General features: G+C 51.7%; 60 protein-coding genes (1 of these 60 running past the window's edge). 51 read left to right on the top strand and 9 right to left on the bottom strand.

The features are described from left to right. The 12 genes from CHB92_RS12100 to CHB92_RS12045 all read left to right on the top strand — a co-directional run. On the top strand, positions 1 to 1,427 hold the 3' portion of the coding sequence (locus tag CHB92_RS12100; protein WP_089319475.1) for a glycoside hydrolase family 32 protein. It extends 223 nt beyond the left edge of the window; 1,427 of the gene's 1,650 nt are visible here — the last part of the coding sequence; its start codon lies off the left edge, out of view; it ends in the stop codon at positions 1,425 to 1,427. A gap of 371 nt (positions 1,428 to 1,798) precedes the next feature. Continuing rightward, positions 1,799 to 3,472 carry a DUF6377 domain-containing protein gene (locus CHB92_RS12090; protein WP_089319473.1) on the top strand — a complete coding sequence of 558 codons (1,674 nt, stop codon included), beginning with the start codon at positions 1,799 to 1,801 and terminating at the stop codon, positions 3,470 to 3,472. Positions 3,473 to 4,026: 554 nt separating this feature from the next. After that, on the top strand, positions 4,027 to 7,185 hold the full coding sequence (locus CHB92_RS12085) for a SusC/RagA family TonB-linked outer membrane protein (RefSeq protein WP_179223027.1): 3,159 nt from the start codon (positions 4,027 to 4,029) through the stop codon (positions 7,183 to 7,185). 26 nt (positions 7,186 to 7,211) lie between these two features. Then, complete coding sequence (locus CHB92_RS12080) at positions 7,212 to 8,792, top strand: RagB/SusD family nutrient uptake outer membrane protein (RefSeq protein ID WP_089319471.1); 1,581 nt, start codon at positions 7,212 to 7,214, stop codon at positions 8,790 to 8,792. Between the two features lie 40 nt (positions 8,793 to 8,832). Beyond that, the gene (locus tag CHB92_RS12075) at positions 8,833 to 9,843 is read left to right on the top strand and encodes a SusE domain-containing protein (RefSeq protein ID WP_089319470.1); all 1,011 of its coding nucleotides are present in this window, start codon (positions 8,833 to 8,835) and stop codon (positions 9,841 to 9,843) included. A gap of 350 nt (positions 9,844 to 10,193) precedes the next feature. Beyond that, positions 10,194 to 11,573: an alpha-amylase gene (locus tag CHB92_RS12070; protein WP_089319469.1), complete on the top strand. Its 1,380-nt coding sequence runs from the start codon at positions 10,194 to 10,196 to the stop codon at positions 11,571 to 11,573. A 298-nt stretch (positions 11,574 to 11,871) separates the two neighbouring features. Next, positions 11,872 to 14,601 carry an alpha-L-rhamnosidase-related protein gene (locus tag CHB92_RS12065; protein ID WP_089319468.1) on the top strand — a complete coding sequence of 910 codons (2,730 nt, stop codon included), beginning with the start codon at positions 11,872 to 11,874 and terminating at the stop codon, positions 14,599 to 14,601. 157 nt (positions 14,602 to 14,758) lie between these two features. Beyond that, positions 14,759 to 16,948, top strand: coding sequence for a glycoside hydrolase family 97 protein (locus CHB92_RS12060; protein ID WP_089319467.1), 2,190 nt, complete (start codon positions 14,759 to 14,761; stop codon positions 16,946 to 16,948). Positions 16,949 to 17,438: 490 nt separating this feature from the next. Further along, positions 17,439 to 17,588, top strand: coding sequence for a hypothetical protein (locus CHB92_RS25820; RefSeq protein ID WP_179223025.1), 150 nt, complete (start codon positions 17,439 to 17,441; stop codon positions 17,586 to 17,588). Positions 17,589 to 17,938: 350 nt separating this feature from the next. Continuing rightward, the gene (locus CHB92_RS12055; RefSeq protein ID WP_089319466.1) at positions 17,939 to 20,341 is read left to right on the top strand and encodes a family 78 glycoside hydrolase catalytic domain; all 2,403 of its coding nucleotides are present in this window, start codon (positions 17,939 to 17,941) and stop codon (positions 20,339 to 20,341) included. A 55-nt stretch (positions 20,342 to 20,396) separates the two neighbouring features. After that, positions 20,397 to 21,812: a 3-keto-disaccharide hydrolase gene (locus tag CHB92_RS12050; protein WP_245842509.1), complete on the top strand. Its 1,416-nt coding sequence runs from the start codon at positions 20,397 to 20,399 to the stop codon at positions 21,810 to 21,812. A 91-nt stretch (positions 21,813 to 21,903) separates the two neighbouring features. Further along, positions 21,904 to 23,247: a Gfo/Idh/MocA family protein gene (locus CHB92_RS12045; protein ID WP_089319464.1), complete on the top strand. Its 1,344-nt coding sequence runs from the start codon at positions 21,904 to 21,906 to the stop codon at positions 23,245 to 23,247. 274 nt (positions 23,248 to 23,521) lie between these two features. Here the strand turns inward: CHB92_RS12045 and CHB92_RS12040 are convergent, their stop codons facing one another. Then, positions 23,522 to 26,950, bottom strand: a complete 3,429-nt coding sequence (locus CHB92_RS12040) for a HEAT repeat domain-containing protein (RefSeq protein WP_089319463.1) — start codon at positions 26,948 to 26,950, stop codon at positions 23,522 to 23,524. Between the two features lie 462 nt (positions 26,951 to 27,412). Here CHB92_RS12040 and CHB92_RS12035 point away from each other — a divergent pair, with 462 nt between their 5' ends. Beyond that, positions 27,413 to 28,792 carry an alpha-L-fucosidase gene (locus CHB92_RS12035; protein ID WP_089319462.1) on the top strand — a complete coding sequence of 460 codons (1,380 nt, stop codon included), beginning with the start codon at positions 27,413 to 27,415 and terminating at the stop codon, positions 28,790 to 28,792. A gap of 210 nt (positions 28,793 to 29,002) precedes the next feature. Further along, positions 29,003 to 30,403 (top strand): D-alanyl-D-alanine carboxypeptidase/D-alanyl-D-alanine endopeptidase, encoded by a 1,401-nt coding sequence (gene dacB, locus CHB92_RS12030; protein WP_089319461.1) that lies wholly within the window; start codon positions 29,003 to 29,005, stop codon positions 30,401 to 30,403. 560 nt (positions 30,404 to 30,963) lie between these two features. Here dacB and CHB92_RS12025 read toward each other — a convergent pair. Beyond that, entirely contained in the window at positions 30,964 to 32,127 is a 1,164-nt protein-coding gene (locus tag CHB92_RS12025; RefSeq protein ID WP_245842508.1) for a flavin-containing monooxygenase, read from the bottom strand. Between the two features lie 11 nt (positions 32,128 to 32,138). Then, complete coding sequence (locus tag CHB92_RS26135) at positions 32,139 to 32,453, bottom strand: NAD(P)-binding protein (protein WP_245842507.1); 315 nt, start codon at positions 32,451 to 32,453, stop codon at positions 32,139 to 32,141. Between the two features lie 372 nt (positions 32,454 to 32,825). Here CHB92_RS26135 and CHB92_RS12020 point away from each other — a divergent pair, with 372 nt between their 5' ends. The 14 genes from CHB92_RS12020 (at position 32,826) to CHB92_RS11955 (ending at position 62,094) form a co-directional block, all read left to right on the top strand. Further along, complete coding sequence (locus tag CHB92_RS12020; RefSeq protein ID WP_373422647.1) at positions 32,826 to 36,335, top strand: ThuA domain-containing protein; 3,510 nt, start codon at positions 32,826 to 32,828, stop codon at positions 36,333 to 36,335. Between the two features lie 366 nt (positions 36,336 to 36,701). Continuing rightward, on the top strand, positions 36,702 to 37,733 hold the full coding sequence (locus tag CHB92_RS12015) for a LacI family DNA-binding transcriptional regulator (RefSeq protein ID WP_089319460.1): 1,032 nt from the start codon (positions 36,702 to 36,704) through the stop codon (positions 37,731 to 37,733). Between the two features lie 516 nt (positions 37,734 to 38,249). Continuing rightward, the gene (locus CHB92_RS12010; RefSeq protein ID WP_089319459.1) at positions 38,250 to 40,544 is read left to right on the top strand and encodes a GH92 family glycosyl hydrolase; all 2,295 of its coding nucleotides are present in this window, start codon (positions 38,250 to 38,252) and stop codon (positions 40,542 to 40,544) included. Positions 40,545 to 40,582: 38 nt separating this feature from the next. After that, the gene (locus CHB92_RS12005; protein WP_089319458.1) at positions 40,583 to 41,491 is read left to right on the top strand and encodes an ROK family protein; all 909 of its coding nucleotides are present in this window, start codon (positions 40,583 to 40,585) and stop codon (positions 41,489 to 41,491) included. 233 nt (positions 41,492 to 41,724) lie between these two features. Beyond that, the gene (locus CHB92_RS12000; RefSeq protein ID WP_089319457.1) at positions 41,725 to 43,584 is read left to right on the top strand and encodes a family 16 glycoside hydrolase; all 1,860 of its coding nucleotides are present in this window, start codon (positions 41,725 to 41,727) and stop codon (positions 43,582 to 43,584) included. A gap of 20 nt (positions 43,585 to 43,604) precedes the next feature. After that, positions 43,605 to 45,593: a hypothetical protein gene (locus CHB92_RS11995; protein WP_089319558.1), complete on the top strand. Its 1,989-nt coding sequence runs from the start codon at positions 43,605 to 43,607 to the stop codon at positions 45,591 to 45,593. Positions 45,594 to 45,769: 176 nt separating this feature from the next. Further along, positions 45,770 to 46,504 (top strand): 3-keto-disaccharide hydrolase, encoded by a 735-nt coding sequence (locus CHB92_RS11990; protein WP_218824255.1) that lies wholly within the window; start codon positions 45,770 to 45,772, stop codon positions 46,502 to 46,504. A 209-nt stretch (positions 46,505 to 46,713) separates the two neighbouring features. Continuing rightward, complete coding sequence (locus CHB92_RS11985; RefSeq protein ID WP_089319456.1) at positions 46,714 to 49,185, top strand: glutaminase family protein; 2,472 nt, start codon at positions 46,714 to 46,716, stop codon at positions 49,183 to 49,185. A gap of 105 nt (positions 49,186 to 49,290) precedes the next feature. Further along, positions 49,291 to 50,310 (top strand): glycoside hydrolase family 43 protein, encoded by a 1,020-nt coding sequence (locus CHB92_RS11980; RefSeq protein ID WP_089319455.1) that lies wholly within the window; start codon positions 49,291 to 49,293, stop codon positions 50,308 to 50,310. 541 nt (positions 50,311 to 50,851) lie between these two features. After that, positions 50,852 to 53,935, top strand: coding sequence for a SusC/RagA family TonB-linked outer membrane protein (locus tag CHB92_RS11975; RefSeq protein WP_089319454.1), 3,084 nt, complete (start codon positions 50,852 to 50,854; stop codon positions 53,933 to 53,935). 38 nt (positions 53,936 to 53,973) lie between these two features. Beyond that, entirely contained in the window at positions 53,974 to 55,659 is a 1,686-nt protein-coding gene (locus CHB92_RS11970; protein WP_089319453.1) for a RagB/SusD family nutrient uptake outer membrane protein, read from the top strand. 240 nt (positions 55,660 to 55,899) lie between these two features. Continuing rightward, complete coding sequence (locus tag CHB92_RS11965; protein WP_245842506.1) at positions 55,900 to 59,274, top strand: VCBS repeat-containing protein; 3,375 nt, start codon at positions 55,900 to 55,902, stop codon at positions 59,272 to 59,274. A 34-nt stretch (positions 59,275 to 59,308) separates the two neighbouring features. Then, positions 59,309 to 60,397, top strand: coding sequence for a glycoside hydrolase family 43 protein (locus CHB92_RS11960; protein WP_089319452.1), 1,089 nt, complete (start codon positions 59,309 to 59,311; stop codon positions 60,395 to 60,397). A 74-nt stretch (positions 60,398 to 60,471) separates the two neighbouring features. Continuing rightward, positions 60,472 to 62,094, top strand: a complete 1,623-nt coding sequence (locus CHB92_RS11955; RefSeq protein WP_245842505.1) for a family 43 glycosylhydrolase — start codon at positions 60,472 to 60,474, stop codon at positions 62,092 to 62,094. Positions 62,095 to 62,308: 214 nt separating this feature from the next. On the opposite strand, the gene CHB92_RS11950 is transcribed toward CHB92_RS11955, so the two are convergent. The 4 genes from CHB92_RS11950 to CHB92_RS11935 are packed head-to-tail and all read right to left on the bottom strand — an operon-like array spanning position 62,309 to position 68,203. Next, positions 62,309 to 63,724, bottom strand: coding sequence for a glycoside hydrolase family 125 protein (locus tag CHB92_RS11950; protein WP_089319451.1), 1,416 nt, complete (start codon positions 63,722 to 63,724; stop codon positions 62,309 to 62,311). A 59-nt stretch (positions 63,725 to 63,783) separates the two neighbouring features. After that, on the bottom strand, positions 63,784 to 64,947 hold the full coding sequence (locus CHB92_RS11945) for a glycoside hydrolase family 76 protein (RefSeq protein WP_089319450.1): 1,164 nt from the start codon (positions 64,945 to 64,947) through the stop codon (positions 63,784 to 63,786). Between the two features lie 59 nt (positions 64,948 to 65,006). After that, entirely contained in the window at positions 65,007 to 65,843 is an 837-nt protein-coding gene (locus CHB92_RS11940; RefSeq protein WP_089319449.1) for an endonuclease/exonuclease/phosphatase family protein, read from the bottom strand. A 44-nt stretch (positions 65,844 to 65,887) separates the two neighbouring features. Further along, positions 65,888 to 68,203 (bottom strand): GH92 family glycosyl hydrolase, encoded by a 2,316-nt coding sequence (locus CHB92_RS11935; protein ID WP_089319554.1) that lies wholly within the window; start codon positions 68,201 to 68,203, stop codon positions 65,888 to 65,890. A gap of 538 nt (positions 68,204 to 68,741) precedes the next feature. Here CHB92_RS11935 and CHB92_RS11930 point away from each other — a divergent pair. Both CHB92_RS11930 and CHB92_RS11925 read left to right on the top strand, forming a co-directional pair. Beyond that, positions 68,742 to 69,719 (top strand): isoaspartyl peptidase/L-asparaginase family protein, encoded by a 978-nt coding sequence (locus CHB92_RS11930; protein ID WP_089319448.1) that lies wholly within the window; start codon positions 68,742 to 68,744, stop codon positions 69,717 to 69,719. Next, the gene (locus CHB92_RS11925; RefSeq protein ID WP_089319447.1) at positions 69,700 to 70,509 is read left to right on the top strand and encodes a copper homeostasis protein CutC; all 810 of its coding nucleotides are present in this window, start codon (positions 69,700 to 69,702) and stop codon (positions 70,507 to 70,509) included. The genes CHB92_RS11930 and CHB92_RS11925 overlap by 20 nt, the downstream gene beginning before the upstream one ends. A gap of 69 nt (positions 70,510 to 70,578) precedes the next feature. Here CHB92_RS11925 and CHB92_RS11920 read toward each other — a convergent pair whose 3' ends face one another. Then, the gene (locus tag CHB92_RS11920) at positions 70,579 to 71,643 is read right to left on the bottom strand and encodes a LacI family DNA-binding transcriptional regulator (RefSeq protein ID WP_089319446.1); all 1,065 of its coding nucleotides are present in this window, start codon (positions 71,641 to 71,643) and stop codon (positions 70,579 to 70,581) included. Positions 71,644 to 72,357: 714 nt separating this feature from the next. Between CHB92_RS11920 and CHB92_RS11915 the strand changes: the two genes are divergently transcribed. The 10 genes from CHB92_RS11915 to CHB92_RS11870 all read left to right on the top strand — a co-directional run bounded on the left by CHB92_RS11915 (position 72,358) and on the right by CHB92_RS11870 (position 90,867). After that, the gene (locus CHB92_RS11915; protein ID WP_089319445.1) at positions 72,358 to 75,696 is read left to right on the top strand and encodes a SusC/RagA family TonB-linked outer membrane protein; all 3,339 of its coding nucleotides are present in this window, start codon (positions 72,358 to 72,360) and stop codon (positions 75,694 to 75,696) included. Between the two features lie 38 nt (positions 75,697 to 75,734). Continuing rightward, entirely contained in the window at positions 75,735 to 77,303 is a 1,569-nt protein-coding gene (locus CHB92_RS11910; RefSeq protein WP_089319444.1) for a SusD/RagB family nutrient-binding outer membrane lipoprotein, read from the top strand. A 144-nt stretch (positions 77,304 to 77,447) separates the two neighbouring features. After that, positions 77,448 to 79,898, top strand: a complete 2,451-nt coding sequence (locus tag CHB92_RS11905) for a carboxylesterase family protein (RefSeq protein WP_089319443.1) — start codon at positions 77,448 to 77,450, stop codon at positions 79,896 to 79,898. Between the two features lie 75 nt (positions 79,899 to 79,973). Beyond that, positions 79,974 to 81,440: an alpha-L-fucosidase gene (locus CHB92_RS11900; protein WP_089319442.1), complete on the top strand. Its 1,467-nt coding sequence runs from the start codon at positions 79,974 to 79,976 to the stop codon at positions 81,438 to 81,440. Positions 81,441 to 81,489: 49 nt separating this feature from the next. Next, positions 81,490 to 82,977: an alpha-L-fucosidase gene (locus tag CHB92_RS11895; RefSeq protein ID WP_089319441.1), complete on the top strand. Its 1,488-nt coding sequence runs from the start codon at positions 81,490 to 81,492 to the stop codon at positions 82,975 to 82,977. A 19-nt stretch (positions 82,978 to 82,996) separates the two neighbouring features. Beyond that, a complete protein-coding gene (locus tag CHB92_RS11890) occupies positions 82,997 to 84,856 on the top strand; it encodes a glycoside hydrolase family 35 protein (RefSeq protein ID WP_089319440.1) in 1,860 nt (619 codons plus the stop codon). Positions 84,857 to 85,028: 172 nt separating this feature from the next. Further along, a complete protein-coding gene (locus CHB92_RS11885) occupies positions 85,029 to 87,428 on the top strand; it encodes a glycoside hydrolase family 3 N-terminal domain-containing protein (RefSeq protein WP_089319439.1) in 2,400 nt (799 codons plus the stop codon). 42 nt (positions 87,429 to 87,470) lie between these two features. Then, complete coding sequence (locus CHB92_RS11880; RefSeq protein WP_245842504.1) at positions 87,471 to 88,664, top strand: carbohydrate-binding family 9-like protein; 1,194 nt, start codon at positions 87,471 to 87,473, stop codon at positions 88,662 to 88,664. Then, complete coding sequence (locus tag CHB92_RS11875; protein ID WP_089319438.1) at positions 88,661 to 89,749, top strand: family 10 glycosylhydrolase; 1,089 nt, start codon at positions 88,661 to 88,663, stop codon at positions 89,747 to 89,749. Before CHB92_RS11880 ends, CHB92_RS11875 begins: the two co-directional genes overlap by 4 nt. A 74-nt stretch (positions 89,750 to 89,823) precedes the next feature. Beyond that, a complete protein-coding gene (locus tag CHB92_RS11870) occupies positions 89,824 to 90,867 on the top strand; it encodes a sialidase family protein (protein WP_089319437.1) in 1,044 nt (347 codons plus the stop codon). Positions 90,868 to 91,027: 160 nt separating this feature from the next. Here CHB92_RS11870 and CHB92_RS11865 read toward each other — a convergent pair whose 3' ends face one another. Then, a complete protein-coding gene (locus CHB92_RS11865; protein ID WP_089319436.1) occupies positions 91,028 to 93,328 on the bottom strand; it encodes a GH92 family glycosyl hydrolase in 2,301 nt (766 codons plus the stop codon). A 611-nt stretch (positions 93,329 to 93,939) separates the two neighbouring features. On the opposite strand from CHB92_RS11865, the gene CHB92_RS11860 reads away from it, so the two are divergent. The 11 genes from CHB92_RS11860 (at position 93,940) to CHB92_RS11815 (ending at position 115,195) form a co-directional block, all read left to right on the top strand. After that, positions 93,940 to 95,190, top strand: a complete 1,251-nt coding sequence (locus CHB92_RS11860; RefSeq protein WP_089319435.1) for an exo-beta-N-acetylmuramidase NamZ family protein — start codon at positions 93,940 to 93,942, stop codon at positions 95,188 to 95,190. 272 nt (positions 95,191 to 95,462) lie between these two features. Next, entirely contained in the window at positions 95,463 to 98,717 is a 3,255-nt protein-coding gene (locus CHB92_RS11855; RefSeq protein WP_089319434.1) for a SusC/RagA family TonB-linked outer membrane protein, read from the top strand. A gap of 19 nt (positions 98,718 to 98,736) precedes the next feature. Then, on the top strand, positions 98,737 to 100,443 hold the full coding sequence (locus tag CHB92_RS11850) for a RagB/SusD family nutrient uptake outer membrane protein (protein ID WP_089319433.1): 1,707 nt from the start codon (positions 98,737 to 98,739) through the stop codon (positions 100,441 to 100,443). A gap of 74 nt (positions 100,444 to 100,517) precedes the next feature. Continuing rightward, complete coding sequence (locus tag CHB92_RS11845) at positions 100,518 to 102,059, top strand: glycoside hydrolase family 10 protein (protein ID WP_089319432.1); 1,542 nt, start codon at positions 100,518 to 100,520, stop codon at positions 102,057 to 102,059. A 58-nt stretch (positions 102,060 to 102,117) separates the two neighbouring features. Further along, positions 102,118 to 103,983, top strand: coding sequence for a glycoside hydrolase family 9 protein (locus CHB92_RS11840; protein ID WP_245842503.1), 1,866 nt, complete (start codon positions 102,118 to 102,120; stop codon positions 103,981 to 103,983). A 59-nt stretch (positions 103,984 to 104,042) separates the two neighbouring features. After that, positions 104,043 to 104,684: a polysaccharide deacetylase family protein gene (locus CHB92_RS26130; RefSeq protein ID WP_245842502.1), complete on the top strand. Its 642-nt coding sequence runs from the start codon at positions 104,043 to 104,045 to the stop codon at positions 104,682 to 104,684. Positions 104,685 to 104,955: 271 nt separating this feature from the next. Further along, a complete protein-coding gene (locus CHB92_RS11835; RefSeq protein ID WP_089319431.1) occupies positions 104,956 to 106,827 on the top strand; it encodes an outer membrane protein assembly factor BamB family protein in 1,872 nt (623 codons plus the stop codon). Between the two features lie 61 nt (positions 106,828 to 106,888). Next, on the top strand, positions 106,889 to 109,858 hold the full coding sequence (locus CHB92_RS11830) for a glycoside hydrolase family 3 N-terminal domain-containing protein (protein WP_089319430.1): 2,970 nt from the start codon (positions 106,889 to 106,891) through the stop codon (positions 109,856 to 109,858). Positions 109,859 to 109,903: 45 nt separating this feature from the next. Continuing rightward, positions 109,904 to 110,743 carry an N-acetylmuramic acid 6-phosphate etherase gene (gene murQ / locus CHB92_RS11825; RefSeq protein WP_089319429.1) on the top strand — a complete coding sequence of 280 codons (840 nt, stop codon included), beginning with the start codon at positions 109,904 to 109,906 and terminating at the stop codon, positions 110,741 to 110,743. 103 nt (positions 110,744 to 110,846) lie between these two features. Then, positions 110,847 to 112,361, top strand: a complete 1,515-nt coding sequence (locus CHB92_RS11820; RefSeq protein WP_089319428.1) for a sodium:solute symporter — start codon at positions 110,847 to 110,849, stop codon at positions 112,359 to 112,361. Positions 112,362 to 112,384: 23 nt separating this feature from the next. Further along, a complete protein-coding gene (locus CHB92_RS11815) occupies positions 112,385 to 115,195 on the top strand; it encodes an FAD-binding and (Fe-S)-binding domain-containing protein (RefSeq protein WP_089319427.1) in 2,811 nt (936 codons plus the stop codon). The last annotated feature ends 148 nt before the right edge of the window (positions 115,196 to 115,343 follow it).

Raw genomic sequence — 115,343 nt, 5'->3', positions numbered from 1 at the left:
ATAACCCGGACAGCACCGTGTGGGGACCGATGCACTGGGGCCATGCGGTAAGTAAAGACATGGTGGACTGGGAGCACCTGCCAATTGCGCTTTACCCGGACAGCCTGGGTGCTATTTTCTCCGGTAGCGCGGTGGTGGACGTAAATAATACCTCTGGCCTGGGCACGAAAGAGAACCCGGCCATGGTCGCTGTTTTTACTTACCATAATGCGGAGGCAGAAAAGGCAGGCAGAAACGACTTCCAGACACAGGGCATCGCCTTTAGCCTGGACAATGGCCGTAGCTGGACAAAATACAAAGCCAACCCGGTACTGAAGAACCCGGGTATACGTGACTTCCGGGACCCGAAGGTAATATGGTATGAACCGGAGCAAGAGTGGATCATGGCGCTGGCCGTGAAAGATCATATCAGCTTCTACTCCTCTAAAAACCTGCTCGACTGGAAACTTGAAAGCGATTTCGGTGCCAATGTAGGTGCACACGGTGGCGTCTGGGAGTGCCCGGACCTGTTTAAGATGCCTGTGGAGGGGACAGACGAAGAGAAATGGGTCCTGATCGTGAACATCAACCCCGGTGCTCCCAATGGCGGCTCTGGCACACAGTACTTTGTAGGAGACTTTAATGGCAGCAGGTTCGTGCTGGACCCGCAGTTCCAGGCGGATCTGAATGCCAGGCCAGTTATTGCCAAAGTTGTAAATGGGCAGGAGGGCATCTGGCTCGACTATGGCCGCGATCAATATGCCGGTGTGAGTTGGTCCGGCATTCCGGAAGAAGATGGCCGCCGCCTGTTTATGGGTTGGATGAGCAACTGGGACTATGCCAACGTGGTGCCTACCGAAAAATGGCGTAGTGCTATGACGGTTGCCCGCAAGCTAGAGCTGGTGAACACACCGGCAGGCCTACGTGTGGCATCCAAGCCAGTGAAAGAGTTAGAGAACATCTACGGAGCCTCCGAATCGCTGGAAGAGCAAACGGTGTCTAATGTGCTCGCTATATCGGAGAAGCTTTCTTTTAACCCGGTAACCTATGACCTGCAACTGGACCTGAAACCTGTCGGACCACAAAGCTCTTTTGCCATAGAACTGTCGAATGAGAAAGATCAGAAAGTACTGGTAGGTTATGACGTTTCACGTGGCCAATATTACATAGACAGGACGAAGGCTGGCGACCACAGCTTCTCAGACAAATTCTCAGGTGTACAGTATGCTCCAAGACTATCAAATGATGCGTCTTTCGACCTGCGCCTGTTAGTGGACGTGGCTTCGGTGGAGTTCTTCGCGGATGGTGGAAAGACTGTGATGACAAGCGTCTTTTTCCCGGATGAACCATTTACCAGGGTAAGGTTGGTGCCTGGACAGGGGCGGTTAAAGCTGGATTCAGGTAAGATAACCAACCTAAAGTCTATTTATAGCTCGGCTAGCAAATAGCGATCAAAAGCCAACATAACATAAGGCTTTAGCCAGAGAAGCCATGACACCGGTGATACAACCCCTGCAGCACTGGCTGCAGGGGTTGCTGTTTTTAGCCGTCCCTGCTAAGCTTGCTAACAACGGACACAACAGCCGCTGTAGCCTTACTATCCGTACGGTAGACGCTATAAGCCTGAACAAAATCAGCGCAGCAACATACCAGGGAAGGGCGCAAAGCCGTTCTACAGTACGCGTATCTTACCCATATTAAGTGCCTAAGCAGCATGACTTAGGCTGTACTATTTCGAGCCAGTCTCTATATGAACTTTGAGAAGAGCTTAAGTAGCGGTAACTTGCGGTGTTTTTGGTGCCTTACTTGAATAACCAACATGATTTACAAGGGCGTTCTGTTTGTCTTCTTGTTCCTGTTCCTTTTCTGTGTTCCGGCAGCCTATTCTTTTTCTAAAACCGATAGCCTGCTCCACGAGCTCAGCCGGACGATTGAGAACAGAGAGGTATACGTAAAGGAAAAGCAGGATCGGATTGAGCGTCTGAAGAATATTGTGTCAAAGAATGAGCTCTCGCTGGTACAGCAGTTCGATATCTATAATAAAATTCACAGCGATTACAGGGCCTTTCAGTTCGATTCGGCCTTTACCTATGCGCAGAAGCTTCAACTAACGGCCAGGCAGCTGCAAGACCCCGTTAAAGAGGCCTATGCCAGGCTCAAGTTAAGCCTCACGCTGCTATCATCAGGAATGTTTAACGAGGCGCTGGACTCGCTGAACGCTGTACATCCTAACACCTTACCCGATAGTATAAAAGTAGACTACCATGCGTTAAAAGCGCGTGCCTACTACGACCTTTCCGCATATACGCAGAGTGCCTATTACTCTCCCCGCTATAAGGAAGCAGGAGGGCAGCATGTAGACTCAGCCCTGGCACTGTTAAGCCAGAATACCTTGCGGTTCTATGCGTTAAGAGGTCTGAAGCGTGAAACCACTTCGGAACCGGGAGAGGCAAGAGAGGACTTTCAGACGATTCTGGACAGGTTTCATCCTTCGCTCAATCAGTATGCCATGGCGGCCCATTCCCTTGGTGTTATCTATAGCAAGCAGGGAGATGTAGACAAGGCGATCGAGATGCTGGCAAGGGCAGCCATTGCCGACATAAAAGCATCCGTTACAGAAGGAGTAGCTCTGATGACACTGGCAGAGTACCTGTATCAGCATGGGGATGAAAGCAGGGCCTACACCTATATTAAACAGGCCCTGAAGGATGCTGATTTCTATGGTGCCAAGCAACGTAAAATTCAGGTGGCAGCCATTCTTCCGGTGATAGAAGGAGAGCGCCTGGCAACGGTGGAGAGTCAGCGAACCCGTTTACTAATCTTTGCCATTGCGGTGTCGGTCTTGTCGCTGCTCGTTGTGGTGTTTGCCTATATTATTTTCAAGCAGCTAAGACAGTTAAAGCAGGCTAAGAGAACCGTAACAGAGGCAAACGTCAGGTTACAGGAGGTGAACTATAAGCTGACGCGCATGAATGAAAAGCTTCAGGAGACAAATGATGAGCTCCTGGAGGCAAACAGGATCAAGGAAGAGTACATCGGCTACTCTTTTAACATGTACACAGAGTACCTCGATAAAATTGAGAAGCTGAAAAAGTCTGTTGACAGAAAGCTGATGAACAGGAAGTTTGACGAGATCAGCCATGTAATGGACTCCGTGAACATGAAGAAAGAGCGGGAGGCCCTGTATCAGAGTTTTGACAAGGTGTTCCTCAAGCTGTTTCCTGATTTTGTCAAAGTCTTCAACTCCTTCTTTAAAGAAGAAGACAAGTTTTTGCTGAAGGACAACCAATCGCTGAATATAGAACTGCGGATCTTTGCGTTGATCCGAATCGGGATCAACGACCATGAGCAGATTGCCAAGATACTGGAGTACTCTGTCAGGACCATTTACAATTATAAGACGAAGGTCAAAAACAGGTCCATCATCTCTAACGACGAGTTTGAGCAAAAAGTAATGGAGATACGGGCAATTGAGCCTGCTCCAGTACTGTAGTAGCCCTATTTGCCCTCTTTCTTACCTCTCCCTCTCCAGCACCCGTTTAGCACCCATTGTTGCTTTAGTAGACGACTCCTCTAAGAGCAGTACGGCTGCTGCTGTTGTACCTGCTGTCCTTACTTTGCTGTAGCCTGCTCTACTCAGTGGGCTGCTCCTATTACTACTGCTCCGTTCCTGTCTTGAATCCCCCTTCTTCTTTAGGCGCTTCCTGCCTTTTATAAAGTTATAACACAGGGTGGATATGGCTTCTGTGAGCCCCACTAACTGCTGATTTAATGGGTAAATAGGGTTACTTAGTAGTTACTTTTTCAGAGGTAGGTTGGTGTGTTAATTTGCATATTATCAGTGTGTTGCATGTTACGTGAGTGGTTACTTTTTACTTTTTAGGTCAATAAATTGATCTTGCTTCTGTAGGCATGCAGATTTGTAGCTATAGAGCAGTGAAACAGGAAAGCTTTTGCTGCTCCTATTGTTTAGGAAGCTTGTTAAAGCTTGTAAAGCCTGTTAAAAAGTAAAAGTTGTAGTTCCACTTAATTCAATGCATGCATAATATGAAGCGAAACGTACCCCAATGGTTCCAACGGGTAATGCCTGGCCTCTTTCCTCCTTCCAATCCAGGGAAGGCTGATGGCAGGTATAAGCCCTCGTCTCTTTCTTTTGTTTTCATTTTTCTCACTGCGCCAGTGTTAACCCAGGCAGGGCTTGCCATGGGCGGAACAACTGGAGATGCCAGTGCCGGTAGCCCAGTGGGCAAGACAGACTTTGTTCGGACATACAGTGAGGCCAGGCTGCGTCCTGTGCAGGCTGATGTTACAGTGTCTGGCCGTGTAACAGACGCATCTGGGCTTGCTTTGCCTGGTGTAACGGTGGTTGTACAGGGCTCAACACGCGGTACATCATCAGATGTTAACGGTAACTACAGTCTTACAGTGCCAACGGGTGCTACGCTTGTCTTTTCTTACATCGGCTACACCACACAAACAGTACCGGTAGGCAAGCAGGCAAAGATTAACGTTACCATGCGTGAGGATGCAAAAGCCCTGCAGGAACTCGTCGTGATTGGCTACGGCACACAGAAGCAGGAAGATGTTTCCGGCGCAGTAACGGCGGTGGGTGCAAAAGACTTCCAGAGCGGTAACGTTACGACCCCCGAGCAGTTGATAACCGGTAAAGTAGCCGGGGTGCAAATAACGTCGGGTGGCGGACAGCCCGGTTCCGGTAGCTCCATCCGCATCCGGGGAGGCGCTTCCCTCAACGCCAGCAACGATCCGTTGATCGTTGTGGACGGTGTGCCGCTTTCGGGTTATGGTATTTCGGGCGCGTCGAACCCGCTTAGCCTGATCAACCCGAATGACATTGCCACCATGACCATCCTGAAAGATGCCTCAGCCACGGCTATCTATGGTTCGCGGGCATCTAACGGTGTTGTGCTTATTACCACTAAAAAAGGAGCGAGCGGAAAGCCTGCTATCAACTTTAACTCCCAGTTTATTACGTCCAGCGTTAGTAAGAAGGTAGATGTCCTAAGCGCAGACGAATTCCGGGCTTATGTAAACGAGAAGGGCACTGATGCACAGAAAGCGCTTTTAGGGGCGGCAAACACTGATTGGCAGGACGAAATTTACCAAACGGCAACCGGCACCGACAACAATCTGAGTGTTTCGGGTAGCTTAAAAAACATGCCGTACCGTGTGTCTGCCGGCTACCTGAATCAGGAAGGTGTGCTGCGAACAGATAAGTTTGAACGTAAGTCCGCCGCTGTAAGCCTGACACCAGAGTTCCTGGATAACCACCTGAAGGTTGACGTAAATGTAAAGGGCTCCATCACCAACACCCGCTTTGCTAACCAGGGCGCGATTGGGGCCGCTGTTGCATTCGACCCAACGCAGCCGGTGATGGCCGAAGGGGGAAACCAATGGGGCAATTACTTTGAGTGGGCGACGACTGACAACGAAGGCAACGTGCTCTTAAACCCGAACGCCTCCCGCAACCCGGTGGCTTTGCTGGAGCTAAGAGACGACCGCAGCGAAGTGCAGCGTAGCTTTGGTAATGCTCAGATTGATTACAAGTTCCACTTTTTACCGGAACTGCACGCTAACCTGAACCTGGGCTATGACGTGGCCAAGGGCCAGGGCACCATCTTTGTGCCGGCTGAGGCAGCTCAGAGCTATAATGTGGATCCTAGCCTTTCAGGTGTGAACAACAGGTACCTGCAGCGGGTAAACAACAAAGTGGTGGAGTTCTACCTGAACTATACGAAGGACCTGGCAGCGATTAAAAGTAACATCAACGCCACCGCAGGTTATGGCTTCTACGATAACAGCACCAAAAACTATAACTATGCGAGCTTTAGTGCCATCGGGGATACCATTCCTGGTACGAAGCCAGTGTTCCCTTTTGATATTCCGCAGAACAGGCTAAAGTCGTACTACGGACGTCTGATCTACACCTTCAAGGATAAATATACCTTTACGGGCACACTACGGACGGATGGTTCTTCCCGCTTTTCGCCGGAAAACAGGTGGGGTGTGTTCCCATCTGCATCCGTTGCCTGGCGTGTGAGCGACGAGCCGTTCCTGAATTCCGTTCGTTCGCTTTCTGACCTGAAGCTTCGCTTGAGCTATGGTATCACAGGGCAACAGGAAGGCATCGCCAACTACTCTTACCTGTCGATCTATTACCTGAGCGTTCCTTCTGCACAGTACCAGTTAGGGAATGACTTTTACTACATGTATGCTCCTTCTGCTTATGATGCCAACATCCGGTGGGAGCAGACAGCTACTGCCAACGCCGGCTTAGACTACGGCTTCCTGAACAACCGTATCAGCGGCTCGATTGATGTTTACTACAAAAAAACAGAAGACCTGCTGAATGTAATCTCTGTGCCGGTAGGCTCTAACTTCAGCAACCAGATCCTGACCAACGTGGGCAACATCGAGAACAAGGGCTTGGAGTTCAGCATCAATGCGATTCCGGTGGACAAAGAGGATCTGACGTGGAACGTTGGGTTTAACCTTACGGCAAACAAAAACAAGATCACGAACCTGACGGCCTCTGAGGATGCTTCTTTTGCCGGCAACTTAACCGGAGGTATTGCTGGCGCAACGGGGCAAAGCATTCAGATCAACTCAGTTGGCTACCGCACTTATTCCTTCTATGTGTATAAGCAAGTGTATGACGAGAACGGAAACCCGATTGAAGGAGTTTATGCAGACCTGAATGAGGACGGCATCATCAACGACGAGGACCGGTACCGATATCAGTCAGCAGCTCCTTTGGTTACCTTGGGCTTTAACACGCAGGTGGAGTATAAGAAGTGGAATCTCAGCACTATTCTGCGTGCGTACCTGGGCAATTACATGTACAACAACATTGCCTCTAACTTAGGTGTAGAACGCAACATCCTGAACCCGTCTGGTTTCCTGGGCAACAGCAGCACCAGCTTCTACAACACGCATTTCTTCAACAACCAGTACCAGTCAGATTACTACATCGAGAACGCTTCTTTCCTGCGGATGGACAACGTGACACTGGGTTACAACGCCGGCAGAGTGTTCAATGCAGCGGACCTGCGCCTGAGCCTTACTTGCCAGAACGTGTTCACGGTGACAAACTACTCTGGGGTTGATCCGGAGATTGGCAGCGGTATTGACAACAACTTCTACCTGAGACCAAGAACCTTTGTGGTAGGCCTGAACTTTGGCTTTTAATCCATCACAATCCTTAAGAAACAGAAATGAAAAGATCATTTATAAAAATGTCCGGAGCGACGGCTATCTTTTTAAGCTGCCTTACCGCTTGTGATACGGACCTGGACCTAACTCCAACCAACGCCACCACTTCTACTGTCGTTTACAGCACACCGGCTGGCTATAAGCAAGTGCTGGCCAAAGTATACGGCGCCTTTGCCTTAACGGGCAGTGGCGGTTCCGGTAGCTCTGACCTGGCTGGTATAGATGCCGGTACGTCTGACTTCCTGCGCCTGTACTGGAACGCCCAGGAGCTAACCACCGATGAAGCCCACGTTACCTGGAACGACCCAGGCCTGCCGGACTTCCATAATTTGAGCTGGACCTCCAGCAACACCATGCTGACCGGCTTGTACAACCGTATTTTCTTCCAGATCACCCTGGCGAATGAGTTCATCCGGGAGTCTACAGACGGGAAAATAAGTGAGAGAGGCATTTCAGGAGTTGATGCGGAGAACATCAGAAAGTACCGGGCTGAGGCGCGTTTTCTGCGGGCTTACCAATACTGGGTGGCCATGGACCTGTTCGGTAACCCACCTTTCATTACGGAAAATGACCCAATCGGCAAATACATTCCGCCGCAGATTTCCCGTGCAGAACTTTTCGATTATATAGAGTCTGAGCTGCTGGACATCGAGTCGCAATTGGTAGCACCGCGCCAGAATGAGTATGGTCGGGCTGACCAGGCTGCCGTTTGGGCATTGCTGGCACGCTTGTACCTGAATGCTGAAGTTTACACGGGCGAGGCACGTTATACCGATGCCATTACCTACGCCAGCAAGGTAATCGAATCCGACTATACGTTGGAGGACAACTACCGCGAGCTGTTCCTGGCAGACAACCATGTGGATAACACCGAGACAATTCTGTCTATTAACTACGATGTGGTGAATACGCAGAACTACGGTGGTACGACCTACATCATTAATGCTGCAACAAGTGCAGCCATGAACCCGGCTGCCTTTGGTATACCAGGTGGTGGATGGGGCGGTATCCGCTCTACTAAAAACCTGCCGCTGCTGTTCCCTGACCAGAGTGGAGCCACGGATGAGCGTGCCATGTTTTATGGCGATAAATTGGAGATAGATGAGCCTTCTGCCTTCACGGATGGACTGAAAGTGACTAAGTTTAGAAACGTTACGTCTACCGGTGCTACACCTGCCCCGGGGGGTACGTTTACCTCAACCGACTTTCCGTTGTTCCGCCTGGCCGAAATGTACCTGGTGTATGCGGAGGCTGTGCTGCGTGGTGGTGCCGGTGGCGACATGAGCACGGCTGTCAGCTACGTCAATACCCTGCGCACCCGGGCCTTCGGCGACAACTCGGGTAACGTAAGCAACATAAGCCTTGATTTTGTGCTGGAAGAAAGAGGCCGGGAACTGTACTGGGAGGCTTCCCGTCGTACGGACCTCATTCGCTACGGTAAGTTTACAGATGCATCGTATCTGTGGCCTTGGAAAGGTGGTGTGAAAGCCGGCCGGGGGGTAAGTGAAACGTACAAGCTGTTCCCTATTCCGTCAACGGATATCATCGCCAACACCAACTTGGTGCAGAACCCTGGTTATTAATCTTTCTTAAAAAATTAAAGAGAAAATGAGAACGCATTTCATGAAACATATAGCCTTGTTCGGTTTACTGCTCTTTCTTTTTTCGTCTTGCGAAAAAGACGAAGTGAGAGTAGTGGCTAATGCCGAAGGAACAGGTGCTTCGCTGTCAGCTTCTGCTAACAGCGTGGTGCTGGAGAAAACTAAGGCCGCTGACAAGGCCATAGACTTTACCTGGACAAAAGCTGACTTCGGGTATAGCGCCGCCTTGACAAACACCTTGCAGTTAGACCTGGCCGGCAACAACTTTTCCAATCCAAAAGAGGTTGTCTTTGCCGGGGGGATCAATGCGAAAAGCTACACAGTCATAGAGCTGAACGCCCTGTTGTTGTCCATGGATTTGCCAACCGGAGCCAACTCTAACGTGCAGGCACGTTTAAAGTCAGTAGTAACAGGTACCGATGCCATGGCGCCGGTGTACTCCAACGTGATTGACTTAACGGTAAACCCTTACCCGCTGATTTCATTTGTATATGTGCCGGGAGCTTACCAAGGCTGGACCCCGGCATCGGCGGATAGCCTGGTTTCGCTTACCAGCAACAACATTTACACAGGGGTGATCAACTTCCCGGCTGGTTCTACAGAGTTTAAGATTACGCCAGCTAAAAACTGGGATGTAGCCTATGGTGATGCCGGAAACGGAACCGTTAGTACATCGGCCGGTAGTAATTTATCAGTGCCGGAGGCAGGCATGTACCGCCTAACCTTAAATTTAAACGACTATACCTTTGCTGCTGTAAAACACAGCTGGGGGATAATCGGTAGCGCTACTGCGGGTGGCTGGGATGCGGACACCGACATGATCTACAACAACGGTACCCAGACCTGGTCGCTTACAACAGACCTGGCTGCTGGTGAGATAAAATTCCGCCTGAACGATGATTGGGGCACCAATTATGGCGGTTCTAATGGGAACCTGGTGCAGGGCGGAGACAACATTGCCATTGCATCTGCGGGCCGTTATAAAATTACCTTTAACTTAAATAACAACACGTACACTGTTGTAAAGCTTTAAGCAAGTTTCCCGGGAACAAAGCTGCTCCCGGGAAATTTTTATATTAATCGGCTTTCAGGCTTTCCCTTGTTGCTCCTCTCGGAGAGGAGGCAAGCACCAGGAGGGGAAATAATAACACAGGTTACCCGTTATCAAGGCAGCATGTAAACTTGCTGCGAAGCTAAAGAGTGGCAGGATTAAGCACCTCTTGTTCGGCAAAAGCTAACAAACAGTAAATCCTGGATTCGTTTTCTCATCTGTTCTTGCAACACTTATCAGGTTCAGGTAGCCGGATATGGTTTATTCTGCTGCCTGGCTGTTTGCCAGCCTTACCCCTTTATAGCTTCTCTTTTTGGCTTTAGCCCAGTATAATGACCTTTTCTTTCAATATGAATTATTTATTTAAAACGAAGCATATCCCAGCTGCTTGTCTTCTGAGTATGGCATTCGTTCTGTTTGCTGCCTGTTCAGACAAAGACGAAGAAGTTGCCCCCACCTTACCTGCAACTGAAAGTGCAGTACCTTCTGAGGAGGTGATGATGCAGGCTTTTTATTGGGATGTGCCAGCCGGAGGAACCTGGTGGGACCATGTAAATACTAAGCTGGACTCCTGGGCAAGTGCTGGTATTACCACCGTCTGGCTTCCGCCTGTTACGAAAGGGCAGAGCGGCCAGTACTCCATGGGCTATGATCCCTTTGATTACTTTGATTTCGGGCAGTACAACCAGCACGGAACAACAGAAACCCGGTTTGGCTCAGAAGCAGAGCTGGTTTCTTTGCTGCAAAGCGCCAAGTCCAAAGACATAAAGCTCATTGCGGATATTGTCTTAAACCATAATTCGGGCGGAGACTCGGAGTTTAACCCTTACACCAACAAGAACACCTGGACGAAGTTTAGCCCGGCCTCAGGTAAGTTTAACAGAACCTATGAGGACTTTCATGCGAATAGGGTGCACGCCGCAGATGAAGGCTTCTTCGGTGGATTCTCCGATCTATGCCATGATGTACAGTACGTCCAGAATTGGCTCTGGAACAGGCCGGATGGAGTAGGCAAGTACTACAAAAACACGCTTGGGTTTCACGGCTGGCGGTTTGATTATGTAAAAGGCTTTCACCCAAGCGTCGTGAAAAAATGGAATGCTGCCGTTGGCGGGGTTTCCATTGGGGAGTACTGGGATGCTGACGTTGAGCTCGTGTATAACTGGTGCCTGGAAGCTAACAGTGGGGCCTTCGACTTCCCGCTGTACTATGCTTTAGACAAAGCTTTGGATGAAAACATGATGTACAGGTTAGAGAATAAAGGCCTTATCGCGAAGGACCCATCTTTGGCTTACACTTTTGTGGCGAACCATGATACAGATGAAATCTCAGCCAGGAATAAGTTACAGGCCTACGCCTACATTTTAACCGCCGAGGGTACGCCTTTTATCTTTTACAAGGACTATGAGACCCTCTTAGATAAAACAAAGCTGAACACCCTGATCTGGATCAAGAAAAACCTGGCGGCAGGCTCGAGCACTAAGCTATTTGCCAGTGCGACGGAGTACATTTTTAGTAGAAACGGTACACCAGGGCTGGTTACCTACATAAACAACGGTACCGCTGATAAAGAGCGGAAAGTACAAACGCGTTGGGCCAATACCGTACTGAAAGATTTTACAGGGATAAACCCGGACATAACAACAGATGCAAGTGGACTCGTGACGATTCCAAGCAAAGCAAACAGCTACGCGGTTTATTCTCCGAAATAGCAAAAGGTGAAAGCCATAGTAGCTTACTCTAAAGTTACTCTGTTGGAACATTTACTAAAAGCAATAGCTTATAAATAAGATACTTATATGGCGAAGGAACAGATTACCTTTACCTTCTGTATCAAATAATTGATGTTGTTTGCTGTATGCTGCAAGTTTGTACAAGCCTTGCTGTTAGTTACTAGATGAACAGCTTGTTTAGCTAAGATCAAAGAACATCAGCTACTATAACTGAATTATAACATGCCCTATACACCTGTAGCAGAACAGGGATAGGCACTACTTACCCTGCAATTACATGAAAAGCTTAACCCTTAAGTCAAGCGTTCTTTTTGCACTACTTAGCCTAGGCGCATGCCAGACACAGAAGCAAAACACCATCGATGTGGCTACTGCTGTAAGTGTAAGAAGCACTAGCCCTGTCTGGCAGTCGGATGCTTATACTTTGTACCGCGACAGCGTGGTGCAGGGGGAGTACGTGGCGCGTGCGCTGTCGCATACAGAGCTTACGTCCAATTACAAAAGCCCGGCCAACGCCTTTCTAAGTCCGCGTGTCACCTTTAAGTTCGCCATCAATGGGCGCGACAACGAGATGGTATCGGGGCAAGACCACCATTTCAGCTGTCTTGCCAGCGATGGCTCCTGTGTTACGCCAGTCATCACCTTTGGGCAGCAGTACAACGACAAGGCGGAAGTTCCGAATGATGTATACCTGGCTCCCAACACCGAGATGAAAGTGCGCCTGGATATGCGCCCGGTATTGCAGGCTTTTGAAAAGCAGGGCTACTACACCACGCCCACCGGAGACAGAATTTACAAAGAAGACTTTAAGGGCGTTTACATTGCCGGTGGCACAGCACCCCTGAGCTGGGATTTCGATAACCTGGGCAGGAACGACGGTGCCAAGTTGCAGGATGCTGATGGGGACGGGATCTACGAGATCGCACTTAACCTAAACAGTCCGGAAGATGATAAGGCAACTGCTACGCACTGGCAACTGAGCAGGGACATCTCTGCTTTCCCGCAGTACACTTCCGATTATCCGCTCATGGATGCGCTTTATAACATGGCGCTGGAGGAGATGGAGAAAGACATAGAGGCGGACAGTACTTTCAGGACCGGAAAGGAATGGGCAGGGGTCTGGACAAGGGACATTAGCTATAGCATTTTGCTGGGCATGGCGCAATTGCAGCCGAAGGTATCCATGTACAGCTTGATGCGCAAGGTGAAAGACGGGCGTATCATTCAGGATACCGGCACGGGGGGAGCCTACCCTGTGTCTACAGACCGCATGACCTGGGCGGTTGCTGCCTGGGAGGTGTACAAGGCCACGGGCGACAAGGAATGGCTGCGCAAAACCTACCAGATCATTAAGAACTCATTAGAGGCTGACTATAAGAACGCCTATGACCCGGAGACGGGGCTGGTACGGGGTGAATCCTCGTTCCTGGATTGGCGCGAGCAGACCTACCCACGCTGGATGCAGCCGGTGGATATTTACGAGTCGGAGAACCTGGGCACCAACGCTGTGCACTACCAGGCAAATCAGGTGGCCGCCCAAATGGCGGAGCTACTCGACGATAAAGAGGCTGCCGCCAGGTTCAGGGAGGTGGCCAGCCGTATCAAAAAGGGCATGAATGAACTGCTGTGGCAGGATGAGAAAGGCTACTATGGGCAGTACCTCTATGGTCGCAACTATAAAGTGCTGTCGCCACGGGCAGAGGCCTTGGGGGAGGCCCTGTCTGTGCTGTATGGCGTAGCCGATGAGGAGCGCCAGAAAACAGTGGTAGCCAGCACGCCTGTAACGGATTATGGTATCCCGAGCATCTTCCCACAGATTCCGGGTATTCCGCCTTACCACAACAACGGCATCTGGCCTTTTGTGCAGGCCTACTGGAGCCTGGCCTCGGCTAAGGCTGGTAACGAGAAGTCTCTTGCCGAAAGCATGAGTGCCATCTACCGCCCAGCAGCCCTTTTCCTGACAAACAAGGAAAACTTTGTAGCCAGCACTGGAGATTATGCCGGCACACAGATTAACTCCGACAGGCAGTTGTGGAGCGTGGCGGGCAACATCGCCATGATCTATAAGGTGCTGTTCGGCATGGACCTGCAGGCAGACAAACTGGTGCTGAAACCCTTCGTGCCGGAAGCCTTCAAAGGAAACCGTAAGCTAACGGGCTTCAGGTACAGAAACGCGTTACTCAACTTTGAGATGAGCGGCTATGGCAATGAGATCAAGACCATCACGATGGATGGCAAGCCGCTGGAGAAGGCCGAGATCCCGGCCAACCTCACAGGCGAGCATACCATTAAAATCGAGTTGGCCAACAACCAGGTAGGAGGGGATGTGAACCATGTCGCCATGTACACCTCACCGGAAACACCAAAAGTAACTTATGCATCAGGCAAGCTCAGCTGGCCAGCCGTAGAGGATGCCGTGGCTTACCTGGTTATTAAGAATGGGGAGGAACTGGAGAAAACTGAAAGCACAAGTCTGGATGTGGAAGTGAATGGTTACGCCGAGTACATGGTGCTGGCCGTGGACCAGAATGGTGTCACTTCATTTGGTAGCGAGCCTGTAGTAGTGGTGCCGGAGAAGTCTAAGCTGGTATACGAGGTGGAGAAGTTCGCCCCGAAAGCTACTTACGCTTACCGCGACTATTCCGGTACCGGCTTTGTAGAGCTGAGCAAGCAGCAAAACAGGCAGGTGCAGGTAAAGGTGAACGTGCCGGAGGACGGTGTCTACGCCATCGATTTCCGCTACGCCAATGGCAATGGCCCCATCAATACGGAGAATAAGGCTGCAATCCGCACCCTGAAGAAAGACGCTAATTTCGCGGGAACCATCGTGCTGCCACAGCGCGGTAAGGAGGAATGGAGCAACTGGGGCTTTACAAACGCAGTGGAAGTGCCCCTGCAAAAAGGCAGCCATACCATCTCCCTCACCTTTGAGCCTAACAACGAGAACATGCATGGGGAGATTAACCAGGCGATGGTTGATTACATGCGCATGGTGAAGATCAAGTAAGAATTTAAAGCTCTCTGGTATTAGTACCTCTTCCGGATAAGCCTGACTTTGGGGAGGAACTGTTAGACCAGGCAAACCGATTTACCTTCTAAGGCTGGTAATGGCCTTATTTTTGATTAGTAAGAGAAACGAGGACCAAATAAACCATAAACTAAATATGAATACACCACGAACGGCAAGCCTTGCCGTACCTAACTATGGATTCCTGCGCAGGTTGTTCTTACTCCTGCTTCTCTTTGTCTTTTCGTTGGGACTGAGAGCACAGGTGATCACATCACCCGATAAAAACCTGACCTTAACCTTTAAGCTGGACGATAACGGAGCACCGGTTTATCAGCTGAGTTATAAGAAGAAGCCTGTTATCAAAACAAGCCGATTAGGTCTGGAAACAAAGGATGCAGGTTCCTTTATGGAAGATTTCACTGTGGTAGATACCAAGCAGACTTCTGTAGACGACACGTGGAACCCGGTATGGGGCGAGCAGAAGACCATCCGCAATAACTACAACGAACTGCTGGTAACACTGGCACAAGAGGAGCCAAACGACCGCCTGATGCGTGTCCGCTTCCGTTTATTTAACGATGGTCTGGGTTTCCGCTATGAGTTTCCGAAGCAGGAGAACCTGAAGTACTTTATCGTGAAGGAGGAGAACACCGAGTTTAACCTGACCGGTAACCACAAGATTTTCTGGATACCAGGAGACTACGACACAAACGAGTATGCCTACACAACCTCTAAAATCTCAGAGATTCCGCAGCTGATAGAGAAAGCCACGCATGATGTGCATGCCCAGCAGCCTATCAAAACATCCTTGGCGGTACAAACGCCTTCTATGATGAAGTCTGATGACGGCCTGTACATTAACATTCATGAGGCGGCGCTGGTGAACTACCCGGCCATGCAGCTGAATGTGGATGAGAAGAACTTTAAGATGAGCGCACACCTGACGCCAGATGCGGTTGGAAACAAAGGCTATCTGCAGACTGACGCGCACACGCCATGGCGTACGGTTGTCGTGAGCGATAAGGCTACCGATATCCTGGCTTCTAAGCTTATCCTGAACCTGAACGAGCCAACGGCTTATGAAGATGTATCCTGGATCAAGCCGATCAAATACATTGGCGTGTGGTGGGAGTACTTCGTAGCGGGTAAGAGCACCTGGGCCTATGGCACGGAAACAAACGTGAAGCTAGGTGATGATTTCAACAAGCTGACCCCGAGCGGACGCCATGGTGCTACGACCGAGAACGTGAAAAAGTATATCGACTTTGCCGCCGAGAATGGTTTTGACGCTGTGTTGGTGGAAGGCTGGAACGTGGGCTGGGAAGACTGGTTCGGTAACTGGAAAGAAGAAGTATTCGACTTCGTTACACCTTACCCAGACTTTAATGTGAAGGAGCTGCAGCGTTATGCTGCTGAAAAAGGGGTGAAGGTGATGATGCACCACGAAACCTCTGGTTCTGCTACAAACTACGAGCGTCGTCTGGATGAAGCCTTCCAGTTCATGAAAGACAATGGCTACAATGCTGTGAAGACTGGTTATGTAGGTAAAATCATTCCAAGAGGCGAGCACCACGACGGGCAGTCTATGGTGAACCACTACATCCACGTTGCCAAAGAGGCCGCCGATTACCAGATCATGGTGAACAGCCACGAGGCCGTTCGTCCAACGGGTCTGCACCGTACATACCCTAACTGGCTGGCGCAGGAGTCTGCCCGCGGCACGGAGTTTGAATCGATGGGTGGCCTCGCCCCAGATCATACGACTATTCTGCCTTTTACCCGCATGATGGGTGGCCCTATGGATTATACGCCAGGTATCTTCCAGACAGACCTTTCCTATTACGGAACAGGCAGCAACCAGCGCGTGAATACGACCCTGGTAAAACAGCTAGCCTACTATGTAACGATGTATAGCCCGCTGCAAATGGCTGCGGACATGCCGGAGAACTACAAGCGCTTCCCGGATGCTTTCCAATTCATCAAAGATGTGGCTGTGGATTGGGATGAGACGCATATTCTGGAAGCTGAGCCAGGCGATTACGTAACGATTGCCCGTAAAGCGAAGAACAAAAACGAGTGGTATGTGGGAGGCGTTTCGGATGAAAACCCTCGTACGGCAACGATAAACTTCGATTACCTGCCAAAAGGCAAAAACTACATCGCTACGATTTATGCCGATGGAAAGGATGCCAGCTATGACAAGAACCCACAGAGCTACACAGTTCGCAAGGTTTTAGTGAACTCAAAGAGCCAGCTGAAGCAGCGACTTGCCTCTAGCGGTGGGGTTGCCATCAGCGTAAAAGAAGGTACCAAAGAGGAAATGAAGGGCTTAAAGAAGATCTAAGTTTTAAGCCAACCGATACAAAGGCCTGCAGATAAGATCTGCAGGCCTTTTCGTTTTTATGCTTTTTACGAGTTTTTCTCTATAAGACTAGCTTTGTAAGGGGAGGGCGGTAATACGAGAGCAGGATCACTAATAATGGTATTACGCTTGCTTCAAAAGTCTTTTACAACTTGTGCAGCATAGCTGTTTGCAGGCTTTTCGCCTCTCCGGCTGGGCTTTAATCTCTTCTTGATAAGAAAACAGAGGGCCCCTACCCCCACTCGCTGAACGCTCGAACAGTGGAGTGTCGAAATATGCACCTGGCAAGCTTGTCTGCCCTGCAGCATGTAGGATCCCAGGCGCTCGCAGGAGCTGCGCACACTGCGAGGTCTTCACTGTTAATAAAATGCTATAGCTTATCCTTTACTGAATCGAAGAGAAAAACTTCTCCAGTTTTTCTGCGAGGCGCCGGGGGTAGGGGCCCTTTGTTTGGCGGTTTCCGGTGCTCAGCATGCTGAGCATTGCGCAGCGACAGCGAGGAAAGGAAGACGGCACAGCGCTGAGCGGGAAAACGCGCCCTCGCTTCAGAAGGGCCCCTACCCCAGACGTGGAGCGCATAACAGAAACAATGAAAAGGGACATCAATAAGCCTATAGGATAAGCAGAAGCTACGCCAGCTTAGGTAAATCCACTCTTTCCACATTAGCGAATGTTTACAACAAGAGTCACCACAAACAATGCATAACTTCTAAAAGCTACTCTATTAAATGCTATAAAAAAGTGAGTTCTAAACCCCTTCTTCCAAAAGCAATTGAAGCAAAGACAGATAGCCCTTGCAGCAGTTTCTTATACAGCTACAGCTAGAAATTCATTTAAATAGTTCTAGTCCTGCATATTTTTTATAAATTAAGTACTCAATTACCTATTGTAAAGGAGAAATGCCTTTACTTGATAAGCTGTACTTGCAAGGCCGCTGTTGCCTGGTCCTGATGCCTTTACTTAAAGAATAAAATGAAAAAGCCGGCTTTTGTTCTTTCGCTGTTGGTAGCCTTACTGCCGCTCCTGGTCTTGGCCCAAATTCCGAATCCGGTTTTGCCAGCAGAGCTGACGACAAAGCCCTGGCCTGCCCAATGGATCGCAGTAGCTGGTGAACCGGCAAAAGCGTATGGGGTGTACCATTTCCGGAAGAGCATCGATTTGCCAGCCAAGCCAGCCTCTTTTCTGGTGCATGTTTCGGGTGATAACAGGTACAAGCTCTTTGTAAACGGGCAACAGGTCTGCTTTGGCCCTGCCCGTAGCGATGTTTTTCACTGGAATTTTGAGACCGTTGACCTGGGCCCTTTCCTGAAGCAAGGCAACAACACACTGGCAGCTGTGGTGTGGAATTACGGAGAGGCGATGCCGGTAGCACAGATGAGTTACCGGACAGGTTTTATTCTGCAGGGAAATGGGGCAGCAGAAAGGATTGCTGACACGAACAGTTCCTGGAAGGGCATGCGCAGCAAAGCGTATACCCCTATCCATACCAACCTACATACTTATTTTGTGGTTGGGCCGGGAGAGAATATTGATGCAGCAGACTATCCCTGGGGCTGGGAGGCAGAAGGATTTGATGACAGCCAATGGACCGCTGCAAGTACGATTTCACCTGGCTTGGTTGGCGGTTTGTTCGAACCCTGGTATGAGGGCTGGCACCTGCAGGCCCGGACTATCCCCGCCATGGAGCTTAGTCCGGAACGCCTAGCCAGCGTCAGGAAAGCAACTGGTGTGTCTGTTCCGAAAAGTTTTCCACAAAAAGCAGCTGCTTTTACCATTCCTGCTCATACCAAGGCAACGCTTATCCTTGACCAGGGAGTTGAAACAACGGCCTTCCCGGTGCTTAGCACCAGTGGAGGGCAGGGGGCTAGCATTTCGTTACGATACGCTGAGTCCCTCTTCAACGATGAAGGGAAGAGCCTAGGAGAAACCAAGCAGAAGGGCGACCGCAACGAGGTAGCGGGAAAAGTATTTATTGGGTATGAAGACAAATTCATTCTGGAAGGAGGCGAGGCCCGCACGTTTGAGCCGCTCTGGTGGCGCACCTACCGCTACCTGCAAGTGACAGTAGAAACGAAAGATCAGCCTCTAACGATAAATGACCTTTACGGGCTATACACCGGCTATCCGTTCAAAATGCAGGCAAGGTTTGAGGCCGGGCGGCCCGAGCTACAGAAGATACTGGAGGTAGGCTGGCGCACGGCGCGCTTATGTGCGCACGAAACGTATATGGACTGCCCCTACTATGAGCAGTTGCAGTATGTGGGTGATACCCGCATTCAGGCCCTGGTCTCCTTGTTTAACAGTGGCGACGATCGATTGGTACGAAACGCTATCAACCAGGTCCGGCAGTCACACGGGTTGAGCGGCATTACCCAGAGCCGTTATCCAAGCCATAATCCCCAGTATATCCCGCCCTTTTCGTTGTGGTGGATCGGAATGGTGAACGACTACTGGAAGTACCGGGGTGATGAGGCTTTTATACAAGAACAACTGCCGGTAACAAGGGCTGTTATCAGTTTTTTCGAATCGAAGCAGCAGGAAAACAGCGCGATGGGCATGGTGCCTTACTGGAACTTTACAGACTGGGCAGAAGCACCAGGTTGGAAAGCGGGCATGGCCCCAAAAGCGGAAGATGGCACCTCTGCGGCCCTTGATTTACAACTACTGCTGGCCTACAAAGAAGCCATGCCGCTGGAGCAGGTGGTTGGCCTGCCGGCATTTGCACAGCATTATGAACAGAAGATAGCAGCGCTAAAACAAACGATCAGAGAACTGTACTGGGACGAAGGGAAAGGCTTGTTTGCTGACACGCCCAACAAGAACAGCTTTTCGCAGCATATCAACACCTTCGCGGTGCTAGGTGGCGTGGTGGAGGGGGAAGAAGCCCGGCACGTGATGGAAAAAGTGCTGCGCGACACCAGCCTCACGCAAGGCTCTATTTATTTCAAGTATTACCTGCATCAGGCGGTTGCCAAAGCCGGTTTAGGTGATCAGTACCTGCAGTTGCTGGATGAGTGGCATACTCAGTTAGCAAAAGGACTAACGACATGGGCGGAGCAACCAGAACCTACCCGCTCCGACTGCCATGCCTGGGGCGCCAGCCCAAACATTGAGCTCTACCGCATCGTGCTGGGTATTGATAGCAATGCGCCCGGCTTTAGCAAGGTGCGCATCGCCCCGAACTTAGGCAACTTGAAAGAAGCTAGCGGTTCTATTCCGCATCCACAGGGGCAGATAAAGGTGAAGTACAGCCTCAACCGGAACAACCGGTTAAAGGCAGAGATTAGCTTGCCCGACCGTGTGACAGGCACCCTGGTATGGAAGGGCAAAGAAGTAGTGCTGACAGGAGGAGAAAAGAACAGTGTGGTGCTTTAATTTATCTAAACAGTCATAAACAATTATAAGCCATCTAACAACGGAAGTTATATCTATGAAATTGACTAATTCTAGGGGTAAACGGAGCAGGATGTCTCTTGCCCTGGTTTCTCTGCTTGTGGCAGGTACTGCAGTGTTTAGTAACAGCCCAGCCTCAGCCCAAACCTCTTCCAAAGGCTGGACGAAGCTTTTTGACGGGAAGACGCTGAACGGATGGAAACGGGTAGCCGGGGAGGCCTCTTATGAGGTGAAAGATGGGACCATTGTGGGCACTGCCGTGATGAATACTCCGAATACCTTCCTTATTACAGAAAAAGAGTACGGGGACTTTGTGCTGGAGCTGGATGTAATGCTGGAGAGCGATCAAAGCAATTCCGGTGTACAGACGAGGAGCCACTACGACCCCAGCGGAAACAACGGAAAGTGTAGGGTATATGGCAGGCAGGTAGAGTTCGACCCTTCTGCCCGTGCCTGGAGTGGCGGGATCTACGACGAAGCACGCCGGGGCTGGTTATACCCGCTCACCCTTAATCCCAAGGCTCAGCAGGCTTTCAAAGTAGGGGAGTACAACAGGGTGCGGATCGAGAGCATCGGAAATGAAACGAAGACCTGGATCAATGGCGTGCCGACTGCCTACGTGGTGGATACACTGGATGACAAAGGCTTTATAGGCCTGCAGGTACATTCGGTAAGCAGTGCAGAACAGGCCGGCAAAAAGGTATACTTTAAGGACATCCGGATCAAAACCAAGGACCTCAAGCCAACTCCTTTCCCGGCAGGGGTGTACGTGGTGAACAATGTGCCGAATACCTTGACGGACTACGAAACGCAGCATGGGTGGAAGCTTCTGTTCGACGGTAAAAGCACGAAGGGCTGGAAGGGTGCCTATAAAACTGCCTTTCCCGAAAAAGGCTGGCAGGTGCAGGATGGCATGCTGACGGTGCTTCCTGCAGGAGGGGGTGAATCAACGAATGGGGGTGATATTGTGACCACAGACAAATACAGCGCGTTTGACCTTTCTTTCGACTTTAAACTGACACCAGGTGCCAACAGCGGCGTGAAATACTTCGTGACACTGAGTGAACATAACCCGGGTTCGGCCATCGGGCTGGAGTACCAGGTGCTAGACGACAAACTGCATCCTGATGCCAAGATGGGCCGGGATGGGAACCGTACCCTTGCTTCGCTGTATGACCTGATCACGGCCGATAAGCAGGAACGCTTTCTCCGTCCGATAGGAGAGTGGAACAAAGGGCGGGTCGTGGTATACCCGGACAACAAAGTCGAGCATTATCTGAATGGAGTAAAGGTGCTGGAGTATACCAGAGGGGCAGAGGAGTATCGCGCCTTGGTAGCCAACAGCAAGTACAAAGACTGGGAAAACTTTGGTGAAGCGCCGGAAGGGCACATCCTGCTACAGGACCATGGCAATAAGGTGAGCTTCCGAAGTATCAAGCTAAAAGAGTTGTAATAAACGAAACACCCGGCTAGGCTTTGTGAATGGCTAAAGATGTCAAAGCGCTGGGCCTGAATCGGGTTTAATCATCAAACAAAACCAAGGTATGGTAAACAAGGCAAACAACTCCCGCAGAGACTTTTTGAAAAAGGCTGCGTTGGGCACCCTCGGCTTCTCTATCATGGGCTTCAGTGCGAAGAGCTATGGGAGAATATTAGGAGCGAATGACCGCGTGCAGGTCGGCATTGTCGGCTTCTCCAACAGGTTCCGCGACTCTTTGTTCCCTTCGTTCATGAACTATAACAAGGACCTTAACTTTGAGTTTATCGGGGTTTCCGATATTTGGAACCGCCGGCGCGAAGAGGCAGAGGCTTTTGTGAAGGAAAAGGCTGGGATCAAGCTAAAGAAGTACCGCAACAACGATGAGTTGTACCGGGATAAAGACATAGACGCTGTGATCATCAGCACGGCTGACTTCCAGCATGCCCTGATGGGAGTGGAGGCTGTCCGAAACGGGAAAGATGCCTATATTGAAAAGCCGCTGGCCGAGACCATGGAAGATGCCCGTGCGATTTTAAAAGCCGTGGAAGAGACCGGCAAGATTGTGCAGATTGGCTCCCAGCGCCGTAGCGCGCCTAATTATATTGCTGCCAACGACTACATCCGTTCAGGAAAGTTCGGAGACATTAAGATGGTGGAAATGACCTGGAACGTGAACCAGCCCGGGCGCTGGCGCTTACCGGAACTCGTAAAACAGATCCGGCAGGAAGACACCGATTGGGACCGTTTCCTGATGAACCGGCCGAAGGTAGCCTGGGACCCACGAAAGTACCTGGAGTACCGCTTGTTCTGGCCTTATTCCTCCGGTATTCCAGGGCAGTGGATGTCGCACCAGATCGATACGGTGCACTGGTTTACAGGTTTAGAGCATCCGCGTAGCGTAGTAGCTAACAGTGGCAACTATATGTGGCAGGATGGCCGGGAGAATGCTGATACCATGACGGCTGTGTTTGACTATGGTCCGGCAGGTGATCCGTCCAAAGGTTTTCAGGTGGTGTACTCGTCCCGCTTCAGTAACTCGGCAGGTGGAACAAAAGAGCTGTATTATTCCAACGGAGGCATGCTGAACCTGGACACAAACAAAATTACACCAGAAGGAGGCTTAACACAGGACATGGCCCAGGCCATGGGCATGCAAGCCAATCTGCTGGAGCCCTACACCCTCCCAAGCGACATCAAAGCCGCCACAGGTGCCAACACCGGAGGCGATCCTATGACTTCCCTGCACATGAAAAACTGGATGGAGTGTGTGCGCAACCGTCAAACCCCTAATGCTTCTGTACGGGCAGGTTACAACCATTCCGTTGCCAACATCATGACCCGCATTGCCATGCATACGGGTAAGCGCGTTACCTTTGATGATGCAAAGCAGGATGTGGTGATGAGTTAAGGCTAGGATTAGTTTTACTATAAAAAAGAAGAGCTACACACTTATGTATGTAGCTCTCCTTTTTTAGCCTGATACTGTCAGGAATAACTTGTAAAAAGAGTGAGTCCGATCTTTTTAGATTAAATGGAACAGCCTTTCGTTCCTGTCATCCTGCAAGGGGCTTGTGAGCTATTCGCAAGTAAGAAACAAGATCCTTGCAGGATGACAAAAGAGAGTAGCTGTCTCACTTAAACTTTAGGCTTCTCAGCCAACAGTGCGAGCAGCTACGAAGAGTTTAACCCTCCTCCTCTAAAGTAGACAGGAAGCTTACCAGATCCCGTATCTCTCTTTTGGTAAGGAGGTACTGCATGTTCGGCATGCTAGAAGCGGCATTCGTTCTTTTCACGATGTCGCTCTTCTTAATAAAGGTTTCGGGTTGACCGCCTACCTTCACGAACAGGCCGTTCTCTTTTTCTTCCTGTAAAACGCCGCTAATGGTCTGGCCGTTTTTAAGTTCAACAGTTACGATGCCGAAGCCTGGGGCCAGGCGTGCACTTGGGTTAACCAGGGCCTCCAGTAGTTGTGGGCGGGTAAGCTTTTTAGAGATACCATTCAGGCGAGGGCCGGCATTGCCTCCCATGTCATCATAAGAGTGGCAGCGGATGCACTGGGCGGTTTGGTGGCTGAAAAAGATTTTTCGGCCTTTCTCCACATCCCCGCCAAACAGGCTTCCTTCAAAAGAAGCGGCCAGGGCATCCGGCGACGCTTTTGAGCTGATCTCTTTGTGCCTGGCGATCAGTTTTGGAGACTTTGTGCTGGCAACTGCCTCTCCAAGCTCCAAATGAACTTCAGCAGGCAGCTTACCGCTTGCCAGTTTTGTGAGCAGCTGGTCAAAAACTGGCTGCGTGTGGATTACTGGTAAAGTGCCGAGTGTCAGAAGCGCAGCCTGCCCTTCTTCCGGGGTTCTTTTGTTGATCACGTCAGCGAGCAAGGAAGCCATCAGGTCTTTTGGCATGTCCATTTTCCCCATCATGTCCAGACCTACAACCCGAACGCTTTTTTCAGGATCGGATATGGCCTGCTCAATGGCCTTGCCGATCTGCGCATCTTCTATGGCTGCCAATGCCTTCAGCGTTTCTACCCGAACTTCTGCCTGCTTGTCGTTTTTCAGGCGGTCGAACAGCTGCGGAGAAGCCTGATCGATTTTTAGCTTTCCAATGGCCTGCACAGCACCCAGGCGAAGCGCTGTTTCAGGGTGTCCTGACAGCTTTATAAGAGCATCGGCTGCTTTGGATTTGGCCAGTGCAGGGTTTCTTTCTACTTCGCCTCTGTAGCGGCCATCTACCCGGTCCAATACAGACGGCTTCGCCCAGGTGCTGAGAACCGCCACCGCTTCGGCTCGCATGGCTACCGGGGCACTCTCTTTCTGCGAGTAGTCGATCAGGTTTTGCATCGCCTGTGTAGTACCTACCCGCAAGTTGGCGCTGATAGCCCGCCTTAGCAAGGGCTCATTTGTAAAGCGTGTGTCCTGTAGTAGGTTGCCCAAAGCAGGGAGTGCCCCCTCAATAGAGAGGTCATCATTGATAGCCCGGGCAGCTTCCGTGACAATGTACTCATCCTGGTCTTTGAGGAAGTTCGCAATGCCCGGATGCTGCATACGCCGAAGGGCAATCACAGCGGCAACACGCACGGCCGGAGAAGGATGCTTGGCTAAGGCCACTACAGGTTCTGCTTTACCGATGCGAGCCAGGGCCAGGCTACCGGCATGACGCAGGTAGGCGTCTTCGTCGTTATTGGCTTTCAGCATATCGATGATAGGGTTGATAGCCGGTTCATAGGCGATACGCCCAAGTGCTTCAGCGGCGAAGAAGCGGGCACGGCTGTTTTCGTCTTTCAACAAGGGAGTTAAAGCATCACCTGCTTGCTGGTACCGCACGTCGCCCAGCCATTTAGCCGCCTGTGCCCTGATTTCCGGGTCCTGATCCTTTAGCAAGGGCAGCAATAGCTTCGCGTATTGCTGGTCCTGCCGTGCCAGTTGGCTGATACCCCAGATGCCATGCACGCGGGCTAGCTGGTGGTCTTTTTGCTTGATACTTTTCTTAAATTCTTTGGCACCTTCCGAACCGCGTTTCGCCAACTCGAACTGTGCTTTTTGGCGCACGCGCATGTCCGGGTTCTCCAGCAGATCGCCTAATTCCTTTGCCTTGCGCTTGGTGAAGTCCTCTGCCAATAGCTTCTGGGTCAGTTCGCGTGCTGCCCATCCGGCTCCGTCTTTGTCATCCAGCTTCCAGATGCGGCCGGTGTTCTTCGTTTGCCATCCATCAATCCAGTCTGCAACATAAAGTGCTCCGTCCGGGCCGAAATCAAGGCCGGTTGCCAACACGCCGCTCATGATCTTCTCGCTTTCCCCGAGTTCAAACGTAGCGCCCTTGGGCTTGAGCTTGAAGGCATGGATACCCGAGCGGGCCGGGTTACCCACAAATTCCGCGATAAAGAAGGTGTTTTTATACTTAGGGCTCAGGGCTGTGCCCGGATTGTAGAGCATGCCGGTAGGGCCACTCACATAATTGGCAATGGCTGGTGTGATGTATGCAGCCTGTCCTTCATGCCGTGGCTTGTACATCTTCTCATCCATCCATACTTTGTAGGTATTGTTTTTCGGGTCGCGGTATTTGCCAAACTGCCAGTTGGTACGCCAGCCGGTATCGGAGCCGTTTACAATGTACACCAGGCGCTCGTTCTCACCAGGGTGGTCGCCGTCGTTGTCTTCACTGATGATGTTGCCGTACTCATCGAACACAAACTCGTGGGTGTTCCGGAGGCCGTAAGCAAATATTTCAAAGTCGCTGCCATCAGGGTTAGACCGGGCGATCACACCGCTGTTCGGGTGCTCCCATTTCTGCCCGTCAGGACCGGTGCCGCTGAAGCCAATGTCACCAATGCCCCAGTAGATCTTCCCATCCGGTCCCATCTCCAGGCCAGACATGCCATGGCCTCCAAAACCTACGTGGATGCCGTAGCCATGCGAGATAGAGGTCTTCTCATCCGCTATGCCGTCTCCGTTTCGGTCCTTCATGCGCCACAAGTCAGGAGCCACCCCTACAAAAAGGTCATCGCCGTGGCTAAGGATAGCGCCTGCCACGTCTGTAACCTCGTCGTTAAAATCCTCTACTACCAGCTGCGACTGGTCTGCCACGCCGTCACCGTTCATATCTACCAACCGGTATACATGCTCTTTTTCCACAGTCATGTCCCGCCAGTCATGCGAACCATCGCCGTTCAGGTCTTTCAGCCATTCGTTCTTCTTGCTGTTTTCCGGCGATAGGACTTTGTGGAGAAAGGCCCTTTTCTCTTCTACCGTTTTCAGCTGAATCGACCCGATCTCCCAGTCCTGGTGGCCCCGGATGTCGAACTCGGAGTTCTTCTGTCGGTTTGTGCGGGTATAGTAGAGTTGGCCCTTATCGTCTATGTCGATCGAAATAGGGTCTGCTACAAGCGAGTCTACTCCCCACAGGCGGAGCGTAAGTCCCTTGGCCAGTTCAGGGCTTACCAGGGCCTCGATGGACTTGGCTAATTCTGCTGCCTGTTCCGGGACCATTTGCTTGATTCTTCTGTCAGGCTCTTGTGCCATCCTGTATCCTGAGAGCAGTAAGGCAGGAAACAGGGCCGACATTAGGATTGCCTTTCGGTTGTTTTTAAGGGTTGTTAAAACAGCCTTTCTCATGTTAGGTTATTTTAATGAGGGTTCGTGTAAGGTATTCTGTAACTATGGGCTGTGCTTCTTTCCTGGAGTTGGGTACTTTAAGGAAGAAACTTTAAATGTTCGAGTAAACCAACAGGAACAACCGATGCCGTTTGTCCTGAAGTAGACTGGCTTTAAGAAAAAAAAGAAGGCTTCTTTTCCGTCTGTAGCTTGTGTTCGTACAGGCCACGGCCGCTTTGCTAATTCTGAAATTAAGAAATAGATAGTGGGAAAACTACAGAAAAAAGTTTTTCTTTGATTATAGTGTGAAAAATACGTGAGTAATCGCTCCGCAAGTTAAAACTTTGCCTTATACCGCTACTGCCTGTATTAGGTTATTGTTGAGACATTGGTGCCGAAAAGTATACAAGCCATTTACTTTGGGGAATCACCTTTATTCCCTTGTAGCCTCTTATTCCTCCAAGCACAATAACAGTCAGCCCCATGAAAAGAGCCCTTTATAGTTTGATGTTAATTGCCTTCACAATTGGTAATACCATGGCACAGCAGTATGAAGCAAACTGGGAGTCGCTGGACAAGCGGGAAACGCCGGAGTGGTGGAAGGACGCCAAGTTCGGTATTTTCATTCATTGGGGGCCTTATGCCGTGCCTGCTTATGCCCCCGTGGATGAGGTGGAAGGAGTGTATGAGAAATATGCAGAGCACTACGAGAACAGGCTGTTGACCAAGAACGAACTGTTCCTGAAGCACCACGCCAAGCACTATGGCGAGAACTTCACTTACCAGGACTTTGCCCCCATGTTTAAGGCGGAGTATTTTAATCCTGACAAATGGGCGGAGCTGTTCCAGCAATCCGGGGCGAAGTACGTCGTGCTCACCTCCAAGCACCATGATGGGTTTAGCCTGTGGCCCAGTGCGGAAAGTCCACGTTGGAACAGCGTGGACATCGGGCCCCATCGCGATATAGCCGGCGAGCTGACGGAGGCGGTGCGCCAGCAGGGGCTGCGTATGGGCTTTTACTACTCTTTGCTGGAGTGGAGCCACCCGCTGTACAAAGAGGCTACCCTGGACCAATGGGTAGACGAGCACATGATTCCGCAGATGAAAGATCTTGTAGTGCGCTATAAGCCGGAGGTAATTTTTTCGGACGGGGAGTGGGATTATACCAGTGATAAATGGAAAAGCGAGGAGTTCCTGGCCTGGCTGTACAACGAGTCGCCGGTAAAGGAGACGGTGGTGGCAAATGACCGCTGGGGAAGCGAGACCCGCAGCAAACACGGCGACTACTACACCACCGAGTATGACCTGGTACATAACGAGGAAGGAATCGGGGAAGCCGGTTCGCATCCCTGGGAGGAGAGCAGGGGCATCGGTACCTCCTACGGCTATAACCGCTTCGAGACCACTGACCACTACTTTACCTCCAAGCAGCTGATAGACCTGCTGATCGATAAGGTAAGCCATGGCGGTAACCTGTTGCTCAACGTGGGGCCTAAGGCCGACGGACTTATCCCTGTGATCATGCAGGAGCGCCTGCTGGACATGGGTGACTGGCTGAAAGTAAACGGGGAGGCAATTTACGGCACTACTGCCTGGGAGAAGCGGCCACAGGACATGAAGGAGCAAAGTGTTTTCTACACTGCCAAAGGCAAGGATCTGTTCGTTATCTGCACAAAGTGGCCGGAAAAGCCTTTTAAGGTGGACGGCGTAGAAAAGGTGGGAAAAGTGAGCATGCTGGGGACAAAAGCGCCGGTGAAGGCTTCTGTCAGGAACGGGAAGCTCACCATTACTCCACCAGCCCTGACTCCAGGCAACACGCCTAGCATGCATGCCTGGGTGTTTAAAGTGGAGAACGGCAGATAGCGCGTCTGACTATACCGGGCAGTGACAGCATGTTTGCTTGTTGGGACCGGCACAGTCCTTCCCTCGTGACCGCTGTTGTACGCTTGGGTTGTGTAGCTAAGCTGGCCGAATAGACCATGCAGAAAACGTAACTATCACTTTCATGACCTTCATGGCTTTGTGTAGACCTGGTTGTTTTCTTAGCGTCCCTGTTTTTTCTTAATTTAGGGGATGCGACAACTAACCTTAAGAGTAGCCCTTCTCTTACTCTGCACTTTGATGCACTCCCTGGCGCTGGCCCAATCGGTGTCCGGCCGGCTTGCTTCCGCTTTCAAGACTTTCCAAAACGATCCACAGCTGCGAAATGGCATCGCCTCTTTGTATGTGGTGGATGCCAAAACAGGCAAAGTGGTATTTGACCAGAACAGCCAGCTGGGCCTTGCTCCAGCTTCTACGCAAAAAATCATTACCAGTGCCAGCGCTTATGAGCTGTTGGGAGACGGGTTCCAGTATAAAACGAAGTTTGCTCTTGCTAAAACAGGGGAGGAAGGCAAACTATTGATTATGCCCACGGGAGACCCGACACTAGGGAGCTGGCGTTGGGGAAACACGAAGGACGAGGCGGTGTTAAAGGAACTAACGCAGGCTATTAGCAGGCAAGGAGTAAAGCACATCAGTTCCATTACGGTGGATAATGAGGGTTGGAACGAGGAAGCCATTCCCGATGGCTGGATGTGGCAGGATGTCGGCAACTACTACGGGGCAGGTCCGGCCAAGCTTAACTGGCGGGAGAATCAGTTTGATGTAATGCTGAGGTCCGGGAAAAATATAGGTGACCCGGTTAGTATTGTGGGTACCGTGCCTGAGCTCAAGGGCTATAAGTTACGCTCAGAACTAAGCTCAGCGGCGGCCGGTACAGGCGACAACGCCTATATCTATTTCCCTGTAAACGGTACGACCGGCGTGATCAGGGGTACGATTCCTGTGAATGAAAGCCGTTTTAAAATCTCAGGTGCTTTGCCTGCCGCCTCAGACCAGTTCGCAGGCACCCTGCAGGATGCCTTAACTGAAGCAGGCATTCGCAGTACCGGTAAGGTGGTAGTAGATAGCAGAGGAACTGCCAACCAGCAGGCAAAATATGCACCTTTCTATACTGTCACGTCTCCCTCACTCGACAGCATCATTTACTGGTTTAACAGGAAAAGCGTTAATCTGTATGGAGAGGCGTTGTTGCGGACAATAGGTTATCAGAAAAGCGGTGTTGGCTCTACTGACGCAGGGGTGGAGGCTATTCAAAACCTCTGGAAAACAAGAGGTATCCCTGAAACAGAACTGAACATCGTGGATGGCTCTGGCTTGTCACCCTTAAACCGCGTAACAACCCAGGCACAGGTTAAGGTCTTGCAGCATGCCCGGAAGCAGCCCTGGTTCGACGGTTTTTACGCGTCGTTGCCACTGTATAACGATATGAAAATGAAAAGTGGCACTATCCGAGGCGTGAAAGGGTACACCGGGTATCACAAGGCAAAAGATGGGAATGAATATGTTTTCTCCTTCCTCATCAATAATTACAATGGTTCTTCGGGAGCATTGGTAAGAAAAATGTACAACGTATTAGATGAGCTAAAGTAGCAGGGCTAGCTAACGATCAATGACGCATTGGACGGCTATCATAGGGCGAAGCAGAGGCAAAAGGAAGCTAGCTGTGGCCTTTAAATATTAAAATTTTTACTTATAGGCTTGCTCAATGCCCTTATAGAAATTATTGATTGGGATTATTAGAAGCGGCCTGCTACATTTGTGCATTAAGTTTGTTTTCATAGCTTGGAAAGGCGCCCTGCCCTGTAGGGTGCTTTTTTATTTTCGGCAGACTTCTACAAAGGCCGTTACGTTACCTAGCTACTCTAAAAAGCTTTCGCGTTCCCTCCTTAAGGCCTGAAGAGAAACTACCTGGGGCGAAGCAGCATCGTTCCGTACTTGCCCACTAAAGGCCTGCTTGCCCGTTGCAAATTCCAGTATGGACACAAAAGCCCCGCATCCTGTCCTATATTTTACGTTGCCAACCGGCTCAGCTCCGAACTGTTCATCATCATGTTAATGGCCTTGTCAACCGATTTGAGCATAACGGCCCGCCTTCGCCGATAAGAACATAGTCCGGGTGGTGGTCCACCATAAATAGTAGGCAACAATGCTTAGACTTGGGCTGGGTTTCTGCTTGCTGCTTTCAGGACTTGGTAGGCTTCGGGGTTAAAGTGCCTGGTTTCTTTCCGGAAGGTAACCGTGAGGCGGGGATAGAGGGTCGTGTTTTTTCCCTTCTTGTTCAGGTACCAACTCTTGCAGCCGGAAGCCCAGACGGTATTTTTCAGCTCTTGCTGTAGCCTGTTGTTGTAGGCCTGCTGTACTTCTTCTTTTAAGTTCAGGTAACTGTCCTCGCCACTTCGCTCCAGGTACTGGATGTACTGCATGATGTAGTTCATTTGGGACTCCATCATATGCACGACTGAGTTGTGGCCCAGCCCAGTGTTAGGGCCCAGGATAAAAGCAAGGTTCGGATAGCCCGATACGGTCGTTCCTTTGTAGGCTTCGGCTCCTTTTGCCTGCCATTCATCTAGGAGGTTGTTCCCCTCGCTGCCAATTACTTTAGTGTACAAGTCCATATCAGCCGCCACAAAGCCCGTCGCGAACACAACGGCATTCAGTTGGTGCTCCATGGCGTCAGAGGTTAGAATGCCCTTGGGAGCAAATTGCTGTATAGGCTCGGTAACGAGGTGCACATTCGACCGGTTGAAGGCTGGATAGTAGTCATCGGACCGAAGGATCCGTTTGCAACCAATCGTGTAGTTGGGTGTGAGCTTTCTTCGTGTGTCTGAATCCTTCACTTCCTTCTTTAGCTTTCGGAGCGACAGCCAGGTCAGGAGTTTGCTTATACGTTTGTTGCCGATAAATCCCAGGCCTATAAACTCACTTACCCAGTAAATAGCCTCTCGCAAGAGTTTCTGCAGGATGGGAAATCGCTTGAATAACCAGTTGGAGAAGGGGGGAAACCGTTTGTCGAAGCGGTGACTAACCCAGGCGGGCGTTCGCTGGAAAACGGTGAGCTGTGCTACCTCCGGGGCGATGCCAGGCACGATCTGCACAGCGCTGGCCCCTGTGCCAATCACCCCCACGCGTTTCCCTTTCCAGTTAAATGAGGTATCCCAGCGGGCGGAGTGGAAGTACTGGCCGCTGTAGCATCCCAGACCTGGAAAATCAGGAACATGGGGACGGTTCAAGGGCCCTAGCCCCAGGAGTAGGACCTTTACCGCAGTGCTGTTCCCCTGCCTGTCGGTTACCAGCCACAGCGCATCTTCAGGCAAGAATCTGGCTGCTACAATATCTGAGCGGAAGCGAATGTGCTTGGCCAGGTGTTTTTGGAGACAACAGCTTTCAGGTAGTGTAAAATATCCGGTTGCTCCGAATACAACTTGCGCCAATCAGGGTTTGGTTCATCAGCAAAGGAGTAGAGGGGAGAGGCAACATCGCAGGCGCAGCCGGGGTAAAGGTTCTCCCGCCAGGTGCCACCGACCTCTGTGGCTCTTTCGAAGAGGACAAAGGAGTTCCTGCCACTCTTTTTCAGGCGTAAAGCAGCTGTTAACCCCGCAAAGCCTGCCCCAACAATTCTTACCTGGAAGTCCGCTCTCATGTGTCTTTCTGCTGTTTGCCGCTTTAATCCAGGAGAGACGTAGTCTTCGGACGTACCCTCCTGTGTTGGCCTACGCATACAGGCAAACAAAGGTAAACTCATTTTAAGGCTGCTAATGGCTGTACCAGCTACATTAGCTGTTCCTGGTGTACTTTCTGTTTCGCTTTTGTTAAGTTCCTATCGGGCTATTCATAAGTAGCTGTGGCCCAATAAGTGAGTAATCAGGCTTTTAGCTAAATGAATTATGCAACATGTTGGATAAACAAAATAATATTTCTATCATTATGTCATCATGACGCATTGTGCGCTACAAGGCGTTAGGTTTCTTTTATTTCGTCCATTTAACTAACAAACTATTAACTCCTGAACCTCATGGGAAAACATCACCATTTTGCAAAGTCCTTTGGCTTTGTAGCCGGCCTGTTTGTAATGCTCGCCGGTCTCTTTTCATGCTCCACCGAGGAAGGGCCAGCCCGGGTGTTGGTCTTCAGTAAAACGGCTGGTTTTCGGCACTCCTCAATTCCTGCAGGGCAGGCGGCCCTCCTAAAGATGGGGCAGGAGCATGGCTTTGTCGTGGACACAACCGAAGACGCCTCTAATTTCAATGAGGAGAACCTGAAGCGCTACAAAGCAGTCGTGTTTTTGAGTACTACTGGTGATGTATTAAACCCGGAGCAGCAAAATAACTTTGAGCGCTACGTGGAGGCCGGGGGTGGCTTTCTGGGCATACACGCGGCAACTGATACAGAGTATGACTGGCCCTGGTACGGGAAGCTGGTAGGAGCTTATTTCGAGAGTCATCCGAACAACCCCAATGTAAAGAAAGGTACTTTCCTGGTAGTGGATAAAACCAACCCGGCTACGACCGGCTTGCCTGAGCGCTGGGAGCGGGAAGATGAGTTCTACAACTTCAAGCAGATCAACCCGGATATCAAGGTGCTGGTAACTATTGACGAGAAGTCTTATGAAGGGGGCACGAACGGCGAGCACCATCCCATGAGCTGGTTTCATGAATATGCCGGAGGCCGTTCTTTCTATACCAGCATTGGCCACACAGACGAGTCTTTCTCTGAGCCCCTGGTACTGCAGCACCTTTGGGGAGGCCTGAACTATGTGCTGGGAGGCGACGAGCCAAAGCCGCTTGATTATGAGAAGGTGCGTACCCCGCGCATGCCCGAAGAAAACAGGTTCACCAAGGTTGTGCTGGACGAGAAACTGGAAGAGCCGATGGAGCTGACGGTGCTGAAGGATGGCCGCGTGCTGTTTATAGAGCGCCGCGGAAACGTAAAGCTATACAGCCCTAAAACCGGGAAGGTGAAAGTGATCGCCACGATCCCGGTTAGCACAAAGTATGTGGACAAGGAGGGCAAGGAAAAGGAAGCTGAAGACGGGCTGCTGGGGCTGGCACAGGACCCTAACTTTGAAAAGAACAACTGGATTTATCTGTTCTATTCAGCGGCCGGGGATGAGGCCAAAAACATACTGACCCGTTACGAAATGCGCGGCGACGAGCTCTTGCTGGACTCGAAGAAAGTGCTCCTGGAAATACCTGTACAGCGGGAGGAATGCTGCCACACAGGCGGCTCTATCGCTTTCGATGCCCAGGGTAACCTCTACCTGTCTACCGGTGACAACACCAACCCGCATGCTTCTAACGGCTTTAGTCCTTCTGACGAGCGCCCTGGCCGCAATTCCTGGGATGCCCAGAAGTCCTCTGCCAACACCAACGACCTGCGTGGTAAGATTATCCGCATCCACCCGGAAGATGATGGCACCTATACCATACCGGAGGGCAACCTCTTCCCGAAAGGAACGGCGAAGACCAGACCAGAGATCTATACGATGGGACACCGTAATCCTTTCCGCATCTCCGTGGACCAGAAAACAGGCTTCGTGTACTGGGGTGAGGTAGGCCCGGATTCCAAAGAGGCGGCCGAAGACAGAGGTCCGGAGGGTTTTGATGAAGTAGGGCAGGCCCGCAAGGCCGGAAACTTTGGCTGGCCACACTTTATAGGAGACAACAAGGCCTATAACAAATATGATTTCGCTGCCGGTAAGTCCGGGGCTAAGTTCGATGTAAACAAGCCTGTCAATACCTCTCCTAACAATACCGGCCTCAACGAACTGCCGCCGGCACAGAGCGCCTTTATCTGGTACCCTTACGCGGAGTCAAAAGAGTTCCCGCTCGTAGGTTCCGGTGGCCGCAACGCCATGGCAGGCCCTGTTTACTACCAGGATCAGTTTAAAAATGCTTCACGCGCCTTCCCGTCTTACTACGACGGCAAGCTTTTTATTTATGATTGGATGCGCGGCTGGATCATGGCCGTCACCATGGACAAAGAAGGGAACTTTGTGTCGATGGAGCAGTTTATGCCAAGCCACAAGTTCTCGAACCCAATGGATATGGCGTTTAGCCCGGAGGGCGACCTGTACATGCTGGAGTACGGAACGGGCTGGTTCCAGGGGAACGATGATGCGCGCCTGGTAAAAATCGAATACAATGGCGGTAACCGTAAGCCGGTCGTAGAGGTGATGGCGGACAAGCAGGCAGGTGCATTGCCAATGAAGGTAGCCCTGTCTTCGGAAGGCACGCATGATTATGACCATGACGAGTTGGACTACAAGTGGACAGTAACATCGGCTACTGGTACCAAGCAGGCCTTCTCAGAGGCTAACCCATCTGTTACCCTCGATAAAGCAGGGGTATACAAGGCAACGCTTACCGTAACCGACACCAAAGGCGAAAGCAGCAGCAAGTCTTTGGAATTACAGGCAGGCAATGAGCCGCCAGCGCTGGCCTTTGAGGTAACGCAGGGCAACAAGACGTTCTTCTTCCCGGGCCAGACGATCGCATACGAGGTAAAAGTGATCGATAAAGAAGACGGAAGCCTGGCTACTGGCAAAATAAAGCCAGAGCAGGTGGCTGTAACCATCGATTACCTACCGGAAGGCTTCGATAAAGTTGCGATTGCCATGGGACACCGTAGCGCCGATGCTTCCGCTCAGCTAAACAAAGGCCTTACGCTAATCGAGGGTAGCGACTGTAAAGCTTGTCATGGGCTAGATAAGAAGTCCATTGGCCCGTCTTACAAGCAAGTGGCGCTGAAATACAAAGGCGATAAAGCTGCAGCTGATCAGCTGGTAAAGAAAGTTATTTCTGGTGGCAGTGGCGTGTGGGGTGAGGTGTCGATGAGCGCGCACCCGCAGCTGTCACAGGCTGATGCAAGAGAAATGGTGAACTACATCCTGAGCCTTTCTGAAGAGAAAGCTGCATCCCCATCGTTGCCGGTAAAGGGTACTTACACCACCGCTTTACCAGAGGGCGACAAAGGGGTAGGCGTGTACATGTTGCGTGCGGCTTACCAGGATAAAGGAGCTAATGGCATCAAAGGCCTTGCCTCTGAGCAGAACTTCATACTACGTAACCCGAATGTGCCTGCTTCTAAAGCCGATGCCTTTGAGGGCATACAGAAGTATAAACTACCAAACGGGATGGAATTAGTAATTGCCTCGGCCTCTGGTTCTCACATTGCCTTTAAGAATGTCGATATGTCTGGGATCAACCAGTTAACCTTTAGCGCTATGGCCTCTAAAGAATACGGCATGACTGGCGGCACGATAGAGGTGCGCCTGGGCAGTCCGGATGGGGAACTGTTAGGGCAGTCTGACCCAATCATGGCTACCAGTGGGGCAGGGCCTAACACGCCGCCACAGCAGGCGAAGGCCAGCCTGAAGAGTGCTACCGGCTTTCAGGACCTATACCTGGTGTTCAAAAACGACAAAGCTGCGAGCGGGCAAATGCTCTTCACGGTGCTCAACGTGCTGTTCGAGAACAATGGTGCCGGAAGCAGGAGAATGGCTGTCGTAACGGGAGGCAAGTAGTAGAATAAGCGTAACTAAAAATAGTGGGCTGTAGCAGCCAATAAAGCGGTGCAGGGAGCTTCTCTGCACCGCTTTTCTTTTACCGGTAGACTTAATGAAGACAGAGAGCAGCTGTCTAAAATAAAGACCAGTCTGTATCTTGTGCAGCTAAAGAGAACTCTATAAGCCAATTTGGCTGGCTAAGCAAGCGGCTTTGCGTTGATATTGCTATATTGGTTTCGATTAGCTGCTTTGCGGGCAGACAAGCATAAGATGATCCTATGGTCGTGCTAAACCTGCGTGGTGTGTGGGAGAGAGTGAAGAAAGCAGCAGTGCCAGGTTTGAGCTCCGGGCAGAACAAGCATAAGCGCTTATTAGTAACGAAAGATGAAAAACAAAAGACCTTCTATTCGCGACATTGCCAAACAGTTAAATGTGTCTACCACTACCGTCTCATTCGTTCTGAACGGGAAGGCAAAGGAGAAGCGCATTAGCGAGCAGTTAGCCGAGCAGGTACTAAAGTTTGTAGAGGAAGTAGGGTACAAGCCCAATCAGATTGCCCAGAGCCTGCGCACAGGCAAATCCAGGATCATTAGTTTGATGGTGGAGGACATCTCAAATGCTTTTTTCTCTAAAGTGGCCAGGTTAATTGAGGAGGCCGCGCATCAGCGGGGTTATAAGATTATCTACTGTAGCACAGAGAACAGCGTGGATAAGACCCGGGAGTTGATCAGGATGTTCAGAGACTGGCAAATCGACGGCTACATCATTACCCCGCCCGCAGGAGTGGAAGAAGACATACAGGGCTTGATAAACGACAAGCACCCTGTGGTGCTGTTTGACCGCTTCTTCCCCCGCCTGAAAACGAATTATGTTATTGTTGACAATTTCAACAGCACCTACAAAGCGGTAAACCACCTGATAAGTCAAGGGTATTCGAGAATTGCCTTCGTTACTTTAGAGTCGGAGCAGGTGCAAATGAATGACCGCCTAAATGGGTACAAGAAAGCCCTCGAAGACTGCTTATTGCCACCCCTTGTTAAGTCGCTGAATTTCGATAAGCCCGCTGAAGAGAATAAAAAGGAAATAACGTCTTTTTTGGTAAACAACAGGCAGCTAGACGCCATTGTGTTTGCAACAAACTACATTAGTGTGTGGGGCTTAGAGGCCATAAGAGACATCACCTTCATGTCTCCCGCTGATGTTGGAATTGTCTCTTTTGATGACCATGATGTCTTTCCACTGTTTGCCCCTCCTGTCTCAGCTGTAGCACAACCTGTCGAAGAGATCTCCAAAGAGGTTATTAATATAATGCTAAAGCAACTGGAGGATCCTGAGCAGATGAATACGAACAAGCATGTGGTGCTGCCTGCTAAACTCATTATTCGTGAATCCTCTCTTAAGAAAAAGCTAGCTTAGAAAACCCCGGCTATTAATTTCCTGCAGTAGCTTACTCTTTATAAGTAGCTCCTTTTTTGGTTGTTGTAGCAAAAATCATGAGGAGGAAGGAGCACTCTTACTGATTTATTTAAAAAAAAGTATGATAATAGTTGTTATATATAAATTAAAGTGATTACTTGCTCAGAGTACACTTGTTGTAATGTAGCGGATTGGCTTTTATCTAAAGGGTACTCTTACAAATTTCACTGCCCTTGCAAAAGCAAGTCTTTTCTGTTTGCCTTTCCTTTATAGTGAGGAGGCCTGCGTTATCAACTCTAAAGAGATTAGCTAAATTAAGCACGACGAATATATGTTAAAAAGGCGCTACAAAGAGCAAAAGCATTCAGGTAATGCACCAGGCTTGCTGGAGCTTGGTTGTTTTAATATGTGCAAGTAAGCTGGAGCTTCTTTTTCTATTATTAGCTAAATCGTTTTAGCGAAATCAGTAGTTGGAATTTTGACGAGTTTATTAAAGAGAATAACCCATAAAAGTAAATGAGAAAAGGTTTTACTTATATTCTATCCCTATTCTTTTTGTCGCTTCCAGCGCTTGCCCAAAAGGCAAAACCTTTTCAGCCGGCAGAGTTGGTGAATCCTTTAATGGGGACAGACTCAAAGGTTAGCCTGTCTAACGGAAATACCTATCCGGCATTAGGGGTGCCTTGGGGGATGAACCTCTGGACGCCGCAGACGGGCAGGATGGGAGACGGATGGGCTTACACTTACGATGCCGACCGAATCCGGGGCTTTAAGCAAACACACCAGCCTTCTCCCTGGATGAACGACTACGGGCAATTCGCCATCATGCCGGTAACAGGCAGTCTCCGTTTCCGCGAGAACGACAGGGCCAGTTGGTTTTCTCACAAAGCCGAGGTCGCCAAGCCTTATTACTATAAGGTGTACCTGGCTGACCACAACGTGACAACGGAGATCACGCCGACTGAACGGGCCGCCCAGTTCCGGTTTACCTTTCCTAAAGCCGATAGCTCTTTTATTGTGGTGGATGCCCTGGACAAAGGTTCCTATGTAAAGGTTCTGCCCAAAGAGAACAAGATCGTGGGCTATACAACCAAGAACGCCCGCAGCAACCCGAAAAACTTTAAAAACTATTTTGTTATCTACGTCGATAAGCCCTTTAGCCTGTCTTATACCTGGCATGACACCACGCTGGTAAAGGATGCCTTGGAGATGAACGCAGACCATGCCGGCGCGGTAGTAGGCTTTAAGACGACAGCAGGTGAAAAGGTAAACCTGCGGGTAGCCTCTTCCTTTATTAGCCTGGAGCAGGCCGAGCTGAACCTGAAACGAGAGTTGGCCGGGGATGGATTTGACGAGACAAAGGCAAAGGCCCAGACACTGTGGAACGATGCGCTTGGTAAAATCAAGGTAGAGGGAGGCACAGATACCCAGCTGCGCACTTTCTACTCCTGCCTGTACCGAACGCTCTTTTTCCCGCAGCGCATGTACGAGCTTGATTCAGATAATAAGGTAGTGCATTATAGCCCGTACGACGGTAAAACTTATGCCGGCTACCGCTTCGCCGGGACCGGTTTCTGGGACACCTTCCGGGCGCTTTATCCTTTCCTGAACCTTGCTTACCCTTCTATAAACAAGGAAATGCAGGAGGGCCTGATCAACGATTACAAAGAAGGGGGCTGGCTGCCAGAGTGGTCCAGCCCTGGATACGCCAACATCATGGTCGGCAACAACTCCGCCTCGGTGGTGGCAGATGCCTATATCAAGGGGCTGCGTGGCTATGATATCGAAAAGCTGTACGAAGCGCTGCTGCACGGGGCTAATAACGAGGGACCCATCACAGCAATTGGCCGTGCAGGCGCAGCCTACTATAACGAGCTAGGCTACGTGCCCTACGATGTGAACATCAACGAGAACGCGGCCCGTACCTTAGAGTATGCTTACGACGACTTTGCCATTTATCAGCTGGCTAAAGCCCTGAAGCGACCGCAAGACGAGATAGACCTTTATGCCAAGCGAAGCCAGAACTACCGCAACCTGTTCGACCCTGCCACCGGCCTGATGCGCGGCAAGAACAAGGATGGCTCCTTTCAGTCCCCGTTCAATCCTTTTAAGTGGGGCGATGCCTTTACGGAGGGCAATAGCTGGCACTATAGCTGGTCTGTGTTCCACGATGTGCAGGGCCTGGTGGACCTGATGGGAGGCAGAAAGAACTTTGTCGCTAAGCTGGATTCTGTCTTCTCGTTGCCTCCTGTTTACGATGAGAGCTATTATGGCGGCGTGATCCATGAGATCCGGGAGATGCAGATCGCCAACATGGGGCAGTATGCGCACGGCAATCAGCCCATTCAGCACATGACTTACCTTTATAACTATGCCGGAGAGCCCTGGAAAGCCCAGTACTGGGTACGCCAGACGCTGGACCGCATGTACCAGCCTACGCCGGACGGCTATTGCGGGGACGAGGACAACGGGCAAACCTCTGCCTGGTACGTGTTCTCTGCCCTGGGCTTTTACCCTGTAACCCCGGCAGTAAACGAATATGTGCTGGGAGCGCCACTGTTCAAAAAAGCAACGATCACCTTGGAGAATGGGAAAGAGTTTGTGATTGAGGCGCCCGGAAACAGTGAGGAAAACATGTATGTGCATAAAGCCAGGCTCAACGGGAAGGAGCACGGCAAGAACTACATTACGCATGAGGACATCATGCGGGGAGGCAAGCTTAGCTTCGACATGCAGGCGACGCCTAACAAAAAGCGGGGAACAGAAAGAGAGGCGTATCCTTACTCCTTCTCCAGTTCGATCAAGCAGTAACAGGATAGTTTAGAAGCTCATTCTCAAAAGGGATATTTATGAGGGATAACTCGGTAGTACTGGGAATAGACATTGGTGGCTCGCATGCGACCGCAGCACTGGTCAACCTGCAGACCTGTACACTTCTAACTGGAAGCCGTGCACGACGGGAAATTAACAGCCAGGGAACAGTGGCGGAAATTATGGATGACTGGTGTGTAGTAGTGGAGAACGCCATAAAAGGAAGCCGGGAGTTCTCGGGCAGGGTAGGAATAGCAATGCCCGGTCCCTTTGACTATCCCGCAGGAATTTCCCTGATTCAGGGGCAGAATAAGTATGATATGCTTTATAAGCTCAATGTAAAGGAGTTGCTGGCTGAGAGGCTGTTGATTGCTCCTGAACACATTCGGTTTATGAACGACGCTGAGTGCTTTTTGCAGGGGGAAGTGGTGTGCGGCGCGGCGAAAGGGTATCAAAGCGCGGTGGGGCTTACCCTTGGCACTGGCTTCGGGTCCTCCATTTATCAGAACGGCAGGGCGAAAGATGCCGAGCTGTGGTGTGCTCCTTTCAAGGGAGGCATCGCAGAGGATCTGCTTTCTACCCGCTGGTTTGTAAAAAGGTACTTTGAACTGACAGGCCACGAAGTAAAAGGCGTGAAAGAGCTTGCCGCACTGGCAGCTGAAGACAGCAAGGTGCAAGAGGTATTTGATGAGTTCGGGCAAAACATGGCTTTGTTCCTGGGCGCTCTCATCGAACAGGAGAAACCGGAGGTAGTGGTGATAGGCGGAAATATTTCAAAGACCTACAGGTTATTTTCCTCTACGCTGCTGGCGTGCCTGCAAGAGGACGGGAGCAGTACTCCCATACGCATAGCAGAACTGGGGGAGGAGTCGGCTCTGGTAGGGGCAGCGGCCACCTGGATAAAGACCCGGCAAGAGGAAGTGGAGACCGAGGTGCAAGAAGGGTAGAAGGCGTAAAGCCATGTGCTTTCATATAAGGAACTAAAGATTAGGTTGATTAATGGTTTGTTTGTTTTGAGTGATTGGATAGGAGTGTTTCCTTTTGGAGACACTCCTTATCTAAGCGCTCCCAGGCTTTACTGCTAAGGCAGACAGACCTCCTCTTAAAGCCTAAGTTCTTACTTCGCTGATACACATGTTTTCAAGATGAATTTTTATTATAAAACCTCTCAAACAAACATATGGTAAGATTAAAGTTTTCAGCAAACAAGCTGGTAGTTACAGGCCTTGCCTGGGCATGCGGTGCCGGAATAGCGCTGGCACAGGCGCCTGGTGCTATGCCGCTAAAGGACTTGTCTTCTTTTAAGGCCCCTGGCGAAAGTTGGAAAGTTGTGGGCGATGTTTCTGCTGACCTTAAAAAGGCCAACCAGCTGCGCACCTCGGAGGGCACCGGCGTGTTGGTGAACGAGCCAGGCAGAAGAAGGAAAGGAGCAGACCTGTACACCAATTTTGAGCATGGAGACATGGACCTGGAGCTGGATTATATGATGGCGAAGGGAGCTAACTCTGGCGTGTACCTACAGGGGCGCTACGAGGTGCAGTTGAACGACAGCTGGGGCACAAAGAAGGCTACCTCGGCAGACAACGGTGGTATTTATGAGCGCTGGGACGAAAAGACACAGAAGGGCTTCGAAGGGTATGCACCCCGGCAGAATGTAAGCCGCGCCCCGGGCCTTTGGCAGCATCTTAAAGTTTCCTTTCAGGCCCCTCGTTTTGATGCCAGTGGAAAAAAGATCGCAAATGCGAAAATACTACGCATGGAGCTGAATGGAGTGACTATCCATGAGAACGTGGAGCTTTTCGGGCCAACCCGTGGTGCCATTGGGAACAATGAAGTGGCAAGCGGCCCTTTGCGCATCCAGGGAGACCATGGGGCTGTGGCGATAAAGGACATCAAAATCACAAACTATAACAAGCCGCGTCCGGAGCTGAATAACCTGAAGTACACAGTATACAAGGGCAGGTTTGAGCAAGAACCGGACTTTACAAGCCTTTCTCCTGCAACGGAAGGAAACGTAGCGCAGCTTACGTCTGACCTGAAGCAGCTGCCCAAGGACTTCCTGATCCGCTATACCGGAACGCTCCATGTAAAGGAGCCGGGCGAGTACACCTTTAACCTGAACACAGCGGGTGGCAAAGGCTTGATGAAAGTAAACAACAAGCTGATTGTACCGGCAGACAGCAGAAACCAAAGAGGAACCATCACCTTACCGGCGGGCAACGTGCCTGTTGAGCTACTGTATGCCAAAATGGTAGAGTGGGGCAAGCCAGCGGTAGGCCTGACAGTGGAAGGACCGGGCATACGGGAGTTCCAGATCGGAGACGCTGCAGCACACATCAATTTACGAGAGAGAGAACCTGCAGGGCCTATCCTGGTGGACGCACCGGTAAACACCATCCTGCGAAGCTTCATGGACATTCCTTCTCAGGATGGCAAGGGGCGTGGTACCCGGGTGGTGCATGCCGTAAATGTGGGAAGCGACGAGCAGGTACACTATACCTACGACCAGGACAATGGAAACATTGTGCAGGTATGGCGCGGCGGCTTCCTGGACGCAACACCCATGTGGTACAGCAGAGGCAACGGCTCCTCAAGACCTGTTGGGGCAGTGCAGTACTTTGGCGACCCGGCCTTTACCATCGCCAAGCTAACGTCCGACAAGGCCAGCTGGGTTTCTGATACGGCAGGCACCGGCTTCCGCCCGAAGGGCTATGAGCTGGACGAGCAGGATCAGCCTACCTTCATCTATCAGGTTTACGGCACTACGGTGCAGGATCAGGTAAGGGCCCTTCCTGGCGGGGAGGGGATCAACCGCCAGATAACAGTACAAAACCCTGGCCCTAACCTGTACGCCAGGCTGGCGCAGGGAAGCTCTATTGAGGCAATCTCAAAGGACACTTACCTGATTGACGGGAAATCTTATTATCTGCGCATGGAGGATGCCGGTGGCGCCAAGCCAATGGTGCGCGACTCGAACGGGCGCAAAGAGCTGATCGTGCCTGTGCAGGGTAACAAGCTCAACTACTCCATCCTTTTCTAACCTAGACAATGATGTATACCATGAAAAAACATACGAGTAAAAAAGCACTTCGAAATGCCGCTTTCCGGTTGTTCTTGTCTGCGGTTACAGTAGCAGGTGTTGGTGCTACAGCCTTGGCACAAGAATCTCCAAAAGAGGAAGACTTTTTCAGAATAACCGGTGTGAGTACACCGGAGGACGTGTTACTGGAAGTGGGGGGACTGACGGTGCTCCCGAACGGTGACCTGGGCATATCCACCCGGCGCGGGGACGTGTACATTGTGGAGAACCCCACAAGCCCACGGCCTTACTTCCGTAAGTTTGCTACAGGCTTGCACGAGATCCTGGGCCTGGCCTACAAAGACGGGGCCCTGTACGCGGCGCAGCGGGGAGAGCTGACGAAGCTGGTAGATAAGAACATGGACGGAAAGGCGGATGTGTATGAAACAGTTTATAACTGGCCTCTTTCCGGGCATTACCACGAGTATAGCTTCGGACCCAAGATCGCTCCGGACGGGACCTTCTTTGTGTCGGGTAACGTAGCCTTTGGCGACGAGCAGTGGTATCGTGGCGAGAGCCGTGTGCCATGGCGTGGTTGGGTAATGAACATCAACGAGAAAGGGCAAATGCAGCCATGGGCAACGGGAGTACGGTCTCCTGCCGGCCTGGGCATGATAGACGGGGAGCTGTTTTACACAGACAACCAGGGTGACTGGATTGGGTCTGGTGGCCTGTGGCACCTAACCAAAGGTGCTTTTGTGGGGCACCCGGCAGGCTTGCGCTGGACGAACATGCCTAATTCTCCGCTTAAACTCACCCCAGCGCAGCAAAATGCCGTGGTGGACGGACGCGAGATCAAAGATGAGAATGGCCGCTATATCAAGCCGGAGAACATCGTAAACGAGGACTTTACCACCCTGTTCGAGGCGAAGGAAAGAATACCGGAGCTTAAGCTGCCAGCCGTATGGCTGCCTCATGGCATACTGGGGGTTTCTAACTCGGAGCCAATCAAGATACCGGAAGAGAACTTCGGACCATTTGGCGGACAGATCCTGGTAGGGGACCAGGGAATGAGCCTTATTTCCCGTGTTTTCCTGGAGAAAGTAAACGGGGAGTACCAGGGAGCGGCCTTCCCATTCAGGAGCGGGTTCCAGTCCGGCGTACTGCGCATGGCCTGGGCTCCGGACGGATCGCTGTTTGTCGGAGAGACGAATCGCGGCTGGGGCTCTGCCGGGGACGAGAACCAGGGGCTGCAGCGCCTGGTATGGAACAACGCCGTTCCGTTTGAAATGCGCGCTGTGCGTGCCATGCCTGATGGCTTTGAGATAGAGTTCACGCAGCCGGTGGATAAAGAGTCCGCTGAGGACATTGCTTCCTACTCTGTTTCCAGCTTTATCTACAAATACCACCCTGTGTACGGAAGTCCTCCGGTTAGCACAGAAGAAAACCCTATCAAAGGGGTAAAGGTGTCAGAAGACGGCATGAAGGCCCGCATCCTGGTGGATAACATGCGCAGGTATCACATCCACACCATCTCACTGGATGGCGTCCGGGCACGCGATAACTCTTATTCGCTCGTGCACCCGACCGCTTACTATACCCTCAACAACATACCTGCAGGGCAAAAGCTCTCGCTGAGCGAAGTGAGCACGAAAAACTCAGCGGCCCCGAAGGCGAGTGCCCCCAAGAAAGCAGCACCTAAAACAAGCGCTGTGGCCAGACCAGCAGCAAAAAGAACGCCGGCGAAGGCTGTTGCCGCTGCTAGTGTGAAAGCACCTGTTTACGCTGACGTGAAAGGCATCCTGGCGAAGTATACTTGTTTGGCCTGCCATTCGGAGACGAAGAAACAGATCGGCCCTGCTTACGTGGACGTTGCCAAGCGAAACTACAGCAACGAGAAGATTGTGGAACTGATCCACAACCCACAGCCAAAGAACTGGCCGGACTATGCCACCGAAATGCCTCCAATGCCACAGGTGCCAAAAGAGGATGCACTTAAGATCGCCGCTTGGATTAACTCTCTTAAATAAACGCGCCCCCGCACAGTGAATGACGGTGCGGGCTAAGTACTGCAGGCAGGCATGTGGGGAAAGATTTTCCCCACATGCTATGTCCTTGCAGCTGGTCAACCTGAGTACGCAAGCCCCATCAAAGGCTTTGCAGGCTGAGACCAGTTTCTCTTTTAATTGAAATACGCTAAAACCAGATGAGAAAAGTAACAACGTTTGTAGCGGTTATTGCTGCTGCTTTTATGGCCTTTGCCTGTGCCAATAAGACCGGCAGCGCATCTGCCGGGGCTGACAATACGCTGACCAGGGCGGAGAAAGCCAAGGGCTGGGTCTTACTCTTTGATGGCACCTCTATGGAGCATTGGCGGGGCTTTAAAAAAGACGAAGTGCCCGCTGCCTGGCAAATTGAAGATGGCGCGATCGTGCTAGCCGGCAAAGGAGGAGGGGACATCATTACCCAAAACGAGTACGAGGACTTTGAGCTGATGCTGGACTGGAAGATATCAGAGGGAGGCAACAGTGGTATTTTCTTCAATGTGTCAGAAGATCCGAAGTTTCGCTATACCTGGCAAACAGGGCCGGAAATGCAGATCATCGACGACTTAAACCATCCGGATGCCAAGCAGGGCAAGAATAACAACCGCCAGGCCGGCACCAACTACGATTTACACCCGCTCTCCACGCCAGCTGTTAACCCGGTGGGGGAGTATAACAGGGTACGCCTGGTCGTGAAAGACGGCCACGTGGAACACTACCTGAACGGGAAGAAAGTGGTAGAGTACACGCTGTGGAGCCCGGAGTGGGAGCGCATGGTAAAAGACAGTAAGTTCGCCAGCATGGCCGACTACGGCCGCTACAAGAGCGGACATATTGCCCTGCAGGACCACGGGGACAAGGTATGGTTCAAAAACATCAAAATCAGGCCTTTGTAAGAAAGGCCTGCTCTTTTTAAGCCTGATAAGGCTTTTGTATAAGCCCCGCAATTAGCAACGAGGCGTCTGACAGAAGCTTGTCTTCCTGTCGCGATCCGATACTGTTGTTAAGAGCTTAAGGACAAGCGCTGCCGTAAGCCGGATGATGAGGATTAGCAGCTGGCATCTTTTGGAAAGACTTTGTAAGTAGAATACCATATACATACAATATGAAAAAGATACTTTCCCTTCTCTTTGTGCTCTTGTTAATAGCACCTGTGCTGAAAGGGCAGGAGCTAAGGGCGCCTGCTTACCCCTTGATCACGCACAATCCTTACCTAAGCATATGGTCTTTTGGAGACAGCCTGCACCGGGAAAACACAAAGCACTGGACAGGGGCCGATCATGCCTTAATCGGGATGGTAAAGGTAGACGGGAAGGTATACCGGTTTTTGGGAGAGGAAGCCACGTCATACAAAACTGTTCTGGCAGCATCTGACGAAGAAGCGTATACGTTCAGGTATACAGAAACAGCGCCTGCAGGGGGATGGGTAGCACAGCAATTCGATGATCGTACGTGGGCTTCTGGTGCTGCCCCTTTCGGGCATGACAAAGGAGCTGTCAAAACCACCTGGAGAAGTAAGGATATCTGGGCCAGAAGGACATTCACCCTGGATGAAGTACCCGAAGGGAAGCTGTTCCTGAAGTTTAACCACGACGATAACGTAGAAGTCTACCTGAACGGGGAGGAAATCTACCAGCGTGAGGGATGGACAGACCGGTTCCAATACATCCCACTCCACGACCAGGCTGCCAGCAAACTGAAGAAAGGGGAGAACGTGTTAGCCATACATGTAGCTAACACCGCCGGAGGGTCCTGGCTCGATGTGGGGCTTGTTACCGAGGAGATGCCTGAAAGGGAAACGGCTATTTTGCCAGCCAGGCAGGTAGATGTAGAGCTGAATGCGACCCAGACAGTGTATACCTTTCGTTGCGGTCCGGTTGATGTACGGACCATATTCACTTCCCCTCTGTTGATGCAGGACCTGAGCCTGTTGGCAAGGCCTGTTTCCTACATCTCCTTCAATGTGCAGTCAACCGACAGGGCATCGCATGATGTGCAGCTTTACTTTGGAGCCTCCACCGATATTGCCGTGAATACCTCCGAACAGGAAGTCACAGCACAGGAGTATGCTTCAGGAAAGCTGGCTGTGTTGAAGGCCGGTACAAAAGAGCAGGCCTTGCTGCAAAAGAAAGGAGACAATGTTCGGATCGACTGGGGCTACCTGTATGTTGCAGCGCCGGCATCAGCGAAGCCCATCCAGTACATCTCCACAACAGGTAAGGCACTAAGCCCCTTTACGTCGACAACAGGCGCGCCTACGCACAATGCCGCGGAAGGGAAAAGCCTGATGTTAAATACCCTGATCCCTTTTGGGAAAGTAGGCCGCAAAGCCAAAGAACAGTTTGTCATGCTCGGATACGACGAGCTGTATGCTGTGCAGTACTTTCAGCAGGACCTAAAGCCCTGGTGGAAACAGCATGCTTCGACCATGGAGAAGGAACTGGAGCAGGCAGCCTTACACTACAAAGAAGTCGTCGCGCAGTGTGCGGCTTTTGACCAGGAGTTGTACGAGCAGGCAGCGGCAGCGGGAGGCCGGGAATATGCTGATTTATGCGAGCTCGGGTACCGGCAGGCAGTGGCGGCGCATACGCTGGTGAAGAGCCCGCAGGGTGACCTGTTATTTTTATCGAAAGAGAACTTTAGCAACGGGTCCATCAACACAGTAGACGTTACTTACCCATCAGCCCCACTGTTTCTGCTGTATAACCCGGATTTGCTGGAGGGAATGCTAAACGGTATATTTTACTATACCGAGAGCGGCAAGTGGAAGAAGCCTTTTGCGGCCCATGATCTCGGCACTTACCCCATTGCAAACGGCCAGACCTACGGCGAGGACATGCCTGTGGAAGAATCGGGCAACATGCTGCTCTTAACCGGGGCTATTGCAAAAGCAGAGGGTAACGCAGACTATGCCAGAAAGCACTGGGAAACCTTGACTACCTGGGCCGGATACCTGAAAGAAAGCGGCTTTGACCCGGCTAACCAATTGTCCACCGATGACTTTGCGGGACACCTTGCCCGCAACGCCAACCTTTCTGTGAAGGCCATATTAGGGTTGGCCGCTTATGGAGACCTTGCCGGCATGCTGGGGAAGGAAGATGTAAAGAGAGAATACACCGCGCTGGCCAGGGACATGGCGAAGAAGTGGGTGCAACTTGCCGATGACGGCGATCATTACACCCTGGCTTTTGAGCATGAGGGCACCTGGAGCCAGAAATATAACCTGGTGTGGGACAAGATGCTGGGCTACAACATATTTCCTGACTCTGTAAGAGCGCGAGAGGTACGCTATTACCTGACCAAGCAGCAAAAGTACGGCTTGCCCCTGGACAGTCGGAAGACCTATACCAAGTCTGACTGGATTCTCTGGACTGCTACACTGGCAGATAAGGAAGAAGACTTCAGGGCGATCACACAGCCTGTCTGGAGGTACGCCCATGAAACGCCCGACAGGTTCCCGATAAGCGATTGGCATGAAACAACCAATGCGAAAGTCATGAACTTCCGGGCCCGCTCAGTTGTGGGAGGGTACTTTATTAAGCTGCTGGAAACAAAACTGGCGAAACCGAAAAGTTAGCCGGGCTTGTTGGAACATTTAACCAGCATAATGCAGAAACAGGTGTAACAGTACCTCTAAAGATAAATAGGTGTCAAGCACATTAACTCCTCAAAAGTAAGTACTATGAAGAAAGCCCTTACACTTTGCCTTGTGCTTTTGGTAGGCTCACAAACCTACGCCCAAGAGCTTGCCCAGCGGCAGCAAGACGTTTCAAAGAAGCACGAAAGCAGAAAAAGGACATCCGGAAACCCGGTATTCCCTGGTTGGTATGCCGACCCGGAGGGGATCGTGCTGGGGAAGCAGTACTGGATTTACCCAACGTATTCTGCTCCTTATGAAGAGCAGGTGTTTATGGATGCTTTCTCCTCGCCGGATTTGGTTAATTGGACAAAGCATAGCCGTATTGTAGACACAGCCAGCATTAAATGGGCAAAACGGGCGATGTGGGCTCCTTCTGTTATTGAGAAAGGGGGGAAGTATTACCTGTTCTTTGGGGCCAACGATATTCAAAGCAACGATGAGCTGGGGGGGATAGGCGTAGCCGTGGCAGACAAGCCCGAGGGGCCTTTTAAAGACTACCTGGGGAAGCCCCTGATTGACAAGTTTCATAACGGAGCGCAGCCTATCGACCAGTTTGTATTTAAAGATGAGGATGGCCAGCACTACTTGATCTATGGGGGGTGGAGACACTGCAACATTGCCCGGCTTAAGGATGACTTTACTGGGTTTATCCCATATGAAGATGGCAGCATCTTTAAAGAAATTACACCTGAAGGCTATGTGGAAGGCCCTTTCATGTTCAAAAGAGACGGTAAGTACTACTTTATGTGGTCGGAAGGTGGATGGGGCGGACCTAATTACCGGGTTGCCTATGCCATTAGTGATTCACCGTTTGGCCCTTTTAAACGCGTAGATACCATCCTGAAACAAGATCCGAAAATAGCCACAGGGGCTGGTCACCACTCTGTCATTCGCCATCCGGGTGAGGACAAGTGGTATATTGTTTACCACAGAAGACCACTTGGTGAAACAGACGCAAACCATCGGGTGACCTGCCTGGATGAGATGCACTTTGATGCGGAGGGGTTCATCAAGCCAGTGAAGATCACGATGGAGGGGGTAACAAAAAAGCGGCTGAAGTAAGTCCTAGCCCTGATCAGGACCCACAGCGGGCAGCCCAAATGTGTTTTTTTCCAGTATTCTACCCGGAGGTGCTAACCTTTTAGCACGCTTATGAAGTGCCGGTAGTACTGCTTTGTTGGCTGCCGGTAAGCCTGTCCTATACTTTAGCAATACCTTTTCATGTGGTTTTTATGATTGCTCACTTACTAATCGGATAATTTTTTGAAAAACATTTTGATTTATAGGGTATATAATTACCTTTAAGGTATAAACGATATAATCTGAGAATGAGCGTTCTGCCTGAATCCGATATATAAGCGCTAATTCAAATATTTTTTTAATGATTGCTCACTTACTGTAAAATATATTTATATATTTACCTATCCATAACCAACAGTACTACTTATACAAGGTGGAAAGTACCCAACGAGCTGAACTGACTGCAGAAGCGACGGCTGGTTTTTATAAACTAGACACAATGGCGTAACAATATTTTGTTTTTATAAGCTAAAACGTTTTAGCTACTTATAACCGTGTTTGTCTAAATAATAAATGTAATTGTATGAAACACCAGTTTACAGATTTGTTAGATGGCGTAAGAGGGAAGGGACGTGTCTTCTGTACAGGTCTCCTTTCTTTTACTGTGTGCGCGGGCCTGTCCGTAACACAAGGCCACGCAGCAGGAACACACCGCTGGGGTGCGTCGCCGGCTGTAACTGCCGCTGCTGAGAGCTCGCTGGCAGACTTCATGACCCGGTTTGCGACCCCTATCAGTGGTAAGGTAACGGATGACAAGGGCATGCCGCTACCCGGTGTAACAGTAGTGCTGAAAGGAACAACTATCGGAGCAGCTACAGGGGCTGACGGCAGTTATACCCTTAACTTGCCAGACGGGCAGACTGATGGCACGCTGGTGTTTTCCTACATAGGATATGCCACGAAAGAAGTGAAGATCGGCAATCAGGCCGTGATCGACGTGAAACTGCTTACCGATGCCAAAGCCCTGGAAGAAGTGGTAGTGGTAGGTTACGGTACGGTTGAGAAAAAGGAGTTAACGAGTGCTGTAACCACAGTTACGAGCGAAGACTTCCAGAAAGGCGCTTTTAACAGCCCCTTACAAATGATTGAAGGCAAGGTAGCGGGTGTTACAGTTTCTAACCCTGCTTCAGCCGACCCAAACAACGGGGCCAGCATACAGCTGCGCGGTGCTTCCTCGCTTTCATCAGGTAACGGACCGCTGATTGTGATCGACGGCCTGCCTGGAGGCGATTTGCGAAACCTGGCACAGCAGGACATCGAGTCTATTTCTATTCTACGGGATGCGGCGGCAGCTGCCATTTACGGTTCCAGGGGTGCCAACGGCGTTGTCCTGGTTCAAACGAAGCGAGGAAAGGCCGGAAAGGTAGCTGTAACCTATGATGGGTACGTTGAGCATGACCAGGTAGCCGCCAAGCCGGATATTCTTTCTGCTGAGGAGTTCCTGGAGCGTAAAAGAGACACGGACCTGGGAGCCAGAGTAAACTGGTACGACGAACTGCTGCGGGAGGATAACTTCGGGCAGAACCACTCTATAGCAGTTAGTGGCGGTAACGAGAACACGGTGTTCCGCCTTTCAGGCCAGTACAGAACCAAGGAGGGTATTGATATTGCCTCCGATCGAAAAGAGTATGGGTTACGGGCAAGCTTCCTGCAAATCGCGCTTAAAGGCCGCTTAGAGGTAGGAGGTAATATATCCTATAGAGTTGCTGACGAGGAATACACCAACTATGGAGCCTTCCAGCAGGCGGTTAAGCTGAACCCTACTATCCCGATCATGGATCCGACCAATCCTGGTATGTATAACACCATCAGAGGGTATGATACTTATAACCCCGTGCAAGACCTGCTCGCAAGAGAGAACGGGGCCGACCAGGAGTACTCTATCGTGGATGTGAACGCCAAGTTGAATATCCTGGACAACCTGAGCACAGAAGTAAAGATGGCGCGCCAGGGACACGATGAGTACAGACGCGAATACTATACTTCCAAAGCAGCAGAGTCAATCCACAACGAGCGCATAGGCCGTGCCCGCCTGGAAAATGAGAACTGGGTAGACTATGTTTTTGAGTGGTTGAATAACTACAACGCCACTATAGGCAAGCACGACATCCGGGTGCTCGGCGGTTACTCTTACCAGGAGTCGAACCTCAACGGTTTCTATGCTGAAAACGCTAACTTCCCGTCTGATGCCTTTGGGTATGACAACATCGATGCCGGTAGCTGGAACAGGGATGAAAAAGGCCGTCTGGGCATGGGTTCCTGGAGAAGCAAAGAGAAAACGATCGCTTTCCTCGGCCGCTTGAATTACGACTTCGACGATACTTATTTCTTAACCGGATCTTTCCGTTACGAGGGTAACACGAAGTTTGGTGTTGAAAATAAGTGGGGTCTGTTCCCGGCGGTGTCCGCTGCCTGGCGCATCTCTAATCTGCCAGGTCTGCAGGGGGTTGAGGTAATTAACGACCTGAAACTGCGTGCCTCCTACGGTGTGACCGGCCGCTCTGGCTTTAATAGATACACTGCTATGCAGCGCTACCAGGGATATGGCAGATATCAGAATGATGAGGGGGAGTGGATACAGGTATATGGCCCCGGAAACAACTACAATCCTGGTTTGCGTTGGGAGAAGGCCATTGCCTATAACGTGGGTATAGACTTCGCCCTGTTTGGCAATAAGTTAAGCGGTAGCATCGATGCGTTTGACCGCCGAAGCAGCGACCTGATTTCGGAATACCGCGTACCAGTTCCGCCATACCTGCACGAAAGAATGTTCGTGAACGTGGGTACTACCAGCTCTAAAGGTTTAGAAATGGCCCTGAACTGGAATCCAATAGCAACGAATGACTTCAACTATGTGACTTCCTTTACGGGGTCTTATACAAAAGCGAAGCTGGGGTCATGGTCTAACGACACCTATCAGGCAAACTACATTGATCTACAGAACCTTCCTTCTCCAGGTAACCCAGGCCCTGCTTACAGATTGGAGGACAACACTGAGCTAGGAGCCTTCTATGGCTACAAGTATGCGGGTGTGGACGAAGATGGCAACATCCTGGTATGGAAAGACGGCAAAGAAGGTACCGAGAAGCTGCGTGCCAGCGGTAACAACATTCAGGCGAACCGCGACAGAGACAGAACTTATATCGGGAACGGTGCTCCACGCTTCGAAATGGGCTGGTCTCACTCCGTGAAGTACAAGACCTTCGACCTGTCTGTGTTCTTCCGTGGCCGCTTCGACTACCAGATCCTGAACCTGTACCAGATGTACTATGGCTTGCAGGGTGAGGCAAGCACTAACCTGCTGAAAGACGCTTACGATCGCAACGACCACATCAAGTCCGGTAAGGTTATCACTGACTACTTCCTGGAAGACGGTGACTTTGTGAAACTCGACAACCTGACACTCGGCTGGTCGCCAAGACTTGGTTCTGATCTTATCAGTAACCTGAGAATTTATGGATCTGTGAGAAATGTGTTCACTATAACTGGTTACACAGGTCTTGACCCTGCATCGGTGGGGGTGATTGGTCTGACTCCGGGCTATGGCGACCTGAACGTGTACCCTACCACCAGAAACTTTGCACTGGGCGCACAAATCACTTTCTAATTCTTTCTATTGGTTAAAAATTCTGAACATTTACTTCTATGAAGAATAAATATAAACTACTGGGCGCGTCGCTACTGATGTTATTTGCAGCACCCGCTTGTACGGATTTGGAGGAAGAGGCGTATGATGTGTTGCCTGCGGGGAACTATTACCAGGACAGTAACTCTATTATTGCTGCTGTTACACGCCCTTATGAGCATGGCCACTGGAATGGCTGGGACGGTGACCGCTGGTTGTTATCGGAGCTAACGGCAGACCAGTTTGTCTGGGCTCAGAAAGGCCGCCACGGCCAGGACGGCGGTAACTGGGTGCGCCTGCACCGCCACGAGTGGACGGCAGATGATGGCAGGGTGAACGGTGGCTGGGTAGGCCCTTACCAGGGAATCGGGCAGTGTAACCTCATCATCGAGGACTTGTCTAAGCTAGATTATGCGAAGATGGGCCTGACAGAGGCAGATCAGAAACGGCATATTAACGAACTCCGCGTATTGCGCGCCTGGTTCTATACCTTCCTGATCGACTTCTTCCGAAGTGTGCCGATTGTTACTGTTTCCGGAGAGCGTAAGGCGAACTCAAGTCCGGAGGAGGTGTTTGCCTTTATCGAGACAGAGTTAAAAGAAGCGTTGCCAAACCTGCCAAAAAACACACGGCCAGGTCGTTGGGATCAGGCCGGTGCGGCTGCTCTGCTGATGCGCATTTACCTGAACTCGGAGGCCTGGACAGGAACGCCGCGTTACAGCGACTGTGCAAGCATAGCGCAGAAAATAATCGATGGGGAGTACGGGGCTTATAGCATCGACCCCGACTACAGGGGCCCTTTCAAATCCGGTGTAAATGGAGTATGGTCGCCTGAAAACATCTTTGAGTTCCCGCATGCAAGAAACATCTACGAGTTTGGCTGGATGTATAATGCGATGCAGCATTACCAGGCCAGATATTCTCTGGAGAATACTTCAGGCGGTTGGAACGGTATTACCCTGTCACCTTCCCGTGACCTGGAGGGTAACATCTACGACTATGAGTTGGGGAACCCTTACGAGACTTACTCTGATGACGACAAGCGCAAGCAGCCTTTCCGCACAACTGCGGCAGGCGGCGAGTACGAGGGTTTCTTCCTGATAGGTCCGCAGTTTGAGTTTAACCACCAGAACCAGTATGGCTTTGACAGTACGAAAGCGGTGCTGGGTACTGAGGAGTACATTGGCAAGCCGTTGGTGTATGTGGATCAGGTAGGCCGCTTTACAGAGGGGGCTGCTGGTCTGGCCAAAGGCTCGCACGTAGAAACCGGAGAAGAGAACTCAGGGGTGCGGTTCCTGAAGTTCCCATGGTTGCCACAGTCGCAGGGAATGTTCCACTTTAACTCTGCGCCTGAAATCCGTTTAGCTGAGGTTTACTATGCCCTGGCAGAGTGTAAGTACCGTGCCGGTGACAAAGCTGCTGCTGCTGAGTTGTTGGATGCTGTACGGAGAAGAAACTTCTCTGAAGAAGACTGGGCTGCCAATAGCTACGTCAATAATTTAGGCCGACTAACAGATGATGAGTTCGTCGACGAGTTAGGCCGCGAGTTCCTGGGCGAGCGTCACCGTAGGACGGACCTGGTACGCTGGGGAAGGTTTGGTGATGCCTGGTGGGATAAATCTGCGGACGCAGCAGACAAAACGGTGTTCCCGATACCTGCCAATGCGCTGAACTCTAACCCGCTGTTGAAGCCTAATGGCTACTAAGATTAACTGTGTTGTTGCCACTGATTGAGAGAAGGTTAGAAAAGAGTATCATTAAGTGGCATATTACCTAAAGGGGGGGCTCGTAAGGGCTCCCTTTTTTATAACATTACTTTTATAACATCACTTATTGCTTGTGAATCAGCTCCAGAGCGCTTATTTTAAGTTCCTGTGCTAGTGCACAAACAAAGAGAGGAGCAACTTCCGGCACCCCTTTTATTACCACCTATTAGCTTAAGTCAGGTGAACAAGACGACACTTTTACTTTTTACGGTAGCTGCACTGTTTACTGCTTGCAGAGAGACATCTACTACCACCGTAACAGAAGAGCCCCAAGCTATAACTAGTCCTCCTCTGTTAACATTACTTTCTCCGGATAGCACACACGTAAACTTCAGCAACACCTTAACCGAAGCCGCCAACACCAACGTGCTGATGTATGAATACTTTTACAACGGAGGAGGTGTGGCTGTTGGTGACCTGAACAACGATGGGCTGGAGGACCTTTACTTTACCTCCAACATGGCTGCTAACAAGCTGTATCTGAACAAAGGCCAGATGCAGTTCGAGGATGTTACAGACCTGTCAGGAGCCGGAGGAAGAAAAGGGCCCTGGAAAACAGGGGTGACCATGGCCGATGTGAACGGCGACGGACTGCTGGACGTCTATGTCTGTTACTCGGGTAATATCAGGGCTGAGAGGTTGATAAACGAACTGTACATCAACCAGGGGCCTGATGTAAATGGCGTACCGCGCTTTGTTGAGAAAGCACAGCAGTACGGCCTGGCCCACCCTTCCAACAGTACGCAGGCTGTTTTTTTTGACTATGACCGGGATGAGGATGTAGACCTGTTGCTGTTAAACCACAACCCTGCCCCCCTGCCTCCTGTTGATGAGGTGGCGATCAGGGAGATGCTGAAAGCGGAGAACCCGATGATAGGGGTAAGGCTCTACAGAAACGATAAAGGAGCTGCCGGGGAACCTCATTTTCAGGACGTGACCCAAGAGGCTGGTTTCCATAGCTCTCCTTTAACCTACGGGCTCGGTGCCGGTATCGCGGACCTGAACAATGACGGTTGGTCAGACATCTACATCTCAAACGACTATATCGCCCCGGACTACCTGTACATCAATAACGGCGATGGGACATTTACTGACAAGCTTCAGACGAGCCTTGGCCACACGGAGCACTTCGGGATGGGCAACGACGTGGCGGATGTTAACAACGATGGCCTGCCAGACATCTTTGTGCTGGACATGTTGCCGGAGGATAACCGGCGGCAAAAACTACTCTTTGCACCGGATAATTACGAGAAGTTTGACCTGAACTTAAAGACCGGCCTGTATTACCAATACATGCGTAACATGCTGCACGTGAACAACGGAAACGGAACTTTCAGCGAAATTGGGCAGCTGTCGGGTATATCGAACACAGACTGGAGCTGGGCCCCGCTGTTCGTAGACCTGGACAACGACGGGTGGAAAGATCTTTATGTTACGAATGGCTTCTTGAGAGATTTCACCAACCAGGACTTCATCAAATACATGTATGACTTTGTGGGTAGCCGCCAGGGAAACATGCAGGACCGGGATATTGTAGAGTTGGTACACAAAATGCCGTCTTCTAACGTGGTGAACTACCTGTTTAAGAACAACGGAGACCTAACGTTTAGTAAGATGAACGGGTTATGGGGGGCACAGGAACCATCGAACAGTAACGGGGCAGCTTATGCCGACCTGGATAATGACGGGGACTTAGACCTGGTTGTCAGTAATATTAACAAGCCTGCTTTTGTTTACCGGAATGAGGCGGACCAACAGCTCGGGCATCATTATTTAAAAGTAAAGCTGAAAGGGGCAGGCGGGAACACACAGGGACTTGGGGCAAAAATCTGGATCTACAACCATGGAAAGCAGCAGTACCTGGAGCAAATGCCAACGCGTGGCTACCAGTCTAGCGTGTCTCCTGTGCTGCACTTTGGGTTGGGCAGCGCAGCGAACGTAGACTCACTTCACATTGTCTGGGCCGGAGGAAAGCAGCAGTGGCTTAGGCATGTAAAAGGAGATCAACTGCTGACACTTGATGAAAAGGAGGCTGATGTGGCAGGTAAAGCAACTAAGCGAGTAAAGCCCCTCTTCATGGAAATACCCGCCCCGATAGAGTACCGACATGCCACAAACACCATCAACGACTTTAAGCGCCAGCCCCTGATGGTGAACCCGATGTCCTTTTTTGGACCTGTACTGGTTAAAGGGGATGTGAATGGGGACGGTCTGGAGGATGTGTATGCAGGTGGGGAGAATGGCGGCACAGGCGCTGTTTACATACAACAGCGAAACGGCCGGTTTACACAGAAGACGCTGCCTGCCTCTGAGCAGGATAGTAAAAGAGAGATAGCCGATGCTGTTTTCTTCGATGCGAACGGGGATGGGGCGGCCGATCTTTATTTAGCGAGTGGTGGCTACCATAACTACCTCCCGGAGGATCCCTTGCTGCAGGACCTGCTTTACCTAGGAGACGGTAAGGGCAACTTTACGCAAGCAGAGAACAGCCTGCCTCCTATGCTGTCTAGTAAGAGTTGTGTCAAAACGGCTGATGTAAACGGGGACGGCTTTGCTGACCTGTTTGTAGGAAGTAGAGTGATACCCGGCCGCTACCCGGAAACGCCGGTCAGCTATCTCTTGCTTAACGACGGTAAAGGGCGCTTTAAAGATGCGACAACAACTCTTGCACCTGGATTACAGAAACTGGGCATGATAAGCGACGCCGCCTGGATAGACCTGAACGGGGATCACACGCAAGACTTAGTTGTAGTGGGAGAGTGGATGCCGGTAACAGCTTTTGTCAACACGGATGGAAAGCTGCAGAACAAAACAGGAGACTACTTTGAGAGGGAGTACAGGGGATGGTGGAACACCCTGCAGGTAGGAGATTTTAACGGGGATGGCAAGCAAGACCTGGTGATCGGGAACCAGGGCACCAACACACAGGCAAAGGTCAGTGAGAAGGAGCCGGCAGAGTTGTATTACAAGGACTTTGACGACAATGGCGCTATAGACCCTATTCTCTGCTTTTACATGCAGGGGCAGAGTTATCCTTATGTACTCAGAGATGAGTTGCTGGACCAGATGAGCATCATGCGCAACCGCTTCCCGGACTATAAGAGCTATGCCGATGCAACACTCCATCATATCTTTTCTGTGAAAGAGCTAGAGGGGGCCGGGCATCTGAAAGCAAATTATCTCCGCACGGTCTTCTTCCAGAGAGCGGAAAACGGCAAGTTCCGTGAAAAGGCCCTGCCCGTTCAGGCACAGTACGCCCCGGTGTTCACCATTACTCCGCTGGACTATGACGCGGACGGAAAGCAGGACTTGTTATTATGCGGAAATATTAACCAGGCTCGCCTGCGCTTCGGAAAGAGTGATGCCAATTACGGCGTACTCTTGAGAGGAGACGGTAAAGGCAGTTTTAACTATGTGCCACAGCATGAGAGCGGTTTTAATCTTTGGGGAGATGTGCGAAGCGTTATCCAGGTGAACAACACCTTCCTGTTCGGAATAAACCAGCAGGGCCTTAAGGCTTATAAAGTGAACGCGCCTGCCAGAGTAATCTTATAGGAAGAAAACTTTGGTGTTAGGAAAGGTATAGTGTATGAAAAGTACTTTTCAGGCGCTTTGGGTTTGTCTGTTGTTCGTGGTAGGCTGTTCTACAAGTAGTACAGTTAGTCCTGCCGCAAAACAGCCTAGGTTACCAGGGCCGGCAAAAAATGCCTACTTCACTAATCCAATTGCTGATGGCGCCGATCCGTGGGTGATAAAGAGAAACGGTGCTTACTATTTCTGCAGCGCAGGTAAAGGGGGGATTTATGTGTCCAGGACACATAGCCTGACAGTTCCCGGAGACAAAGTGCTAGTATGGGCAACACCCGACACGGGCTGGAACAGGAGTAACATATGGGCTCCCGAACTGCACTACTTCAACGGCAAGTGGTACATTTATTATGCGGCGGCCAAAAAGAGCGGAAGCCCTTTTATACACCAGCGCTCAGGCGTGTTGGAGTCTGTGGGCGACGATCCCTTCGGCCCCTATACTGATAAGGGGATGCTCTATACTGGTGATAGTATTGCGTACGCTACTTCCGCAGCGAAATGGGCTATCGACCTGACGCCGCTACAGCTGAACGGGCAGCTTTACGCTGTTTGGTCAGGATGGGAGCAAAACGCGGCAACAGACAAAACGAAACAGCATCTGTATATCGCCCGCATGAGTAATCCTTGGACGATCAGCAGTAACAGGGCTCTAATCTCTTCTCCCCAGGAGCCATGGGAATCGGGCGGGGAACTGGACCTGAATGAAGGGCCGCAGGTGCTCAAGCATCAAGAAAAAGTCTTTATCATATACTCCACCCGGGAGTCGTGGTTGAAGGAGTACCGCTTGGGGCAACTTACCCTTTCTGATACCCTGCTCAATCCAATGGATGCCGGGAGTTGGATGAAGACGGGGCCAGTTTTCCAGGGTACCGACAAAGTGATGGGAGTCGGCCACTGTAGCTTCACTACCTCCCCTGATGGCACAGAGAGTTGGATTCTGTACCACTCAAAGAAGTCGGACGTGCCCGGATGGGACCGCGACGTGCGGGCGCAAGAGTTCACATGGTCGGCAGATGGCTTTCCGGTCTTTGGCTTACCTATACCTGTAGGTGTACCACAGCCCCTGCCTTCCGGACAGGAGGAAGAATAAGTAATCACAGAAGTAAATAGAAAAAGTGGCCCGGCAGAACCTGCCAGTCGTGGCCTGTAGTTTAAAAGTTAACTATGAAAAGAACAAAACACCCTTTACAATCCCTGCTGTTGTGCGTTGTTGGCCTCATGGTCTTCTCCTGTAGTAACAGCACAGTCTCAAACCAGCAGGAGACTGCAACCAGCGAGCCCGTAGCGACAGAGACTATCTCATACACCAATCCTGTTTTGCCCGGCGACTATGCCGACCCCTCAGTGGTGCGGGTAGAGAATGAATACTGGGCAACAGCTACCTCATCAGAATGGGCACCCCTGTACCCGATCCTGCACTCCAGGAACCTGGTGGACTGGGAAACGGTAGGGCATGTTTTCCCCGATAAATTACCCGACTGGGCGGAGGCGCATTTCTGGGCACCTGAAATTGCCTATGAGAATGGCACCTACTATATCTATTATACAGCCAAAAAGAAAGGGGGTAACCTCTGTGTGGGAGTAGCTAGCGCCACCAGTGCAACAGGCCCTTACACCGACCATGGCCCCCTGGTATGCCAGGAAGTAGGCTCTATTGACGGTTTCGAAATAAGAGACAAGAATGGAGAGCTGTACTTGGTTTGGAAAGAGGATGGCAACAGCCGCGGCCTGCCCACCCCGATTTGGGCGCAACGCATGAACGAAGAACGCACCGCTCTTTTAGGAGAGAAGTTTGAGATGTTCCGTAACGAGCCCGGCACCTGGGAGGGGGGCTTGGTGGAAGGCCCTGCCATCGTGAAGCGCGGAGATTACTTCTATACCTTTTATGCCGGTGATAAGTGCTGTGGGCGTGAATGTACATACGGTGTGGGAGTGGCACGTGCCACTAGCTTAAAGGGGCCTTGGGAAAAATACGAGCAGAACCCGGTCATGCAGCAGAACGACTCCTGGAAATGCCCGGGCCACGGCACAGTAGTCACCGACCAGAGTGGACAGGACTACTTCCTGTACCACGCCTACAACACCGATGGCTTTGTATACCCAGGTAGGCAAGGGTTGCTGGATAAGATCGTGTGGGGAGAGGATAACTGGCCGCACTTCGAGAACAATGCCCCTAGCGTTACAGCGCAAATTCAAGTTCCACAAGCAGCTCCAGCAACTGCCCCAAAAGACCTGGATGTAAACGAAGAGTTTGAGGCCGGCGACCTGGCGGCTACCTGGCAGTGGCCGGTAACGCAGCAGCCAAACTACAAGCTCCATGATGGTCTGCTGATGCTACAGGCTTCTCCTGAGAAGATTGGGGCGGTGTTAGGAAAGCGCACAATGGAAGATGACTATACCGTAACCGCTGCCGTGAAGCATAACACCTTGCCGCAAGGGACGATGGCAGGACTTACCGCGATTGGCAATAACGATAATGCGGTAGGGATAGGAGTGAGCAACGGAGAGATCGTGCTCTGGTCGATGAAGGAGGGAACCCTGTCGACCATCGCTAAGACGGCGGTACCCAAAGAAGAAGAGGTGCAACTGAAGCTTACCACTAACAACGGTGATCAGATGCAGTTCGCCTGGAGTGCCGACGGTACTACCTGGAACATTTTAAACGATGAAAAAACGTTTGATGCCTCTTACTTGCCGCCATGGGACAGAGGAGTGCGTGTAGGCCTGACAGCAAAAGGGCCGGCAAGCGCCACTGCTGCCTTCGACTGGTTTCGGGTGGATAACTAAGCTCGCGGATATTGTTTTCCTGAAGCAGGTCAGCACCAGCAGCACCTAAACGAAAAACAAAACCATACTGCTACGGACCTTTTATAAAAGAAAAAGAACCTGTATAGCTTCCAACGCTGTGTCAGATAGCTACTCGATAAACAAAAAGAGAAATGCTGTGGTAGCATTTCTCTTTTTGTTTATGCCCACCATGTAGGTCTACGCAGCGGAGTACTTACGCTAGCAGCTTAGGGTTCTCCTCAAAAGTTTTCCAGAGGAACTCGCCGAAGAGGGTGTTCGCCCAGGCAAACCAGGAGCGGGTAAAGTTTTTCGGATCGTCCTTATGGAAAGACTCGTGCATGAAGCCGGTGCCCCCGTGGGTGGCCTTCAACATGGCGATACAGCTTTTTATTTCCTGCTCGTTTGTGCTGGTAAGCCCCCGCATGGTAATGCTCATCGGCCAGATCATGTCCATCCCCACGTGTGGGCCGCCAATGCCTTCACCAGCCTTGCCTTTAAAGAAGAAGGGGTTGTCTTCAGAGAGCAGCATCTTGCGGGTGTTCAGATAAACAGGGTCTGTTGCGCTAACGGCTCCTAAATACGGTAACGACAGCAGGCTAGGCACATTGGCGTCATCCATCAGGTTATAGCTGCCAAAGCCGTTCACTTCGTAGGCATATACTTTTCCGAAGCGCGGATGGTCCACTACAGCATGTTCCGCCAAGGCTTTCTCTACTTCATCCGCGAGGGCGGTCAGCTCGCGGGCGGTACCCTTGTCACCTGCTACCCGCTCCATCATGGTGGCAGCCTGACGCAAGCTGGTCACGGCAAAAAAGTTGGAGGGGATCAGGAAAGGATAAATGGTGGCGTCGTCGCTTGGCCTGAAGATAGAGCAGATGAGGCCCACTGGTTTTATCGGGTAACCGTAACCACTCATCGGAACACCATCGGTGGCCCAGGCTGTTTCGCGCTGGAATTTGTAAGGGCCCGGTCCATCCTTGCGTTGCTGCTCTTTAAAGGTTTTCAGGGTGGCCTTTATCGCTTTTTGCCACTCCGCGTCAAAGGGCTTGGTGTCTCCGGTGATGCTCCAGTACGCGTGCGCCAGTCGGATAGGGTAGCACAGTGAGTCAATCTCCCACTTGCGCTCGTGTATGCCCGGCTTCATGTCGGTCAGGTCCTTGCTCCACTCGCCCACCTTGTTGTTGTCGTCATAAAAGGCGTTTGCATAAGGATCGCGGAGGATGCTGTAGGTCTGCCGGTTGATCACCCCTGCGACCAACTGGCGGAGGGGCTCATCCTTTTTAATGAACTTGAGGTAAGGCCACACCTGGGCCGAACTGTCCCGAAGCCACATGGCATCTATGTCCCCGGTAATTACATACGTGTCGGGGCGCCCGTTTTTGGTCGTATAGGTTACCGTCGTGTCAAGGGTGTTGGGGAAGCAGTTCTCAAATAGCCAGGCCAGCTCTTTGTCCTTTACCTTTCGCTTGAACTCGCCGATGGCGTTCTCCACAGACTTGCTCTGGAAGTTGCGCTTTTGCCCGGACACGCGTACCAAAGGGAAACCAGCCGAGGCAGCGACAGACATCGGGCTCAGGTATAAGCCGGCACCAAGCAGTGCTGAGCTCTGTATAAAAGTTCTCCTGTTCATAATATTTACAGATGTTATGGATAAGCTTTTGTGTGTTCTGCTAAGTTCTTTTGCGTGTACTATAACTCCTCTTCCTGCTCCAACAGGGCGAGGGCTTCCGTTAGCATTACCCCGCTTAGCTGCACGGAGCTGTCTGTCTGGTCTGCGGGCGGTTGTGTGCCCCAGCTTTCGCCAAATAAAAGGGTAGGCCGGTGCGTCCCGCTGTGCCACAGTACCTCGCCGTTGCTGGCTATAAACGCCTTATACCTGTTGCGGCTTTCAGAACTAGGGTAGTCTGACAATGCCAGTTGCGTCAGGTAGCGAATGAGTATGCCCTTAAACAGGCCACCATCTCCTTTGCCGCGCTCCAGCAGCACACCATTTTTTGTGAAGTCAGTACTGCTCAGGACGTAGTCAGCCGTCCGGACAGAGGCGTCCAGGTATTCCTGTTGTTTTGTGATCTTGTATAGCTCCAGGCCTGCCCCAATATAAACACCCTGGCAGTAAGTAAACTTCCAGTCTTTGTCAATTTTGTTGTCACCTTGGCGATTTTTGCCGTCCCACACGAGCCCCGTTGCAGGGTCTACCAGGTTCCGTTGCTGCCAGTCGTAGATCTTAAGCGCCCACTCCAGGTCCTCAGGCTTTTGGTCCAGTTGGTACAGGCGGGCGGCAAGAATGCTGGCCGGGGCATTGGCGGGGGTGTTTTTGTAGTCCCGCTGGTCCTTCTTCCAGCTAATGCCTCCGCCCATGTAGTCACTCCATCCTGTTTTTATGTCTGTCCATAAGGTATCCACCGTTGCCCTGTATTTTTCGTCGCCGGTCAGTTGGTAGGCCCGCAGGCATGCCAGCGCCATCCACTCCATGTCGTCGTAGTAGTTGTTCTCAAAGGTGTTTCCGTTCTTAGCCCTTACTCCATCGTGTAAGCTGTTCATCAGGGTAAGGTACTGCTCATCCTTTGTGCGGCTGTAGGCATCGCAGAGGGCATCCAAGGCATGGGCTTGCCACCAGTAGTTAAAAGAGGCGTCACCTTTGTTGTCCTTATGGAAGTAATTGGCCGTGGGCGACCAGAAATGTTCCTGCAAGGCTTTCTGTGCGGTATCTGCCCGAGAGGCCCAAACGTTTGCTGCCTGCACTGGAGTGCTGACTGCACTTGGAGACTCTTTCCCGTTCAAGCCACAGGCGCTTAGTAACAAACTACCTGATACAAGCGCAAGAACACCGGTAACCTGGACTACTTTCGACATGTTGTTGAATTTCGTTTTTAAGTTTATCTCGTTCGCGTTTCTGTTTCTCCTGCCTAATCTTAATATGCAACCTCTATGGCAACAGGGAAATGGTCGGAGGGGAGCTGCCCTTGGTAGCTATCGGTCAGGATACCATAGCGTTTTGTCTTGAAATGAGGCGTTAGAAAGATATGGTCGATCCTCTTGTCTGACTTTATATTGATGTTAAAGCCGTTAAAAGTGCCGTTTGGAGCATACCGGACCGGGGACAGGTTATAGGCATCCTGCACCAGGTTAGACTTACTAAGAACAGCGTAGCCTTCGTCTGTCTGGTCCAGGTTAAAGTCACCTGTTAACACAACAGGGGTATCCCCTGCAATTTTCTTTATCTGATGTAAGACCAGCTTAGCGCTTTCTTTCCGCGCCTGCACGCCCTGGTGATCGAAGTGCACGTTAAAGAGGTAAAATTTAAAACCAGAGGCTATATCCTGAAACTGCCCCCAGGAACAGATGCGCGGCAGGGCCGCATCCCAGCCTTTGTTGGGCCTGTCCGTAACAGGTGATAGCCAGAAGTTTCCTTTTTGCAGCAATCTGAACTTGTCTTTCTTGTAGAAAATGGCGGAAAACTCACCGGCTTGCTTGCCGTCGTCCCTGCCTACACCAATATAGGCATAATCTTCCAGGCCTATCGCAAGGGCTTCCAACTGATGGTGCAGCCCTTCCTGTGAGCCAAAAATATCGAAGTCGTGAAACTTGATCAGGTCCGTCATCACGGGCAACCGCTTATGCCAGGCGTTTAAGGTGTCGCTTTTGTTATCGTACCGAATGTTATAAGTGGCCACACGGAAAGTCTGGGCACTGGCACCAGTGAAGTGAAGACTGAGCATAACGGCAAGGGCTAGGAACACTTTTTTCATAGGGTCAATATGTTGATTTGGTCGTGGTTCTGTTTTGCGGGGGCTTAACGGGCCATGGTCATTAGTTTCTTGTTTGGCCGCGGCCCCATGTAAAAGGTGATTTTACCCCCGTCCATAATTTCCTTGTGCGTCAGGTAGCTGCGGTGGAGGGGCCGCCCGTTCAGTTCCAGCTTCTGCACATACACGTGCTTGTCCTTTTGGTTTTTCACGTCCACCGTAAAGGTCTTGCCATTCTCCAGGTTGATGCTCGCAGATTGCACGGCTGGGCTTCCGATAGCGTAATGATCAGATCCGGGGGCCACCGGGTAAAAGCCAAGGGCACTGAAGATGTACCAGGCGCTCATCTGCCCGAAATCGTCGTTGCCGCCCAATCCGTCTACTGTGGGCTTGTACATGGCCTTTAGCACCATGCGGATGCGCTCCTGTGTTTTCCAGGGCTGGTCTGTCCAGTTATAAAGGTAAGCCACGTGGTGGGAAGGCTCGTTGCCGTGCACGTAGTTGCCGATGATCCCTTCGCGGGAGATATCCTCTGTGTTGGCAAAGTACTTATCCGGTAGCTCCATGGTAAAGAGGGAGTCCAGGTGCTGCGCGAAGCGTTGCTTGCCGCCCATCATCGCGATCATCTGTGCCGGATCATGGGGCACGTAGAGGCTGTAGTTCCAGGAGTTGCCTTCTATAAAGCCCTGCCCGTGTGTGTCGAGCGGGTCGAACTCTTTTTTCCAGCTGCCGTCGCTCAGCTTCGGACGCATATAACCGGACCCGGCATCGTACACGTTCTTGTAACTACTGGCCCGCTGCATGAACTCCTCATAGATGTCCTGGCGGTTAAGCTTCTTTGCCATTTGTGCGATGCACCAGTCATCGTAAGCGTACTCCAGCGTTTTAGAAACAGAAGAACTGTTTTTATCCTCCGGCACATAGCCCATTTCCATGTAGTAGTTCAGGCCGTCGTAGTAGTTGTTGCGGGCAGTGGTCACACAGGCTTCCAGGGCTTTGTTCACATCAAAGTCAGCGTTCCCTTTTATCACAGCATCGGCAATTACCGGCACGGCATGGTAGCCGATCATGCACCAGTTCTCATTCGCGTAGTGCGACCACACCGGCAGCATGCGGTGCACGCTCTGGTCGTAATGCGCCAGCATCGACTTTACCATGTCAGTATTGCGGGCTGGCTGCAGGATGTTAAAGAGCGGGTGCAGGGTACGGTAGGTGTCCCAGAGCGAGAAGCTGGTGTAGTTCGTGAAATCCTTTGCCTGGTGCACGTTCATGTCGAGGCCACGGTACTTTCCGTCCACATCCATGTAAGTTGTCGGGCCTAGAAAGGCATGGTACATCGCGGTGTAGAAGTTGACAAGATCATCCTGGCTGGCCTTTACGACCACTTTGTTGAGCTCCTTGTTCCAGGCTGCCTGCCCCTCCTGTTTCACGCGCTCAAAATCCCAATGCGGTATCTCGGCACGCATGTTGGCCAGCGCGCCCGCTGTGCTTACCGGGGAGAGGGCGAACTTTACTTTTATCTTTTCGCCTTCCTCGGTCTTAAAGTCGAAGTAGGCTCTGAGCTTCTTGCCGGCAAATTCCGGGAAGTTCTTTGTCTGGTCGAACTTGCGCCAGAAGCCCTTGTATACCTGCGGGGCAGAATAGTCCTTGTTGCCGTATTGGTAGAAAGGCTTATTGAAGGCCATGGCAAAATACACGGTACGCGTTCTGGCCCAGCCGTTCGTCTGGCGGTAACCTGTGATGAGTGTATCGTTCTCTACCCGCACAAAGGTCCAGGAGGTCTTCTCGTCGTAGTTGTAGATACCCGACATCAGGTCGAGTATGATATGGGCCTCCTCTGATTTCGGGAAAGTGTACTGGTGCATGCCCACGCGGTTAGAGGTCGTCAGCTCGGCCAGGATATTGTGGTCGTCCAGTTTTACTTTGTAGTAAGCAGGCTCCGCTGTTTCATTGGCATGCGAGAACGCGGAACGATAGCCGCTCTCGGGCCGGTCTTCCGTGCCCGGGTTCAGTTGTAGCTTTCCGGTGGTAGGGGCGATGAGAAAATCGCCAAGATCAGAGTGGCCGGTACCACTGAAATGCGTGTGGCTAAAGCCAACAATCGTGTTGTCGTCATACTGGTAGCCCGCGCAGTACTTGTACACGTCCTTGTTGTACTGCCCGTTCACCTCGTAGGGAATGGTATCGGTGTCCGGGCTTAGCTGTACCATGCCAAAAGGCACCGTGGCGCCGGGATAGGTGTGCCCCATCTTGGCCGTGCCAATCATCGGGTTTACGTACTTTACTAGGTTTTGAGCAGGACCCGCTTGCGCGAAGGCGAGCAGGGGCGTGAGTAGTAAAGCTGGGAGGAGGCTCTTTTTCATCAGGTATACATTCAAGGAATGAAACAGAAGGTAAGCGATAGCGCACTCATTTGTTCGCTCTACTAAAGGTAAACCGTTTTAGCAATAATCACAAGCTAAAGTCACAACACTTGCTTTCTATAGGAGAAAATACATATAATTGAAGCATAAACGTTTAAACCGCTGTTAGAGCAGGACGGCTTATATAGGTGTTGCCTGTGCCTTTCCGCGTCTTAGCCAGCGCATCGGGCAAGTAAGAGGGGCGCAAAGGAAGGAATCCAGGCCGGCTGTACAGTCACAAAAGGCAATAGCAGGAGACGGGGGAGCTGTGCCTGTTAGGGAGAAGGGAAAGGAAGAGCGCCCTTTACTTTGTTCTTATGCTTTTAACAGCAATATTTAGTTCTGCGCTTTTTGCTGTTAGAGCCTCCGGGAAATTTTAACAACACATCAACCACAACTTAAACGCTTTCATAAAAAGCTTGCTTCGGTTATTCAGAAGTTCACCACAGTTTTTTTCAGACTATTCTATATCATATACTCACCTACATTTTAAAGTTTAATGAACAGCAGACGTAACTTCCTGAAAGTGTCCGCTCTGGGTACCACTTTGTTAACAGGGCTTTATCCGATTGAAAAAGCATTCGCAGGGGTGTTGGGAAAAGGCGCGGGCAACAAGCCTGTCGTAATCTCTACCTGGAACCATGGCATGCCAGCCAATGAGGCGGCCTGGAAAATTCTGTCCCAGGGGGGGCAGGCCCTGGATGCCGTGGAGGCAGGTGTAAGGGTGCCGGAAGGGGACCCCAATGTGCGGACAGTTGGCTATGGTGGCTACCCTGATCGGGAAGGGAAGGTAACGCTGGACGCCTGCATCATGGACAAGGACAGCAATTGTGGGGCCGTAGCTTTTCTGCAGCACATCAAACACCCGATCTCTGTTGCCCGAAAGGTGATGGAGGATACCCCGCACGTGATGCTGGTAGGGGAGGGCGCTTTGCAGTTTGCCCTTTCAAAAGGCTTCCCGAAGGAAAACCTGCTGACACCAGAGTCTGAGCGGGACTGGAAAGAGTGGTTAAAGCAGTCGCAGTATAAGCCGGTTGTGAACATCGAAAACCATGATACCATTGGCTTGCTTGCTTTAGACGCCCATGGCAACCTGGCGGGAGCCTGTACAACCAGTGGCGCTTCTTATAAAATGCACGGGCGTGTGGGCGACTCTCCCATCATTGGTGCCGGGCTTTTCGTGGACAACGAAGTTGGGGCCGCCACCGCTACGGGACTAGGCGAGGCCGTGATCCGGATGGTGGGAAGCCACCTGGTGGTGGAACTGATGCGGCAGGGCAATTCCCCTGAAAAAGCCTGCAGGCTGGCTGTAGAGCGCATCATTTCGAAGCAGAAGAATGTGAAAGACCTGCAGGTGGGCTTTATAGCCCTGAACAAGCAGGGTGAGTATGGCGGGTACTGCATCCAGAAGGGCTTTAATTATGCTGTGCTGGACCAGACTACTAAAAAGCTGATTGATGCAAAAAGCAAGCTATAGCTCAAAGGGACAAGGCGGGGCGCTGGAGATTTGTGTAGAATCCGTGCGCTCTGCCCTGGCCGCAGAGCAGGGGGGGGCGCAGCGCGTGGAGCTCTGTGACAGTTTGGTGGAAGGGGGAACGACCCCCAGTGCGGGTTTGATAGAAGTGACCCGTAAAAACATAAGCATTGGCTTACACGTGCTGATTCGCCCGCGGAGAGGTGATTTCCTGTACTCAGACCTGGAGTTTGAGATCCTGAAGCATGACATTGCCATGGCCAAGCGCCTGGGCGCTGATGGCGTGGTGCTGGGCATGCTAAAAGAAGACGGTGAGGTAGATACGGAAAGGATGCAGGAACTGATGGTGCTTGCCCGCCCCCTGAGTGTTACCTTTCACCGGGCCTTTGATCTTACCCCTGATCCCTTCAAAGCCCTGAATGACTTGATCTGCTTGAAGGTAGACAGGCTGCTAACATCGGGGCAGGAACAAACAGCTTTACAGGGTACAGCATTGATCAGAGCACTCGTGGAGAAAGCCGGTGATAAGCTGGTCATTATGCCAGGTAGCGGAATCAATGCAGGAAATGTGTATGAGATTATTTCGAAAACCGGCGTAAAGGAAGTACATGCCTCTGCCCGTAAAAAAGTGGATGGAACGATGAGGTTCCGCAAAAATTACCCTCCTATGTCCAGCGTGGGGCAGCTGTCGGAGTTCGAGTTTCTGGTGACGGATGAGGAGCAGGTAAAAGCCATGCGCGAAGCGCTGGAGAAAAGTAACGCTCCCATTGCCGATAAGCCGGCCCGCTCTTAAAAACTCCCTGGCTCTGCTCGGCTCAAATCAGGAAAGAGGGGTAAGCAGAGCCAGGGAAGAGGCCATGTTTTAATGTATACCCGACTCCAGGTAAGACCGTAAGTTTTGCTTTGTGATGATCTCCAGTGGGAAGAGGTCTTGCTGTGGCGGCTCTTTTCTTAACAACAGGTAGTTTGCCAGATGGCTGATGCCCAGGAAAGCCTGCCGCTTCGGATTCTGGTTAATCAGGAAATCGATAATACCTGCTTTCAAGTACTTGATGTTCTCCTCCAGCAAGTCGTACCCTACCAGCCTGATGCTGTCTTTGCCGTGCGCCTGTAGCATGTCCGACACCAGTGAAGCACCTTTTGAGGTGGTCACTAATATGCCGGCTAGTTCCGTATTCTGAAGGAGCATTCCGATCGCTTTCTCAACCGAAGCCTCTTCCTGGCTGTTCAGTTCTAACACCAGCACCCTTGCATCAGGGGCATTTTCCCTGAAGTACTCTTTAAAGCCCTTTTCTTTTTCCAGCAGGTGTACGGAGTTAAGGCTGTTCTCATTTATGTGCAGGATGGCAAACGTTCCCGCGCCCTTTTGTTGTAAATGGAGCAGTTCGGCCCCCACTTTTCCGCTTTCAAACAGGTCCTGACCGATAAAGGTTAACGGCTGCACTTCCGGGATGTTCGTATTAAACAGTACGTACGGAATATTGCGATCCTTTAGCAGCTCAAAAAATGGAAGCACCTCGTGGTAGAAAACCGGCGAGATCAAAACACCGTCCGGTTCCGATTCCAGCACCGCCTCTGCTACTTTCTTAAATGAGTTTCTGTCGTACAGGTTAAAGAAGAACGTCTCAAGGCGAAAGTCATATTGTGCCCACTCCTCCTGTGCATGGTTGATGCCCTGGAATGACTGGTGCCAGTACTCGTCCAGGGAGGGGTCTGGTATGAGGGCTGCAATGCGATAGGTTTTGCTGGAGCCAAGGGTACGCGCAATCAGGTTGGGCTTGTAGTCGATCTCGTGCAGGGTTTTTAATACTTTCTCCAGCGCCTCATCCGATACCCTGCCTCGTTTATGTATCACCCTGTCTACCGTGCCGACAGAAACGCCTGCCAACTGTGCAATGTCTTTTATCCTGATTTTCTTCTTGTCCATCTGTTTCTGGTATGAGTGCAGCGCTTACGCTCGCAAAAATAAAGAGATAGCTTAAAGTTAAAGTTAAATTATTATAACTCTTCCGGTATAAGCCTAAAGAGTAACAATCCGCTTGAAGTTCCACTTTGTCTGCTCCTGCTGCTGCCCTGCGTGATTTGCAAGGTAACTGCCTCCCATGTGTGGAGCTGTTCGTTTTCTGCTGTAATATATGTGTGCGCGATAACATTTGCTATGTGTGCGCACACATTTTTTTATTTTTACTTGTTTTTGTTTTTGAGCCTCTCTATCTTAATCAAAAATTACAGGGCAGGCCTTCACTTTTAGTCTTCCGACGACAAGCGATTTACCTGCCTTTTGTTCGGAAATCCTTAACCCCATACTATGAAAAAATAAATATCTACTGCAAAAACAGCCTTTGCAGCGCCATAGCTGCCCTGTAAAGGCCTTCTGTTTAAGAAAAAGTATTACTCCGAATGGTGGGTGATGCTTTTTATGCCTTCCCTGGTAGTTGCCTGCTTTTCTTTAAGCGCTTTCAGTAGGGTCGGGAGCTTCGCCTCCCGCGCTTAAGACTGTTGCTTTCCCTGAAAAAGCAAAGACGTTTTCTTGTTGATGTCTTACTACCTGTTATGTCTTGTGTTGCAAGCATATTTCCCCGCACAGGGCATTTGCGATTAGCTTACTACTTACTCCATTATACCCTAAAAAAACAGAAAAATGAGGAACAGATGCGTTTCTATTCTCTTAAGTACCGTGTTGGTGCTGTGCTGCCAGGTAGCATGGGCACAACAATTAGTTAAAGGAAAAGTAACAGATGCAAAGGGTGTTGCTTTGCCTGGCGTTACAGTATTGCTCAAAGGCACGAGCACGGGCACGGCCACAGGCGTGGACGGTTCCTACACGATCCCGGTGCCGGAAGGCCAGGGTACGCTGGTGTTTTCCTTTATCGGTTACACCACAAAAGAAGTGGCCGTTAATGGCCGCGCAGCCGTGGATGTAGCCCTGGCAGATGATGCTAAGGCACTGAGCGAGGTGGTGGTGACTGCCTTGGGTATCTCGAAAGAGCAGAGAGCACTGGGTTACGCCACCAGTACCGTAAGTGCCAAAGAGTTAACCGAAGCCGGTAACACGAACTTTGCTTCGGCCCTGTACGGTAAAGCCGCTGGTGTAAAAATCACGACGGCACCCGGTGGAGCTACCAGTGGGGTTAACGTGCAGATCCGCGGCATTAACTCGCTTAACTTCAACACGCAGCCATTGTACGTGGTGGACGGTGTGCTGATCCGAAACAACAACGAGAGAGGAGCCAGCGGCGCCAACAACGGTGGTTACTGGAACGACCAGCGCATCAGAGGTAACGGCATCCTGGACATCAACCCGGCCGATATCGAGACCTTAACGGTGCTGAAAGGGGCTAGTGCTACGGCGCTATACGGTTCCGATGCGGCCAGTGGTGTGATCGTGATCACGACCAAGAAGGGTTCGGAGCGACAAGGCTTAGGGGTAGACGTAAACTACAACTACAGTGTGGAGCAAGTAGCCTTCACCCCTAAATATCAGAATACCTACGGCCCTGGCTACGACAGAGAAACAAACCTGGCGGTAGGCGGAACAGCCGAAGGCTGGATTCCAGTGGATACTGACGGAGACGGAACGGCTGAGAGCGTGCGTCCTAACTTCCGTTCTTTTGCACAGTTCGGTCCTAAGATGGAGGGACAGATGGTGCCATGGTGGGATGGCACGATGCGCCCGTTCAAGGCACAGCCGGATAACTACAAGGACTTTTACCAGACAGGTTATAGCTCTATCATCAACGCGGCCCTGTCGAACCAGACAGATAAGGTAGCTTACCGCCTGTCGTATACCCGCAATGATTACGAGGGTGTGCAGCGCGGGGGTGAGTTCCAGCGCAATACCCTAAACCTGAACAGCACCGTGAAGCTGAGTGAGCGTGTGACGACGGACATCGTGGTGAACTACATCAACAGCTATGTGAAGAACCGTCCGATGCAGATTAACCGCCTGACCGCCTCTTACGACGGCTTCCTGGGCCGGTCAGAGGATATGTCGGTATGGCTGGACAAGTACAAGACATCCGAAGGATTCAAATATGTGCTGCCGAACCAGCGCGACCGAAACCCGGAGGAAGCACTGGCCTACAACATTCGTCCGGAGGTGCTGAACTTCCTGTGGAACCAGCTGCGTAACAGAGAAGAGGAGTATGAGGACCGCCTGATCACAAGCGCCACCTTAAACTACGAGATCACTGACAAGCTACGCTTCAGAGGCCGTGTAGGTAACGACTTTACCAGCAGAGCCATAGAGAGCAGACAGTACAACGAGTACCCGATTGCCTTTAACCAGAATAACAGCACGGGCTATTTTGGTACCTCCAAAGGCCGTTATGCTACGCTGTACACAGACGCCTTGCTTTCTTACTCTGACTACGTGACAGAGGACCTGGAGGTAAGCGTGAATGCTGGTTTCCAGGGAAGAACAGAAAACTATCGTGACCAGGCCTCCGGTACGAGAGACGGATTGACCACGGCGAACTGGTTCAGCCTGAACAACTCCTTTAACCTGCCAACGACGTCTGCCTCCCGTGCCGAGGTAACCAAGTACGCTTACCTGGGTACCCTCAGCTTGAATTACAAGGACTTCCTGTATGTAGAGGGAACAGGCAGACAGGAATATACTTCCACCTTGCCTCCGGCAAACAATAACTATTTCTACCCGTCCGTAAACGCCGGTTTTGTGTTTACCGATGCTTTTGTGCTGCCTACTTTCCTGACCTATGGTAAGATCAGAGCCTCTTACGGTGTGGTAGGCAATGCCCCGCCTTATTACCAGGCTAACATTACTTACAGCCAAAACCCGCTGCAGACCATCAACGGACCAGTGCCGTCACTCAGCGCGCAGACCGTGTTTGGTAACGAGAGCCTGAAAGCAGAAAACAAGTACGAAGCTGAATTCGGTCTGGAAACGAGAATACTGAACGACAAAATTGGGGTAGACATTTCTTACTATAACAGCCGCGTGGAAAACCAGATTCTGGGACTGTCGCTGCCAACAAGTACAGGAGCTACTTCCAGAATCTCTAACATCGGTGAAATCCACAGCTATGGCTGGGAAGTAGCACTAAACGCCACACCGGTAACGGTAGGAGCCTTTAACTGGGACACTCGCCTGAACTTTGCCTTTAACCGCAGCAAGGTAAACAGCCTGAACGAGGGACTGGAAGAGCTCGTGTTCTATGATGCAGAGCAGAGCGCCGTTCGTGTGGTGGCCAAAGTGGGAGAGACCATCGGTGACATCTACGTGTTCCCGCGTGCCAGAGACGAGGAAGGCAACCTGATCATCGGATCAAACGGCCTGTATGTAATAGACAAAACACGCTACGAAAAAGCCGGTAACATCCTGCCGAAAGCAGTAGGCGGTATCTCGAACACGCTTTCTTTCAAAAACCTGTCTCTGGACTTCCTGGTGGACTACCGCCTGGGTGGGCAGATTGTCTCTACGCCGCTTAAATATGCCACTGGTGCCGGTATGTTCGAAAACACCCTGGAGTTCCGTGACGAAGAGCACGGTGGCCTGCCTTACTACATCGACGAGAACAACACGAAAGTGCAGCTGCCAAACCACAACAGCCCTGCTCCTAACGGAAGCACGGTGTACCATGACGGCGTGCTGCTGGACGGTGTAACCGCTGAAGGTACCCCGAACACGACCATTGTGGACGCGGCCACTTACTACATCAACACCTTCTACTGGGGTGCGGACGCCTGGAACGCCAAAGGTTCTGTGTATGACAACAGCTACGTGAAGCTACGCGAGGTGGTGTTGGGCTACAACTTGCCTAAAACATTCGCCCAGAAGTTTAAGATGCAGAACCTGCGTGTGTCAGTGGTAGGAAGAAACCTGTTCTACTTCTGGAGAACACTGGAGAACCTGGATCCGGAAGCGCCGATCGGCACACAGTGGTACAGACAGGGCATAGACGAAGGTTCCAGCGCTGCCACCAGAAGCTATGGTATCCAGATCAATGCTAGTTTTTAATTGAAGTAAGTGAGTTCAACACTTAAAAGGAATTTATCATGAAGAGAATATTCGTTTATATACTAGGTGCCACCACGGCCCTCACCAGCCTGACGGCCTGTGAGGACCAGCTGGAGGATAACTTTTACAATCCGGAAGAAACAACAGAGGCATCTATCGGTGGCTTTTTTACCGAGATGCTGGACAACAACCGTGTGCGCCCTTCTTACTGGGATGTCCGTACTTTCGTAGCCATGCAGCCTGGGGTGTACACGCAGTCACTTTCGTTCTCGAACTCAAACACGAAGTACCAGCAGAACCCGGGTTACACCCAAAACCGCTGGGATGACTTCTACAGACCAGGCGGTGACGGCGGTGGAGCCATGGCCCATTTCAGAGCCATAGAGGCGGCTTATGCCAAATTACCCGAAGGAGAGAAGGCCTCTGCCGAGATCTTCGTGCAGGCCGCTAAAGTGATCATGCTGGACGAGGCCTCTGAGATGGTGGACCTGTGGGGAGGAATACCATTTAGCGAGGCAGGCAGCCTGAACCTGACAGGTACCGTGGTACGACCAAAGTTTGACAACGCCGAAGAGGTATATGAGGCGATCCTGACCGGACTGGAGGAAGCTTCTGCTTATTTCGCTACTGCCCAGACAAGCGCTGCGTTCCAGAAGCAGGATATCATGCTGAGCGGCAACGTAGACAAGTGGAGACGTTATACCAACTCTCTGCGCCTGCGCCTGCTGATGCGTACCTCCTTTGCTGATGAGGCCGCTGCGAAGCAGGAAGTACTGGCGATGCTCAATGCGCCGGGGCAGTACCCACTGGTAGACGAGTCACAGTTTAACATCCTGCTGGCGCCGCTCACAAACTACACCAACACCCTGAACAGTGCCTTAACGGAGATCGGCAGCCATTCAGCGCCTGAGTACATGCTGGAGAATGTGCTGAAGCCTGCGAATGACCCTCGCATTGAGGTGCTGTTCGATAAGTACGGCAGAACCGTGAACGGCGCTTTTGTGCCGAACGCCGAATTTAAAGCCATGCCGCTGTCCTTCGGTACTGAAGAGCAAACACAGAAGCGAGAGGATTTCGCGATCCTGGACTCCGCTACTTTCCTGAACAACAGCAGCCTGCCGGGCATCGCCATGACAGCCGCTGAGGTGAACTTCCTGAAAGCCGAGGCCTATGAGCGCTGGGGCGGAGGAGAGCCAGAGCAGGCGTACAGAAAGGCGCTGGAGCAGTCAGTTGACTTCTACTATTACCTGAACAACATCAGCTCCAGCTCCAAAGCAAAGGAGGCGGCGCCAACGGCTGAAGAAATGGCGGCTTTCCTGGATAACGCGGCTGTGGCCTATACCGGAACGCAGGAAGAGAAGCTGGCGAAGATCTGGACGCAGAAGTGGGTACATTTCGGTTTCTTACAGGCTGTTCAAAGCTGGTCTGAGTACAGAAGAACAGGGTATCCGCAGTTAACCTTTACCCCGTCCACTTTGGCTGGGTATGAGCTGCCGCCTTCACGCCTGACTTACCCAAGCAGCGAGGCAGCCTACAACACGAACAATTATGAGACTGTTCGGGCAAGCGATGTGCGTACCGGGAAAATATTCTGGGACGTAAAGTAACCTGACAGACAGCGAGGTTACCGGAGCTTTTCGGTAGCCTCGCTTTTTTGTTTCTGTTAATACCTGTTCAAGCATCTAGCACAGGCTTTACAATTGCCGTCTGGCACAAAAACCAAGGTAAAAAAGACATTAACTGACAGCACGATGATAAACACAAAGAACGTATTCCTGCTACTGTTTCTACTATTTGCCGCACAGGCCCGAGCACAGGATGTCTATCAGTTTACCAAAGGCTTAGTGATACAAGACGCCCATCAGTACGGAAGAGAGGCGCTTTACACCGACCAACTGGCTTATCAGCTTTATGGGGGAGGCCTTCAGAAGCCGGCCGAGGGGAAAGGAGTATCCGGTACAAATGCTGTCTGGCAAGCCATTACTGCCGACAGTACCGAAAAGTTTAGAGGAAGAGCACTTGCAAACGGCTACCTCTACCTCACTTATGAATCTGACAAAGAGCAAACAGCTCTTTTAAATGTTGCTGGCCACAGCATGCTGTATTTTAACGGTCAGCCTCGTACAGGCGATATTTACAGCGACGGATGGCTGTACCTGCCTGTACAACTTAAGAAAGGAACAAACGAACTATACATAAGAGGGTCCCGGTTTTCTGCCTGGGGAGGGATCACGGCCAAGCTTACCCCCACAACCAAGCCCGTGAGCATTAACAAAGAGGACCCCACCCTGCCACACATTGTGTTAGGGAACCAGGCCGAGCCGCTTTGGGGGGCAGTGGTGGTGATCAATGCCACGGCACAGCCGCTGACTAACCTACAGTTTAAAACGAAACTGGAAGGCAGGGAGCTCCTGACAGCCGTAGCCACTGTGCCGCCCATGACGACACGCAAAGTAGGTTTTCGCATGGATGCCGCGCAGGTAACACAGAAAGGAGAGTACTCCTGTACGGTGCGCCTGCTGCAAAAAGGAAAAGAGCTGGATGCGCAGGACATTACGCTAAGTGCTGTAGCGGCCAATGAGCACTACAGCAACACCTTTGTCAGCAATATAGACGGAAGCATTCAGTATTATGGCGTAACACCGCAGGCACAGCCGGATCAAAAGCCAGCTGCTCTGTTCCTGTCGGTACACGGTGCCGGTGTGGAGGCCATCGGCCAGGCAAGGGCATACCGGCCTAAAAGCTGGGGTACGCTGGTAGCGCCTACCAACCGCCGGCCCAGAGGCTTTAACTGGGAGGACTGGGGCCGGCTGGATGCCATGGAGGTGTTTGAAATTGCGAAGAACAGGTTTAAGCCAGACCCGAAAAAGATTTACCTGACCGGCCATTCTATGGGCGGGCATGGCACCTGGTACCTTGGCGCTACCTACCCCGGTAAGTGGGCGGCGATTGCCCCATGCGCGGGCTACCCAACGCTGGCGGCCTACGGCTCTGCCGATGGCAAGATTCCTACAGAAGGGCGCTCCCACATCGAAAATCTGCTCTTGCAAGCCAGCAACCCAAGCAATGTGTATGAACTGGCACAAAACTACGGAGCGGGTGGGGTGTACATTCACCATGGCGACAGTGACAAAGTAGTTTCTGTAGACTATGCCAGGCAGATGAAAGCGCTGCTTTCTACCTTCCATAAAGACTTTAGCTATTACGAGTATCCCGGTGGTTCACACTGGTTCGGAAACGAAAGCGTGGACTGGGATCCGCTCTTCGATTACTTTAAGTGGCACACCATCCCGAGCGACAGCGCCATCAACAAAGTGAATTTCAGCACAGCCAACCCTGCCATCTCATCCACTTACAGTTGGGTGTCTGTCTTGCAGCAGCAAAAACCCCTACAGTACAGCCGGGTGCAGTTGGACCGAAACAAAAAGCGGAAAACCATTTTCGGGAAAACAGAGAACGTGGCTGCTTTAAGCTTTGCCCTGAACGACTTCCAGGTAGGGGATAAGCTTACCATCAAGCTGGATGACCAGGCGCCTTTCTACTACGAGGTGAAGTCACCAACTGAGGTACTGTACCTGACGCAGAAGAGCCAGTGGCAGGTAGGAGAGAAGCCCTTGCTCACACAGAAGGGGACCAGCCGGAATGGCACCTTTAAAGAACCGTTCAACTACCGCATGCTCTTTGTGTATGGCACGTCCGGGAACAAACAAGAGAATGAGTGGGCCTATAACAAGGCCCGCTATGATGCGGAGGTATGGTACTACCGGGGAAACGGGGCAGTGGACATCATTTCGGATAAAGACTTCAAGGCTGCTACTTACAAAGACAGGGGCGTAGTGCTCTATGGTAACGCTTCGACCAACAGCGCCTGGAAAAAACTGTTGGCTAACTGCCCGATCCAGGTGCAGCGCGACAGGGTGCAGGTGGGAGACAAACTGTACAAAGGCGATGACCTGGGTGCTTATTTCATGTGGCCTCGTGCCGATAGCGACATTGCCTCTGTGGCTGTGGTGAGCGGGACGGGCTTAAAGGGCATGCACGCGGCTGACGCCAACCAGTACTTTGCGGGCGGCAGCGGCTTCCCCGATTACATGATCTTCTCCCTCAGCATGCTGAAAGATGGCGACAAGGGAGTGAAAACGGCTGGCTTCTACGGCAACGACTGGAGCATAGAAAAAGGGCAGGCCGTTGTGCAGGACTAAAATAAGATGAAGATGCCTGTGCAGTTAAATCACAAATGGCTATCTTCTTGATTGAACCAATACTTACAGCTGCTTATGTTTTTTAGCTTTACAAAGAAGGCCGCTGTCGCCAAGGGCGTGGCTGCGCTGCTTTTAGCGGTAGGTGCCGCTGCGTCTGTGCAGGCACAAACGGATAACCTTCACCGTCAATCCTCCATTTATGAAGCGCCTACTGATCCACTGGTGTTAAAAAAGCTGGACAAGTGGCAGGATCAGAAGTTCGGAATGATTATCCACTGGGGGCTGTATGCAGTGCCGGGCATGATCGAGTCGTGGGCACTGTGCTCGGAGGATTGGATTGAGCGCGACAGCACCGTTGCCTACGAAGACTTTAAGAAGTGGTACTGGGGGCTGAACAAAGAGTTTAACCCCGTAAACTTTAACCCGGAACAGTGGGCCAGCGCGGCGAAGGCGGCCGGTATGCGCTACCTGGTGTTCACTACCAAGCACCACGACGGGTTTAACATGTTCGATACCAAGCAGACGGACTTTAAGATCACGAACGGTCCTTTTGCTGCTCACCCGCGTGCCAATGTCGCGAAACACGTATTCGAGGCCTTCCGCCAAGAAGGCTTCATGATCGGCGCTTACTTCTCTAAGCCAGACTGGCACTCGGAGTACTTCTGGTGGCCGAAATACGCTACGCCAGACCGCAACGTGAACTACGATATCCGCAAGCATCCCTGGCGTTGGAACCAGTACAAGCAGTTTACCTACAACCAGCTCAGCGAGCTGATGCACGATTACGGCTCCATGGATATCCTTTGGCTGGATGGGGGCTGGGTAAGACCCCTGGAGACGGTGAACGACGAGGTGCGTGCTTGGGGAGCTGCCATCCCGGAGTTTAGCCAGGAAGTGGACATGCCCCGCATCGCCACCATGGCGCGACAGGCGCAGCCCGGCTTGCTGATTGTAGACCGAACTGTCCACGGTCCTTACGAAAACTACCAGACGCCGGAACAGCGCGTGCCGGACCACAAAATAGACAACCCCTGGGAGAGCTGCATGACCCTCGGAAACAACTGGGGGTATGTGCCGAACGACCAGTTCAAGTCGCCCACAAAAGTCATTCACTCTTTAGTCGAAATAGTAGCCAAAGGCGGTAGCCTGCTGCTGGGGGTGGGGCCTAAGCCGGACGGAACCTTGCCCGAAGAGGTAGTAGAGCGCTTAGCCGACATTGGTGAGTGGCTGGAGGCAAATGGCGAGGCCATTTACAGTACCCGTGCCACAGCGCATTACCAGGACGGCAGCACCTTCTTTACCCAAGGAAAGAACAAACTGCGCTACGCCATTGCCTGCTTGCCAGAAGGCGAAGCGGTGCCAACTACGCTCGAATGGTCGGGTAACATGCCCAAACGGGGAAGCAAGATGAAGCTCCTGCATAATGGCAAAACTGTGAAATGGGTGAAAGAAGGCGAGAAGGTGCGGGTGTATCTGCCCAAATCTTTGTCGAAGGAGAAGGGCGCTTATCCGGCCCTGGCTTTCGCTTTCACAGCCGAGTAGTATTTGCGCTTAGCGAAGCGCTTTTTAGAGAGACTTTACAGCATACCACATGAAGAAATACAGCCGGTTGGTGCTTGCTGCCGTTTTAGCAGGCACCCTTTTTTCCTGCTCTACAAGTAATACCACCTCCTCATCAGCCGTGAGCGTAGCCCCTCCACAGCCTGTTTACCCTGTGCCCTCAGAGGCACAGCTGGCCTGGCATGAGATGGAGATGAATGCTTTTGTGCATTTTACCACCAACACCTTTACAGACCTGGAGTGGGGATATGGCGACGAAAGCCCTGCTATTTTTAACCCTTCCCAGCTGGATGCCGACCAGTGGGTAAAGACCCTGAAAGAGGCCGGCTTCAAAGGCGTGATCCTGACGTGTAAACACCACGACGGTTTTGCCTTGTGGCCCAGCAAATACACCGAGCACTCTGTTGCCAACAGTCCTTACAAAAACGGCAAGGGCGACGTGGTAAAGGAAGTATCTGATGCCTGTAAGCGCCATGGCCTGAAGTTCGGCGTTTACCTCTCGCCTTGGGACAGAAACCGGGCAGACTACGGGCAGGCTTCTTATATAGCGTATTACCGTAATCAACTGGAAGAGATATTCACGAACTACGGCCCGGCTTTCGAGATGTGGTTCGACGGGGCAAACGGCGGAGACGGTTATTATGGCGGAGCCAGGGAGGTGCGCAAAATTGACCGTTCTACCTATTACGACTGGCCGACCACCCTTGCCTACGTAAACAAATTACAGCCCCAGTCTAAGGTTCTGTTCTTTAGCGATGCCGGACCGGACATACGGTGGGTCGGCAATGAGCGTGGCTATGTAGGGGAAACGAACTGGAACACCATCAGCAACGACACCCTTTATGCCGGCAAAGCGGGAATAGAAGAACTGTTGGGCACAGGGGCCGAGGACGGCGCGAAATGGATCCCGGCAGAAGTGGACGTCTCCATACGCCCAGGATGGTTCTACCATGCTAAAGAAGACTCCCTGGTGAAGTCGCCGGAGAAATTGTTTGATATCTATCTGACGTCAGTTGGCCGTGGCTCTACCCTGCTCCTGAATGTGCCTCCCGACAGGCGCGGCCTGATTCACGAAAAGGATGTGAAGGCCCTGAAAGAATGGCGGCAGATAATAGACCGGGAGTTTAAAACAAACCTGGCTGCCAGGGCAAAGGCCAAAGCAGATTCCTATCGTGGCAATGCCCGTGCCTACGCTGCCAATCAGGTGACAGACGAGGACAAAGAGACTTACTGGGCCACGGATGATGGCATTACGACTGGTAGCCTGGAAATAGACTTAGGTAAAGTGCAGCCCGTGAAATATGTGCTGCTGCAGGAGTACATCAAACTGGGGCAGCGGGTAAAGGGCTTCACCGTAGATGCTTGGCAGAATGGTGCCTGGCAACCGGTGGCAAGTGCCACGACCATCGGCTACAAACGCATCCTGAAGCTAGATAATCCCGTGACAACAGAGAAGATCCGGGTCAACATCACGGATTCCAAGGCAAGTCCTGTTATCTCGAATGTAGAAGTTTATTAAGCAGTACACTCTAATACAAATGTTTAAAAGTTTCTTCCAACAGGGGCTGGTCCTTATGCTGCTGTTGCTGGCGCTGTCAGTTAATGCCCAGAAAAAGCACACGTTCGAGGTGAAGGACGGGCAGTTTCTCTATGACGGCAAGCCCACCCAGATTCACTCCGGCGAAATGCACTATGCCCGCATCCCTAGGGAGTACTGGCGGCACCGCTTAAAGATGATGAAGGCCATGGGCCTGAACACGGTCGCGACCTATGTTTTCTGGAACTACCATAACACAGCACCCGGCGTCTGGGATTTTAAAACAGGCAACAGAAACCTGGCGGAGTACATCAAGACAGCCCAGGAAGAAGGCTTGTTTGTCATCCTGCGGCCCGGGCCTTACGCCTGTGCCGAGTGGGAGTTTGGCGGGTACCCCTGGTGGCTGCAGCAGAACAAAGACCTGGTGATCCGGGCGAACAATCAGCCTTTCCTGGACTCTTGCAAAGTGTACATCAATAAACTGGCAGAGCAGGTAAAGGGGCTGCAGGTAAGCAAAGGCGGGCCGATTATTATGACGCAGGTAGAGAACGAGTTTGGCTCCTACGTATCGCAGCGCGAGGATATCCCTTTGGAGGAGCACAGGAAATACAACGCGGCCATCAAGCAAATTCTGATGGAGGCGGGCTTCGAGGGGCCTTTCTTCACTTCCGACGGCACCTGGCTGTTTGAAGGTGGCGCTATCGCAGGGGCCTTGCCAACAGCTAACGGCGAAGGAAACATCGATAACCTGAAGAAAGCAGTAGATAAGTACCACGGCGCAGGACCTTATATGGTGGCCGAGTTCTACCCCGGCTGGCTCGACCACTGGGCAGAGCCTTTTATACGCATAGGATCAGACCAGATTGCCAGGCAAACCGAGACCTACCTGACCAAGGGGGTGCACTTTAACTTTTACATGGTGCATGGCGGCACCAACTTTGGCTTTACCTCGGGTGCCAACTACAACGAGGAGCACGACATACAGCCGGATATTACCAGCTACGACTACGATGCGCCTATCAGCGAAGCCGGCTGGGCAACCCCGAAATACAGGGCGATACGGGACCTGATGAAGAAGCACGTCAAGTACAACGTCCCCGAAGTTCCGGCGCAGATTCCGGTCATCACCATACCCGCTATTCAGTTGACAAAAGCAGTAGACCTCTTTGATCTAAAAAAAGAGGTGAAGCCTGTTACCAATGATACTCCTCTGACTTTCGAAGAACTGAACCAGGGGCAGGGGTATGTGCTCTACAGCAAGCGGTTTAACCAGCCGGTAAAAGGAAAGCTACAGGTAAACGGTCTGCGTGATTATGCCACCGTGTATGTGAATGGCCGGAAAGTCGGAGAGCTGAACAGAATGAACAAGCAGTATGAGCTGGATGTGCAGATTCCCTTTAACGGGACACTGGAGTTGCTTGTAGAGAACATGGGACGCATTAACTACGGCGCTGAAATCGTGCATAATACCAAGGGCATCATATCTCCGGTACTGATCAATGACTATGAGATTACAGGTGGTTGGAACATGTACAAGCTGCCATTTAATAAAGTGCCGGACCTGGAAAAGCATACAGCCAAAAACAAGCAGGGGCAACCTACATTGTATACAGGAACCTTCGATCTGAAAGAAACTGGAGATGTATTTCTGGATATGCGGGGTTGGGGCAAAGGGATCGTGTTCGTAAACGGCCAAAACCTGGGCCGCTACTGGAAAGTAGGGCCGCAACAGACCCTGTATCTGCCCGGTTGCTGGCTTCAGAAGGGTAAAAACGAAGTGCTTGTTTTTGAACAGCAAAACGACGTCTTGCAGAAAGAACTAAGGTCTACCCCAGCACCAATACTGGAAGAGCTGCAATAGTCAGACAACACGGATCAGAGACAATTTCGATAAACAGATTTTTTGCGACCAGCGCTTTCAGGCAGTTAGCTAAGTCGCCGTGAAGAGGAGGCGTACGCTTGGGTAGACAGGGAAGGTAAATGAAGGGGAAGCATCCTGTTCAAAACGAAGGTCGCAGTAAAACAAAAATAACATGATCAAACAGCTACTTATAGGTTTAGGATTCCTGTGTGCAAGTACTGCTTATGCGCAGGAGGCAAAACCTGTGTATAAAAACCCTGCCGCACCCGTGGAGAGCAGGGTGCAGGACCTGCTCGGGCGGATGACACTGGAAGAAAAGGTAGGGCAGTTATCGACGCTGCTGGGCTGGGAGATGTATGACAAGCAGGGGAAGCAGGTAAAGGAAAGCGCTGCCTTCCGAAAAGCTGTTGACGAGCGGTACATCGGCATGCTATGGGCAACACTGCGGGCAGACCCCTGGACCAAGAAAACCCTTACGACCGGGTTAAACCCGGGGCAGGCAGCGGAAGCAACCAACGCTTTGCAGAAGTACGTGGTGGAGCACACCCGGCTGGGCATACCGCTGCTCCTGGCTGAAGAATGCGCCCACGGGCATATGGCCATTGGTACGACTGTTTTCCCGACCTCCATCGGACAGGGTAGCACCTGGAACCCTGCCCTGATACAGCGAATGGCCTCGATTATAGCAACGGAGGCCAGAGTGCAAGGCGCGCATATCGGCTACGGGCCTGTGCTGGACCTGGCACGGGAGCCGCGCTGGTCGCGGGTAGAGGAGACCTATGGCGAGGACCCTGTGCTTAACAGCCGCATGGGAGAGGCGATGGTGAAGGGCTTTCAGGGAGACAACCTGAAGAGTGGCGTAAACGTGATCTCCACCCTCAAGCACTTTACAGCCTACGGGGTACCTGAGGGTGGTCACAACGGAGGGAGCATCAGCACAGGCTTGCGGGAGTTACATCAGAGCTACTTACCTCCTTTCCGGGCTGCTGTTCAGGCAGGTGCCCTTTCTGTGATGACGGCTTACAACTCCATCGATGGCGTACCCTGCACGGCAAATGAAATGCTGTTGAAAGATGTCCTGCGCGAGGCCTGGGGCTTTAAGGGCTTTACCGTGTCGGACCTTGGCAGTATCTCTGGTTTGGTGGGCAGCCACCGGGTGGCCGCTACCCCTGCCGATGCGGCAGCCTTGGCTTTAAATGCGGGGCTGGATGCTGACCTGAGCGGCTATGGCTACGATAAAGCCTTGCTGCAAGCGATAGAGAAAGGACTGGTAAGCACCGAACAACTCGACCAGGCCGTGAGCCGGGTGCTTCGCCTGAAATTTGAGATGGGCCTTTTTGAGAACCCCTACGTGTCCGCGAAAAAGGCGGCCAAAGTGGTAAAGAACCCGGAGCATGTGAAGTTAGCCCGGCAGGTAGCCCGGGAGTCTATCGTCTTGCTGAAGAATGAACAGGACCTGTTGCCGCTAAGTAAAACCTTGAGAAGTGTAGCGGTGATCGGGCCGAACGCGGATAATATTTACAACCAGCTAGGCGACTATACTGCCCCACAGCCGGAAAACAACATCGTGACGGTGCTGGAAGGCATCAGGAGCAAAGTGTCCCCACAAACAAAAGTTACCTATGTAAAAGGCTGCGCGATCCGCGACACGACGAAGACAGACATTGCAGAAGCTGTTAAAGCTGCCAAAAATGCTGAGGTGGCCGTGGTGGTTTTAGGTGGCTCCAGCGCCCGTGATTTTAAAACAGAGTACATCAGCACAGGGGCAGCCACGGTATCGGCCTCGGAGAAAGGTAAGCCGGTAAGCGATATGGAAAGTGGCGAAGGCTTCGACAGGGCCACACTCAACCTAATGGGCAAGCAGCTGGAACTGCTGCAAGCGGTCGTGAAAACAGGTACGCCTGTAGTGGTCGTACTCATAAAAGGCAGGCCCCTTAACCTGAACTGGGCGGATGCGCACGTGCCGGCCATCGTGAACGCCTGGTACCCAGGGCAGGAGGGAGGCCATGCTGTTGCTGATGTGCTGTTCGGAGACTACAACCCTGCTGGGCGCCTGTCTATCTCTGTGCCCCGGCATGTCGGCCAGTTGCCTGTCTATTACAATGCCAAAGGCCCCTCCAAGCATGATTACGTGGAGATGGACGCCAAGCCTCTTTATCCTTTCGGGCATGGGCTAAGCTATTCAGCTTTTGATTATAGTAACCTGAAGGTAAGCACCTCCGGAAGCCGCGATAACATTCGCGTGAAGGTGCAATTCGACCTTAAGAATACAGGCTCCCGTGATGGAGACGAAGTAGTGCAGTTATACTTACGTGATAAAGTAAGCTCTACCGTCACTCCCTTAAAGCAACTGAAACATTTTAAGCGAGTCCACCTGAAAGCCGGGGAACAGAAAGCTATTGCCTTTGAGCTAAACGCAGAAGACCTGATGCTGCTGGACGCCAAGATGCAGTGGGTCGTAGAGCCGGGAGACTTTGTAGTGATGGTCGGGGCCTCTTCAGAAGATATCCGGCTTAATTCAGAGTTCCGGGTTGAGGATACCATCCGGCTGTCTATGCTCAAGAAGGAGTAAGGCTGACAATTTCTAATAAAGGTAAAGCCTGCGCGAAGGGTTTTGCCCAAGACCTTTTATATCCCGTACATCATGACCTCTAAAAAATTGAATGCACTGTTAGAGGCGGCACAGGGAAAAGTGTTTCGTGCCCTAGCCTTACTCCTCATAATGCTTTTGCTCTCTAAACCGGAAGTAAAAGCCCAGTCTCCCTTTGCCGGACTCGAGCCTTTGTTTACAGAGCCGAAACATTACGTTACACGCTTTGCCGAGGAGGCCCCTGTTATTGACGGAAACCTTGAGGACGCAGCCTGGGAAGGAGCTGCCTGGACTGACAGTTTCTTAGACATTGAGGGCGACGTCAAACAAAAGCCCGCATTCGATACGCGGGTAAAAATGCTGTGGGACGACACCTACCTGTTTATTGCAGCGGAACTGAAGGAGCCTCATGTGTGGGCCACGCTGGAGCAGCGGGACGAGATCATTTTCCACGACAATGACTTCGAAGTCTTTCTGTCTCCGGAAAACAGCACGCACCAATACTACGAGATAGAGGTGAATGCCCTCAACACCATTTTCGACCTGTTCCTGCCCAAACCTTATCGCAATGGGGGCGGTGCCATGATTCCCTGGAACGCGGAAGGCCTGCTAACAGCCGTGCAGGTGCAGGGTACTTTAAATGATCCGGCGGATACGGACAAAGGCTGGACTGTGGAAATGGCTATCCCGTTCAGGGCGGTGACGATCGGAAACGAAACAAAAGTGCCGGAAGAGGGTAGCCTGTGGCGCGTTAATTTTTCCAGGGTAGAGTGGGACACGGAGATCAACGAGGGAAATTATGTGAAAAAGAAGGACGATAAAGGGCGCTTTTTGCCAGAGCACAATTGGGTGTGGTCGCCGCAGGGGCTAATTAACATGCATTACCCGGAGCGCTGGGGTTACCTGCAGTTCACAAGGCAAAAGAGCGGAAGCGGGTCTCCGGCCTTTGTTTTTCCCTACACCGAAAAGCAAAAGAACTACCTGTGGCTGGTGTACTACAAGCAAAAGGAGTATTACCAGAAGCATGGGAAGTACGCCAAGTCACTGGCAAGGGCAGGCTTAAAGAACATGCGGGATGTAGTAATTGACACACAGCCCAACCGGCTACAGCTCAAAGCCACGCGGCATCAGTTTATGGCCACCATTCAGCTGCCTGAGGGCGCTGTATGGAGCATTAATCAAGATGGACTTATTCGATTACTTAAGGAGACACCATGAAAACAAGAAGAACATTCCTGAAAACTAGTGTGCTGGCCGGGTTATCGGCGAGTCTGCCTGTGTCAGCCATGGCAGCGCACAGCAGCCCGAACAAAAAGAAAGCCTGGAAGCATTGGGTGTGGGTTAACCCCGACCATGCGGATAAGGCGGAAGAGCTGCAGCAGCGCTACAAGCGTTATTACGAGGCGGGTATACGGGGGATCTTCTTCGAAGAGGACAGTGAAAAGCATTTCCGCGCAGCCAAGGCCCAGAAGCTGGAGGCCCACCGTTGGATGTGGACAATGAACCGGGGCGAAAAAGAATTGCTGAAGGAGCACCCGGAATGGTATGCGATCAACCGGAAAGGAGAGTCCTGTGCCGATAAGCCGCCCTATGTAAACTATTACCGCTGGCTGTGCCCCTCCAGAACCGAGGTGCAGCAGTACCTGGAGGACGATGTTCGTAACATTCTAAGCAAGGACTACGTGGATGGCATTCACTTGGACTACGTGCGCTTTTGTGATGTTATTCTGCCTGTTAACCTGTGGGAGAACTACAAGATAGAGCAAACTAAAGAGTTGCCGGAGTACGATTACTGTTACTGCGAGGTGTGCCGCACCAGGTTTAAAGAGTGGCGGGGGGAGGCTATTGAGAGCATCGCGTATCCGGAGGCAAGCCTGTCGTGGCGGCTGTTCCGTTACAATGCCATCAGCAACGTGGTAAACAAACTCGCTGTGGTGGCAAAGGATAAGAAGAAAGCTATTACCGCAGCCGTTTTCCCGACCCCGGAAGTAGCGCGCCGGATTGTGCGGCAGGACTGGACGAATTGGAATCTGGATGGGGTTTGCCCGATGATCTACCACGGCTTTTACAAGGAAGATGTACGCTGGATTGGGGATGCTGTAACCGAGGGAGTGCATTTCCTGGCCGGGCGTTTCCCTTTATACGCGGGTATCTTTCTGCCCGACTTTAAAAGCAATACCGAGCTGCAGCAGGGGATGGAGTATGCCATGCGAAACGGGGCTGGCGGAATTTCTTTATTCGGGAAAGTGACCGACGAGGTATTAACTGCATTGGAGCGGGCCTCAGCGGCTGTAAAGGTGTAGCTGCTTACGTGAACTTTTAAACTGTCCTCTTTAAGAGTGCCAAAGTAGAGGATATCAACTGAGCTGAACATTAAATGAAAAGATATTTTCTACTCGTTCTTACCTGTCTTCTTACCACAGTGCATAACTCGAAAGCGCAATCGGCCTGGACAAAAGTGCAGGAGGAATTCCTCTTTCAGGATGCCCCCTTTGGGCAGTGCCATGCCTCTACTTTAGTGGAGACTTCGGAAGGAAAGCTTTTAGTAGCCTGGTTTGGCGGATCGGCGGAAGGGAAGTCCGATGTTGACATTTGGTTGAGTGTATTAGATGCCAATGGCACAACTAAACCTGTGCCTGTGGCTAATGGAATTATAAACGATTCCCTGCGCTATCCTACCTGGAATCCTGTGCTTTTCAAAGCGCAGGCGGGCCCCTTGTTTCTGTTTTATAAAGTAGGGCCTAACCCAAGGGAGTGGTGGGGGATGGTGAAGAGATCAGAGGATGATGGCCAAACCTGGTCCGAAGCCAAAAGACTACCAGCGGGTATCCTGGGGCCTATCAAGAACAAGCCGGTACAGCTGGCAGACGGGACCATCCTGTCCCCCTCCAGCGTGGAAGAGCGTACGGATCGCTGGAAAGTGCATATCGAAAAGTCCGGTGATGGCGGTAAAACCTGGCAACACATCCCGGTTGATCCAGAGTCTGAGTTTGATGTGATTCAGCCCAGTATCCTTTTTCACTCAAACAAGCGCCTGCAGATCCTGTGCAGAAGCAAGCAAGGCAGGGTGGTGCAGGCCTGGTCGTCAGACGGGGGCAACACCTGGGGAAAGCTTTCTGAAACACGTTTGTTAAACCCTAACGCGGGTACAGATGCAGTAACGCTGAAAGATGGCAAACAACTGATTGTATACAACCCGGATGTTCCTGGCAAGGATTGGTTTAATGGCCGCGGGAAGCTGCACGTCGCCACTTCTAAGAACGGTAGAAGATGGAAAGACATAGTTGTACTCGAAAATGGGAAAGAGGAGGAGTACAGTTATCCTGCCGTTATACAGACAAGCGATAGCCTCGTGCATATCACCTACACTTATGACAGGAAAAATATAAAGCATGTTGTCTTGCGGCAAGAAGCTTTATGAAGAAAGCTTAATTCCTGGCACAGACAGAACGGAGCCTCTGTAAGTGTTGGTGCTAGCCCGCCTTGGGGTGCTTCTGAATAGCAACACGGGAACATAAAGCAAGAAGGTTCCCGGCTGTGGTAGTAGTCGGGGACCTTCTTGCTTTGTTAGTAATACGGGTCTAGTTCAAGACAGACTTTGGCCTGTCCTTTTGGGCTACTCCCCAGGAGTAACTCGGCGAACTGCCCATTTCAAATACCAGCTCACCGCCCTTCATAATGTCCTCGTGCAGGATGTAGGACTTGCTATAGGGCCTGCCGTCCAAAGATATTTTCTGTATGTACCTGTTTTCCGGGCTGTTGTTGATGGCTTTCATGCGGAATACCTTGCCGTTGGCCAGGGTTAAAGAAGCCTGATCCACAGCCGGGCTGCCAAACACATAAGCTCCGTTTGCCGGATTAACAGGGTAAAACCCTAAGGTAGAGAAGATATACCAGGCCGACATCTGTCCCACGTCCTCGTTGCCACTTAGTCCGTCTGTTTTATCGGAGTACAGGTTGCTGAGGATGTACCGCACTTTATCGGCTGTTTTCCAGGGTTGCCCTGCATAGGCATACAGGTAGGTAATGTGGTGGCTAGGCTCGTTGCCGTGGGCGTACTGCCCGATCAGGCCTGTGATGTCGCTGGAAGCTTCTTCACCCATGTCACCCTCCACGATGAAGAGCGAGTCGAGCTTTTGCGTAAAGGGTGCCTCTCCGCCCAAAAGCTGCATCAGGCCCTCTACGTCGTGCGGCACCAACCAAGTGTACTGCCAGGCATTCCCTTCTGTAAAGTCGTCTTTCATGTGGCGGGATACAAAAGGATCGAAAGGGGTGCGCCACTCGTTCTGGGAAATTCTGCCGCGCATAAAACGGGTCTGCGGGTCGAAGTAGTTCTGGTAGTTCCTGGCGCGTTTGCTGAAGTATTCGTAGTCTTCTTGCTTGCCCATCTTTTTTGCCATCTGGGCAATGCACCAGTCATCAATGGCATACTCCAGGCCTTTGGCCACGTTCTCTACCTCGCTGTCTGCCGGGATGTACCCCAACTTCTTCACTGCTTTCAGGCCCCTATCATCTTGCATGGCCGTTGTCTTGATCGCCTCATACGCCAGGTCGGCATCAAAGCCGGTGAAGCCTTTTAAATAGGCGTCTACTACAACTGGCACGGCACTGTAGCCCACCATGGTGTTTGTCTCATTACCCATCAGGTGCCAAACCGGTAGCTTACCCTGCTGTTGGTAAATGGCCAGCATCGAGTTGATCATGTCGTTCACCCGGTCGGACTGCAGAATGGTAAACAGCGGGTGTGCCGCCCGGTAAGTATCCCAGAGCGAAAAAGTGGTCAGGTTTGTAAAGGGAGCGTTCTTGTAGAGCTTGTTGTCCGTTCCCCTGTAGTCGCCGTTATGGTCGTTAAAGATGGAGGGGGCGATCATGGTATGATACAAAGCCGTGTAGAACGTGCGGAGCTGTGCGGTGTCCTTTGTCTGAATCTGCGCTTTCTGCAATTCTCTGTTCCAGGCGGCATCGGCCTGCGCTACTACCTGCTCAAAGTTCCAGTGCGGAATCTCCTCTTTCATGTTCGCCAGGGCATTCTCGGAGCTAACAGGGGATATGCCGACTTTCAGTTTTACTTTCTCCCCTGCTGCAGTGGCAAAGCTTACGACACCTTTCAACCGGTTCCCTTTAGATGCTGGAACCGTGGTGCCGGTCGAGTCTGTGATCTGATAGCTGGAGAAGTGCTGGATGGGCTTGGAGAAAACAGCTGCAAAGTAAATCTTCTGATCCTCGGCCCAGCCTTTGGAGTAGCGATAGCCAGCCAGGGTGCTGTCGTTAAGCTGTGTTATATAGGCTTCCGTGGAAAGGTCCCAGCCGATGCCTTCTTTCAAGTCAATGATGATGTTGGCTTCGTCTGTTTTCGGGAATGTGTACTGATGAAAGCCCACGCGCTCCGTTGCCGTCAGTTCCACATCAATATCGTAGCGCTTTAGCTTAACGGCATAATAACCCGGCCGGGCCTTTTCTTCCTCATGCGAGAACAGGGAGACGTACCCGCTTTCCGGGTTCTCTGCGGTGCCTTTGGTTACTTTTACGGCTCCTGTGGTCGGCATCACGGATATGTCTCCCAAATCGCCAATGCCGGTTCCGCTCAGGTGCGTGTGGGCAAAACCGATAATGGTAGAGTCAGAGTAGTGGTAGCCGGAGCACCAGTCCCAGCCTTCTGAGATGTTCGTCGGGCCCAACTGCACTGCCCCGAAGGGAACGTTGGCCCCCAGAAAGACATGGCCATGGAACCCTGTGCCGATATAAGGGTCTACAAATTGAGTGAGGTTAAGAGCGGAGGTGCTGCTTGTTTCCTCCGGCAGGCTTTTGCAGGCAGTAGCCAGGCCAGCGCAAAGAGCAAACACAGTAACAGGCTTCAGCAGGCGTCTAATCCTTTGCTTCATGTAAGTTAAGTTTCTATTGCGGGTTTATATCGATTTGTGGTCAGAACCTGTCTCTCTTCCTGAGCCTGCTCTCTAAGCAAAGGCAGAAAGGTAAGGCAGCGCCTGACGAAAGATAAAGACTTTATTTCCTTTTTCTAAAGAAAAAGCATTAAAGGTAGCTTTTGTTGCCGCACACACATCAAAGTTGCCTGTGCAGCTGCCGCAAATGCCATTCGAACAAAGGCTTCCGATTTCTGCAGGCTTTTATGCGGCCTCACCTGCACTTCCTCATGCTCGGAATGCGCTTTATCCAGTGTAGGATAGGCTGGAAGTTCACAATCATAAGGGTATCAGTTATCTACCGCGATATGCATGTTTTTGCAGGTTAATTTGCAAAACAGGAGAAAAGCTTTTACATTATAATAAAATTATCTACTTTTATGGGGCGATAGGGTGAGTGAGTACTTGTTTATGCTTGTTTAATTCTTTGCTAGACGGTTGACCTGCTTGAAAATGCAGGTTTGGCAAAAAGGAGAGGTGTATTAAAACAAAACAGCAAGGTTAGGCAAGGAAGCGTGTAGATTTTGCAAGAGTAAAAGTTCATAGAGATAAAATAATTAGCCCCTTTTGGAATGAAGGCATTCTTAACCTTCCTGCTTCCGCTGGCAGTACTTTCTTCAAGCCTCTCCTGTAGCCAGCAACAGTATGCACTCACTGCTGCGCCTGACAAAAATGAAACAGGTGCTATAACAGATGAGGCCATTGTAACAGGGGCTGATCAGACTGAAGCCTATCTGCCATACCTGCAGGGGAAACGGGTAGGCATGGTCGTGAACCCTACCTCCATTATAGGGCGTGCTACCAGTGTGGATAGCTTAAGCGCTTTGGGTGTAAACATCGTTCGCATTTTCGGGCCAGAGCATGGCTTCCGGGGTGACGCTAGTGCCGGTGTAAAAGTGAGCGACAGTGTGGATCCCAAAACCGGTATACCTGTCTTTTCGCTTTACGGTAAAAACAGCAAGCCTACGAGAGAGAGCCTTGCCGATATCGACCTGATGATTTTCGACATACAGGACGTTGGGGCCAGGTTTTATACCTACACCATTACTATGCATCGGGTAATGGAAGCCTGTGCGGAAAACGGCATCGAGCTGCTGGTCCTGGACAGGCCCAACCCCAACGGGTATCTGGTAGACGGCCCGATACTGGACATGCAGCTCAAATCCGGGATCGGAATCCATCCGGTGCCCATTGCGCATGGCATGACGGTAGGCGAATATGCACAAATGATCAACGGAGAGGGCTGGCTGGCGAATGGATTCCAGTGCAAGCTCCGGATCGTGAAGGTGAAGAACTACGCGCACGACATGCCCTATGTCTTGCCTGTTAACCCGTCTCCCAATCTCAATACGCCACAATCTATTCTATTATATCCCTCTTTATGTCTTTTCGAGGGAACGATCATCAGCCAGGGGCGCGGGACCTACTTCCCTTTTACTGTTCTCGGGAACCCGGACCTGAAAGGCAACTACACATTTTCTTTTAAGCCTGTTGGCATCAAGGGAATGAGCGAAACGCCGCTCCACCAGGACAAGGACTGCTTCGGCCTGGACTTGAGAAACTATGATGCGGCGGCACTTCGGAAAAGCAAACAGCTCAACCTGCGGTGGCTTATCGAGCTGTATCAGGCTTATCCGCACAAAGAGAAGTTTTTCGATTATACACAGAGTAACCAGATGGGCAATTTCGACAAGTTGGCGGGGACCAGGCAGTTGAAGGAGCAGATCATAGCCGGGGTGCCCGAGGAGGAGATACGGAAAAGCTGGGAGCCGGGCCTGAGCCAGTTCAAGGCTGTTCGGGCTAAATATTTACTGTACCCTTGATTTACTGCCGGGCAAGTGCCTCTTAACATAAAATACAAGAGAAGTACCAGGGGAGCCATTGTATAAGCGAAGTTCAGCTTCTGTAAGTGCAAATCCTCTTGCTGTCGGGAAACGCTTTCCTGAAAAGTGCTAGTAAAACAGCTGCTTTTGGGAGCAAAGCGCGAAAGCGGTCCTGAGAGAAGACTGCCAGGGCAAAGTTGTTTACAATCAAAACCATGAATCAAATACCTCAATTAACAAACCTTTTAAGTAACCATCTTTAAATCCTTTTTATGAAAAAAGTATTACTACGGTTTATGATGTTTGCCTTGAGCTTACTGATAGCCCAGGCAGGTTTTGCCCAGAGCAAAACCATTACCGGGAGGGTGACCTCTGCAGAAGAAGGTATCGCACTGCCAGGCGTAAGCGTGGTGGTGAAAGGTACAGCTAACGGCGTGTCTGCTGATGCGGAAGGTGCTTACAGCATTCAGGCTGCCCCCGGAAGTGTGTTAGTGTTCAGCTTTATCGGCATGTTACCGCAGGAGCGCGTCGTAGGCGAAGCGAACACAATCAATGTGGCCCTTGCACCGGATACTAAGACGCTTAGTGAAGTGGTGGTGGTAGGCTACGGTACCCAGAAAAGAGCTAATCTGACGGGTGCCGTTGCTACCGTGGATACAAAAGTACTGGAGTCCAGACCGGTTACTGACGTAGCGCGCGGTCTGCAGGGTACTACGCCTGGCTTAACGATTACTACCCCTAGTGGTGCCATCGGGCAGAACCCCAACATCAGACTAAGAGGTATGACCGGTACCCTGAGCAACTCCAATGGCGCTCAGCCGCTTATTCTGGTAGACAACGTGGAGATCCCCAGCCTCCAGATGGTAAATCCGGAGGACATTGAGTCAATTTCCGTGCTGAAGGATGCTGCTTCTGCCTCTATTTACGGTGCCAGAGGTGCTTTTGGTGTTATTTTGATCACAACCAAGTCTGGTAAGAGAGGAACCCGCACGAAAGTATCTTACTCCAATAACTTCTCATGGAGCACTCCAACGACTACCCCAGAGATCGCTCCTGCCGCTGAAGGGGCAGAAATGGCTTTTAAAGCCCTGCAAAGAACGAACCCATCTACGAACGTTTTCGGCATTGTGGGCATGTATATCGATGAGGAGTCTATCAAAAAGATGCGTGAGTGGGAAGCGCAGTATGGCGGACAGGACTTGGGCAACGAGATGGTACTGGGGCGTGACTTCGAGATCCGCGGTGGCCGCTTGTTCTTTTTCCGCCCTTGGAACCCGGGTGAGATGTTCATGAGAGAATGGACCCCTCAGCAGAAACAGGATATCTCTATTTCTGGCGGCAGTGAAAACACGAACTATTACTTGGGCCTGGGTTACCTGGGGCAGGAGGGTGTTCTGAAAGTTAACCCGGATGAGTTCAACAGATATAATCTGAACGTGGGGGTGAACACCAGCGTGACCGACTGGTTTGATGCACGTGCCAAAGTATTGTACTCTAAGAGTGAGTTTACACGTCCATTCTACTTCTCTAGCGAGACCTACGACCCTTGGTACTACCTCTACAGATGGCCAGCGGTATACCCTTACGGCACGTACGAAGGGCATCCTTTCAGAAGCGCCATCACAGAGGTGCAGCAGGCTAAAATGAACAACGAAGCTGCCTCCATGGCACGCTTTAACTTAGGCGGTACACTGAGACCTGCTAAAGGCCTTACCATTGATGCAGACTATACCTACACGTACAACAACTCACACGAGCACCAAACAGGGGGCATATTGTCTGGCTACAATTTCTGGGCAACCGGAGCTAACTTAAAGTACGAGCCTTACAGCAGCGCTGCCTATAACAGAGTGCAGTATAACTCAGACTGGAGCAACAGAAGTGTTGGTAAAGCTTACGCTACCTACATGAAGGACTTTGGTGACCACTCCTTTAAGCTAATTGCGGGTGGAGACGTGGAAACATTTGAGTATTGGTACCAGATGTCACAGAAGCGTAACCTGATGGACCCGAACAGAGGGGAGATAGACCTGGCGACAGGAGACCAGTTTGTGGACGGCGCGCGTGACCAGTGGGCGACCCTGGGTACTTTTGGCCGCTTGAACTACGCTTTCAGAGATAAGTACCTTCTCGAGGTTAACGGCAGATACGACGGTGCTTCCCGTTTATCACCAACTAAAAGATGGGCCTTCTTCCCATCAATGTCAGCAGGTTATGTGGTTACAAAAGAGCCATTCATGGAGTTTGCCTCCCCTGTGCTGTCTTTCCTGAAACTACGTGGATCATGGGGCTCTATCGGTAACCAGAATGCTTACCTGGGTGATATTTACCGCTTAATGTCTTCTTATTCATCTGGCTGGTTAATTGGCGGGGTAAACACCGTTACCGTGGGTACTCCTGGTGCTTTCCCGGAGGCGCTTACCTGGGAAACTGTTAGCACCCTTGACTTCGGCTTTGACTCAAAATTCTTGAGCGATAAGATCGGGCTTACTTTTGACTGGTACAGAAGAACGACCAGCGACATGCATGGCCCGGGCCTTGTACTGCCTGATACTTATGGCACCGGGGCTACCAAGCGAAATCTGGGAGAACTGGAAACCACAGGTTGGGAATTTGCTCTCGACTTTAACCACACCTTTGCTAACGGTTTAAACTTTAATGTGACAGGAACTCTGACAGACTTCCAAGAGAGAATCACGAAGTATGCCGACAACAAAGGCATTTATGATAACCGCACAGGAAGATTACTTGGCGAGATATGGGGATTTGAGACAGATGGCTTTTTTACAGAAGATGACTTTGTGAAGGATGCGAACGGAGACCTGTTACTAGTAGGTGGCAAGTACGTATTGAACGACGGTGTGGTGGATCAGTCTTACTTCGAGAGCGGTTGGTTTTCTTACGGCCCTGGCGACATCAAGTATAAGGACCTGAACGGTGACGGCAAAATTGACCGAGGTTCTCAGGCGGTGGATGATCATGGTGACATGAAAGTTATCGGTAACTCTACTCCTCGCTACCAGTACGGTATCCGTCTGGGTGCCGATTGGAAAGGCTTTGACCTGAACCTGTTTGTGCAGGGGGTAGGCAAGCGTGATTTCTGGGCTAGCGGCCCACTGTTTGTCCCTGGCTTCAGACCAGGAGAGGCATGGTACACGCATCAGCTGGACTACTGGACACCTGAGAACCCTAATGCTTTCTATCCACGCCCAACAGATCAGGGTCAGTCAAACAACGCGCGTAACTTCCTGCCGCAGACCAAATACCTGCTCGACCTTTCCTACATGAGAATGAAGAACGTTTCCTTTGGTTATACCCTGCCTAGCAGCCTGACCGAGAAAGTGAAGATAGAGCGCCTGCGGGTGTACTTCAGCGGGGAGAACCTCTTTGAGAAAGACAAACTTGGTGATATGCCGATTGACCCGGAAGTGGATTACACGACGGCCGGCCTGAACGACAGAGCGTCTTTCGGACGTGTTTACCCTTATCGTAGAACACTTTCATTTGGCCTTCAAGCTACTTTCTAATATTTAAATTAAGATAGTGATGAAAACTAGAATTGTTGCAGCTATATTCCTTTCACTGACCTTCTTTGGTTGTGAGAAAGACTTTTTAGATACTCCCCCTATTGATAAGTTAACTGACGAAACGTACTGGACAAGTGAAGAGAACGTGAGAACCTTTTCCTACGGGTTTTACTCAGGTTACTTTACAGGTTACGGATCGAGCTATACCTGGGGTGATTACTTTACAGGGCAGAGCCTGAACGACGACTTTGCGCCCACGAACCCTGCCCAGTTTACCAAGAACGTGCCCGCCTCGGGTGGCGGATGGTCGTTTGGTTACGTGAGAAAGGCCAATGTATTTATTGACAGGGTGCAGAATGTGCCGATGAGCGATGAGGCCAAGAAACACTGGACAGGAATCGGTCGTTTCTTCCGGGCGATGGAGTATGCGGATCTGGTGAACAGCTTCGGGGATGTGCCCTGGTATGAAACGGAACTTCTGGAGACAGACATGGCGCAGCTGTACAAGCCACGCGATTCACGCACTTTTGTGATGGACAAAGTGCTGGCTGACTTTAAATATGCGGCGGAAAACGTTCGGGTATCTGATGGTGCGAAAGGCCTATCTGTAAACAGAGACGTAGTGCTGGCTTATATGTCGCGCGTGTTCTTGTTTGAGGGCACCTGGCAGAAGTACCATGCCAACAATGCCACCAAAGCGGCCGCATACCTTGAGGCAGCGAAATGGGCAGCAGACCAAGTGATCAGCTCAGGCAGGTACTCACTGGGTAACTACAGGGAAGTATTTAGCTCACTTAGCTTGGCAAGCAACCCGGAGGTAATCCTGTTCAGACAGTATGAGCCAGGTATTCTGACGCACTCGCTGAATAGCTATAACAACAAAGAGGCCCAGACCGGCCCGTCTAAAGACGCTGTGGAGACTTACCTGGCGAAGGATGGTCTGCCTATTACAGTGTCTGCTTTGTACGAGGGTGACCAGGGCGTTGCCAAACTGATGGCAAACAGAGATCCGCGTATGACGGCCACCTTCGTGCCTTCTGAGCTCCGCCTGAACGGTATCGCCAGCAACTACTCGACTTCGGGCTTTGCTACCCACAAGTTTCTGAACGAGTCCATCAAGGACATACCAGAAGGTAGCTCTAACCTGAACCCTACAGATGCGCCTGTTATCCGTTACGGGGAGGTGTTAATGAACTATGCTGAGGCTGCTGCTGAACTAGCAACAGTGGGCGGTCCTGCCTTTACACAGGAAGACCTGGATAAGTCGATCAACGTGCTGCGTGCCCGTCCAGGTATCGGAATGCCTGCCTTGCAGGTGAGTGGTGATCAGGTGGCAGTAAACGGTGTTGCTTATAATGATCCTGAGCGTGACCCTAGCGTGCCGTCTGTTATTTGGGAGATTCGTCGTGAGCGAAGAGTAGAGTTGATGATGGAAGGCTTTAGGCTGGATGACCTGAGAAGATGGCGTAAGCTGGAGTACACAGACACGCAGGCTAACCCGGACATCAACAGAGGAGCCTGGATTAAGAAAGCCGATCATCCGAAGCTGAATGCGAGCGTAGTGCTGACAGATGGTGATGAAGGATACATCATCCCATCTACCAAGGCGGAGTCACAGCGCTTGTTCACTGATCCGAAAGTGTACCTAAACCCACTTCCACTAGATCAGATTAAACTTTACAAAGACGCCGGGAAAGAGCTGACGCAAAATCCTGGCTGGGAATAATTTCTCTTGCTTTAACAGCCCTCCTTGGTATCAGCCGGGAGGGCTGTTTTTCTATCATAACATCACCTACACCAATGATTAAGAAGTTTACCCTGTTTTTCTTGCTCTTCCTTTCTTTTGCAGTACTGCGCGCCCAGGAAAAACAAGTGCTCCCTAAAAGAGAGTTTCGGGGCGTGTGGATTGCCACAGTGCAGAACATAGACTGGCCCTCAAAGCAGGCCGTTAGCATAGCACCCGACCTGCAAAAGGAGGAACTGCTGCAGATACTGGACGAGCACCAGCGAACCGGCATCAACGCCATCATGCTGCAGGTACGCCCCTCCACCGACGCGTTCTATGCCAAGGGGCGCGAGGAGTGGAGCATGTTCCTGACCGGCAAGCAGGGCCTTGCCCCGGAGCCCTTTTACGATCCGCTGGCCTTTGCCATAGAAGAGGCCCACAAGCGCGGTATGGAGCTGCACGCCTGGTTTAATCCTTACCGGGCCACCAATAACCTGGTCGACTCCCTGATCAGCGCCAGCCACATCACCCGTTCCCGGCCCGACTGGTTTTTTACCTATGCCGGCAAAAAGTACTTTAACCCGGGCTTGCCCGACGTACGCGCGTACATCGTGCAGGTGATCATGGACGTAGTGCGCAACTACGACATCGACGGCGTGCATTTCGACGATTACTTTTACCCTTACCCGGGAAAAGACCCGCTACCAGACAGCACCACCTACAAACTTTACGGAACCGACTTCGCCGCTATTGACGACTGGCGAAGAAACAATGTGGATGTTCTCATCCAAACTTTATCTGACAGCATTCACGCCGAGAAGAGTTATGTGAAGTTCGGCATTAGTCCTTTTGGTATCTGGCGCAACAAAGCCCAGGACCCGGAGGGGTCGGAAAGCAATGGCCTGTCAGGCTACAGCGCCCTCTTTGCCGACGCCCGCAAGTGGCTGCAGGAAGGCTGGGTGGATTACATTAACCCACAGATTTACTTCCCCTTTTATTACCCGGCTGCCCCTTACGAGAAACTGCTCGAATGGTGGAGTGGCAATACTTATGGCCGGCACCTATACGTGGGGCAGGCGGCCTATAGGGCCATGGAGGACCGCGAGGGCTGGCGCGACAAGCAGCAGTTGCCCAACCAGATCCGCTACCTAAGGGCAAATGACCGGGTGCAGGGCAGTGTGTACTTCAGTTCCAAATCCCTGACCAACAACCTGGCGGGCTTTCGGGATTCTCTGCAGCAGGAGTTTTACCGCTACCCTGCCTTACAGCCGCAAATGAGCTGGCTGGATGATGAGGCGCCAGCCTCGCCGGATAACCTGCATGAGAAAAAGTTCCTGTTTTTCCGCTTCGGGAAAAAGGTGAAACTGGAGTGGGAAGCTCCGCTACAGAAGCAGAATCAGGTATATGGTTATGTGGTGTATCGTTTCCGGTCCGATGAGGTGGTCAACTTGCAAAACCCGGCCAACATAGTTAAAATCAGTTTCGATAAGGCTTTTACTTCCTTTCAGGATGAGCGCGCCGAGCCTGGTTATACTTACAAATATTATGTTACTACCCTGGACAGGGTAAAGAACGAAAGCGCCCCTTCCAACGTGCTGCTGGTAAAGTTGAAGTAAGGGAGAGCGAATCGTTAAAAGAACCTGCTGTTATATATGGTTGATAAGTCCTATATCTATGCATAGCAAGAAAGTTTTACTCGCGTTTGTTCTGGGGGTGCTGGTATTGGTGGCCAAAGCCGTGACAGTGCCAGGCATGTTTTTGCCGTCGCGGGAGGAGATAGCTGCCGGAACCTCTGTAAAGGAGCCCAGGGCCTGGATACGCATCAATCAGCTGGGCTATACGCCGGAGAGCATCAAAGTGGGCGTGTGGGTAAGCAAAGAGGCGAACCGCATCCGGAGATTTAAACTGGTGGAGGCTAGCTCTGGCAAAGTGGTGTACAGGGGGAAAGCCGGAGAGGCCTTTGGGGCCTACGGACCTTTTCAGGAGTCTTACCGCCTTAACTTCTCCGACTTTAAGGGCCACGGAACTTACTACTTGCAGGCAGGCACTGCAAAATCTCCTGCATTTAGAATAGCCCCGGACGTGTACAAGGGCGCTGCTGATTTTGCGCTGCGCTACATGCGCCAGCAGCGCAGTGGCTTTAACCCTTACCTGAAAGACTCCTGCCACACCGCAGACGGATATACCATGTATGGCCCCATGCCAGACAGTACGCGCATTGATGTGTCCGGTGGTTGGCACGATGCTTCGGACTACCTGCAGTATGCCACTACTTCCGCCAACGCTACTTATCACTTGCTGGCCGCCTACCGTGACTTTCCGGGTGCCTTTGGGGACCAGCACCAGGCAAACGGGCTGGAGGGAAGCAATGGCGTGGCCGACGTGTTGGATGAAGCGAAATGGGGGCTGGACTGGCTGCTGAAAATGCATCCCCGCGAAGACTGGCTCTTTAACCAATTAGCCGATGACCGGGACCATGCCGGCATGCGCCTGCCCACTTTAGACCATGTAGATTATGGCTTGGGTAAGGGAAAAGAGCGGCCGGTGTATTTTGCCACAGGCAAACCGCAGGGGCTGGGCAAGTACCAGAACCGCGCGACAGGGGTAGCCTCTACGGCAGGCAAGTTTGCCAGCGCCTTTGCCTTGGCGGCTACCATTTATGCGCCGGCCAATGATTCGCTGGCCCGGCTGTTTCAGCAAAAGTCCTTGTCTGCCTACCAATTGGGCTTAGACAAACCGGGCGCCTGCCAGACGGCGCCTCACCTGGCTCCTTACTTTTACGAGGAAGATAACTGGGTAGACGATATGGAACTGGGGGCAGCAGCGCTTTATCAATTAACGGGAGACAAGGGGTACTTTGACCGCGCTTACCAGTACAGTCTGCAGGAAAAGGTAACGCCCTGGATGGGAGCGGACACCGCCCGCCATTACCAGTGGTATCCTTTCCACAACTTCGGGCACTATGAGTTAGCCAAAAACGCGGGTGCCACGGACAGAGCAGCACTGATCTCTTTCTACAAGGAGGGCATCGCGAAGGTAGCTGACAAGGGAATGAAGAATGCTTTCTACCGCGGCGTGCCTTTTATCTGGTGCTCCAACAACCTCACCACTTCCTTTGCTATCCAGTGTTACCTCTACCGACAGCTCAGCAACGATCAGACTTATGCCGAGCTGGAGCAGGCGAACTTCGACTGGCTGTTCGGTTGCAATCCCTGGGGAACCAGCATGGTGTATGGCCTGCCAGCCAACGGTGATACCCCGGAAGACACGCATTCTGCCTTTACGCACTTGTATCAGTACCCGATTGACGGCGGCCTGGTAGACGGGCCTGTGTATGGCAACATCTTCAAGAACCTGAAGGGGATTACGCTTTATCAGCCCGATGAGTACGTCCCTTTCCAGTCGGACTTGGTGGTGTACCACGATGATTATGGCGACTACAGCACCAACGAACCTACCATGGACGGTACAGCTTCGCTAATTTACCTTTTGGCGGCCAAACAGCACAGCTCTTTGGAGGGGGCACGGGCAAAAAAGTAATCACCGATTCCCACGGGGCAATTATCCGTGGGGACACAGCACAGAAAAGACTGGCCCTGGTGTTTACCGGGGATGAGTTTGCAGATGGCGGCGCTACGATCCTGCACGTACTAAAGGAGCACGATGTAAAGGCCTCTTTCTTTTTAACCGGCAGGTTTTACCACAATCCTGCTTTTCAGGAGTTGATAAGACAGCTGAAGACAGCAGGGCACTACCTCGGGGCGCATTCAGACGGACACCTGCTGTACTGCGACTGGGCGAAGCGCGATAGCCTGCTGGTAACACAGGAGCAGTTCCGAAAAGACCTGGCCTTAAATTACAGCCGGATGAAAGCCTTTGGGGTAGACAAAGAGCAGGCAAGGTACTTTTTGCCACCCTATGAGTGGTACAACAGCCAAATAGCTGCCTGGACGAAGGCGGAAGGTTTGCAGCTGGTCAACTTTTCTCCCGGTACGCGAACCCCTGCAGATTATACCTGGCCGGAGATGGGGAAAGGGTATGTGGCTTCTGACCGAATTGTGCAGTCTGTATTGGAAAAGGAGGCGAAGGACCCGAATGGGCTAAACGGGTTTATCCTGCTGGTTCACATTGGCACTGACCCGCGGCGTACCGACAAGTTTTACAAAAAGTTAGACGAGCTGCTGACAAAGCTCCAGCATAAGGGGTACAGCTTCAGCCGGATTAACCAATTGCTGGACTGAGGCCAAAAGAGCCCTTGTTGCTTGCTTTGATAGCGGCGGGATGTCAGGGTGTGCGTTTTTGTGCGGTTTTTATTTTATAAAGCTGCAGCAAATTGAATAAATGAGAAAAATAGTAAGTAACTTTAGAGACTTCTTATAAAAGTTTAGCCATTAGTTGTGCTCTAAGGTATATGGCAATGCTGCAAAAAAGCGCAAACAGCCAAAGGATAAAAAGAGTGGAGTAGGTAAGAGGGCTTTAAAGATTAAGATGATCTCCTGAAAAAACATTTTGATGCGAAAAGTAAAACACTCCTTATTACTGCTAGTTTGCCTTGTGTCCTTGCCCTTCCTGGGCCGGGCCCAGAAGTTCAGCTTTGCGTTTGTGACCGATATCCACATTGGTAACCCAACGGCGGCAGAAGACCTGCAGCGGACCGTGCAGGACATTAATGCCGATAGCACCCTTCGCTTTGCCGTGCTGACAGGCGACATCACTGAGTTTGGATCGGATGAGGAGTTAGCGCAGGCAAAGCAGATCATCCAGGACCTGAACAAGCCCTGGTACATCATTGCCGGTAACCACGATTCCAACTGGTCGGAGAGCGGCAGCAACAGCTTCCGCCGGGTTTTCGGGGCAGAAACTTTTGCCTTTACCTACAACGGGTACCTGTTTGCCGGAACCAGTTCGGGGCCGAACATGCGCATGGGGCCGGGGCAGGTGCCGCGTGAGAATATGGTGTGGCTCGATTCAGTACTAGCAAACATGCCGGACCCCTCGATGCCAATCATTTACCTGAACCACTACCCGCAGGACTCTTCCCAAAATAACTGGTACGAAGCAATAGACCGCCTTAAGCAGCGCAATATACAGCTGATCCTGTGCGGGCACGGCCATTCCAACCGCCTGTACAACTTCGACGGCATCCCGTCCATTATAGGGCGCTCGAACCTGCGGGCCAAAGACAGCGTGGGGGGCTACAACATCGTGACGGTTGAAAACAACACCGCCACCTTTGCAGTGCGCAAGCCTCTCGTAGAAACGCTTCCTGCTTGGCAGGAAGTACCGCTGGTAAACCATCACTTCGCACAGGAAACTAAAAAGTACCACCGTCCCTCTTTTAGCGTGAACCAGAAGTACGCCCAGGTAGAGGTGGTGTGGGAATACCAGGACGACAGTGATGTGGGCGCGGGTACAGCTGTGTCTGGCAAGCTGATCTTCGCAACGAACACGCAGGGCGAGATCTACGCCCTGAACAAGAAGAACGGCAAGCGGGAATGGACCTATCAAACAGGAGGGAAGATCTACTCTACCCCGGCAGTAGCCAAAGGCTATGTGGTGGTAGGGTCTTCGGACAACAGCGTTTACTGCCTGAAGGCATCTACTGGTAAGCAGGTTTGGAAGGTGACAACTGAAAGACCTGTGCTGGGCTCTCCGACCATTCAGAACAAGGTCGTGTATGTGGGCGGCTCCGACGGTCACTTCCGGGCACTGGACCTGAAGTCGGGCGAGGTGAAGTGGGACTTTGACCAGGTAAAAAGCTTTGTGGTAACAAAGCCACTGCTGTACCAGGGCAAAGTGTATTTCGGCTCATGGGGCACGGAGTTCTATGCGCTCGATGCACAGACGGGCCAACTGGCCTGGAAATGGAACAATGGCGCTGCCAGCCGCATGTACTCGCCCGCTGCCTGCTATCCGGTTGCTACCAATGGTCGTGTGTTTATTGTGGCCCCCGACCGTTACATGACCTCCTTTGATGCAAATACAGGGGAAGTGATCTGGCGCAAGCGGCTGGACGACAAGCGCGTCCGGGAATCCATGGGCCTGTCGGCCGATAGCTCCTTGGTGTATGTGAAAACGATGGACGGCGAGCTGTACGGAGTATCTACTTCTGCCGATTCCATGCAACTGGATTGGAAATCAAACCTGCAGTTGCCTTATGAACTGGCGCCATCTGCTATCGTGGAGAGCAAGGGGGTGGTCTATGTGCCCTCGCATTCTGGTTTGGCGAGTGCGGTGGACCGGAAGACCGGAGCCGTACTGTGGCAGCACAAGATTTCTAACAGCCTGATGAACCCGGCGATGCCCCTGGGCAAGGACAGGGTGGTGGTCAGCACCATGGATGGTAAGATCGCCTGCCTGCGCTATAAACCCAGGAAAAAGTAAGGTAGCAGGACCAACAGGAGTAACTAAGCTAAAACGATTAAGAAATACACAAGACATTTATATGAAACGCCTTTTACTTGCGGGCCTCCTGTTTCATGCTGCAGTGGCGCATGGGCAGCAGTTTTTGCAGACTTCTCCTGCCGCTGAGCAGTGGGTGGACAGTACCTTTAACAAGCTCTCGAAGAAAGAAAAGATCGCCCAGCTCATGGTCATGCGTATGTCCGAGATCAGGGGCAAGGAAGTCGTCTTTTTTGAGAAGGAGGTAGCCAAGAGCCTCCGCAAGTACAACGTGGGCTCGATCTGCCTTTTTCAGGGCGAGGCACGGCTGCAGGCAGAGGTAATCAACCGCCTGCAGGCAAAAGCCCGTACGCCGCTGATGGTCAGCGTGGATGGTGAAACAGGCCTGGGCATGCGCTTCGCGGACGTGACCCGCTTCCCGGACCAGTTGACCATTGGGGCCGTGCCGGACGCGGAACTGGCTTATAAGGTAGGACAGGCGATTGGCGAACAGTGCAAACGCATTGGCATTCACGTGAACTATGCGCCGGTCATTGACATCAACAACAACCCCAACAACCCGGTCATCAACTTCCGTTCTTTTGGCGAAGACAAGTATAAAGTAGCCTTATTGGGCACCGCCATCATGAAAGGGATGCAGGATACGGGGGTAATGGCCTGTGCCAAGCACTTCCCGGGGCACGGAGACGTCGCCGTGGACTCTCACCTGGACCTGCCGGTGATCAACAAAACGCTGGCCCAGCTAGACTCGCTGGAGTTGTACCCTTTCAAGCAGCTGATCAAGGCGGGCATTGGCAGCGCCATGGTGGCCCACTTGTACATCCCGGCGATCGACACTACCCGTAACCAGGCTACCTCGCTTTCCAGAAAGAACGTGACGGACCTGCTCCGGAACCAACTGGGTTTCCAGGGCCTGACCTTTACCGATGCCCTGGAAATGCAGGGGGTAGCTAAGTTCTACCCACAGGGGGAGGCCGCTGTGCAGTCGCTGATCGCTGGAAACGACATGCTCTGCCTACCCGGAGACATCAGGACAAGCATCAAAGCCGTCCGCAAAGCCATTCGGAAGGACAGGCTCACCTGGGAGGAGATAGACGAGAAGGTGCGTCGCGTGCTGTTGGCCAAGTACAACCTGCAGTTGCGACACGTGAAACCAATCGACACAGAACACCTGGCAGAGGGCCTGAACGAGCGGGTACTGGACCTGAAGCAGGAAGTATACACCAATGCAATCACCCTGTTGCGCCACACAAACAGTGAGGTGTTGCCGCTGCAGCAAGGCAAAAAAGTAGCCTACGTGGGCATTGGCCTCGGCGAAGCGAACAACTTCGCCAAGCAGCTACAGCAGGAATACGGAGCCGATACCTATTTCTTTAACTACAAGGCCGACAGCACAGCGGCTGTAGCCTTACTTGAAAGCCTGCAGGGGCAGTACGACGCGGTAGTGGTAGGTGTGCACCAGTATAAAAAATACCCGGCCAACAACTTTGGCATTAGTGCAGCTGCCATAAACCTGCTGCAGCAGTTACAGCAGGATGAAAAGACCATCAGCTTTGTGTTCGGGAACCCTTACGCCATCATGAATATGAGTGAGGCCAGAAACCTGGTTGCCTGCTACGAAGACGATCCCCTCATGCACGAGGTCGCCCTCCAACTGTTGCAAGGCACTACTGTGGCAAAAGGGACCCTGCCTGTTACTGTTTCCGATAGTTTCCGCTTTGGAAGCGGCATTACAACTACCTCTTATTTTCCGCTGGTGTCCCCGGAAACGGTTGGCCTAGACGGAACTAAGCTGAGCCAGATCGATACGATTGCGACAAACGCCATCCGAAACGGGGCGACGCCGGGCTGTGTGGTACTGGTGGCAAAGAAGGGAAAAGTAGGTTTCCTGAAAGCTTACGGCCACATGAGCTACGATAGCACAGAGGTTGTGTCAACCAACACGGTGTATGACCTGGCCTCTGTTACGAAGATCACGGCAACGACGACTGCCGTGATGAAGCTCTACGAGGAGGGCAAACTGGACCTGCAAAAGACGCTGGGCGATTACCTGCCCTGGGTAGCGGGTACCGACAAGGCAGACTTGAAGCTGGAGGATGTGCTGCTGCACCAGGCAGGTCTTGTGGCCTGGATTCCGTTTTACCGTGCTACGATCGACCCTGCCACCGGCAAACCCAAGCCAGGCTATTACAGCACAAAACCAACTGAGCAGTTCTCGGTGCGGATAGCGGAAGACATGTACATGCGCCGGGACTGGACCGACTCCATGAAGGCCAGCATCCTGCAAAGCAAGCTGGGGCCAAAAGGCAAGTATGTGTACAGCGACAACGACTTCATCTTTCTGGGAAAGGTGGTAGAGGAGATCACCGGCATGGGACTGGATGCCTATACCCGCCAGGCGCTTTTTGAGCCCCTTGGCATGACGACGACCATGTTTACCCCACGAGAGCACCTTTCGCTTAATGCCATTGCCCCAACAGAGGATGACAAAGCTTTCCGGCAGCAGCACCTGAGAGGAGACGTGCACGATGGCGGGGCAGCCATGTTTGGTGGGGTGGCCGGGCATGCCGGGCTCTTCAGCAACGCCTACGACCTGGCCAAGCTGTACCAACTGTTGCTGAACGGCGGTGAGCTGAACGGCGTGCGCTTGTTTCAGAAAGAGACGATAGACTACTTCACCGCCTACCACAGCGAAATAAGCAGGAGAGGCCTGGGCTTCGACAAGCCATCCAAAGACAACGCTGCCAGCAAGTCACCTTACCCCACCCGGAGTGCCTCGTCGGAGACTTTCGGACATACGGGCTTTACCGGCATCTGCGTGTGGGCCGACCCGAAAGAAGACCTGCTGTACGTGTTCCTGTCGAACCGCGTGAACCCAGTGGGGGATAACCCGAAGCTGCTGGAGCAGAACGTGCGCTCCGACGTTCACGAGGCTATTTACCAGTCTATCATCCGAGAAGAGCCAGTAAAGAAAAACATGCTGCAAACCTCTTTGGGGGCCAGCACCAGATAAATTGAAGAGTTAGAAGAGATACCACCGGTTAATAAAAATATAGAAATGGAATTTGTAACGGAGAAAGAGTCGAACTACCAGGACCTGGACAAGATGTCTGTGCGGGAGATCCTGGAGAACATAAACAAAGAAGATAAGACAGTACCGCTTGCGGTGGAAAAAGCCATGCCGCAGATTGAGCAGCTGGCCACCGTAGTGGCAGAGAAAATGAAGGCAGGAGGACGGCTCTTTTATATTGGGGCAGGTACCAGTGGCCGCTTAGGGGTAGTAGATGCCTCGGAATGCCCGCCAACGTTTGGGGTTCCTTTTGATTGGGTGGTAGGACTGATCGCCGGGGGCGACGGAGCTATCCGCAAGGCCGTGGAATTTGCCGAGGACGACCCGGAGCAGGCCTGGAAAGACTTAGAGGCCTATGATATAAGCGAGGCCGATGTGGTGGTGGGATTGGCCGCCTCCGGTACAACCCCTTACGTGATCGGCGGACTGCAGATGGCGAACCAACAGGGGCTGGTAACGGGTTGTATTGTATGCAATGCCGGTAGCCCGGTGGCCGCCGAAGCGCAGTTCCCGGTAGAGGTAGTAGTGGGGCCTGAGTTCCTGTCGGGCTCTACCCGCATGAAGTCTGGCACCGCGCAGAAGCTGGTCCTGAACATGTTGAGCACCACCGTAATGATCCAGCTAGGCAGAGTGAAGGGAAACAAAATGGTGGACATGCAGCTGAGCAATCATAAGCTCTACCACCGGGGGGTGCGCATGATTGTGGCGGAAACCGGAACAGACGAAGAAACAGCGGCGGCGCTTTTAGAAAAATATGGCAGCGTGCGCAAGGCAATCGCACAAATCCTGTTACCTTCAGAACCGGCTAACGAGGCGCTTTCGCTTTAGCAGCAGAATAAGCGGATAACAGCTGACGTTCAGCTTAAAACAGCAGGCCTGGAAAGGCTTACATTACAGGCCTGCCACTTATTACCATTGAAAAACACAGCCTATGTCTCCCATCGTACTTCTGTCCTTTCTGATAGGTTATTTTGCCGTGCTGATCGGTATTTCCTACCTCACGTCGAAAGGTTCGTCCGATAACTCCAGCTTTTTTATTGCCAACCGTAATTCCAGGTGGTACTTTGTGGCCTTCGGGATGATCGGTACGGCCCTGTCCGGGGTAACCTTTATCTCGGTGCCTGGTGCCGTGAGCAATAATAGTTTCGGCTACTTTCAGTTCGTGCTTGGCAATGCCGTCGGCTTTCTGCTGATCGCCACTGTGCTGCTGCCACTGTACTACCGCCTGAACCTGGTGTCGATCTACACTTATCTGGAGAAGCGCATGGGGTACTGGAGCTATAAGTCCGGCGCCATGATCTTTCTGGTTTCCCGTGTGATTGGCTCCGCGTTTCGCCTGTACCTGGTGGCCATCGTGCTGCAGAAGTTTATTTTTGATGCCTGGGAGGTGCCTTTTGCCGTGACTGTGGCGATCTGTCTGCTCCTCATCTGGTCCTATACCTTTAAGGGAGGTTTAAAGACGATCGTAATTACCGACACCCTGCAGACGGTTTTCCTGTTGTCGTCGGTGCTGCTGTCTATTTACTTTATAGCTGAGAGCCTGAACATGGACCTGCTGCAAACGTTTGAGGCGGTGAAGGAAAGCTCTTATTCCAAGATGTTTTTCTGGGAGGATTTTATAGGGAGCAGGAGCCACTTCCTGAAGCAGTTCCTGGGCGGTATTTTCGTAACGGTTGCCATGACGGGGCTGGACCAGGACCTGATGCAAAAGAACCTGAGCTGCCGCAACATTGGGGAGGCCCAGAAGAACATGCTCACTTTTACAGCTGTGTTTGTGGGCATCAACATCTTTTTCCTGAGTGTGGGCGCTATGCTGTACCTGTATGCCGAAGCCCACGGCATAGATGTAACGGCCCTGCGCACGCCCGATCACCTGTTCCCCGAGATAGCCCTGAATCACCTGAACGTGATCCCGGCCATCGTGTTTATGCTGGGTTTAACGGCGGCTACCTTTGCCACCACCGATTCGGCCCTGACAGCCCTGACGACCTCTTTCTGTGTCGACTTCCTGGGATTTGACAAGAAGGGAAACCAGAACGACCTCAGCCTGATTCGCACACGTCATTTCGTACACATTGTGTTCTCTGTCATTATGCTGTTGGTGGTGATCGTATTCCGCATCATCAACGATGATTCGGTGGTGAACGCCATTTTTAAGGCTGCTGGCTATACCTATGGCCCTCTGCTTGGGCTGTTTGCCTTTGGTATGATCAGCAAGCGCATGGTAACGGACAAATTAGTACCGTTTATCTGCCTGCTCTCTCCTGTGCTCACTTATGTGCTGGAGGTTAACTCCCTTGCCTGGATCGGTTACGCGATGGGCTTTGAGCTCATTATTGTAAACGGCCTGATCACTTTTCTGTGCCTGTTGCTTACGAGTAAACCCGGTAAAGACGAGCCTGCTCCCGCACAGGGTGCTCAGGAGCGGGAACTGGCAAAGCTCTAATAAATCCTAATACTTATCTTCTCATGGAATTGGAGAAGCAGCTGGAGGCGATCCTGCCAAAGGCACGCATTAAATCAAGGCTGATAGACGTAGTGGCCTACGCTTCGGATGCCGGTTTTTATTACCTGAGGCCACAGGCAGTCGTGCAGCCTGTATCAGAGGCCGAGGTACAGGCCCTGTTTGCCCTGTCGCATCAGCATAAAATCCCCCTTACGTTCAGGACGGCTGGCACCAGCTTATCAGGGCAATCTATTACAGACGGCATTTTGGTGGACCTGAGCCAGCACTGGAACAAGCTGGAGGTGCTGGAGAACGGAGAACAGGTGCGGGTACAGCCCGGGGTGATCGGGGGCATGGTGAATGCCTACCTCCGGAAGTACAAACGGAAGATTGGTCCGGACCCGGCCAGCATCAATTCAGCCATGCTGGGGGGTATTTTGTCTAACAATGCCAGCGGCATGTGCTGTGGCGTGAGCAAGAACTCCTACCACACAACCCGGTACATCCGCTTTATGCTGCCTACGGGTGTTGCCTACAGCACAGCGCACAAAGAAGACTATAAGCGCTTTGAGCAGGAGTGCCCCAGAATCTTTCAGGTGTTGTTGGACCTGAAGGACCAGGTGATGCACAATAGCCAGCTTTATGAGGTGATCCGGAAAAAGTACCGGACCAAGAACACGGTCGGCTATTCTGTGAATGCGCTCATAGATTATGAGCACCCGCTGGACATGCTGGCCCACCTGCTGATTGGGGCCGAAGGTACCTTGGGCTTTATTTCGGAGGCAGTGCTCGATACCGTTCCGGACTACCCGGCCAAGTCCACGGCGCTTTTGTACTTCCCGGATATCTACGCGGCCTGCCAGGCCATTGTGCCGCTTGCTGATGCAGGGGCAGAGGCCGTAGAGCTGATGGACCGGGCCTCGCTGCGTTCGATAGAGGCTATGCCGGGTGTACCGGCAGTAATAAAGACTTTGCCCGGAACCGCTGCCGCCTTGCTGGTGGAGTTTCAGGGAAACACTGTGGAGGAGGTACAGCTAAAGATAGACAAGTTCTTCACCCTGGCTTCAGGCCTGTCCCTGCTGTACGCCCCGGAGTTCACGGCTGACCCGGCAGCACAGGCTTTCCTGTGGAAAGTGCGGAAAGGCATGTTCCCGGCAGTGGGGGCGGTGCGGGCCAGTGGTACGACTGTTATCCTCGAGGATATCGCTTTTCCGGTTGAAGAACTGGGGAACGCCATTCTGGACCTGCAGCAGCTCTTTAAAAAGCATGGTTATGAGCAGGCTATCATCTTTGGCCATGCGAAAGACGGCAACATCCACTTTGTGGTCACACAGGCCTTTGACTCGTCTGCAGAGATAGAGCGCTACGATCTTTTTCTGAAAGAGGTAGTTGAGCTGGTCGTGCATCGTTACAACGGTGCTTTAAAAGCTGAGCACGGCACAGGCCGCAACATGGCACCTTTCGTGGAGACGGAGTGGGGAACGGAGATCTACCAGATCATGAAAGCCCTGAAGCAGGCCGTTGACCCTGCCAACCTCCTCAATCCCGGTGTCATCATCAATGAAGATAAGGAGGCGCATATCCGCAACCTGAAGGAGCTGCCACGGGTGGAAGAGGAGGTGGATAAGTGCATGGAATGTGGCTTCTGCGAGCACAAATGCCCTAGCCGTAACATCACGCTCACCCCGCGCCGCCGGATCGTGGTGCGACGGGAGCTGCTAAAGCTGGAGAGAGCAGGGAAAAGCAAGGAGCACAAACAGCTATTACAGCAATACCAGTACGATGGGCTGGATACCTGCGCAGTAGACGGCTTGTGTGCGACAGCCTGCCCCGTGGATATCAACACCGGCGATTTGGTGAAGCGCCTGCGCAAGGAAAACCATAGCCCGCTGGCCAATGACTTGGCTTTATTAGTAGCCAAAAACTTCAAGCCAGTAACTGCGCTCGTGAAGACCGGCCTGAAAGCAGGCAGCGGCCTTAATCAACTGGCCGGTGCGCAGGCCCTGACCAAGCTCACCAAGCGCATGAAAAGTGTGGTGCCAGCTTTCCCGCTGTGGTCAGATCAGTTGCTTTCGACGCCGGATTATTTGACTCCGGTAGTGAAAGAAAAAGCTGCTGCCGTTTACTTCCCTACCTGTATCTCCCGCACCATGGGAGGGGCAAAGGAGAAGGGGAAAAGTATTATAGAGACTTTCCTGCGTGTCTCGAACAAAGCAGGAGTGGGGCTGGTAATTCCAAACGATGTGCAGGGTGCCTGCTGCGGTCAGATCTTTTCTTCTAAAGGATACAGCAAGGCCTTCGAGTTTACGGCAAACGAAACTATTCAGAAAATCTGGGAATGGACAGAGGCCGGTAAGCTGCCGCTGGTGCTGGATGTAAGTTCCTGCACCCACACCCTGCAGACCTGCCGCCCGGTACTCTCCCCAGAGAACAGGCAAAAGTTCGACGCCCTGCAGATCATCGACAGCATCGATTACCTGGCCGATTATGTGCTGCCACAGGCCAAGGTACTGCGGAAGAAGGCGCGTGTCGTGCTGCACCCTGTCTGCTCTTTGCAGAAAATGGGACTGGAGGGCAAGTTCCTGAAGATCGCCCAGCAGCTGGCGCAGGAAGTGAAAGTGCCTGTGCAGGCAGGCTGCTGTGGGATGGCAGGCGACAGGGGCTTCCTATTCCCGGAGCTAACCAGGGCCGCTACCTGCCCGGAGGCACAGGAGGTAAAAGAAGAAGTGTATGAAGGTTATTACTCCACGGCCAAAACCTGCGAGATGGCCTTATCAGAGGCAGTTGGGAAGAACTACGAGTCCATTGTATACCTGCTGGATGAGTGTATTTAATTTAAATAACAACCAGGGATTATTTGAAAAACACAACAATCTTAAACACGAATAATGTCACGATTAAATCTTTTAGAAGAGACCCGTTTCGAGAAACTTCCGGTAACAGTTTATTCTGATCCACAGACAGCCTCCAAGACTGTTGCCC

This window comes from Pontibacter ummariensis, from assembly GCF_900188175.1.
GTDB classification, from domain to species: Bacteria; Bacteroidota; Bacteroidia; order Cytophagales; family Hymenobacteraceae; genus Pontibacter; species Pontibacter ummariensis.
The sequence above is the reverse complement of the archived record's forward strand: the minus strand, read 5'-3'. Positions and strand labels throughout refer to the sequence as shown.

What these genes read in the sequence shown, in the direction of transcription:
- CHB92_RS12090 (WP_089319473.1), top strand. Translation starts at nt 1,799, where the DNA reads ATGATTTACAAGGGCGTTCTGTTTGTCTTCTTGTTCCTGTTCCTTTTC.
- CHB92_RS11945 (WP_089319450.1), bottom strand. Translation starts at nt 64,947, where the DNA reads ATGTCGAAAGTAGTCCAGGTTACCGGTGTTCTTGCGCTTGTATCAGGT.
- CHB92_RS11890 (WP_089319440.1), top strand. Translation starts at nt 82,997, where the DNA reads ATGTTTAAAAGTTTCTTCCAACAGGGGCTGGTCCTTATGCTGCTGTTG.
- CHB92_RS11815 (WP_089319427.1), top strand. Translation starts at nt 112,385, where the DNA reads ATGGAATTGGAGAAGCAGCTGGAGGCGATCCTGCCAAAGGCACGCATT.
- CHB92_RS26135 (WP_245842507.1), bottom strand. Translation starts at nt 32,453, where the DNA reads ATGAGAGCGGACTTCCAGGTAAGAATTGTTGGGGCAGGCTTTGCGGGG.
- CHB92_RS12000 (WP_089319457.1), top strand. Translation starts at nt 41,725, where the DNA reads ATGGTAAGATTAAAGTTTTCAGCAAACAAGCTGGTAGTTACAGGCCTT.
- CHB92_RS12005 (WP_089319458.1), top strand. Translation starts at nt 40,583, where the DNA reads ATGAGGGATAACTCGGTAGTACTGGGAATAGACATTGGTGGCTCGCAT.
- CHB92_RS11875 (WP_089319438.1), top strand. Translation starts at nt 88,661, where the DNA reads ATGAAAACAAGAAGAACATTCCTGAAAACTAGTGTGCTGGCCGGGTTA.
- CHB92_RS12020 (WP_373422647.1), top strand. Translation starts at nt 32,826, where the DNA reads ATGGGAAAACATCACCATTTTGCAAAGTCCTTTGGCTTTGTAGCCGGC.
- CHB92_RS12050 (WP_245842509.1), top strand. Translation starts at nt 20,397, where the DNA reads ATGAAATTGACTAATTCTAGGGGTAAACGGAGCAGGATGTCTCTTGCC.
- CHB92_RS12040 (WP_089319463.1), bottom strand. Translation starts at nt 26,950, where the DNA reads ATGAGAAAGGCTGTTTTAACAACCCTTAAAAACAACCGAAAGGCAATC.
- CHB92_RS11910 (WP_089319444.1), top strand. Translation starts at nt 75,735, where the DNA reads ATGAAGAGAATATTCGTTTATATACTAGGTGCCACCACGGCCCTCACC.
- CHB92_RS12035 (WP_089319462.1), top strand. Translation starts at nt 27,413, where the DNA reads ATGAAAAGAGCCCTTTATAGTTTGATGTTAATTGCCTTCACAATTGGT.
- CHB92_RS11860 (WP_089319435.1), top strand. Translation starts at nt 93,940, where the DNA reads ATGAAGGCATTCTTAACCTTCCTGCTTCCGCTGGCAGTACTTTCTTCA.
- CHB92_RS12065 (WP_089319468.1), top strand. Translation starts at nt 11,872, where the DNA reads ATGAAAAGCTTAACCCTTAAGTCAAGCGTTCTTTTTGCACTACTTAGC.
- CHB92_RS11995 (WP_089319558.1), top strand. Translation starts at nt 43,605, where the DNA reads ATGAAAAAACATACGAGTAAAAAAGCACTTCGAAATGCCGCTTTCCGG.
- CHB92_RS11905 (WP_089319443.1), top strand. Translation starts at nt 77,448, where the DNA reads ATGATAAACACAAAGAACGTATTCCTGCTACTGTTTCTACTATTTGCC.
- CHB92_RS11835 (WP_089319431.1), top strand. Translation starts at nt 104,956, where the DNA reads ATGCGAAAAGTAAAACACTCCTTATTACTGCTAGTTTGCCTTGTGTCC.
- CHB92_RS11960 (WP_089319452.1), top strand. Translation starts at nt 59,309, where the DNA reads ATGAAAAGTACTTTTCAGGCGCTTTGGGTTTGTCTGTTGTTCGTGGTA.
- CHB92_RS11895 (WP_089319441.1), top strand. Translation starts at nt 81,490, where the DNA reads ATGAAGAAATACAGCCGGTTGGTGCTTGCTGCCGTTTTAGCAGGCACC.
- CHB92_RS12060 (WP_089319467.1), top strand. Translation starts at nt 14,759, where the DNA reads ATGAATACACCACGAACGGCAAGCCTTGCCGTACCTAACTATGGATTC.
- CHB92_RS25820 (WP_179223025.1), top strand. Translation starts at nt 17,439, where the DNA reads ATGCTGAGCATTGCGCAGCGACAGCGAGGAAAGGAAGACGGCACAGCG.
- CHB92_RS12055 (WP_089319466.1), top strand. Translation starts at nt 17,939, where the DNA reads ATGAAAAAGCCGGCTTTTGTTCTTTCGCTGTTGGTAGCCTTACTGCCG.
- CHB92_RS11850 (WP_089319433.1), top strand. Translation starts at nt 98,737, where the DNA reads ATGAAAACTAGAATTGTTGCAGCTATATTCCTTTCACTGACCTTCTTT.
- murQ (WP_089319429.1), top strand. Translation starts at nt 109,904, where the DNA reads ATGGAATTTGTAACGGAGAAAGAGTCGAACTACCAGGACCTGGACAAG.
- CHB92_RS11855 (WP_089319434.1), top strand. Translation starts at nt 95,463, where the DNA reads ATGAAAAAAGTATTACTACGGTTTATGATGTTTGCCTTGAGCTTACTG.
- CHB92_RS11870 (WP_089319437.1), top strand. Translation starts at nt 89,824, where the DNA reads ATGAAAAGATATTTTCTACTCGTTCTTACCTGTCTTCTTACCACAGTG.
- CHB92_RS12075 (WP_089319470.1), top strand. Translation starts at nt 8,833, where the DNA reads ATGAAACATATAGCCTTGTTCGGTTTACTGCTCTTTCTTTTTTCGTCT.
- CHB92_RS11930 (WP_089319448.1), top strand. Translation starts at nt 68,742, where the DNA reads ATGAACAGCAGACGTAACTTCCTGAAAGTGTCCGCTCTGGGTACCACT.
- CHB92_RS11975 (WP_089319454.1), top strand. Translation starts at nt 50,852, where the DNA reads ATGAAACACCAGTTTACAGATTTGTTAGATGGCGTAAGAGGGAAGGGA.
- CHB92_RS11840 (WP_245842503.1), top strand. Translation starts at nt 102,118, where the DNA reads ATGCATAGCAAGAAAGTTTTACTCGCGTTTGTTCTGGGGGTGCTGGTA.
- CHB92_RS12015 (WP_089319460.1), top strand. Translation starts at nt 36,702, where the DNA reads ATGAAAAACAAAAGACCTTCTATTCGCGACATTGCCAAACAGTTAAAT.
- CHB92_RS11990 (WP_218824255.1), top strand. Translation starts at nt 45,770, where the DNA reads ATGAGAAAAGTAACAACGTTTGTAGCGGTTATTGCTGCTGCTTTTATG.
- CHB92_RS11970 (WP_089319453.1), top strand. Translation starts at nt 53,974, where the DNA reads ATGAAGAATAAATATAAACTACTGGGCGCGTCGCTACTGATGTTATTT.
- CHB92_RS11940 (WP_089319449.1), bottom strand. Translation starts at nt 65,843, where the DNA reads ATGAAAAAAGTGTTCCTAGCCCTTGCCGTTATGCTCAGTCTTCACTTC.
- CHB92_RS11955 (WP_245842505.1), top strand. Translation starts at nt 60,472, where the DNA reads ATGAAAAGAACAAAACACCCTTTACAATCCCTGCTGTTGTGCGTTGTT.
- CHB92_RS12010 (WP_089319459.1), top strand. Translation starts at nt 38,250, where the DNA reads ATGAGAAAAGGTTTTACTTATATTCTATCCCTATTCTTTTTGTCGCTT.
- CHB92_RS11915 (WP_089319445.1), top strand. Translation starts at nt 72,358, where the DNA reads ATGAGGAACAGATGCGTTTCTATTCTCTTAAGTACCGTGTTGGTGCTG.
- CHB92_RS11865 (WP_089319436.1), bottom strand. Translation starts at nt 93,328, where the DNA reads ATGAAGCAAAGGATTAGACGCCTGCTGAAGCCTGTTACTGTGTTTGCT.
- CHB92_RS12045 (WP_089319464.1), top strand. Translation starts at nt 21,904, where the DNA reads ATGGTAAACAAGGCAAACAACTCCCGCAGAGACTTTTTGAAAAAGGCT.
- CHB92_RS11935 (WP_089319554.1), bottom strand. Translation starts at nt 68,203, where the DNA reads ATGAAAAAGAGCCTCCTCCCAGCTTTACTACTCACGCCCCTGCTCGCC.
- CHB92_RS11925 (WP_089319447.1), top strand. Translation starts at nt 69,700, where the DNA reads ATGCAAAAAGCAAGCTATAGCTCAAAGGGACAAGGCGGGGCGCTGGAG.
- CHB92_RS11985 (WP_089319456.1), top strand. Translation starts at nt 46,714, where the DNA reads ATGAAAAAGATACTTTCCCTTCTCTTTGTGCTCTTGTTAATAGCACCT.
- CHB92_RS12085 (WP_179223027.1), top strand. Translation starts at nt 4,027, where the DNA reads ATGAAGCGAAACGTACCCCAATGGTTCCAACGGGTAATGCCTGGCCTC.
- CHB92_RS11900 (WP_089319442.1), top strand. Translation starts at nt 79,974, where the DNA reads ATGTTTTTTAGCTTTACAAAGAAGGCCGCTGTCGCCAAGGGCGTGGCT.
- CHB92_RS11820 (WP_089319428.1), top strand. Translation starts at nt 110,847, where the DNA reads ATGTCTCCCATCGTACTTCTGTCCTTTCTGATAGGTTATTTTGCCGTG.
- CHB92_RS11830 (WP_089319430.1), top strand. Translation starts at nt 106,889, where the DNA reads ATGAAACGCCTTTTACTTGCGGGCCTCCTGTTTCATGCTGCAGTGGCG.
- CHB92_RS12070 (WP_089319469.1), top strand. Translation starts at nt 10,194, where the DNA reads ATGACCTTTTCTTTCAATATGAATTATTTATTTAAAACGAAGCATATC.
- CHB92_RS11885 (WP_089319439.1), top strand. Translation starts at nt 85,029, where the DNA reads ATGATCAAACAGCTACTTATAGGTTTAGGATTCCTGTGTGCAAGTACT.
- CHB92_RS12080 (WP_089319471.1), top strand. Translation starts at nt 7,212, where the DNA reads ATGAAAAGATCATTTATAAAAATGTCCGGAGCGACGGCTATCTTTTTA.
- CHB92_RS11845 (WP_089319432.1), top strand. Translation starts at nt 100,518, where the DNA reads ATGATTAAGAAGTTTACCCTGTTTTTCTTGCTCTTCCTTTCTTTTGCA.
- CHB92_RS11950 (WP_089319451.1), bottom strand. Translation starts at nt 63,724, where the DNA reads ATGAACAGGAGAACTTTTATACAGAGCTCAGCACTGCTTGGTGCCGGC.
- CHB92_RS11920 (WP_089319446.1), bottom strand. Translation starts at nt 71,643, where the DNA reads ATGGACAAGAAGAAAATCAGGATAAAAGACATTGCACAGTTGGCAGGC.
- dacB (WP_089319461.1), top strand. Translation starts at nt 29,003, where the DNA reads ATGCGACAACTAACCTTAAGAGTAGCCCTTCTCTTACTCTGCACTTTG.
- CHB92_RS11980 (WP_089319455.1), top strand. Translation starts at nt 49,291, where the DNA reads ATGAAGAAAGCCCTTACACTTTGCCTTGTGCTTTTGGTAGGCTCACAA.